Source organism: Marilutibacter maris (genome assembly GCF_003233695.1).
In the GTDB taxonomy this organism is placed as follows: Bacteria; Pseudomonadota; Gammaproteobacteria; order Xanthomonadales; family Xanthomonadaceae; genus Marilutibacter; species Marilutibacter maris.
The window spans coordinates 1,246,629-1,361,971 of record NZ_CP029843.1 but is presented as its reverse complement, the minus strand read 5'-3'; the positions used below and the strand labels follow the sequence as shown (position 1 = coordinate 1,361,971).

The window sequence follows — 115,343 nt, the reverse complement described above, 5'->3', positions numbered from 1 at the left end:
GTGCTCAAGAGCTGGCGCTTCCAGCCGGCGACCCGCGACGGTCACCCGATCCGCGCGATCGGACTGGTGCCGGTCGACTTCAGGCTGTAACCGACCCGCCCCGCCGCTGCGGCGTTTGCACGGGCGAGCGACCGGGCTTTCATGGGGAGGCCCGGTCGCGGCTCACGCGCTCCTACGAAAAGCGATGCAGCACGGCCCCAACCCCCTGAGTAAGGGGGCGATTCGCATCGCAGATGCGAATGGGGTGTGGAAGCGCAACGGCGGGGCCCAAGGTTTGCGCAGCGAACCTTGGGAGATATCCGGGCGCAGCCGGATATCGTTCCCCCCTGACTCAGGGGGCTGGGTCATACGCCACCATCCCGTAGGAGCGGCGAGCCGCGATGAGGCTTTCCTCCTGGCGCCACCCGCTCAGGCGCGGTGATAGGGATGGTTGGCCAGCATCGCGGCGGCGCGGTAGAGCTGCTCGGCGACCAGCAGCCGCACCAGCATGTGCGGCAGGGTCGCCGGGCCCAGCGACCACGATTCGTCGGCCTGCGCCAGCACTTCCGGCGCATGCCCTTCCGGCCCGCCGACCAGGAAGGCGAGATCGCGCCCCTGGCCGCGCCAGTGCTCCAACCGTTGCGACAGTCGCTCCGAACTCCACGGCTTCCCGCGGCCGTCGAGGGTGACCACCAGCCCGCCCTTCGGCAGCGCGGCCAGCACCCGGCCGCCCTCGTCCTGCATCGCCCGGGCCGCATCGCGGTTCTTGCCGCGCATCCCCGGTGCGACCTCGACCAGCTCCAGCGGCAGCCAATGCGACAGCCGCTTGCGGTACTCCTCGAAGCCCTCGGTCACCCAGGCCGGGGGACGCTCCCCGACCGCGATCAACTTCGCCTTCATGGATTCGTCTCCATGTCGCGAATGTTACCGGTCGTGGTCACGGGAAGCCCGCGGGGATCGTTATCTGTGCGCCCTAGCGTCGGCGGCCCCCCGCTCCCTGTTCGCGGCCGTCGTGTTGTTCCCACTCTGGTCCCCCTGACCCCCCAGCCAGCAGAGTTCGCCGCCCGGGCCGCGCCATGGCCATCGGGCCCCGGCGCCTACAGTCCCGCCAGGCGCAGGCCCCCGCCCCCGCGCCACGACCCGCGTCAGCGAACCCGTCCCAGCCCCGCAACCGGTCGCCGACCTGAGCACCGGGCTGCCGCTGCTGCAGCTGCCGCAGGGCTTCAGCTACCGCTCGTTCGGCTGGACCGGCGACATGATGGCCGACGGCCAGCCCTGCCCGAGCAACCACGACGGCATGGCCGTGGTCCGCGCCTACACCCAGGGCCACCCGCGCCGCGGTCGCGGTCGCGGTCGTCCGCACGGCGCCGAGCTGGTGCTGGTCCGCAATCACGAACGCGGCGCGACCACGCCGATCCAGGCGGCGGGCATGTACGACACCGGCGACCTCGGTGGCGGCAGCGCGCCGGTGGCGGCACCACCAACCTGTTCTGGCGCGACGGCCAGTGGCAGGAGATGGAAGCCAGCCTCGGCGGCACCCTGGTCAACTGCGCCGGCGGCCCGACCCCATGGGGTACCTGGCTCAGCTGCGAGGAGATCAAGACCAATGCCAGCTCCAGCGAGGGCAAGAAGCACGGCTATGTGTTCGAGGTGCATCCGGAGGCCGAACGCACCAGCGGCCGTCCGCTGGTCGGCCTGGGCCGCTTCAGCCACGAGGCGGTCGCGGTAGACCCGCGCACCGGCATCGTCTATCTGACCGAGGACGACCGCAACAAGGCCGGTCTGTATCGCTTCATCCCCAACGATCGCTTCGGCCGCCACGGCTCGCTGGAGAACGGCGGCCGTCTGCAGGCCGCGCGCGTGCGCCGCAAGCCCAATGCCGACCTGACCGTCGCCAACATCGGCGACAGCTACTGGCTGGAATGGGTCGACATCCAGGACCCGGACATGGATTCGATCGCGGCTCCGGCCGGCTTCCCCGACATCGGCAGCGGCGACACCCTCAGCGGTCCGTTCGCCCAGGCCTGGGCCGAGGGCTGCCTGCGGATGAGCCGTGGCGAGGGGATCTGGTACGCGCACGGCCAGATGTTCATCGTCGACACCGCCACCGGCGTCGACAGCCAGGGCCGCCCGGGCCGTGGCGAGGGCGCGGTCTGGGTCCTCGACCTCTACAGCCAGCGGCTCAAGGCGCTGTTCGTCAGCGGCAACCCGTTGGCCGGCAACAATCCCGACAACATCACCGTCAGCCCGCGCGGCGGCGTGGTGCTGTGCGAGGACGGCGGCTCCAGTCCGGACAACTACGGCCCCGGCGCGCGCCTGCTCGGTCTGACCCGTCGCGGCGAATCGTTCTACCTGTGCAAGAACAACGTCGAGCTGACCGACAGCCAGATCGCCGGCGCCGACAAGGTGGTCGCCGAGGGCGACTACCGCAGCAACGAGTTCGCCGGCGCCTGCTGGGATCCGCACGGACGCACGATGTTCGTCAACATCCAGACCCGGGCATCACTTTCGCGATCACCGGCCCCTGGGCGCGCGGCGGACTCTGAACCCCGCGCGCAAACGCGAACGGCGCCCCTCGGGGCGCCGTTACGCTTCGGATCCTGCGATGGCCGGGCGCCTGCTCAGGCGTCCTGCGGCGCCTCGTCCGTGTCGGACTCCGGCGGCTGGTCGCCGACCGTCCACAGCCGCTCCAGCGCGTAGAACTCGCGCACCCCGCGCAGCATGATGTGGACGACCACATCGGCCAGGTCGACCAGCACCCACTCGGCCTCGCGCTCGCCTTCCACGCCCAGCGGCATGTAGCCCAACTGCTTGGCGTGCTTGACCACCTCGTCGGCGATCGACTTCACGTGGCGGGTCGAAGTGCCGGAGGCCACGACCATGAAGTCGGTGACGCTGCTCTTGCCGCGCACGTCGATCTCGACGACATCCTTGGCCTTGAGTGCCTCCCCGCATCGCGCACGGCGCTGAGCAGTTGCTCGGCGGCAGGAGGCGGATCGGGAATACGGGTCTTGATGACGTGGGCTTGGTTGCTCAAGTGCTCGCTCGGATGGTCGATTCAGGGACGTAGGGTGCGCGAGGATTATAGCGAAGCCCCTGCGGTCGCGCCGACCGCCAGGAACCCGGGTTCAGCAAGTTGAGCAAGACCGCCCGCGGTCCGCTAGCCGGAACCGCCGGCCCGCGAGCGCAGCGGCGCGCGACCGTACAGGCCATGCCGCTCGATATAGGCGGCCACCGCCGGCGGCAGGTCGCCGCGCCAGTCGCCACCCTCGCGCATCCGCCGCCGGATCCCGCTCGCCGAGGTATCCGACAGCGGCTGCCGCAACCGCCAGATCCGCCCGGCGGCGCCTGCTCCAGCGCCGACGGCGCTTCGGCCCAGCGCCCGGCCACCGCCTCGGCGAGTTGCTCCGGCAGTGCCCCGTCGATCGGACTGCCGGGACGCTCGGCGACGACGAAGTGGGCCAGTCCGAACAACTCCCGCCACTGCTTCCACGACGGCAGCCCGAGGAAGCTGTCGGCGCCGACCAGCAATGCCACCGGCCGCCGTGGGCCGATCTCCTCACGCAGCGCGCGCAGGGTGTCGGCGGTCCAGGAACGGCCATCGCGCTCCAGCTCGCGACGATCGACCCGCAGGCCCGGTTCGCCGGCCACCGCGATATCCAGCATCCGGGCCCGCTGCAGGGCGTCGGCGCCGGGCGGCGGACGGTGCGGCGGATCGGCGGCCGGCATCAGCCGCACCGGGGTTCCCAGCGTGTCGCGTGCGGCACGCGCGATCGCCAGATGCCCGTTGTGGATCGGGTCGAAGGTACCCCGTAGATCAGCCAAAGGTTCATGGCGACGGCGCCCTCAGGCCGCGGTCGCGGTCAGCAGCCGCACCGCCTTGGGATCGGCCACCGCCAGCAGCAGCCGCTCCAGTCCCAGCCACGGATCGCCGGCCTCGCGCCCCTTGACCATCCGGTCGACCTTGCCGGCGACGCCGACGAAGGCCTCCCAGCGCGGCGCCGGATGACGCTGCAGCGCGCGCCGGTAGACCGACTGCTTGGAATCCCAGATCCGCTGCGCCTTGAACTCGGCGCCGAGATTGCCGCCCGCCGCCGCGACCCGTGCCAGCGATGCGGCGCGCTGCAGCTCCATCACCATGCCCCATCAGCCGGCACCGCAACGCCTTCGCCGCGGAGTCCGGCGAGCATCCGCGACACCTGCACCGGCTGCCCGTTCAGGGGCATCGACCAGGCGGAACACGTCGTAGCGCGCGGCATCGGCGACCAGCGCCTGCATCCGCGCCAGGTCCAGCGGTGCCTTGTCGGCACCGGCCAGCAGCGCCAGTTTCTCGATCTCCTGCGCGGCGGCGAGCAGGTTGCCCTCGACCCGGTCGGCCAGCAGTTGCACCGCGTCGCGGTCGGCGGAGAGCCCATGCCCGCGCAGCCTGCGCTCGATCCACTCGGGCAGCTCGTGCGGCTTGATCGGCCAGGCCACGGCGACATGACCGATCCGCCCGATCGCCTCGCTCCATTTTCCGGCGTGCTTCTTGCTCCACTCGCCCGCGGTCACCAGCAGGGTGACGTCGGCGGCGGGCGCGGCGCAGAAATCGCTGATCACCGCCGCCCCGTCCTTGCCCGGCTTGCCGGTCGGCAACCGCAGCTCGACCAGGCGACGGCTGGCGAACAGGCTCGGGGCGTTGAAACTCGCCTCCAGCGCCGCCCAGTCCGGCTCGCGCTGGTTGCCCTCGGCCTCGAACACCTCACGCTCGCTCACGCCCTGCGCACGGGCGGCGGCGCGCACCGCATCGGCCGCCTCCAGCACCCGCAGCGGCTCGGCGCCGGCGATCAGATAGGCCGGTTTCAGCGGCTCGGACTCGAGCCGGCTGGCCAGTTGCTCCGGCTTGAGCTCCACGACTCAGCGACCGTCGCCCGCCGGCTCCGGCTCGGCTGCGCCAACACTGGCCGGCGACGCGGCCGGCGCCGGCATCTCGAGCGGAGCGGTCGCCTCGGCCGGCAAGGCGGCGGCGCCGGACGCGGCGAACTCGCGCCGGGCAACCATCGATGCGGCGCAGGATCGACGCGGTCATCTCGCGCCGCAACTCCTTGACCAGCACGTCGCGCTCGCCCTCGGTACCGATCGAATTGGTCGGGACCGAGATGTAGTCGCGGGCGAGTTCGACCGCCTGGCGCGGCAGGATCGGAACCCCGTCGCGCCCGCGCACCTCGAAGATCACCGCGTAGCGCAGGCTGTATTCCTGCGCGCGGCCGCGCGCGTCCACGCTGATCGGGGTGTCGCCCCAGCGCTCGGCGACCAGGTCGAGCACCGCGGTGTCGACGGCGTCGCCGGGCGCGATTTCGGCGCCCGAACGCACCAGCGCCTGCGCCAGGCTCTCGGCCAGCGGGCTGTAGCGGTCGGCGGAAACGACCTTCACCGGCCCCAGATCGGGCGGCAGCACCAGGGCGTTGCGCAGATGGAAACCACAGGCCGACAGGGCCAGCACGAGGACAACGGCGAGAAGGCGTGAAGTCATTCGCGAAGTCTGGACGACACCGCCCCCTCCATCAATAGCCGCGGCGCCGTTCAGCCCCAGGCGCACGGGAAACGCCGCCGACAGCCGCCGACGCACGCTTCAGCCCGCGACGATGTTGACGATCTTGCCCGGCACCACGATCACCTTGCGGATGCTCAGGCCATCGACGTACAGGGCGACGTTGGGCTCGGCCAGCGCGGCCGACGTTGACCGGATGGTGCCGCGCAACTTGCCGTTGACCTGCACCGCCAGCTTCACCGAGTCGCGCACCAGCGCGGCGGTGTCGACCGCCGGGAACGCCACGTCCTCCAGCAGGCCCTCGGGATGGCCCAGTACCTGCCACAGCGCGTGGCTGACGTGCGGGGTCACCGGATTGAGCATCAGCACCATCGCCTGCAGGACCTCGTGGCGCACCGCGCGGCCGGCGTCGCTCATGTCGGAGAACTTCGCGACCGCGTTGAGCAGCTCCATCAGCGCGGCGATCGCGGTGTTGAAGCTGTGGCGGCGGCCGTAGTCGTCGCCGACCTTCTGGATGGTCTCGTGCAGCTGCCGGCGCAGCGCCTTCTGGCCGGCGTCCAGCGCGACACCGTCGGCCAGTAGCGCGGCGACGTCCGGGTGATCCGGCTGCGAGGCATGGGTGACGACCTCGCGCCAGAACCGGCGCAGGAACCGCGCCATGCCCTCCACGCCGGGCCTCGTTCCACTCCAGCGACTGCTCCGGCGGCGCGGCGAACATCGAGAACAGGCGCACGGTGTCGGCGCCGTACTTGCCGACCATCTCGCGCGGGATCGACGCCGTTGTTCTTGGACTTCGACATCTTCTCGGTGCCGCCGATCACCACCGGCAGGCCGTCGGCCTTCAAGGTCGCGCCGGTGATCCGGCCCTTGTCGTCGCGGGCGATCTCGACCTCGGCCGGGTTTGATCCAGTCCCTGGAACCGTCGTCGTTCTCGCGATAGAAGGTCTCGGCGATCACCATGCCTGGGTCAGCAGGTTGTGCACCGGCTCGTCGCTGTCGACCAGGCCCTGGTCGCGCATCAGGCGATGGTAGAAGCGGAAGTACAGCAGGTGCAGGATCGCGTGTTCGATGCCGCCGATGTACTGGTCGATCGGCATCCAGTAGTTGGCGCGCTGGTCGACCATGTCCCGCCGCGCCCGGGCTGGTGTAGCGGTGCATGTACCAGCTCGACTCCATGAAGGTGTCGAAGGTGTCGGTCTCGCGCTCGGCGTCGCCGCCGCACTGCGGGCAGGTCGTCTTCCGCCATTCGGGATCGGACTTGATCGGCGAGGCGACCCCGCTGAACTCCACGTCCTCCGGCAGCAGCACCGGCAGTTGGTCCTCCGGCACCGGCACGTCGCCGCAGCGCGGGCACAGGATCACCGGGATCGGACAGCCCCAGTAGCGCTGACGGCTGACGCCCCAGTCGCGCAGGCGATAGTTGACCCGGCGGCGGCCGCGGTCCTCGGCCTCGAAGCGGGTCGCCAGCGCGTCCAGCGCCTGGTCGAAGTCCATGCCGTCGAACGCGCCGGAATTCACCAGCCAGCCGCGTTCGGTGTAGGCGCCCTCCTCCTCGATCGCGCGGATGAAGTCCTGGATGACCTGCACCGCGGCGCCCGGTGTCGTAGACGTCGATCGCGGCACCGTTGCCCAGCGCGGCGGCCATCGCGTCGTCGTGCTTGTCGAGGTGGCGGCCGATCTCCGCGAGCGCGTCGCGCACGCTCGCCGATGCGATCACCGGACGGATCGGCAGGTGGTAGCGCTTGGCGAACTCCCAGTCGCGCTGGTCGTGGCCGGGCACCGCCATCACCGCGCCGGTGCCATAGCCCATCAGCACGAAGTTGGCGACGTAGACCGGCACCTCCTCGCCGCTGATCGGGTGCAACGCGCGCAGGGCCGGTGTACATGCCGCGCTTTTCCTGGGTTTCCAGCTCGGCCTCGGACACCCCGCCCTGGCGCAGCTCGGCGATGAAGTCGGCCAGCGCCGGATTGCCGGCGGCGGCATGGGCGGCCAGCGGATGCTCGGCGGCTATCGAGACGAAGGTGACGCCCATCAGGGTGTCGGGACGGGTGGTGTAGACCTCCAGCGGCTCGACCGCGTTGCCGTCCTCGTCGACGACGTCGAAGCGGATCTCCAGGCCCTCGCTGCGGCCGATCCAGTTGCGCTGCATGGTCTTGACGCGTCGGGCCAGCCGGTCAGCGTGTCCAGGCCGTCGAGCAGTTCCTGCGCGTAGTCGGTGATCTTCAGGAACCACTGCGGGATCTCGCGCTTTTCCACCAGCGCGCCGGTGCGCCAGCCACGACCGTCGATCACCTGCTCGTTGGCCAGCACGGTCTGGTCGACCGGGTCCCAGTTGACCACCGCGTTGCGACGGTAGGCCAGGCCCTGCTTCATCAGCCGCACGAACATGCGCTGCTCGTGCACGTAGTAGCCCGGCTGGCAGGTGGCGAACTCGCGCGACCAGTCGATCGCGTAGCCCATCTGCTGCAGCTGCGCCTTCATGTGCTCGATGTTGGCGTAGGTCCACTTCGCCGGCGCGGTGCGGTTCTTGATCGCGGCGTTCTCGGCCGGCAGGCCGAACGCGTCCCACCCCATCGGCTGCAGCACGTTGAAGCCGGTCATCCGCTTGTAGCGGCTGATCACGTCGCTGATGGTGTAGTTGCGCACGTGGCCCATGTGCAGCGCGCCGGACGGGTACGGCAGCATCGACAGGCAGTAGTACTTGGGCTTGTCGGAGGCTTCGTCGACCTCGAAGGCGCCGGTCCCCGACCAGAAGCGCCGGGCGGCGTCCTCGATCGGCTGCGGTTCGTAGGGTCGGGATTCGCGGGCTGATTCGCTGGCGGCTTCGGTGGACACGGCACGGGCTTGGCAACAGGGGACCGGAAAGCCTACCGCAGCGCAGCATGGGCCGCCACGCGTGGCCGCCCCGGGTCGCCCGCCCGGACCGGCCGGCCCGCTCAGCGGGCGAGGATCCGCACCGCCACCTCGCGCCCCAGCAGACAGGCGGCCAGCAGTTCCCAGCGCAGCCCGTCGCGCTCGACCCGTTCCTCGAACGCCCGCAACTCGTGCGCCTCGTAGCCCGGATAGCCGAGCATGTCGTCGAACACGATCACGCTGCCGGCCCGCAGCCGCGGCGCGACCGCCTCCAGCACGGTACGGGTCGAGCTGTAGATGTCGCAGTCCACGTGCAGCAGCCGCACCGGCCCCGGATGCGCGTCCAGGAACGGCGGCAGGGTCTGCTCGAACCAGCCCGGGTGCAGGGTCACATTGTCGGCGACCCGCGGCAGCCGGCCGGCGGTGCTGTAGCTGCCCGCGCCCTCGCCCGCCTTCCAGTCCTCCGGCAGCCCCTGGAAGCTGTCGAAACCGTGCACCGGCTGGTCGAGGCGAGCGGCGATATGGTCCAGCGAACGACCGAAGTAGACCCCGCACTCGATCGCCAGCCCCGCGCCGGTGGCCGCCTCGATGCCCCGCTCAAGCACCCGCGAGGGCAGACCGAAGTGGCGGCCCGGACCGTCCGCGTGGCGGCATGCCCACCGCAGCGCCTGCCAGCGCGCGCGCCGGCCCGGATCCAGGCGCGGGTCCGCCAGGACCGCTTCGATCGTTTCCTGCGAACGGTCCCCGGCCACGATATCCAGCGCCAGCGCGTAATCCGCGCAGACCGGGTCGTCGCGCAGCGGCGACAGCCTTGTCCGCGCCCGCTCCAGTGCGCCGGGCACCTCGGCCAGGGCCGCGCGCAGGGCGATCTGCGGGTCCTGCGGATGCGCCCGCAGCGCCGTTTCCAGCGCCACCGCCTCGTCCTCGCGCAGCGCCAGCATCGAGGCCGCCCGCAGCAGCGCCAGATGGGTGGCGGCCAGCTCAGGCGCGCGGTCGCGGGCCTCGACGAACCTCGGCCAGGCCTCGCGATACTCGCCGCAACGCCATAGCCCCTGCGCCAGCTCCAGCGCGCTGCGCGCCGACGGCGCCAGCCGGTGACTGCGAATCAGGCCGGCCAGCCATTCGCGGCGGGCGCGGTCGAGGGAGCTGGGGGCAGGCGTGCTTGCGGGCGTGGGACTGTCCATGCCCACAAGGGTACGCCGGGCGGAGTCACCCGGGCATCGCCGGCGCCCATGGCGACCGGCCTATGCCCCGCCCGGGGCGCTCGGTTAGGCTCGGGCGCACTCCCGTCCATCGTCGAACACGGAATCCAAGCCCATGCGCGTGCCCGTCGCCTGCCTCGCGATCGCCCTGATCAATGCCGTCGCCACCCTCCAGCCGGCGGCCGCCCAGTCTCCGGCAGCAGTCAGCGACAGTGGCACCCCGCTCACCCTGCACTGCGGCCGCGTGTTCGACGCGCGCAGTGGCCAGGTGCTCGGCCCGCATACCCTGCTGGTGCGCAACGGCCGGATTGAACAGGTGATCAGCGGCGGCAATGCCGACGTGCTCGGGGTGGAGTCGGTCGACCTGCGCGATCGCACCTGCAGCCCCGGCTGGACCGACCTGCACGTGCACATGGCCAGCCAGTCCAGTCCGCAGAGCTACTCCGAGGGCTTCCGCCTCGATCCGGTCGACTTCGCCTACCGCTCGGTCGGGTATGCCCGCAAGACCCTGATGGCGGGCTTCACCAGCGTCCGCGACCTCGGCGGCGAGGTCGCCCCGCACCTGCGCGACGCGATCAACCAGGGCCTGGTCGAAGGGCCGCGGATCTGGGCCGCGGGCAAGTCGATCGCCACCACCGGCGGCCACGCCGACCCGACCAACGGCTACAACGACGCGCTGTCGCACCTGATCGGCCCGCCCGGCCCCACCGAGGGCGTGATCAACTCGCTCGACGATGCACGCCAGGCGGTGCGCCAGCGTTACAAGGACGGCAGCGACGTGATCAAGATCACCGCCACCGGCGGCGTGCTGTCCTACGCCAAGTCCGGGGACGCCCCGCAGTTCACCGTCGACGAGGTCCGCGCCGTGGTCGACACCGCCAACGACTACGGCTACCGCGTCGCCGCCCATGCCCATGGCGAGGAAGGCATGTACCGCGCGGTCGCCGGCGGCGTGACCAGCATCGAGCACGGCACCTACATGAGCGACCGGGTGATGAAGCTGATGAAGGAAAAGGGCACCTGGTACGTGCCGACGGTCTACGCCGGCCGCTTCGTCGCCGACAAGGCCAGGATCGACGGCTACTTCCCGGACGTGGTGCGCCCCAAGGCGGCGCGTATCGGTGCTCTGATCCAGGACACCGCCGGCAAGGCCTACCGCAACGGCGTCAAGATCGCCTTCGGCACCGACATGGGCGTCGGCCCGCATGGCGACAATGCGCGCGAGTTCGTCTACATGGTCGAGGCCGGCATTCCCGCCGCGGTCGCGCTGCAGTCGGCGACGATCCGCGCCGCCGAAGTGCTCGGGGTCGACGACCAGGGCGAGCTGGCGCCGGGCATGCGCGCCGACGTGATCGCGATGCCCGGCAACCCGGTCGAGAACATCGAGACGGTGATGGCGGTGGACTTCGTGATGAAGGACGGCGTGGTCTACCGGAAGCCCTGACCCGCGCAGCCCTGTAGGAGAGGCGTAAGCCGCGACAGGGCTTTCATGCGACCGTTCAATCGCGGCTTGCCCCGCTCCTACGGGATGGAGCCAGCCGCCTGAGCGCGCGCCGCGCGAATGGGGGTGCGCAGGCGCAACAGCTCGGGCCCTGGGTTTGCGGAGCAAACTTCTGGGATTCTCCCGCGCAGCCCGGGATCGCGGCTTACGCCGCTCCTACGGGATGATGAAGGTGTCTGGCCCAAGGAGGTCGCGGCCCACGCCGCTCCTACGCCCCGCGCCGCATCGGTATACCGCAGGCCAGGTAGCCACCGAGCCAGGCGACGATCGCCAGCCGTCCCGCCAGTGCCGGCCACAGGCCGGCGCGCGCGGCGAGCACGCCGGCAAGCAGCAACAGCACCGACAGCAGCAGCCCGACACCGGCCCGGCGCCACCGCGCCTGCCGCATCAACGTCGGCACCAGCAGCGCGCCCGCGCCAAGGTGGGCGATCCACCACAACATCCAGCCCAGCGCGTGGCGGCGGCTGTCGGGTCCCTCCAGATCGTGCGGATCCAACGGCCACACGCCCTGGCCCGCGAACGCAAGCGCCGACAACAGCAGCAGCCAGGCGCCGATACGGGCGCCGAACCCGGCCCGGCCCGACAGGCATTCGCGCAGGGCGGCCGCCTGCGCCGCCAGCAGCAGCCCGGGCAGGATCCAGGCCAGCACATTGAAGAGGCCGGCAGCGTCCATGCCGCGCGCCCCGAGCAGGGCCAGCGGATGCCGCGCGTGCGAATAACCGTCCGCGGCCAGTCCGAAGCCCACCGCGGCCAGCAGCAGCGACGCCGCCGCCAGGATCGGCGCCCAGGAAAGCCGGTGAACGAACCCTGTCTTCATCCGCACATGCTAGGGCCTGCGGCGTCCGTTGCGACAGCGGTGGGCAACCCGACCACCTTGCATCGCCGGTACCCGCCCCCATCTCGGCAGCAAATCCGCCTTCCGCGAGCCCATCGATGACCCCCGACACCGCCCCGCCCGCCCACGTGTTCGATGTCACCACCGACAGCTTCGAGACCGCGGTCCTGCAGCGCTCGATGCAGACGCCGGTGCTGGTGGACTTCTGGGCCGAATGGTGCGGCCCGTGCAAGAGCCTGGGGCCGATACTGGAAAAGCTGGCCCGCGACTACGGCGGCGCCTTCGAGCTGGCGAAGATCGATGTCGACAAGGAGCCGCAGCTGGCCGGGGCGTTCCAGGTCCGCTCGATCCCGACCCTGTTCCTGCTCAAGGGCGGCCAGGTCGTCGACGCGGTTCCCGGCGCGCTGACCGAGGGCCAGTTGCGCGAATTCTTCGCCCACCATGGCATCGAGCCCGCGGTCTCGATTGCCGGTGCCGATGAGGAAGCCGGCGCCGAGGATGCCGCGCCGGTGCCGGTCGATCCGCGAGCCGAGGCCGAGCGCCTGCGCGGCGAGATCGCCGCGGCGCCGGACCAGGACGAGCTCAAGCTCGACCTCGCCCTGGCCCTGCTCAAGACCGGCGAGACCGCCGAGGCGCAGACCCTGCTCGATGGCCTGCCCGCCAATCTGGCCACCGACGATCGCACCCTGAGCGCCCGCGCCCGCCTGGACTTTGCCGCCCTGCTCAAGGACGCGCCGGCACTTGAAGCGCTGCAGACGGCGATCGCCGGCGACCCGGGCGACCTGCGCGCCCGCCACCTGCTCGGCACCCGCCACCTGGTCGGCGGCGACGACGAGGCGGCGCTGGAGCAGTTCCTGGAGATGCTGCGCCGCGACCGCGATTTCGACGGCGGACTGCCGCGCAAGGCACTGATCGACGCGTTCCGGGTCATCGAGGACGCCGCCCTGGTCGGCAGCTACCGTCGCAAGATGTCGTCGGTGCTGTTCTGAAACCGGGACTCGGGACTCGGGACTCGGGACTCGGGACTCGGGACTCGGGACTCGCGGAGCGTAGCTCGGGCAAGCCCGAAGGACGCATCCGGGGCCGGTGCCGGTCTCGGGGACGAGACGGCGAAAGCCTCGTAGGAGCGGCGTAAGCCGCGATCCCCGGGCTGCGCCCGGGAATCCCCAAAGTTTGCTTCGCAAACCTTGGGCCCCGCCGTTGCGTCTCCACACCCCCATTCGCGCTACGCGCCACATGCTTTCTTCTGATTCGCACCTGAGGCGCGAATCGCCCCCTGACTCAGGGGGCTGGGCCATCCGGGCGGGCACCGACTTTGACAATACGCATGCGTATGGCAAGCTGGCGCCCCACTCCGCCGTCGGTTCCGCGCATGAAAGCCAGCACCCTGCGCCGGGTCCTCAACTTCTGGCCCCCGTTCCTGTTCAGTGGGGTCCACGTGATTTCGATCGCCGACGACTATCGCCATGCCGAAGTCGAGCTGCGGCTGCGTCCGTGGAACCGCAACTATGTCGGCACCCACTTCGGCGGCAGCCTGTTCGCGATGACCGACCCGTTCTGGATGCTGCTGGCGATGAACGCGCTGGGCCGCGACTACATCGTCTGGGACAAGGCCGGCTCGATCGAGTTCGTCAGGCCCGGCCGTAGCCACGTGCGGGCGCGCTTCGACCTGGACGATGCGGTGCTCGATGAACTGCGTGCGGCCACCGCCGACGGCGACAAGACCCTGCGCTGGTTCGACACCGAGGTGGTCGACGACGACGGCGAGGTCGTCGCGCGGGTCCGCAAGCAGTTGTACGTGCGACGCAAGCGCGACCGCTGAGCCGGGTCAGCGCATCCGCGGCAACGGCACCTGCCAATGGCTGCCGTCCTTCGCGTCGTACAGCTCGATCCGCAGGCTGCGCCCGTCCTCGCCAAGCTCGATCCGTCGCGCCGGGCTGCGCATCGTCACCGGCCGCGAGGCCAGCCGGGTCGCCACCGGACGCCGATCGTCGCGGTTCTCGCGCAGCCACACCAGTGCCGCCATCAGTTTCAGCCGCATGCCATGGTCCTGGGTGCGGCGCAGGTAGTCGGAATAGGCCGGCCCCGCGATCGAGGTCAGGGTGCAACCGAAGAAGTTGGACAGGCACTCGAATTCCTGTGAGCGCTCCGGCACCGCCTCCCCGATCGGTTTGTCGGCGGCGATCAGCGACTGCCCGCGCGCGTCGCAGCCCAGGGAAAGATTCTCGGCGGCGCGCCCTTCGGTCGCGCTCCGATCGTAGGCCAACGCGTAGTACCACGGCATCGGCGTGCCGGCGGCGCTGGGATCGCGGATCAGCACCCGTTGCATCGCGAACTCGCCCTTGATCGCCTCGCAGACCCCGACCTCGCCTTCAACGGGCGGGGCGAACGCGGCCATGCATCCAGCCGGCAACGGCGTATCGGCCGGCAGCTCGGCCAGCATGTCGGCGAACAGTTCCGAATAGCCGCGCACGGCATTGATCGCCAGCATGCTGATCACCAGCGAATCCGAGTTCGGCACCAACCGCCGCCAGCCCGCCGCGCTGTGGCATACGCCCGCCAGCGCGGCCGCGCTGTCTCCCTGCACGAAGTCAAGCGCATGCGAGGTCATCGGAATCCGCAGCAGGGCGTTGAGCCGGCCTGGAAACGGCGCATGCAGGTGCGCTGGAAACCCATTGGCGTAGTGGCCGTACCCGCCCAGCGTGTCGGCCTGGGCCAGCACCTGCTCCAACGGCCGCAAGCGCTGCGCATAGCCATCGGCATCGTCGCCGACCCGCTGCAGGCAGCCAGGCTCCTGTGGCGAACACCATGCCGTATCGCTGCTATCGACGGTTGCCAGCAGGTCCTCGAAATCCGCCGCGATGCCGGAATCGAATCCCGTCGCTTCGAGATCCTCGCCGGCATCGAGCCGACTCCGGAACCGCTCGACATCCGTCGCGGCGGCCGCTTGCACCCGGTCCTGCGGGACCCGGTAACCGAACGTCCACAGCGCCGGGAACGCATTGCTACCGGACACCGGCTTCGGCGTCGCCAGACGCTCGACCAGGTCCATCCGTTCGGCATTGCGCCCCATCGCCCGCGAGACCAGGAACAGGCCCGCCCCCACTGCCACCACCGCCACTGCCACTACCGCCAGGCACTTCAAAAGCCTACGCATGGAACTCCATTTCCCTGTGTTTCCCTGTGTTTCCCTGTCTTGCTTGGCACGGCTGCTCGGCGCCGCTTCCGCCGCCACGCGCAAGCATGACAACCATCCCATTTTAGCCGCCCGCCGGACGCTGGCCATACCCGGATCTGCCCGAAAGCCTTCCCCCGACATCCGATCTGGGTATGCTCTGGAGTCCGCAACAGGGGGCGGGCAATGGCTTCATACGCGTCCAGCAACGACATCGGTTCAGTGCCATTTCCGGAAATCGACGGATACCGGCTGGTGCGCGTGCTCAACCACGGTTCGGCATCGACCGTGTATCTGGGCGAACAGGTGTCCCTGTCGCGCCAGGTCGCGATCAAGGTGATGATGCCGCAGGCGCTGGGCGACGAAGTCAGCCGCCGCCGCTTCGAGAACGAGGTGCGCACGATCGCCCGACTCGAGCATCCGCACGTGGTCGGCATCCACGAAGTCGGGCGCACCCACAGCGGCCTGCCCTACTACGCGATGCCGTACATGCCACGCGGCCACCTTGGCCAGCGCAGCTTCCGCAAGCAGGTCGCGGTCGGCGACGAGGCGCGGGTGATCTCGATCGTCCGCGCGCTGCTGTCGGCACTGGAATACGCGCACGGCAACGGGGTCGTGCATCGCGACGTCAAGGCCGAGAACGTGTTGTTCGACGACGTCGACCGGCCGCTGCTGGCCGACTTCGGCATCGCCCTGCGCCGCGGTTACGGGCCGCGCGTGACCGCCACCGGGCTGGCGGTCGGCAGCACCGCCTACATGGCGCCCGAGCAGGCCCGCGGCGAAGAGGTCGATGGCCGCGCCGACCTCTACAGTCTCGCGGTGCTGATCTGGGAGATGCTCACCGGCGAACTGCCCTACCGCGCCTCCGACGCGCTGTCGATGGCGGTGATGCACGCCCAGGACCCGATTCCGAAGCTGCCGCTGGGGCTGCGTCACTGGCAGCGTTTCATGCAGCGGGCGCTGGCCAAGGCGCCGTCCGCCCGCTTCCAGGATGTCGCCCAGATGCGCGCGGCCATCGACCGGATCGAAACCCGGCGCACCTGGCCCGGACACGCCCTGCTGCGCCAGGCCACCGCGCCGCTGGCGCGCCACGCGCCCCTGGTCCTCGGCGCGGCACTGGCGCTGCCGGCCCTCGGCCTGCTGGCCTGGTGGCTGGGCAACAGCGAGCACGAAGGGTTCTTCACCGCCGAGCCGGAGGCGGTCGCGCCGGTCGAGGTGGTCGACCCGACCGTGTCGATGCTGCGCCCGCTGCCCGAGGCGCCGCTGCAGGTCGCGCTGGAGAACGCGCGCCGGCAGCTGGACGAGCACAACCTGACCGCGCCTGAAGGCGACAATGCCCTGGCCAGCGTGATCGAGGCCGCCCAGCTGGAACCGGCCAACGAGAACGTCCACGCCCTCGCCGACGAACTGGCGCGCGCGCTGACCGGGGAGCTGGTGTCCAACCTGCGCGGCGGTCGTTTCGACCGCGCCCGCGACTACCAGCAGCATATCGATGCCCTGACCGCCCAGGTCGGGCAGTTGGAACCGGCCCTGCTGAAGGAAAAACAAGATCAGGTCGGCGCCGCGCTGACCGCCCGGATCGATGCCTCGATCGCCGGCAACGACCGCGCCTCCGCGACCCGGATCGCGGCGCTCGCCCCCGACTTCGGCGTGCCCTCGGCCGAATCGGCGCGATTGGCCGAGCACGCCAGGTCGGCACAGCCGGCGACGACCGCCGCGGCCGAGCCCGAACCCGGGGCGGCCGCGTCAGGCGGTTCCGGACTGCAGCGCCGTCCGGTCACCGTGGCCGACTACAGCCGGTTCGCCGAGGCCACCGGCCGCAAGCCTAGCCTGTGCCGCGAACGCGGATCGCTGCTGCGGGTCCTCGCGCCCCGCGACTACCGCTCGCCCGGCTTCGACCAGAACGGCAACTCGCCGGTGGTCTGCGTCTCGATGGTCGATGCCGAGGCCTATGCGCTGTGGCTGAGCCAGCAGAGCGGACACAAGTACCGGATCCCGACCCAGGCCGAGTCGCGCGCGACCGCCGCGGTCGTCAGTGGCCGCGAGTTGTCGCTGTGGCAACGCGACTGCGGCCGCGACTGCAACAAACGCCGGGTCGATGGCCGCTCCTGGCGCAGCAACGACGGCTCCCGCCTGCTGCAGTCCTCGCGCGGCTTCGACGACGTCGGCTTCCGCCTCATCCGCGAGAACTGATGCCGTTCCGGCGCGGCAACGCGCCGGTACACGGCCGCGCCCGTACAATCCGGACATGCGCATCCATACCCTGCAAAGGCTGTTCCTCACCGGTCTGCTGACCCTGCTGCCCCTGTGGCTGACCTGGGTCGTGATCAAGTTCGTGTTCGTCCTGCTGACCGACGTGAGCAAGCCCTTCGTGGCGCCGTTGCTGGGGCAGGTCGCGGCCAGCGCGCCGCACACGCTGGGCTGGGTCGACGACCCCTGGCTGCAGACCGCGCTGGCCCTGCTGGCGACGCTGGGCGTGATCCTGCTGTCGGGGGTGATGGCGCGGCGGGTGTTCGGTCAGCGGATGCTGCGCTGGATGGAGTCGCTGATCGAGCGGATCCCCTTCGCCAGCACGGTCTACGGCAGCGCGCGCAAGCTGCTGGACATCCTGCAGACCAAGCCCGACGGTACCCAGCGGGTCGTGCTGGTCGACTTTCCGCACACGGAGATGAAATCGATCGGCTTCGTCACCCGGGTGCTGAAGGAACACGGCAGCGGCCGCGAACTGGCCGCGGTCTACGTGCCGACCACGCCCAACCCGACCTCCGGTTACCTGGAGATCGTCCCGGTCGAGAAGATCACCCCGACCGACTGGAGCGTCGACCAGGCGATGGCCTTCATCATCTCCGGCGGCGCGGTATCGCCGGAAAGCATTCCGTTCAGCCCGCCCGCGACGGCGGCTCCGGAGGCGCCGACATCGCGCTGAGCGGGCCGGTACTGGAGGACCGCACGACCCGGCTGTTCATCGGCCTGGCGGCGTTCTTCTGCGTCAACGCCGCGCTGGCCGAGTTCATCGGGGTCAAGATCTTCGCCCTGGAGGACACGCTCGGCATCGCGCCGCTGCAATGGGACCTGTTCGGCCAGAGCGGTTCGCTGAGCTTCACCGCCGGCACCCTGCTGTGGCCGATCGTGTTCCTGATGACCGACGTCATCAACGAATTCTTCGGCCAGCGCGGCGTGCGCTTCATTTCCTGGCTGGCGGCCGGACTGATCTGCTACGGCTTCGTGTTCGCGTTCGCGGCGATCTCGCTGGCCCCGGCCGACTGGTGGGTCGGCGCCGCCGCCGATCGCGGCGTGCCCGACTACCAGGCCGCGTTCGCGGCGGTGTTCGGACAGGGGATGTGGACGATCGGCGGCTCGCTGGTCGCGTTCATGCTCGGCCAGCTGATCGACGTGGCGGTGTTCCACCGCATCCGCCGCGCCACCGGCGAGCGCTGGGTATGGTTGCGCGCGACCGGATCGACCGCGGTGTCGCAGCTGGTCGACAGTTTCGTCGTTCTCTACATCGCCTTCGTGCTCGGCCCGCAGCAGTGGCCGACCTCGTTGTTCCTGGCGGTCAGCACGGTCAACTACGGCTACAAGATGCTGGCGGCGTTCGCGCTGATCCCGCTGATCTATCTGGTTCGGGCCGGCATCACCGGCTATCTGGGGCGCGAACGCGCCGCCGAACTGCGCGGACAGGCCAGCGCCTGAGCGATGCCCCGCCGCCCGGTCGGCATGACCAAAGGCCCATGCCCGTCCCCGGCGCAATCCCGATGCTGGAGCATTGCGTGTCCCGTCCCGAGCCGTGTACCGGCCATGCGGGCGCCACCACCACTGCCCGGCCACCCGCCACAGGAGCCCCGAATGCCCCCCGCCCGGACCCCATTGACCGTCGCCCTGGCCATTGCCGTCGCGATGGCCGGCCTCGCGCCCGCTTCCGCCAGCGCCGCCCAGACCGCGCTGGTGCCGGCAACCGCCGCCGCATCCGCCTCCGACAGCGCCAAGGCGGCCAGGCTCGATGCGCTGTACGAGCAGTACTGGGAGCAGATGCTGGAGTTGAACCCGCTGGCGGCGACCTTCCAGGGCGACCCGCGCTACAACGACCGCCTGCCCAACATCCTGTCCGAGGACTACCGCCGCCAGTCGCACGACTTCACCGCGCGCTGGCTGAAGACCGTCGAGGACGTCGGTCCGGAAGGATTGCAGGGCCAGGACCTGCTGAGTTACCAGATCTTCGTGCGCGACGCGAAGATGGAACTGGAAGGCGAGCGGTTCCCGGCCTGGCAACAGCCGATCAACCAGTTCTACAACCTCGCCTCGACCGTGGTGCAACTGGGATCGGGCACCGGCGCGCAACCGTTCAGGACGGTGCAGGACTACGACGACTGGAACAAGCGCGCCTCGCGGATACCGGCGATCTTCGACCAGGCCATCGCCAACATGAAGATCGGCGTGCGCAACGGCGTGGTGCAGCCGCGCGCGTTGATGGAAAAGGTGGTGCCGCAGCTTGACGCGCTGATCAAGGACGAGCCGGAGGACACCCTGTTCTGGGGGCCGATCAAGAATTTCCCCGAGGGCTTCTCCGAGGCCGACAAGCAGCGCCTGAGCGCGGAATACGCGGCGCTGATCGGCGAGCGGTTGATGCCGGCCTATCGCGAGCTGCGCGCCTACATCGTCGACGAGTACATGCCGCATACCCGCGCCAGCTCCGGCATGGACGCGCTGCCCGGCGGCGAGGCGTGGTACGCCTACCGCGCGCGCAACTCCACCACCACCGGGCTGAGCCCGGCGCGAATCCACCAGATCGGCCTGGACGAGGTCGCGCGCATCCACGGCGAGATCCGCAAGGTGATGGCCGAGGTCGGCTTCGAGGGCTCGCTGCAGGACTTCTTCAAGTTCATGCAGAGCGATCCACGTTTCAGCTTCGACAGCGAGGAGGCCCTGCTGGCCTACTACCGCGGGCTGGAAGCGAAGATCGACCGCAAGGTTCCCGAGCTGTTCTCGCTGACTCCGAAGGCGCCGTTCGAGATCCGCCCGGTGGAGGCGTTCCGCGCCCAGTCCGCGGCCGGCGGCTCGTACATGCGGCCGAGTCAGGACGGCAGCCGTCCGGGCATCTTCTACGTCAACACCTACGACCTGCCGACACGCAAGACCTGGGACGCGGAGGATCTGTACCTGCACGAGGCGATTCCCGGCCACCACTTCCAGCTCGCCCTGCAGCAGGAGCTGACCGGACTGCCCAAGTTCCGCCGCTTTGGTGGCGAGACCGCATTCTCCGAGGGCTGGGGCCTGTACGCCGAGTCGCTGGGCAAGGACCTGGGCGTCTACACCGATCCCTACAACCACTTCGGCTACCTGCAGAACGAGCTGTGGCGCGCGATCCGCCTGGTCGTCGACACCGGTCTGCACAGCAAGGGCTGGACCCGCGAACAGGTGATCGCCTACATGCTCGAGAATTCGGCCGAGAGCGAGACCCAGGCCACCGCCGAGGCCGAGCGCTACATGGCGATCCCGGGCCAGGCGCTGGCCTACAAGATCGGCGAACTGAAGATCAAGGAGTTGCGCGCCCGTGCCGAGGAGGCGCTGGGCGAGGACTTCGACATCCGCGCGTTCCACGCCGAGGTACTGAAGGACGGCTCGGTGCCGCTGGATGTGCTGGAAGGCAAGATCGACCGCTGGATCGCCGCCCGGCGCGGCTGATGCGCCTGTAAGTTCCACCCGGACACGGCCGGCACCCGCCGGCCACCGGCTCCCACACCAAGGAGGTCCCCGTGACGCTTCGCCCCATCCTGCTCGCCGTCGCGGTCGCCGCGGCGCTCACCACCGTCGCCGGTTGCAGCAAGCCCGCCGGCCACGACACCACCGCGCCCGCGGCGACCGCCGAGGACGCGTCCGCCCGCGCCGAGCGTCTGAATCAGATCTACGCCGACTACTGGGAGGCGTTCCTGGAACTGAATCCGGTGATGGCGACCTTCCAGGGCGACCCGCGCTACAACGCCGAGCTGCCCGACTTCGGATCGGTCGAGTACCGCCAGCGCTCGGAACAGTTCACCCGCGACTGGCTGGCCAAGGTCGAAGCGGTCGGCAGCGACGGCCTGCAGGGCCAGGACCTGCTGAACTACGAGATCTTCGTCGGCGACGCCCGCGAGACCCTCGACGGCCTCGAATACCCCGATTGGATGATGCCGATCAACCAGATGGGCAGCCTGGCCACCTATGCGGCCCAGTTCGGCTCCGGCACCAGCCTGCAGCCGTTCAAGACGGTCAAGGACTACGAGGACTGGCTCAAGCGCGCCGACCGGTTCCCGGTGTTGTTCGACACCGACATCGCCAACATGCGCCAGGGCATCGAGACCGGCGTGGTGCAGCCGCGCGCGCTGATGGTCAAGGTGATTCCGCAGCTGGACGCGCTGATCAAGGACAAGCCCGAGGACACCCTGTTCTGGGGACCGGTCAAGAACTTCCCGGAGGACTTCTCCGACGCCGACAAGCAGCGTCTGACCGAGGCCTACCGCGCCCTGATCGCCGACCGGCTGATGCCGGCCTACCGCAAGCTGCGCGCCTTCATCAACGACGAGTACCTGCCCGCGACCCGCGACAGCGTCGGCCTGGACAAGCTGCCCGACGGCCAGAGCTGGTACGCGTTCAACGCGCGTCAGAGCACCAGCAGCGACCTGAGCCCGGCGCAGATCCACCAGATCGGCCTGGACGAGGTCGCGCGCATCCACGACGAGATCCGCAAGGTGATGGTCGAGGTCGGTTTCGAGGGCTCGCTGCAGGACTTCTTCAAGTTCATGCAGAACGATCCGCGCTTCAGCTTCGACAGCGAGGAAGCCCTGCTGGCCCACTACCGGGCGCTTGAAGAGAAGATCGACGCGAAGATTCCCGAGCAGTTCTCGCTGACCCCGAAGGCGCCGTTCGAGATCCGCCCGGTCGAGCCGTTCCGCGCCCAGTCCGCGGCCGGCGGCGAATACATGTCGCCAAGCGAGGACGGCAGCCGCCCGGGCATCTTCTACGTCAATACCTACGACCTGCCGACCCGCAAGACCTGGGACGCGGAGGACCTGTACCTGCACGAGGCGATTCCCGGCCACCACTTCCAGCTCGCCCTGCAGCAGGAGCTGGAGAACGTGCCGGCGTTCCGCCGTTTCGGCGGCGAGACCGCGTTCACCGAGGGCTGGGGCCTGTACGCCGAGTCGCTGGGCAAGGACCTGGGCGTCTACACCGATCCCTACAGCTATTTCGGCTACCTGCAGAACGAGCTGTGGCGCGCGATCCGCCTGGTCACCGACACCGGCCTGCACAGCAAGGGCTGGACCCGCGAACAGGTGATCGACTACATGCGCGAGAACTCGGCCGAGAGCCTGACCCAGTCCACCGCCGAGGCCGAGCGCTACATCGCCTGGCCGGGCCAGGCGCTGGCCTACAAGATCGGCGAGCTGAAGATCAAGGAGCTGCGCGCGCGCGCCGAGAAGGCCCTGGGCGACAACTTCGACGTCCGCGGCTTTCACGCAGAGGTGCTGAAGGACGGTGCGGTACCGCTGGACGTGCTGGAAGCCAAGGTCGACCGCTGGATCGCCTCTCAACAAAGCTGAACGACGCCCTGTTCAGAAACCGGCAAAGCCGGGTCCGACCCTCGGACCCGGCTTTTTCCTGGGGATAAGTCGGCCAAAACCCTGCATAATTGTGACAGGTATGGCAGAAATGCAGGGGCCAGCCAGCCATACGGGCATCGTCTGACAGGGAGTTCCAATGCGCTGTAGCACCACGACGGCATCGACCGGGAACCGGCGCCGACGTCTCTTGATCCAATCGACCTGTCTGTTCGCACCTCTGCTGATGTTGCTGCCGGTGCTCGCCGCCGCCGCGGACTGGAACTACCGCGTGCGCCCCGGAGATACCCTGTGGGATCTGAGCGCGCGCTACCTGCGCACGGATGTCGGTTGGCAGCGTCTGCAGATGCACAACGCGATCGTCGACCCGTACCGTCTGCCGCCCGGTTCCAGGCTCGGCATCCCGGTCGAATGGCTGCGGGTCGGCCCGGTGCCGGCGCGGCTGGTCGCGCTGCGCGGAGAAGTGCGCGCCCGGCCCAATCCGAACGACCCGGCCGGCAATGCCAGCGAAGGCATGGGCCTGACCATCGGCGGCTGGCTGGAGACCGGCGACAGCGCCAGCGCGACCCTGGAATTCGCCGACGGCTCGCGACTGCTCGTGCAGGCCAACAGCCGGATCGAGTTCGACAAGCTCAGCGCCTACGGCGCCACCGGCATGGTCGACACCCGGCTGCGGCTGATCCGGGGCGGCACCTCCAACCACGTCAAGCCGGCCACCGGACCGGCATCGCACTACATCATCCAGACGCCGTCGGCGACCACCAGCGTCCGCGGCACCCGCTTCCGCGTGGGCGCCGGCAGCGATGGCCGGCCGGACCGGACCGAAGTGCTGGAAGGCACCGTCCATGTCGATCGCGACGAGGCCGGCGACGTGCTGCTGCGCCGCGGCCATGGCGCCCTGGCCGGCGGTGGCGCTCCCGGTGCCGTGCTCGAACTGGCGCCGGCGCCGGTCATCGACGAGGCCGGTTCCGCCCTGCAATCGCTGCCGATCAAGCTCGCCTGGGCCGCCGCCGTTGGCGCCGACGCCTATCAGGTCGAGGTCGTCAGCGAAGCCGAGCAGGAAGTGCAGCTGTTCGAGGCCATCACCGAAGCCACCTCGATCCGCATCGACGACCTGCCGGCGGGCGAGCACCGGCTGCTGTTGCGCGCGGTCGATGCCCACGGCCTGCAGGGTCACGACGCGATCCGGACCTTCACCCTCAACGCCGAGCCGGCAGCGCCGCTGACGATCAGTCCGCGCGCCGACCAGGTCGTCCATCACCCTCGCCCGCGCTTCGAATGGACCCGCCCCGAGCAGGCCAGCGAGGCCGTGCTCCAGATCGCCGACGCCCCCGCCTTCGACCGGCTCCTGAGCGACAACGTGGTCCGTCAGACCCGGAAACGCGCCGACGATGACCTGGCGCCGGGCCGCTACTGGTGGCGGATCGCATCGCGCGACGCCGACGGGCGCCAGGGGCCGTTCGGCGACGTGCTGTCGTTCGAGATCAGCGACCAGCCGGTCGACCCCGGACTGGAGACCCAGGCCGAACGCGGCCAGGTCACCCTGCAATGGCAGCAAGGCGCGCCCGGACAGCGGTACCGCGTGCAGATCGCGCGCAAGCCCGACTTCGCCGACCCGTTCGTCGATCGCGAGGTCGACACCCCGCAGCTGCAGCTCGACCGCCCGCACGGCGGTCGCTGGTACATCCGGGTGCAGTTGCTCGACGACGACGGCTATGCCCACCCGTTCGGTCCGGTGCAGGAGGCCAGGTTCCCCTGCCGACTGTGCTACGGCGCCGGTGCCGGTGCGCTGCTGCTCCTGCTGGTGTTGTGAACGAAAACGGGCTGCCGTGGGCGTGGCGGGCGACACTGGCCGCCATCGCCGCCACCGTCGCGGCCGCGCTCAGCCTCGGCGACGTCACCCATCGCGCCGACAACCTGTTCTACGACCTGCACGCGTCGCACTGGGGATACCCGATCGGCAACGACGTGGCGATGATTGCGGTCGACGACCGCAGCCTCGGCGTGATCGGCCAGTGGCCGTGGCCGCGCAATGTCCATGCGCAGTTGCTCGACCGCCTGCGCGACAGCGGCGTGCGCGGCATCGCGTTCGACCTGATCCTATCCGAACCCGATCGCATCGATCCGGCCAACGATGTCCGCCTGGCGGAAGCGATCGAACGCAACGGCCGGGTGGTGCTGCCGGTCATCGCCACGATGCAGAACCAGAGCGGACCGCCGATCGAGGTGCTGCCGAACCCGGTGATCGCCTCCAGGGTGGCGGCGATCGGCCATACCGACGTGGAACTGGAGCCGACGGGCTCGGCGCGCGAGCTGTACCTGCACGCCGGCCTGGGCCAGTCGCGCTGGCCGGCACTGGCGTTGGCGCTGCTGCAGCTCGACCCCACCGCGATCGGCGCCGATGTGCCCGGCGTGCGCCGCCCCACCGGGCTGGACGGTTCGCCGTACCAGTGGATTCGGGATCACCGCGTGCGGATCCGTTACGCCGGTCCGCCCGGCAGCTTCCCCGAGCTGTCCTACATCGACGTGCTCGAGGGCCGCGTGCCCGACGACGCCCTGCGCGACCGCTGGGTGGTGGTCGGGGTCACCGCGACCGGCATCGCGCCCGGGTTCCGGACCCCGATGTCCGGTCTGCCCATGAACGGCGTCGAATACCAGGCCAACGTGATCGAAATGCTGTTGCACCAGCGCGCGATCGTGCCGCTGGCGCCGCTGCCGCAGGCGGCGATCGTGGGCCTGCTGGTGTTCCTGTGCACCCTGCTGTCGCTGTCCCCGGGCGTGATGCGGCCGCTGTCGGCGGCGTTCGCCGGCGTCGGCGTGGTGTTCGCCATCAGCATCGCGATGATGCGGCTGGGCAACACCTGGTTCGCGCCGATGCCGGCCGCGATGGTGGTCGCCGCGACCCACCTGCTGTGGATGGGACGCCACCTGCTGCACTGGCGCCGGCAGGCCAACTTCGACACCCTGACCCTGCTCGCCAACCGCCGTCACTTCGACGCCGTGCTGGAGCGCCGGATCGCCGCCGCCAGGCGGGCGCAGTCGCCGCTGTCGCTGCTGCTGATCGATGTCGACCACTTCAAGCGCTACAACGACAGCGAGGGACACCTGGCCGGCGACCGCCTGCTGATGCAGGTCGCCCAGGCGATCGCGCGCCATGCCCGTCGCAGCGGCGATCTCGCCGCGCGCTTCGGTGGCGACGAGTTCGCCCTGGTCCTGCCGGATACCCCGGCCGCGGGCGCGGGCCGGATCGCCGAGGGCATCCTGGCCATGATGCGCGAACAGCCGGTGCCCGCCGGCCTGAGCATCGGCATCTGCACCTGCATTCCCGACGCGGCGACCTCACCGCGGACGATGCTGGAACAGGCCGACGCGGCGCTGTACCGGACCAAGCAGAACGGTCGCGACGGTTACATGCTGGCGTCGCCGGCATGACCGGCGACGCGCCTCCGCGATCCCCGGCCCCGACTCAGGCGGAGCCCTGACCGCTGCGGCGGCGGTTGCGGCCGCTGCGTTCGCCACGCCCCGGCTTCGGTCCGGCATGGGCATGCCGCGGCGCCGGCTTGGCATGGGGGCGATGGGCCGGCTTGCGCGCGCCACCGCCGCCGCGCTTGCTGCGCGGGTTCGGCAGCGGGACATCCAGCCGCAGCGGCTGGCTCGGCGCGTAACCGGGGAAGTCCGCCAGCTCGACGTCCTTCTTCAGCACCCGCTGGATCTGCCGCAGCAGTCCGCCCTCGTCGTGCGAAACCAGCGACAGCGCCTCGCCCTGCGCGCCGTTGCGGCCGGTACGGCCGATCCGGTGCACGTAGTCCTCGGCCACCATCGGCAGATCGAAATTGATCACCAGCGGCAGGTTCGGGATGTCCAGGCCGCGCGCGGCGACATCGGTGGCGACCAGCACCCGCGCCTTGGCCGCCTTGAACGCGTTGAGTGCCTTCTGCCGCTGCGCCTGGCTCTTGTTGCCGTGGATCGCGACCGCGCGGATGCCGGACTTCTCCAGCTGTTCCGCCAGCCGGTTGCAGCCGTGCTTGGTGCGGCCGAACACGATCACCTGGTCGGTGTGGCGCTCGGCCAGGATGTCGATCAGCAGGTCGCGCTTGCGCTCGGCGTCGACCGGGTGGGCCCGGTGGGCGATGGTCTCGGCGATGGTGTTGTTGGCCGCCACCTGCACCTGCTTGGGATCGCGCATGAACTCCAGCGCCAGCGCCTTCAGCTGGGTCTCGAAGGTGGCCGAGAACAGCAGGGTCTGACGCTCGCGCGGCAACTTGCCGAGGATGCGCTTGATCGCCGGCAGGAAGCCCATGTCGAGCATGCGGTCGGCCTCGTCCATCACCAGCACCTCGATGCCGTCCAGACGCGCACTGCCGCGCTCCATGTGGTCGATCAGACGGCCGGGGGTGGCGATCAGCACGTCGACGCCTCGACGCAGCGCGTCGACCTGCGGGCCCATGCCGACGCCGCCGAAGATCGTGCAGCTCGCGACCTGCAGATGACGGCCATAGCCGCGCAGATTGTCGTGCACCTGCACGGCCAACTCGCGGGTCGGGACCAGCACCAGCACGCGCGGCTTGCGCGGGCCGCGCGCCGGGGTCTGCTTGGACAGGCGGTTCAGCAGCGGCAGGCTGAAAGCCGCGGTCTTGCCGGTGCCGGTCTGGGCGCCGCCGAGCAGGTCGTGGCCGTCCAGGATCAGCGGGATCGCTTCGGCCTGGATCGGCGTCGGCGAGGTATAGCCCTGTTCGGACAACGCGCGCAGCAACGCGGGCGCGAGCCCGAGGGATTCGAAAGACATGCAATGCTCCAAAAATGCGTGCCGCACACAGGTGCGGTGGTCATCCGGAGCCTTCCCTGAAGCCGCGCTGCGAATGATCGTGCATAGGTTGTTCGGTGACGGCATGGACGCTCCATGCCGTGTCAGCGCGACGAAGGACGTGCGGAGTGAGTGGCTGCGTCCACCCCCTACGCGTCCGCGTATCGGGAGGTGGACCGGTCTGGACCGGAAGGCGCAGCGGACTTGCCTGGGAAACGTGCCCTTGCGGGCGGTCACCGTACGCTGTACGCGGGGCACTCTACGCGAATGGCCCGCACCGCGCCAGCGCCGCATGCGCCGCCGGTCAGCTTGCGGAAGCCTTGCCGTCGATCCGAGCCATCGTCGTCTGCACCTCGTCCAGGACCGCAACCGCGTGGGCGAGCGCACGCCGCTCCGGGTCCGCCAGCCGCGGATGCCAGACGTCGAAGATCAGCACCGTGCGCTCGTGCCCGGAAAGATTGGCCGCGCTGTGCAGGAACGAGTCGTCGAAGGCCAGGAAACGGCCGTACTCCCAGCAGCGGGTCTCGCCGGCGACGGTGATGCTGCAGCCGGACGGCGGCAGGTCGACGGGCAGATGAACGGTGAGCTTGATATTGGACAGGCCATGGTGCGGCGGCAGCTCGACCCCGGGCCTGAGCCGCGAAACGAAGCACTCCGGCGCGTGCGGCGGGCACTGCGCCAGCGGCGCCTCGGCCAGGAACGCATCGGTCAGCGGCAATCGCGCCATCAGCGCCCGGTTCCACTGCCCGCGCCGCAGCAGGTGCAGGGCCGACCAATCGGGCCGATCGGCCAGGGCGGCCCAGGTCGGGCTGCGCGAGGCCTCGGCGGAGACATAGGGCGAGAAGCCCCCCGCATCGGCCAGCACCGCGAGCAGCTCCTCGCGCAAGGCCGGAATCCGGGCCTCCAGCGGGGCCAGCTCCGGCATGCTGCCGGCGTCGAACCAGGCCCGCGGCTCCAGTGCCGGGTAGTACAGATAGCTGGGCTGCTGCAGCGGCGACCGGAACGCGGCCGGACGGCGCCCGAAATAGACATCCAGCCAGAGCCGGAATCCCGGATGCTCGCAGACCCCGGCCAGGTGCCGGTGCAGCAGCTCCGGCAGCCGTGCCTGCAGGCGCTGACGGTCGAACGGCCCGGTCCCGCCGCGCGCCTCCAGCCAACGGCAGGCCGCGACCACCGCCGCGACGTCGCCGGCGGCTTCGATCTGCTGGATGAACCCGTCCTCGATGCCGCCCAACGCCGTCCCCGCCTCGTGTTCCGCAGGGCCACAGTCTGACATGCCGCAAGCGCCGCCGGCCTGCTACTGTTCGGGAACGTCGATAATCCGGACGATTGCGATGCGGGTACGTTTCCACGGAGCGGCCGGCGAAGTGACCGGTTCCATGCACGAACTGGACGTGGCCGGGCACCGCCTGCTGCTGGACTGCGGCATGATCCAGGGCAGCCCCACGGCCGAGGCCCGCAATGCGGACGCCTTCGGGTTCGAGCCGGGCGCGATCGACGCGCTGATACTCAGCCATGCCCATATCGACCATGTCGGCCGGGTACCGTTGCTGGTCCGGCGCGGCTTCCGCGGCCCGATCCTGGCCCAGGCCGCGACCGCCGACCTGCTGCCGATCATGCTGCTGGACGCCGCCTCGATCGCCGAGGGCGAGGCCGAACGCTTCAATCGCAGGCGCCGGCGCGGCGAACCCGAGGCGGTACCGTTGTTTTCGCGCGCCGACGTGGAGGCCGCGCTGGAACTGCTGCGACCGCTGGACTACGACAGCCCCGAGGAGATCCTGCCCGGCGTCGAGCTGACCCTGCGCGAGGCCGGGCACATCCTCGGTTCCAGCGTGCTGGAGCTGCGCGCGCAGGGCCGCACCCTGGTCTACTCCGGCGACCTGGGCCCCCGCGGCGCACCGATCCTGCGCGACCCGGCGGCGATCGCACAGGCCGACCTGGTGCTGATGGAGTCGACCTACGGCGACCGCGACCACCGCGATCGCCCGGCGACCGTCACCGAGATCGGCGAGATCCTGGACGCGGCCTGGCGCGACGGCGGCAACGTGATGATCCCCGCCTTCGCGGTCGGCCGCACCCAGGAACTGCTGTACTGGTTCGCGCGCCACTGGGACCGTTGGAACATGGAGCGTTGGCGGATCTTCCTCGACAGCCCGATGGCGGCGCGGGTATCGGCGGTCTACCAGCGCCACCAGGAACTGTTCGACGCCCGCGCCCGCGAGACCTGGGCCGCGCCGATCGCGCCGTTGCGATTGCCCAACCTGCATTTCACCGCCAGTGCCGAGGAATCGATGGCGATCAACCGGATCCGCTCCGGCGCGATCATCGTCGCCGGCAGCGGCATGGCGACCGCCGGCCGGATCGTCCACCACCTCAAACACAACCTCGGACGCCGCGAGGCGCACGTGATGTTCGTCGGTTACCAGGCCGAGGGCACCCTCGGACGGCGCCTGGTCGACCGCGCCCGCTGGGTCCGCATCCACGGCCGCGACTACCGGGTCAACGCCCAGATCCACACCGTCGGCGGCCTGTCGGCGCACGCCGGCCAGCAGGCCCTGATCGACTGGTTCGCCCGGATCGGGCCGCCCCTCGGCCCCGCGGGCACCCACCCGTCGCTGGCCCTGGTGCATGGCGAGGAGCGCGCGCGGGAGGCCCTCGCCGGCGAGCTGGGCCAACGCCTGGGCGTGTCCGCCCACCTGCCCCTGCCCGGCGACAGCCTGGCCCTGTGAGCCCCCGGCAGGGCCTTCGGCACCCGGCCCGATCGCCGCGCCCATGACCTTCGACACCTTCGGTCACCACCGGGGCGGGGCTATGGTGAAAGCGATGTGCCCCCGGCGCTTCCGGTCCGGCACCGCCATTTCCCGCATTCGCAAGGTCGGAGTACACCGTGACCATCAACACACCCAAAGTCCTGCTGCTGTCCCTCGCCATCGCCACCGCCGTCTCGGCCTGCGGCAAGACCGAGGACCCGGCCGCCTCCGCCGACGCGGCCACGGATGCCAAGGGCATCACCCTCGACGAGAGCAAGCTGCCGCCGGTCAACAGCTTCAGCGCCGGCGACCTCGACACCGGCAAGGACGCCTGCACCGATTTCGGCGGCTACGTGAACGGCAAGTGGCTGGCCGCCAACGACATCCCCGGCGACCGCACCTCCTGGGGCGCGTTCGAGATGCTAGCCGAGCGTTCGCTGGCGGTGCAGCGCCAGATCGCCGAGCAGGCCGCCGAGGACACCGGCGCCGACGGCGTGGAGAAGATCGTCGGCGACTTCTGGGCCACCGGCATGGACGCGGACAAGATCAACGCCCAGGGCATCGAGCCGATCAAGCCGACCCTGACCGAGATCGACGCGCTCGACAGCGGCGACAAGGTCGCCGACTTCCTGCGCGCCAGCGCCGCCAAGGGCCAGTTCTACGTGTTCGGCTTCGGCCCCGAGGCCGACTTCAAGAACTCGACGATGAACATCGCCTACGCCTTCCAGGGCGGCCTGGGCCTGCCCGACAAGACCTACTACGAGGACGCCGACAAGGCCGACAAGCTGCAGAAGTACCAGGAGCACGTGGCCAAGGTGCTGGAGCTGTCGGGCGTGTCCGCCGAGGACGCCGCCAAGCAGGCCGCCGACGTGGTCGCGTTCGAGAAGCGCCTGGCTTCGGTGTCGAAGTCGCAGGAGGAGATGTCGCGCGACGTTTCGATCTACTACAACCCGGTCTCGCCGGCCGACGCCGACAAGCTGGCGCCGAACTTCCCGTGGACCCGCTTCTTCGAGTCGCAGGGCCTGCAGGCGCCGGAAATGTTCTCGCTGGCGGTGCCGGCCTTCCACGAGGAAGTCAGCCGCATGCTGTCCGACGTGCCGGCCGAGCAGTGGCGCAGCTACCTGCGATTCCATGCCGTCGACGGCGCCTCGCCGTACCTGTCCGACGCCTTCGTCGAGGAGAACTTCAACTTCTACAACCGCACCCTGCGCGGCCAGAAGGAGCTGAAGGAGCGCGGCAAGCGCGTGCTCGGCAGCATCGAGAACGGCGCCGGCGAGGCGCTGGGCCAGCTGTATGTCGACGTCGCCTTCTCGCCCGACTCCAAGGCGCGCATGCAGGAGCTGGTCAAGAATCTCAGCGACGCACTCAAGGTCCGGATCGAGAACCTGGCCTGGATGAGCGACGAGACCAAGACCAAGGCGATGGAGAAGTGGGCCGCGTTCACCCCGAAGATCGGCTACCCCGACAAGTGGCGCGACTGGAGCGGCCTGCAGACCAGCCGCGACAGCTACATCGGCAACGTGCTGGCGGCGATGGAGTTCAACTACAAGTGGGAGCTGTCCAAGGTCGGCGAACCGGTCGACAAGACCGAATGGGGCATGAGCCCGCAGACCGTCAACGCCTACTACAACCCGCTGCAGAACGAGATCGTGTTCCCGGCGGCGATCCTGCAGCCGCCGTTCTTCGACCCCGACGCCGACGAGCCGATCAACTACGGCGGCATCGGCGCGGTGATCGGCCATGAGATGACCCATGGCTACGACGATCAGGGCAGCCGCTTCGGACCCAGCGGCAACTTCGAGAACTGGTGGAGCGACGCCGACGCCAAGGGCTTCAGCGGCCTCACCGACAAGCTGGTCGCGCAGTTCGACGGCTACAAGGCCAACGACGACGAGCACGTCAACGGCAAGCTGACCCTGGGCGAGAACATCGCCGATCTGGGTGGCCTGGCGACCGCCTACGATGCGATGAAGGCGGCCACCGAGGGCAGCGACGATCCGATGATCGACGGCATGACCCGCGACCAGCGCTTCTTCGCCAACTGGGCGACCGTGTGGCGCCGCAACTTCACCCCCGAGGAGCTGAAGGTGCGCCTGGCCACCGACCCGCATGCGCCGGCGAACTTCCGCGCGATCGGCGCACCGTCGAACCTGCCGGCCTTCGCCGCCGCGTTCGAATGCAAGCCGGGCCAGCCGATGGTCCGCCAGGGCGACGACCAGGTCGTGATCTGGTAATCGGCACCGCCGAGCGGGCTTCCCGAAGAGCCCGCCTCCGCCCTGCCCCCGAGGCCCGGCTCACGCCGGGCCTTTTTTGTGCGCGCGCCCCGCGCCGAGCGGTGCTGCAACCGCCGTCACTGCGCCATTGTGGCCGCCGGCACGAAGTCGCCAGCGGCGCCCCGACCGGTCCCGCGTCGACATGGGCGCTTGCTACACTCCGCCGATCCTCTGCATGGAATCCGCAATGACCCGTCAGCGTTTCCCTGGCCTCTCACTCCCGTTCCAGCTGCGCCCGCTCGCCTGCGCACTCTCGCTCGGCCTCACCGCCGCGATCGCCGCGCCCGCCGCGCTGGCCAGGCCCCCGGTCGCCTGCGCCGACTTCTACGGCAACACCAACGCCGACTGGCTGGAAGCCCACCCGCTGTCGAGCGGCGTCGGCGAGGTCTCGGCGATGAGCGAACTGGCCGGACGCGCGCGCCAGCAGCAACTCGACCTGCTGCAGGCGGCGATGCAGTCGCCGCAGGACGACGTGCAGAAGCTGCTCGGCGACTTCTGGGCCAGCGGCCTGGACGAGGCCGCGGTCGAGCGCGACGGCTCCAACCCGATCGCGCCGCTGCTGGACCGGATCAATTCGATCCGCCGCAGCAAGGACGTCGCGCCGGCGATCGCCGCCCTGCACCAGGTCGGCATCCCGGTGGCGTTCAATTTCAGTCCCGACGCCGACCTGGCCGACCTCAACCGCCATATCGGTTACTTCAGCCAGGGCGGCACCGGTCTGCCCGATCCGGCCTACTACACCCGCAACGACGCCGATGCGCAGACCGTGCGGACCCAGTACGGCAAGTACATCGAACAGATCCTGGCGCTGACCGGCACGCCGGCCGACAAGCTGCAGGCCGAAGCCGCCCAGGTGCTGGCCCTGGAGACCCGGATCGCCGCCGCCTCGCGTCCGCTGATGGACCTGCGCGACCCGCGCAACAACTACCGTCCGGTCCCGCTCGAGGGGCTCGACAAGCAGTACCGCCACCTGCGCCTGGACGAGTTCCTGGAAGTGCAGGGGGTCGACGACGACACCGTCTCGATCGCCAATCCGGCCCTGTTCGCCGAGCTCGACACGCTGGTCGACGACCTCAAGCCGGCGCAGTGGAAGACCTACCTGCAGTGGCGGGTCGGCGATGCGATGGCGCCGTACCTGTCCAAGGCCTTCCGCGACGCCAGCTTCGACTTCCGCGGCCGCGTGCTCGAAGGCCGCAGCGCGCCGGCACCGCGCCAGCAGCAGGTGCTCGATGCGATCAACCTCGCCGCCGGACCGATGCTCGGCCGCCAGTACGCGAACCGCTACCTGACCCCGGCCAACCAGGCCCGCGCCGAGCAGATCGTCGCCCAGGTCAAGGCCTCGCTGCGTGCGGCGATGGAACGCAACGCCCGCTTCAGCGCCGCGGCCAAGACGGTGGCGATGGCCAAGCTCGACAACCTCAAGGTCGAGGTCGGCGTGCCCAAGCGCGACCTCGACTACACCGTGCAGCCGATGGGCCGCGGCAGCTTCGGCGGCAACATGCTGATCGCCTCGACCTGGCGCCACGGTTCGGAAATGGCCCGGATCGGCCGCGACACCGGCAGCCGCCGCTGGGACGTGATGCCGCAGACCCCGGCCCTGGCCTACGACATCGCCCAGAACCGCCTGATCATCACCGCCGCGATGCTGCAGCCGCCGGTGTTCGACCTCGGCAAGGACGCGGCCTGGCTGTACGGCTCGTTCGGCGCCCTGGTCGGGCACGAGCTCAGCCATGCCTTCGACAACCGCGGCCGCCTGGTCGACGACAAGCTGGAAGTGCGCGACTGGTGGACCGCGACCGAGAACACCGGCTGGCAGACCCTGGCCAACCGCGTCGCCGCGCAGTACTCGGCCCTGCCCTATCCGGCCCTGCAGGGAGTGAAGGTCAACGGCCAGCAGACCGTCGACGAGAACATCGCCGACATCGCCGGCATGGAGCTGGCCTGGGCGACCTTCAACACCGCCGAGACGAACCCGGGCAAGGAGGCCAAACAGTCCTTCTTCGGCGCCTGGGCCTCGCTGTGGCCGCAACAGCTCAGCGCCGAGGCGGCGACCCGGCGGGCGTCGACCAGCGTGCACGCGCCCGGCCAGTGGCGGACCAACGGCCCGTTGTCGAACCTGGACGCATTCGGCGCGACCTACGGCTGCCGGGTCGGCGCGGTGATGCGCCACAAGCCCGACGATCGCATCACCATCCTGCCCTGAGCGGCGCCGTCACCGACGGACATGGAAACGGCGCGGGAAACCGCGCCGTTTTCGTTTCAGCCCCCGCCGCGAGGCACGGGATGCGCCAGCGGGATGCCCCGGTAAACCCGGCTCAGTGGATCCGGCGCGGTCCCGGCGGCTTGCGCCCGCCCCCGAACGGCGGTTGGCCGCGCCAGTAGCGGATCATCAGCCAACCGAACAGCATCCCGCCCAGGTGGGCGAAGTGGGCGACGCCGGGCTGCCGCCCGCTGACCCCGAGCAGCAGCTCGATCACGCCATAGACGATCACCAGGGTCCGCGCCTTCATCGGAATCGGCGGGATCAGCAGCATCACCCGCTGGTTCGGGAACAGCATGCCGTAGGCCAGCAGCAGGCCGAACACGCCGCCGGACGCGCCCACCGTCGGATACGGCAAACCGCCCTGGGACATGGTCCAGATACCGACCAGCATCTGGCACAGCGCGGCGCCGACGATGCAGACCAGGTAGTAGTTCAGGAAGCGCTTGTTGCCCCAGACATGCTCCAGCGGCGCACCGAACATCAGCAACGCCAGCATGTTGAAGAACAGGTGCGCCCAGCTGCCGTGCATGAAGCCGTAGGTCAGCACCTGCCAGGGCAGAAACCCGCTCGCGTCGCCATAGATGCCGTCGCTGCCGGGCGGCCACAGCGCGAACGGGTAGAACGTGGCCTCGCCCAGCAACTGCTGCAGCACAAACACCAGGCCGTTGGCGATCAGCAGCGCCTTGGTGATCGGGGGAAGGTTGGAGAACATCGCGGCTCCCGGATACGAACGCACATGGTAACGGCAACGCCGCGCTCCCGCCGCCCGTGCCGGGGTCAGTCCGCGGGTCCCCAGACCTGTTCGTCGACCGTCGCCCGCGTCCTGGCGCCGAGCACCCGGCCGTTGACCACCCGCAGGCCCTCGGCGCGCAGCCGCTGGCACTGCTCCAGATAGCCGGCGGAACCTTCCGGCAGCGCGATCCGGCCGTCGGAGCGCAACACCCGATGCCAAGGCAGGTCGGGGTCGTCGTTGTGACTGAGCAGGCGGGCGACCAGGCGCGCGCGCCCGGGCAGGCCGGCGCGACGCGCGACCTCGCCGTAGCCGGCGACCTCGCCGCGCGGTATCGCCCGGATCGCCGCATGTATGTACCGGGCCGCCTCTTCGCTGTCCATCCTTCCACTCCTGCAGCGCGGTCGCGTCCGCGGTTGCCCGACGGCGATTCCGCGGGGCGCGGACGCGATCACGAAAACCGATGCGGGGCCTACCCGCGACCTTCACCCGCCGCTGGCGGGGGCGACCGCATCATGAACGAAGCGGTAGCATACGACCCTGACTGCAAAGGAAGCTGCTCCGTGCGCAATTTCGAATCCATCAACCGTCACCTCAAGGCCGCCGGCTATCGCCTGACCGAGCACGACGTCGATGTCGTCTGCATCGAACTGTCGCTGGAACAGGGCCGACGTCATCAGGCGATCTTCCTGTCCGAGCTGGACGACGACGACGGCCGCCCCTACCTGAGGGTCAGCACCGCGGTGGCGCCGATTACCGGGCTCGACATGCGTCGGGCGCTGGTCTTCAACTGGCAGAGCCGGGTCGGCTACCTGGCGATCGGCGACCTCGACGGCGTGCCGCACCTGCAACTGTGCGAGAACCGGCCCTACGAGGGCCTGGACGCGGCCGAGATCGATCGCCTGATCCTGGAGATCGGCGGCGTCGGCGACCGCATGGAGCGGACCCTATCCGCCGGCGGCGATCTTTACTGAGAAAGCAGGAGTCAGGAACGAGGAGCGAGAAGTGAGAGAAAAGCACCTCTCCTCTCACTGCTCACTTCTGCTCACTCACTTCTCGCCCCAAGGGCAAGGAGTCAGGAGCGAGGAGTGAGAAGCGGGAGAAAAGCGAAAGCGCTCTTCCTCTCACTCCTCACTCCTCTCCACTCACTTATCGCCTCAAGCCCAGCCCATCGCCCGCATCAGGCTGAAGAACAGATAGGCGATGCCGCCGGCGGCGGGAATCGTCAGGATCCACGCCCAGATCATCTTTTCGACCACGGTCCACTTGATCGCGTTGAAGCGCTTGGCGGTGCCCACGCCCATGATCGCGGACGAGATGTTGTGGGTGGTCGAGACCGGAATGCCCAGCGAGGACGCGGCGAAGATCACCGCCGATGCGCTGGTCTCGGCGGCGAAGCCGTGGATCGGATGCAGCTTGACCAGCTTGTGGCCCAGGGTCTTGATGATCCGCCAGCCGCCGGCCGCGGTGCCGGCCGCCATCACCAGCGCGCAGGTGATCTTGATCCACAGATCGATGCCCTGGGTGGCCATCGCCTCGTCCGACGGATGCAGGAAGGCCAGCCAGCCCGGCAGGTCGTCGAGGGTGCCCACCGACTGCGCACTGAACAGGGTCAGGGCGATGATGCCCATGGTCTTCTGCGCGTCGTTCATGCCGTGCGCCAGGCCCATGCCGGCGGCGCTGACCAGCTGCGCCTTGCCGAACAGGCTGTTGACCCAGCGCGGCCGCGCCAACCGCGCCAGCAGGCCGCCGCTGCGCGCCATCATCGAGATCACGAAGAACAGCAGCCCCATCACCAGGAAACCGGCGACGAAGCCCAGCACCGGCGATGTCACCATCGGCACGATCACCTTCCACAGCACGCCGGCGCTCTTGTACAGCGGCTCCTTGGGCTGCGACCAGATGATCGCGTGGAAGTTGTTCGAGGCCGCCGCCAGCGCGGCGCCGCAGAGACCGCCGATCAGCGCGTGCGAGGACGAGGACGGCAGGCCCAGCCACCAGGTGATCAGGTTCCAGACGATGCCGCCCATCAGCGCGCACAGGATCATCTGCGAGCCGACCTCGACCACGCCGACGTCGATCAGGCCGGAGGCGATGGTCTTGGCCACCGCGGTGCCCAGCAGGGCGCCGATCAGGTTCATGCTCGCGGCCAGTCCCACCGCCTGCATCGGCGACAGCACCTTGGTCGCGACCACGGTGGCGATCGAGTTGGCGGTGTCGTGGAAGCCGTTGATGTACTCGAAGATGAGCGCGGCGAGGATGACGATCAGTACCAGTGTCAGCATCACGCCCCCTCAGCCCGGACCGGCGGTTGCGACAACGGATGGGCGCGGAACACGGAAGCGGCGGCGATGCGGACCGGCGTCGCCGGTACCCGCGCCGGCCGGGCCGGGATGATCGAAGACATCGTGCGCTCCCCTCAGGAGTTCTTGAGGACGATCTGGTAGGCGACGACACCGGCCTCGCGGCAGCGGTCGATGGCCTTCTCCAGGATCTCGAAGAACTCCTTGAGCAGGAACATCTGCAGGTGATCGAGCTTGCCCGAGTAGATGTCGCGGTACAGCTCCAGCATCAGCCGGTCGGCGTCGTTCTCCAGCGCGCGCAGCTCATCGCTGAGCGCCTTCATCGGCTCCAGCTTCAGGTGCCGCAGCTGGTGGACCATCTTCACCACCACCGAGGCCGCCTGCTCGAGCATCGCCGCACGCGGCGCGAAGTCGATGTGCTCCAGGTGCTGGGTCGCCAGCGCGTAGCGGTCGGCGAACTTCTCGACCTGCTTGGGGATCTTGTGCAGGGCCGACGCCAGCGACTCGATGTCCTCGCGCTCGATCGGGGTGATGAAGCTGTCGACCAGTTCCTGGCTGAGCTGGATGGACACCTCGCGCTCGCGCTGGCGGGCCAGCTTGAACGCGTCCAGCGCCGGCTGACGGTCGGCTTCCTTGAGCATCGCGTGCAGGGCCTTGGCGCTGTCGTGGGCGGCGACCGCCGCTTCCTCCAGCAGGGAATAGAACTGGTTGCCTTGGCCGAAGATGGTTTGCAGGGAAAACATGCGTCAGGAGCCTCGTGGTCGCGACCCTGGCGGGCCAGGGCGAGGGTTCGAAAAGGGGGCACAGCAGGGGCCGCGACGGACCGCGCCGCGTTGGCAGGCGGAATTATGACCGTTTTGTGACCTTCCCGCAGTCCTGGAGTCCCCGCCGCGACCCGAATCGGCCCGCCCTGCGCACCGGGGGGCGGGCCTGCCGGCCCCCGGCCCGTTAAGGCGAGCCTGCTAATATCGGCGGCGACACTTCGACCCCAGACGCTTATCTGAAATGGACGACGACCCGGAACCTTCCAGTAGCAGCATGCCCCTCCCCCCGCGGCCCCTGACCGCCGCCTCCCTGCCGGACCGGAGGGCGCCGACATGCTGGAACTGACGATCGTCCTGGCCCTGATCGCGCTGAACGGCTTCTTCGCGATGTCGGAGATGGCTCTGGTCACCTCGCGCAAGCTGCGCCTGAAGCAGATGGCCGAAGCCCCCGATCGCGGCCATCGCGGCGCCCGGGTCGCGCTTTCGCTGGCCGAACACCCGGACAACCTGCTGTCCACCGTGCAGGTCGGCATCACCCTGATCGGCATCCTGACCGGCCTGTTTGGCGGCGAGTCGATCGGCCTGATGATCGCCGGCTCGTTGCAGGACATGTGGCCGGGTGCGACGGAGTATGCCCGCCCGATCGGCATCGGCACGGCGGTCGGCCTGATCACCGCCGGCCAGGTGATCTTCGGCGAACTGGTTCCCAAACGCCTCGCCCTGACCAACCCCGAAGCGATCGCCAGCGCTGTCGCGATCCCGCTCGACGCGCTGTCGCGCCTGGCTCGCCCGGTGGTTGCGACGCTGGGCGTGATCAATCGCGGGATCCTGCGCCTGTTTGGAATCGGAAACGACGCGCGCAGCTCGATCAGCGAAGAGGAAATCCGCCTGCTGGTCAGCGAGAGCCACGAGCAGGGCGTGATCGACGCCGACGAGCGCAAGATGGTCTACCGCGTGCTCAGCCTCGGCGACCGCACCGCCGAGAGCCTGATGACCCCGCGCACCCGGATCGCCTGGCTGGACGCGGAGGCCGCGGTCGCCGAGAACCTGGAACAGATGCGCGAGACGCCGTTCTCCCGCTACCCGGTGTACAGGGGCGACGACCGCGAGGTGCTCGGCATCCTGGAGACCAAGTCGCTGTTCGAGTCGCTGCAGCAGCCCGGTCCACCGCGGCTGTTCGAGCGCCTGCGCGAGGCGTTGTTCGTGTCCGAGTCGACCCACGCGTTCAAACTGCTGGAGATCTTCCGCGAGGAACAGCAGTCGATCGCGCTGGTGGTCGACGAGTACGGCGACGTCACCGGCCTGGTCACCGTCAACGACCTGCTCGGCGCGGTGATCGGCCGCATCCAGGCCAGCGAGTCCGAGGACAGCGAGGCGCCGGTGGTGCAGCGCGCCGACGGCACCTGGCTGCTGGACGGCAGCCTGCCGCTGGACGATCTGCGCGAGCTGATCGACGGCGCCCGCCTGCCGGTCGAAGAGGAACCGGACTTCCACACCGCGGCGGGCATGGTCATCAACCACTTCGGGCGCATCCCCCACGTCGGCGAGTACCTCGACTGGGACGGCTGGCGCATCGAGGTCGTCGACCTGGACGGCCCGCGCATCGACAAGCTGCTGCTGCAGGCGCTGCCGGACCTGGATGCGGACAGCGATGAAACCCTCGGCTGAGCCGTCGCGGCCGCGCTCGGAAGCCGGTACCCGCGCCCTGCTGGATGCGTTCGCGGTCGGCGACCCGGACACCCATCTGCGCCTGGGCGACGTGTTCGCCGGCCTGGGCAAGCGCTCGTTCGGCATGCTGCTGTTCGTCGCCACCCTGCCCGCCTTCATCCCGATCCCGGGCGTAGGCGGCGCGGTCAGCGGGCCGCTCACCATCCTGATTGGCGCGCAGTTGCTGATCGGGCTGCGCAAGCCCTGGCTGCCGGGCTTCATCGCCCGCCGCGGCCCGACCCGGCATTCGATGGTGCGCTTCCGCAACCTGCTCTCGCCGTGGCTGTCGCGGCTGGAGCGGGTGGTGCGCCCACGCGCCTCGTTCCTGCTCGACCGGCGCCTCGCCAGCGCGGTCAGCGGCCTGCTGGTGATGCTGCTGGGTCTGCTGCTGTCGCTGCCGATCCCGTTCACCAACTACCTGTTCGGGGTGCTGCTGCTGATGTTCGCGCTGGCGCTGCTGGAGCGCGACGGCCGCCTGATGGGCGTGGCCTGGCTGGCCGGCACCGTGGCGATCGCGGTGTTCGGCGTGCTGTCGGGCAGCCTGGCGGCGATGGCCGCCGACGGTCTGCGCGCGATCGGCATGACCGCCTGACCGCTGCGCGCGGACGGCCGTACAGCGGCCCCGCCGGGACTCAGCCCAGCAGGGCCAGGAATTCGTTCGCCGGCACCGGCTGCCCCAGCCAGTAGCCCTGGGCCTGGTCGCAGCCGCGCTCGCGCAGCAGCGCGTACTGGCCGGCTTTCTCGACGCCCTCGGCGATCACCGTGATCCCCAGCGAGTGCGCCATCGCGATGATCGCGCTGGTCAGGGCCAGGTCGTCCGGGTCGCGCAGGATGTCGGCGATGAAGCTGCGGTCGATCTTGACCCCGTCGACCGGGACCCGGCGCAGATGGCTCAGGCCCGAGAAACCGGTGCCGAAGTCGTCCAGCAGCACCTTGATGCCGGTCTCGCGCAGCTGCGCGAGCATCTCGCTGGCGTGGACCTCGTCGCCGATCACCGCGGTCTCGGTCAGCTCCAGGTGCAGCCGCTCCGGTTCCAGCCCGGTGTCGCGCAGGCAGTCGGCGACCACCTGTACCAGTTCGCCGCCGCTGCGCAACTGCCGCGAGGACACGTTGACCGCGACCGACAGCGGCTCCGCCGACGGCCGCAACTGCTGCCAGCGCACCGCCTCGCTGCAGGCCGCGCGCAGCACCTGCGGGCCCAGGGTCTCGATCAGCCCGCTCTGCTCGGCCACGTCGATGAAGACCGACGGCGCCACCTGGCCGTGCCGCGGGTGGTTCCAGCGCAGCAGCGCCTCGGCGCCGACCATGGTGCGGTCGGCCAGCCGGTAGACCGGCTGGTAGACCAGGCTCAGCTCGCCACGGTCCCAGGCCCCGCGCAGCTCGTGCTCCAGGTTGACCCTGCGCTCCACCGCCAGGTCCATCGCCCGGCTGTAGAAGCGGTAGCAGTTCTTGCCGGCGACCTTCGCCTGGTACATCGCGATGTCGCCGTTCTTCATCAACGCGGTCGCGGTCGAGGCGTCGTCCGGGAACAGGGTGATGCCAATCGAAGTGCCGAGGAACACCTGGCGCTCCTGGGTCATGATCGGCTGTCCCAGCTCCGCGACCAGGGCGTCGGCCAGCGCCATCGCCACCGCGCGCACGTCCTGTCCCTCCTTCGGCGAGGCGTGGACCAGGATCACGAACTCGTCGCCGCCGAAGCGCGCCAGCAGGGCGTTGTCGCCGGCATGACGCAGGATGGTGTCGCGGATGCGCGCCGAGCACTGCACCAGCACCTCGTCGCCGGCATCGTGGCCGAGGGTGTCGTTGACCCGCTTGAAGTCGTCGATGTCGGCGAACAGCAGCGCCAGTTGCTGCCCCGCCCCGCGGATCCTCAGCAGCTGCTCGTCCAGCGCCTCGCGGAACGCCAACCGGTTCGACAGCCCGGTCAGCGAATCGGTATAGGCCATCCGCCGGATGTCGCGGTCGTGCCGCGCCAGGCTCGCGCTCATCCGGCTGAACGCGCGCATCAGCTCGCCGACCTCGTCGCGGCGGCGGCTGGTCGGCAGATCGACCTCGAACCGCCCCGCCTCGATCTGGCGTGCGGAATCGGCCAGCAGCCGGATCGGACTCACCAGCCAGCGCTGGATCAACCACAGGATCACCGCTCCCAGCAGGACGATGCCGCCGGCCATCGCCGCCGCCCACAGCAACTGGCGGCTGCCCAGGCCGTCGAGCTGGCTGCGCATCTCGGCGACCGCACGATCCTGGAAGCCGCGCGCGACCTCCAGATCGAAGCCGACCCGCACCCCGCCCAGGCGGCGGTCGCCGATCAGGATCGGCGCGGACACGTCCATCAGCTCCTCGCTGAACTGGGTCAGCAGCGAGCCCGACGCGATCACCTCGTCGGCGAACACGTCGTCCATGCGCTTGCCGTAGCTGGGAATGGTCTCGCTGCCGTCGTGGATGATGTTGCCCTCGGCGTCGTAGACCAGGACGTAGCGCGCATCGGCCTGGTTCAGCGCGGACGCGGTCAGGCTGCCGATCGCATCGAGGTCGAAGTAGTACAGCGGATTGGTCAGCGCCTCGCCGAGCTGGAGCACCATGCCCTCGCCGCGCCGGCGCAGACTGTCGCTGGAGACGCCGGCCATCGCGTCGCGGGTGACCGTGATCACCTCTTCCTGGGCCCGCTCCTGGCGTTGCAACAGCACCGCCAGGAGCAGCAGCTGGACCACCAGGGCCAGCGCCATGATCAGCAGGAACTTCGCCTGCAGGCCGTTGCGGAGCTTCATTCGACGTCCGCCCGCACCCGCCTGACCCCCGCTGCGACATGGTCCAGCGCGCGGGTCGAGGCCGGGTCCACCGGCAGGAACCGGGTGGTCCTGAAGAAGCGCTTCAGGGCATCGCCGGCCTCGGGGTCCGCGGCCGCCTCGATCAGCACCTGGCGCAGGCGTTCGCGCACCCGCGGGTCGAGATTGCCGCGCACCAGTTCGACCGCGCGCGGGAACTCGGGGGTCTCGCCGATGACGACGAAGTCATCCTTGAACCCAGGCGGCATCCGCCGCGGGTTCTCCCAGTCCAGATTGCTCATCACCCCGACATCGACCAGGCGCTTGTGGACCCAGGTGGAGATATTGAGCTCGGAACGGGCGAACAGATAGCCCACGGTGTCGGCGCCGGCGTGATCCATCGGCGACAGCAGCATTTCCAGGACCAGGCCGCGGTCGAGCATCGCCGCCGCCGGCACGAAATAGGCGCTGGTCGAGGATGGGCGCTGGAACGCCACCGAATGCCCGCGCAACTCGTCCAGCGAGCCCAGTCCGCTGTCGCGGCGAGCGAAGAAGATGCTGTGGTAGTGGCTGGTGCCGTCGCGTTCGGTCAGCACCAGCGGCGCCGCCCCGGCCCGCTCGCGCATCACCATCGCGGTACCGCTGGTCTCGGTGATCCAGTCGACCCGGCCGCGGCGCAGATAGCTGGCCATCTGCTGCGGATCCTTGGCCATCAGGATCCGGCCTTCGCGGATGCCGACATCGGCCATCCTCGGCACCACGTAGTCCAGCAGCGGCTTGAGCTGCTCGAAATGCGCCTTGGGGTCGTCGCTGATGCGGCCCAACACCAGGATATGGGCGTCGTCGGCCGAGCCGGCGACCTGCCCGTCCTCGGCCCGTCCCGCCGGCGGCAGAGTCAGGCCGATCAACAGCACCAGGAGGCACGACAGGCGTACGATCAAGGACGAATGGCCACAAACGGGAAACCTGGCGGCCAGACTAATCGAAAACCGGCATCGGCCGCTATCGCCGGCACCGCGCCCGCCTCATCCCTGGCCGGCGCCATCGGCCCCAGCCAGCCGCACGCTGCGCTCGACATCGGCCAGCACCCCGCGCAGCAGCCGCACCTCGCGGGCGTCGAGGTCGGCGCGCAGGAACAGCCGGCGGAACTTGCGCAGCGCCGACTCCGGACTGCGCCCCTTGTGGAAGTCGATCTGCTCCAGGACCTCGCCCAGCTGGCCGAAGAAGCCTTCCAGCTCGGCGTGCGAGGCCGGCGGGTCGACGCGGGCCGGCTCCGCGCCGGCGCCGGCGTCGAGCAGGGCCAGGCGCAGCTCATAGGACAGCACCTGCACCGCGGCGGCGAGGTTCAGCGAGCTGTAGTCGGGGTTGGCCGGGATATGCACGGCGGCATGGCACTGCTGCAGCTCTTCGTTGTCCAGGCCGGTACGCTCGCGCCCGAACAGCAGCGCGACCTCGCCGCCGGTGCCCGCCCGAGCCACCAGCCGCGAAGCGGCCTCGCGCGGCGCCAACTGGCCCAGGGCGATCCGGCGGCTGCGCGCGGTGCAGCCCAGCACCAGGGTGCAATCGGACACCGCCTCGGCCACGGTCGCGCAGGTGCGGGCCGCGGCCAGCACGTCGTCGGCACCGGCCGCCAGCGCCTCGGATTCGCGATTGGGGGCGACCTCGGGCGCGACCAGCACCAGCCGGTCCAGGCCCATGGTCTTCATCGCCCGGGCCGCCGAGCCGATGTTGCCGGGATGCTGGGTGCCGACCAGCACGATGCGGATGCGCGCGGCCGTGGCCGCGGCGGCCGACGCCCCGGAGGCCGTCGGTTCAGGGTTGGAATGGGTAGTCATCGCCGCCAATGGTAAACTCCGCGCCCCGGCCATGCCTCGGCATGCCACTGCCGGGCCGCTCTTTCACTCCTCTCCAGTCCGCTCGCGGCCGCAGGGCCCGGGCCACCTCATCCGTCGAGGCCGTACCGCCATGCAGAAACCCGCCGTCACCCTCATGGTCAAGGCCGCCCGTGCAGCCGGCAACGTGCTGCTGCGGCACATGCACCGCCTGGACGCGCTGAACGTGGTCGAGAAGGACCGCCAGGACTATGCCAGCGAAGTCGACGAGGAGGCCGAGAAGGTCGTCATCCGCGAGCTCAAGCGCGCCCATCCGGACTACGGCTTCCTCGGCGAGGAAAGCGGCAGCAGCGCCGGCAGCGGCTACAACCAGCGCTTCACCTGGGTCATCGATCCGCTCGACGGCACCAGCAACTACCTGCGCGGCTTCCCCCACTTCTGCGTCTCGATCGCCCTGGTCGAGAACGGCGAACCGGTCCACGGGGTGATCTTCGACCCGATCCGCAACGATCTGTTCACCGCCAGCAAGGGCAGCGGCACCCAGCTCAACGGCAAGCGCGTGCGCGTGGCCGAGCGCAAGGACATCGGCGGCGCGATGATCGTCACCGGCTTCCCGCCGCGCGAGCGCAGCCGCGCCAGCGCCCAGCTCAAGACCGTCGACAACCTGCTGCTGGAAGCCGAGGACATCCGCCGCACCGGTTCCGCCGCGCTGGACCTGGCCTACGTCGCCTGCGGCCGCGCCGACGCCTACTTCGAAGCCGGGGTGAAGCCCTGGGACATCGCCGCCGGTGCGCTGATGGTGCGCGAGGCCGGCGGCAAGGTCTGCGATTTCCGCGGTCGCAGCAGCGGGCCGATGGACGCCCGCGGCACCGCGCCGCGCACCCTGGTCGCCGGCAACCTCAAAGTCTGCGAACAGCTGCAGAAGAAGATCGTCGACACCGGCTACGCCGCGGCGTTCAGCTGAGTACCGCGGGCTTGCTCCTGTGGGAGCGGCACAAGCCGCGATGAAGCCTTCCCATGAAAGCCCAATCGCGGCTTACGCCGCTCCTACGAAGAGCTTTCGCCCGCCCCTGACCCGAGCCCGATTCGCGCATCGCGCGAATGGGGTGTGGCCGCGCAACGGCGGGGCGCATGGTTTGCGCAGCAGACTTTGGGATATATCCGGGCGCAGCTCGGGGGTCGCGGCTCACGCCGTTCCTACGTGAGAAGGCCATCGCTTCTGTAGGAGCTGCGTAAGCTGCGACCGGGTTTTCCGCGAAAGCCCATCGTGGCTCACAGAGCTTCGTCCGCCTCCCCCCCGAGTCAGGGGGCGATTCGCGCGTAGTGAGAACGCGACCTGCGCGCGGCACGGCCCCCTCCGACCGATCGGCAACAAAAAAGGCCGCGCGATGCGCGGCCTTTTCGTGTTCCGGCACCGACGCTTACGGCCTGCGGGCCAGCGCCTCTTCGTCGCGTGCCTTCGGCATCAGGTCCTGCTTGGTCACCTTCAGCGGGCCGAAGCTCAGCAGGGTACTGGCGACGAAGATCGACGACAGGGTGCCGATCACCGCGCCGATCAGCATCGACTCGGCCAGGCCGCGCAACGAACCGCCGCCGTAGACGTACAGGGCGAGCATGGTCAGGATCGCCACGAACGAGGTGATCACGGTACGCGACAGGGTCTGGTTGATCGCCGCGTTGATCACCGTCCGCGAGTCGGCGCGCATCGAACGGAAGTTCTCGCGGATGCGGTCGAACACCACGATGGTGTCGTTGATCGAGAAGCCCATCACCGACAGGATGCCGGCCAGCACGGTCAGATCGAACTCGTGCCCGCTGAGCGCGAACCAGCCGGTGACCACGACCACGTCGTGCAGGGTGGTCAGGGTCGCGGCGACGGCGAACTTCTTCTCGAACCGGAACGAGATGTAGATCATGAAGCCGACGACCACGAAGATCAGCGCCCAGATGCCGTTGATGGCGATCTCCTTGCCGACCTGCGGACCGACAAAGTCGCTCTTCAGCACGGTGCCCGCATTGCCCGGGATCGCCAGCGCCTGCTGGATCTCGCGGGCGGTGTCCTGGTCGGCGCCGCCCTCCTCGCCCTCGCCCTTGGGCTGCACCCGGATCAGCAGGTCGTTGCCGGAGCCGAAGGTCTGCACCTGGGCATTGCCGTAGCCGGCCTCGCCCAGCCGCGCGCGCACGTCGTCGACGTCGACCGGCTGCTCGAAGCGCATCTCGGTCACGGTGCCGCCGGTGAAGTCGAGGGCGAAGTTGAAGCCCTTGAACGTCATCGCCGCGATCGACCCCAGCACCAGCAAGGCCGCGATCGTCAGCGACACGCGCCCCAGGCGCATGAAGTCGATCTTGCTGTCGTAGGGAAACAGGTTGAAAGGTTTCATTCTCGATTCCTGGTTATCCGCGGGCCAGCCAAGCGCCGGACCCGCGACTGCGCGGCCGCCCATCGCCGGGCCGGCCGCGGATGCGGCTGGCTAGATGGCGAGGGACTTGAGCTTACGGCGACCGCCGTAGATCAGGGTGGCGATGGCGCGCGAGGCCGAGACCGCGGTGTACATCGAGGTGCCGATACCGACGATCAGGGCGACCGCGAAGCCCTTGACCGGACCGGTGCCGAACGCGAACAGCGCGATGCCGGCCAGCACGGCGGTGATGTTGGCGTCGGCGATCGTGCCGACCGCGCGATCGTAGCCGGCGGCGATCGCGGCCTTGGCCGGCAGTCCGGCCCGCAATTCCTCGCGTATTCGCTCGTTGATCAGCACGTTGGCGTCGACCGAGAAGCCGACCGTCAGCGCGATGCCGGCCATGCCCGGCAGGGTCATGGTGGCCCCGAACAGCGACATCACCGCGACCACCATCAGCAGGTTCAGCAGCAGCGCGATCGTGGTGATCACGCCGAACATGCGGTAGTAGACCAGGAAGAAGCCGAGGATGAAGAAGAAGGAGTACTTGATCGCGGTCATGCCGCGCTCGACGTTCTCGCGGCCCAGGCTCGGACCGACGATGCGCTCCTCGATGAAGTCCATCGGCGCCGCCAGCGAGCCCGAGCGCAGCAGCAGGGCCAGGTTGGCCGCTTCCTTGGTGCTGTCCAGGCCGGTGGTCTGGAACTCCTTGCCGAACACGCCCTGGATGGTCGCGATCGAGATCACCTCCTCGTCGACGCGGGTGCTGCGCACCTCCTCGCCGTCGACGACCCGGACCTCGGGCACTCGTTCGATGTAGACCACCGCCATCGGCTTGCCGACGTTCTCGCTGGTGAACTCGAACATGCGCTGGCCGCCGGCGCCGTTCAGGCGCACGCTGACCGAGGGAGTGCCCGACTGCGGGTCCATGCCCGAGGAGGCGCTGACCATCTGGTCGCCGGAGGCGATCACCCGCTTGCTGAGCAGGACCGGCACCGGCTCGCCGTCGGGGCCGAGTTCCTTGCGCTGGTACAGCCGCGCCTCGGGCGGCACGATGCCGGTGTCGCGGGCGTCGTAGGCGTTGCCCTCGACCACCGCGCGCCACTCCAGGGTCGCGGTCGCGCCCAGCACGCGCTTGGCCTGGGCGGTGTCCTGCACGCCGGGCAGCTGGACCACGATGCGGTCCTCGCCCTGGCGCTGGATGATCGGCTCGGCGACGCCCAGCGCGTTGACGCGGTTGCGCAGGGTGCCGACGTTCTGTTCGATCGCGTCGATCGCCAGCTGGCGCAGCTCGTTGTCGCTCATCTCCACGCTGACCGAGTTGCCGGTGGTGGACGCCAGCAGGGTCGGCTGGCTGAGCACGATCGCCTCGCGCGCCTTCTCGGCTTCCGCGGCATCGCTGAGGGTGGCGACGATGGTCCGGCCGCCGGCGCGCCGCTCGACCGAGGTGTAGCGGATGCGCTTTTCGCGCAGCAGCACGCGCACGTCCTCGGCGGTCGCCTCCAGGCGCTTGTCGAGAGCGGCCTTCTGGTCGACCTGCATGGTGAAGTGGACGCCGCCCTGCAGATCCAGGCCCAGCAGCATCGGCTTGCCGCCGAGCTTCTCCAGCCAGTCGGGCACGGTCGAGGCCAGGTTCAGCGCGACCACGAAGTCGTTGCCCAGGTCCGGGCGCAGCGCATCGGCCGCCTTGACCTGGGCATCGGGGTCGGACAGGCGCACCAGCAGGTTGTCGCCGTCGATATCGACCGCCTTCGCGGCCACACCGGCCTTCTCCAGGTTGGCCTCGACACGGGTCTTCAGGGCCTCGTCCACCACCGCGCCGCGATTGGCGCTGATCTGCACCGACGGGTCCTGCGGGAACACGTTGGGCAGCGCGTACAGGCTGCTGAGGATCAGGATGACCAGGAGGAGGGCGTACTTCCAGCGCGCGTAAGTCAGCATCTAACGGATCCTGCGGCGGCCACCGGGCCACCAGAAATATTGGGGCAATCAGCGAAACGGCCGTCCCGGCCGCTCCCCGAGTCGGCCGATCCGGAACCGTCCGGACCGGCCTGGCCGCGGCGGACGCTCATGCGCGCCGCGGGTCGAACCTTCCACTGCCTGCCAGAAACCCCGAACTCCCCCGGGGCCTCCTCAGCGGTGGTGGCGATTCAGGCCGACTTCAAGGTGCCCTTGGGCAGCACGTTGGAGATCGCGCCCTTCTGCACGCGAACCTGGACGTTGTCGGCGATCTGGACCGTGACGAAGCTCTCGCCGATATCGCTGACGGTACCGGCGATGCCGCCGTTGGTGATGACCTCGTCGCCCTTGGCCAGCTTCTCCAGCATGGCCCGGTGCTCCTTCTGCCGCTTCATCTGCGGGCGGATCATCAGGAAGTACATGATCGCGATCAGCGCGATCGGGAACAGCAACTGCATGCCCATGCCGGGCGCGGCCGGAGCGGCGGCGATCAGGGCATGGGCCGGGGTGATCAGCAGGTCGGGCAGGTTCATCAGGGACGTCCTGGAGCGAAATAACGGGGGATTATGCCACGAGGCGGCCCGGGCCCACCGGCGTCCCGCTCCGGCCGGCTGCGCCCCGGAGGACGGCAGCCGCGACCGGAGCCGGTTCAGGCCGGGGGCGCGGCCCCGCGTGCGGCGTAGAAGGACTCGCGGAAGGCGGCAAAGGTTCCCTGCCCGATCGCATCGCGCATCTGCGCCATCAGCCGCTGGTAGTAGCGCAGGTTGTGCAGGGTGCCGAGCATCGGCCCGAGCATCTCGTTGCAGCGGTCCAGGTGGCGCAGGTAGGCGCGGCTGAAACCGTTTGCACAGGCATGGCAGTCGCAGCCCTCCTCGATCGGGCGCAGGTCGTGCTCGTACTTCGCGTTGCGCACCCGGATCGTGCCGCCGGCGGTGAAGAAGTGGCCGTTGCGGGCGTTGCGGGTCGGCATCACGCAGTCGAACATGTCGACCCCGCGCGCCACCGCCTCGACCAGGTCCTCCGGCCGCCCCACCCCCATCAGGTAGCGCGGCCGCTCCTGCGGCAGCTGCGGGCAGGTGTGGTCGAGCATGGCATTGCGCTCGGCCTCGGTCTCGCCGACCGCCAGCCCGCCGATCGCGTAGCCGTCGAAGCCGATCGCCTTCAGGCCGTCCGCCGAGCGGCTCCGCAGTTCGTGGTGGACGCCGCCCTGGACGATGCCGAACAGGGCCGCGTCGTTGCCCTCGTGGGCCTTCTTCGAACGCTCGGCCCAGCGCAGCGAAAGCTCCATCGAGCGCTTCACCACCTCGACCGCGACCGGTTTGCCGTCCACCTGTACCGGCGGACACTCGTCGAAGATCATCACGATGTCCGAGCCGAGCACCTTCTGGATGTGCATGCTCTCCTCCGGCCCCAGGAACACCTTGCGGCCGTCGGTCGGGGCGGCGAAGTGCACGCCGGCCTCGGTGATCTTGCGCTTGTGCGCCAGCGAGAACACCTGGAAGCCGCCGGAGTCGGTCAGGATCGGACCGTCCCAGCGCGCAAAACCGTGCAGACCGCCGTGCTCGCCGATCACCTCCAGCCCCGGACGCAGGAACAGGTGGAAGGTGTTGCCGAGGATGATCTGCGCGCCCAGCTCGCGGATCTGGTGCGGCAGCACGCCCTTGACCGTGCCGTAGGTGCCGACCGGCATGAACGCCGGGGTCTCGATGGTGCCGCGCGGGAAGCTGATGCGGCCACGGCGGGCCGCGCCGTCGCGGCCCAGCAACTGGAAGGACATGCGACTCATGCGGGGAAACCGGAGTCGTGGCGCGGCCACAGCAGCATCGCATCGCCATAGCTGAAGAAACGGTAGCGCTCGCGGATCGCGTGGGCATAGGCCTCGAACACGCGCTCCTTGCCGGCAAAGGCGGAGATCATCATCAACAGGGTGCTTTCGGGCAGGTGGAAATTGGTGACCATCGCGTCGACCGAGCGGATCCGGTAGCCGGGCAGGATGAACAGCCGGGTCTCGCCGGCGAAGGGACGCAGCTCGCGACCGCCCTCGCCGTCGTCGCGCATCGCCGACTCCAGCGCGCGCACGACCGTGGTACCCACCGCGATCACCCGGCCGCCGGCTGCGCGGGTGCGGCGGACCTGTTCGACCAGCTCGGCACCGACGTTCAGCCACTCGCTGTGCATCAGGTGCTGGTCCAGGTGTTCGACCCGGACCGGCTGGAAGGTGCCGGCGCCCACATGCAGGGTGACGTGGCCGGTATGCACGCCGCGCGCCTTCAACGCATCCAGCAGGGCGTCGTCGAAGTGCAGACCGGCGGTCGGCGCCGCGACCGCACCGGTCTCGCGGGCGAACACGGTCTGGTAGCGCTCGGCGTCCTCGGCGCCCGGCCGGCGCTCGATGTAGGGCGGCAGCGGCAGCTGCCCGGCCCGGCTCAGCCAACTTTCCAGCGGCGTGTCGACATGGAAGCGCAGATGGTAGAACTCGCCGTCGCGGCCGAGCACCTCGGCCTCGCCGCCGGCGTCCAGGGCGATCCTCGCACCCGGCCTGGGCGATTTGCTGACCCCCAACTGGGCACGCGCCTCGGCGCTGCCGAGCAGGCGTTCGATCAGGATCTCGACCCGGCCGCCGGTACTTTTCTGCCCGAACAGGCGTGCCGGGATCACCCGGGTGTCGTTGAATACCAGCAGGTCGCCGGGCTGCAACAACCCGGGCAGGTCGCGGAACACGCGGTCGGCGAACGGCTGCGGCGCCGGCGGCACCAGCAACAGCCGGCTGGCCGATCGCTCGGCCAGCGGCGCCTGCGCGATCAGCTCCGGCGGCAACTCGTAGTGGAAGTCGGATTTCTTCAAGCGGTGGCTCTTCTCAAACGATGGCGCTTCGTGTGCCGTCTGACCACGGCTGACCGGCCATTGTACGGGGCCGAGGGCCGCGGGTTTTCGCCAGCGCGACGCAAGCCGCGATCCGGGCCTTCTCATGAAAACCCCATCGCGGCTCACGCCGCTCCTACGGCATGGTCGACGGCCCCAGCCCCCTAAGTCAGGGGGCGATTCGCGCGCAGCGCGAATGGGGGTGTGGGAGCGCAACGGTGGGGCCCAAGGTTTGCGAAGCAAATTTTGGGGATTCCCGGGCGCGCAGCCCGGGGATCGCGGCTCACGCCGCTCCTACGGGATGTCTGGCGATCGCTCGCAGCAATGCATCGGAGATTTGCCAGAGCTGACGGGACAACCACGACACGCCTTTACCCCGCCTTTGGTAGGAGCGGCGTAAGCCGCGATGGGGCTCTACCGCGAAAAGCACCTCGCGGCTTACGCCGCTCCTACGACATGGTCGACGGCCCTTGAGTCAAAGGCAGGAGCGACCTTCCAGCGGAAAGCGCCCCTGCTCTGCCATCGCTCAGTCGGCCGCGACCCGTACCACCAGCTTGCCGTGGTTGCGCCCCTGCAGCAGGCCGATGAAGGCCTCCGGCGCCGCTTCCAGCCCCTCGACCACGTCCTCGCGCAACTTGATCCGGCCTTCGGCGACCCACTGCCCCATCTCGCGGCGGAAGGCATCGTAGCGGTCGGCATAGTGGTCGAGGATCACGAAACCCTGCACCCGGATGCGCTTTTGCAGGATCGCCGCCATCGCGCCCGGGAGCCGGTCGGGGCCGGCCGGCGGCGCTTCGTCGTTGTAGTGCGCGATCACTCCGCACACCGGCATCCGCGCGCCGATGTTCAACAGCGGCAGCACTGCATCGAACACTTCGCCGCCGACATTCTCGAAGTACACGTCGATGCCGTCCGGACAGACCGCCGCCAGGCGCGCGGCCAGATCGGGTTCGCGACGGTCCAGGCAGGCATCGAAACCCAACTCCTCGACCACCTGGCGGCACTTGTCCGCCCCACTCGCAATGCCGATCGCCCGAGCCCCCTTGAGCTTGGCCAATTGCCCGACCACCGAGCCGACCGCGCCGCTGGCCGCCGCCACGACCACGGTATCGCCCGGCCGTGGCCGACCGATGTCGAGCAGGCCGACATAGGCGGTGAAACCGGGCATGCCGAGCCCGCCCAGGGCCAGCGACGGCTGTTCGACATCGCCCAGCCGGACCAGGTCGGAACCGTCGGACAGCGCATGGCTCTGCCAACCCGCATTGCCGAGCACGAGTTCACCGGCCTGGAACCCCGGGTGGCGCGAGGCCACGACACGGCCGACCGTGCCGCCCACCATCGGCGCACCGAGCCCGACCGCTTCGGCGTAGACCGGCCCGACCTTGTCCATCAGGTTGCGCATGTAGGGATCCAGCGACAGGTACAGCGTGCTCAGCAGCACCTGGCCCTCATCCGGCGCCGGCATCGGCACCTCCTCCAGGCGGAAGTCCTGTGCGGTCGGCAGACCGCGCGGATGGGCGGCGAGCACGATGCGGCGGGCGATGTCTTGGGACATGGGGGAACTCCTTTGTCTGTTGGGAGAGCGGTTCTGTCGGAAGTGGGGACGCCACCCGGGACGGGGGGACATCGAGCGGAACAAGGAATAGACCGGTCGTCTATAAAGGAGGCGCGAAAACGGGGCGGGAGCAGACGTGCATGGCGACCCGTCAGGCCTCCGTGGCCAGGCCCAGCATCTGCCGGGTGCCGGCCATGGCCGCGTCCAGGGGAGCGCGGTCGCGCCCGATCTTGGCCAGCAGACTGGCGCCGAACCAGCTCTGGTACAGGGTATTCGCGGCGGCCGCCGGATCGGCCAGCGACGGCAGCGAACCGTCGTCGATGCCGGCCTGGATGCAGCGGGTCAGCCGCTCGACGATCGCGCCGATGCCCCGATCCAGGGCGATGCGCATCGGTTCGGACAGGTCGCAGACCTCGGCGCCGAGCTTCACCGCCAGGCAGCGACTCTGCATATGGTCGCCGACCTGGGTGTCCAGGCAGTGGCCGAAATAGCGCAGCAGCCGCTCGGCGCCCGTACCCGGCCCGGCGAGCAGCGCATCGATCTCGCCCAGGTAGTCGCTGAAATAGGCCTCCAGCACCGCCTCGCCAAACGCCTCCTTGGACCCGAAGTAGTGATAGAACGAGCCCTTCGGCACCCCCGCCTCCGCCAGCAACTCGCTCAGGCCGACCGCGGTGAAGCCCTTGCGCAGCAGCAGCGGCCGGGCGACGTCGAGGATGTGTTGCCTGACATCGGGCTGTCTGACATCGGGTTGTCTGACGTCGGGTTGCCTGACACCGGGCTGCGCGGGACGGGACAGGGAGGCAGTGGCGGCGGACCGGTTCATGCGGCGCAGCCTAACAACGATTAGACCGGTCGTCTAGCGATCGAACTTGGCCGACAGGATGATCGACGAGGTGGTCCGCTCGACCCCGTCGATCGCACCGATCCGGTCGGTCAACTCATCCATTTCGCCGACGCTGGGCGCCACCCCCAGCGCGACCAGATCGAACGGCCCGCTGACCGAATGCAGGCTGCGCAGCTCCGGCATCGCCCGCAGCGTCTCGACCACCGCCGGCATCTGCTTGGGCAGCACGGTGATCATGATGTGGGCGCGGATGTGCCCGATCTCGGCCTGGTCGTGGACGCGCACGGTATAGCCGGCGATCACCCCGCTGCGCTGCAGCCGCTCGATCCGGCTCTGCACCGTGGTCCGCGACAGCTTCAGCCGGCGGGCGATCTCGGCGGTCGAGGCGCGGGCGTTCTCGCGCAGGACCGACAACAACTGCTGGTCGGCGGCGGTGATCTTCATGGTGAACGGCCAATTTTCGTCGAATCGACGAAATTGTAAGAAATTTCGTCCAAATTCCTACTGTCGATCGACGATTTAATCCAGATAATGGATGGATTGGCGTACCCACAAGGAGCACACATGGCCATCATCGACACCCTCGCCCCGCTGCGCGCCCATGCCGGCAAGCGCCGCACCACCGGTCTGGACGACGCGACCATCGAGCGCTTCGCCGCCGGCCACCCGTCGCTGGTGGAGGCGATCGAGGCCGCCGCCGCCGAGTACGCGCGGCTGAAGGACGAGTTCGACGACCTGCTCGACCAGGACGAGGACGCGCAGATCCACGCCGTCCAGGCCGGCTACGTCAACTTCTACGCCGACGACGCGGTCAATCCCTACGTCGCCCTGGCCGCGCGCGGCCCGTGGATCGTGACCCTGAAGGGCGCGGTCCTGCACGACTCCGGCGGCTACGGCATGCTCGGCTTCGGCCACGCGCCCAAGCCGGTGATCGAGGCGATGGCGCGCCCGCAGGCGATGGCCAACGTGATGACTCCGAGCCTGTCGCAGCTGCGCTTCGAGCGCCTGATCCGCGACGCGATCGGCCTGGGCCGCGACTGCCCGTACGCCAAGTTCCTGTGCCTGAACTCCGGTTCGGAGTCGGTCACCCTCGCCGCCCGCATCGCCGACGCCAACGCCAAGGCGATGACCGACGAGGGCGGGCGCCACGCCGGCCGCGCGATCAAGCGCATCGTGGTCAAGGGCAGCTTCCACGGCCGCACCGACCGCCCGGCGTTGTACTCGGATTCGACCCGCAAGACCTACCTACAGCATCTGGCCAGCTACCGCGGCGAGTCCTCGGTGATCGCGATCGAGCCCTACGACACCGCCGCGCTGAAGCAGGCCTTCGCCGACGCCGACCGCAACGGATGGTTCATCGAGGCGATGTTCCTGGAGCCGGTGATGGGCGAAGGCGATCCCGGCCGCAGCGTGCCGGTGGAGTTCTACACCGCCGCCCGCGAACTGACCCGCGCACACGGCTCGCTGCTGCTGGTCGACTCGATCCAGGCCGGCCTGCGCGCCAACGGCGTGCTGTCGATCGTCGACTACCCGGGCTTCGAGAAGGTCGAAGCGCCGGACATGGAGACCTATTCCAAGGCGCTCAACGCCGGCCAGTACCCGCTGTCGGTCCTGGCGGTCAACGAACGCGCCGCCGGCATCTACCGCAAGGGCCTGTACGGCAACACCATGACCACCAACCCGCGCGCGCTGGACGTCGCCAGCACGGTCCTGTCGCTGGTCACCCCCGAACTGCGCGAGAACATCCGCGCGCGTGGCGTCGAGGCAGTCGAGAAGCTGGAGAAGCTGAAAGCCGAGCTCGGCGGCGCGATCACCAAGGTCCAGGGCACCGGCCTGCTGTTCTCCTGCGAGCTGTCGCCGGAGTACAAGTGCTACGGCGCCGGGTCGACCGAGGAGTGGATGCGCGAACACGGCATCGGCGTGATCCACGGCGGCGCCAACTCGCTGCGCTTCACCCCGACCTTCGCGATCACCAGCGAAGAGGTCGACCTGCTGGTCGCGATGATCGCCCGCGCGCTGCGCGAGGGCCCGCGCGCGAGCCAGGCCGCGGCGGCCTGAGGCAGGCCGTAAACCGGGGTCTAAACCGGGGTCAGAGTCGACTTTCCTTCGGGAAAGTCGACTCTGACCCCTGCTCGCCCGCTCACCGGCTCAGGCCTCCGGCGCCGGCTTCTTCGGCAGTGCATCGCCGACCTCGAACCAGTCGACGTGGGTGTCGTAGTAGGCATGCGCCTGCGGCAGCTGTTCCAGCGCATCGGTGAACAGCGCGCGGGCGATGTGCAGCTCGCCCGGCCAGCGCTCGCCCTTGAACAGCATCGGGCTGCCGCAGTGCGAGCAGAAACCGCGCTGGCCGCCGCCCACGGCGACATGCCAGCGCAATGCGCCCTCGGGGTCCTCGATCCCGACCCGCGCCTCCTCCATGCCGACCCAGGTCACGAAGGCGGCGCCATGGGCCCGCCGGCAGCGTGTGCAATGACAGTGCGCGACCCACTTGACCGGCATCCGGACGAGGAAACGGACGCGGCCGCACAGGCAGCTTCCGGCGGCTGTGGTCTGGCTCATCGGCACTCCTGCATCGTTGCGGACGGCCCCAGCATACGCCGGCCGCTCCGCATCGATCGCCCTACTCCCAGCAGCGGTCGCGACGCCCCTTGAGGGTCTGCTCACGGCCGCAATCGCGCGGCTCGATGCGGCCCTCGCGCAACTCGACCAGGCGCTTCCCCTCGCCCTCGTCGACCAGTTCGAAGGCGTCGTACAGGCGCCCGGTCGCGGTGCGCGCCTCGTAGCGCAGACGGCCATCGGCGATCCGGATCCGCTGCAACAGCTGGGTATCCTCGCCGACCGGGTCCATCGTCGCGCGGGCCTGCTCCGACAACCGATATTGCTTGGCGCCGGCCACCGAGACCACGTAGACCGGCGTCGCCGCGGCGGAGCGTGCGGGACCGCGTCGACCGTAGGTGTGGTCGTGCCCCTGCAACACCAGGTCGACCCGATGGCGCTCGATCACCGGTTGCAGGTGGCGCTTCAACTCGACGTTGTCGCGGTCCGCGCGCGGCGAATGGAACGGCTGGTGGATCAGCACGATGCTCCAGCGCGGCGGGTTGTCCGAGAGTACGCCGTCGAGCCAGCGCGCCTGCGCGGCGGCGCTGCCCAGGTCCAGCGCCGAGGTACCGTCGACCACCGCGACCCGCACGCCCTGGTAATCGAACCAGTAGGTCGTCGCCGGCTCGCCATCGGCGGCGATGCCGTTGCCGGGCAGCGCGAACTGCAAGGGCCAGTGCGCACCGAGCACGCGACGCTCGCGCGGAGTGTCCTCGAACTCCTCGAAATACTCGTGGTTGCCCGGTGCCGGCGCGGTCATCGACGAAGTCGACAGCACTCCGGCGGCGTCGAACCACTCGCCCCACTCGTTGTCGTCCTCGCCGTCGCCGCCGCTGACCAGGTCGCCGGCGTACAGGACCAGGCGCACGTCCGGCGCCTGCCGCAGCGCCTCGCGCACGACCCGGCTGGTCAGGCTGGCGTTCTTGTTCTGGGTGTCGCCCAGGTACAGCAGTTCCAGCGGTTCGGAGGCATCGCCGGCGGTGCGTAGCTGCATCCATGGGCTCCAGGTGCGGTCGCCCTGGACCCGGTACGCGTACAGCACTCCCGGCTCCAGGCCGTCGACATCGGCACGGTGATGATGGGCCAGACCGTTCTCGCTGCGCAGCGCCCGGGTCGAGGCGACGATGCGGCGCGGCTCGCCCAGGTCGGGCGAGTCACCGGCGATCGCGATCTCCAGCACCGGCGCATCGACCGCCGCATCGGTACGCCATGCCACCGCGAAACCGCGCGAAGCGTCCTGCGCGGGGCTGGCGACGATGCGGTCGGGAAAGCCGCTGGGGGCGTAACGCATCACCCCAGGCGGCACCAGGGTGTTGGGCTCCGGCGCGCGTGCGGACGCCTGCTCGGCTTCGACCGGCAATGCCAGCGACAGCCACAGGCCCGCCGCCAGCGCGACCGCGCGCCGCGCTTCGAATGCAGCGACGCCCATGTTCAACCCTCGCCGCAGGTCTTCAGCGACAGCGCGGCGGCGACGTCGCGCCAGTCGAACGCGGAAACGCCCTGATCGTCGTCGACCGCGTAGAACACGCCCTGCGGGAAACGCGCGCTGGCGCCGCGGTCGAGCCAGACGCCGTCGGTATTGGCGGTGCGCGCACCGGCGAACGCGCCGACATGGCTCAGGCTGACCCGGTCGAACACATGGAACAGGCTGCGGTCCTTGAACTGGTCGGTCGCCAGCCAGTAGCCGCTGCCGTCGTCGCAGGCATACAGCGCCAGTCCCTCGGCCTGGGCCTTGAACAGCTCCGCGCCGATGTCGCGGCCGCGGTAGCGGCCATCGAGACCGTACTCGCGAAGACGGGTGCCGCTGCCCGGATCCTCCTCGGCCAGCAGCAGGCGGTCGTGCGCCGGGTCGCCGAACACCGATTCGGCGATGCGGATCGCACCGGCGGCATCGGTCGCGCCGAAGCTGGCGAGCAGGCGCGCATGCCAGCCCTCCGCCTGGCGGTGGAGCGCATAGCGCTTGAAACGCCGCCCCAGCTCGGCCAGCGGCGGCGGCCGGTCCTCGTCGTCCGGCGACATGTAGTTGTCGCTGACGATCACCTCGTAGCCGCTGCCGTCGCGATGCACCCACAGGCCGTAGGGCTGCTCCAGGTCGTCGGCGCCGAAGCTCAGCAGCGGCTCGAATCCGGGCAGCGCGAACGCCTGAACCCGCCGGTTGTCGCGTTCGACCACCAGCAGCAGGTCGTCGATCACGGCGACGCCATTCGGGCGCCGCAACTGGCCGGGGGCGCTGCCGGGACCGGCCACCTCGCGCAGGCGTCGGCCGCTGTCGCCGTCGTAGACCACCAGGCGGTCGCTGCTCTTGGCGCTGGCGATCAGCCAGCGCTGCCCGTCCGCGCTCGTCCATGCGGTCGGCGAATCGATGTTGTCGTCCGGCGTCGCCGGGGTGGTGAAGGCCTCGGCCACGCGCCGGTGCGCGATCGCGTGATCGGCCAACAGCGGATCGACCTCGGCCTGCTCATCGGGCTCGCGGTCGACGACGGGAGCGACGGCGCAACCGGCAAGGCATATCGCGATGGCGAGCGGGAGGAAGCGGCTTGGATTCACGGAGAGGCCCTCGGAAACACGGTGGGGGCAGCGGCGCGGATGCGGCGACTGTCAACAAACCGACATGTTCTACGTGGCCCAGGTGACGCTTTCGTGTCGCTCGCGCGCGCATCGCGCCATGACGGTGCGCCCTCCATGCCGGTCGCATGACATTCGCGGTTCACGGCGATGACCGCGCACGGCCGCCGTGTCACTACACGGAAATCTTAACGAACTACAAATTCCGGTTTGACCAGACCCGGACCCACCCCGATGAAGCAGACCCTCCTGGCCACCAGCCTCTCGCGAGCGCTGCTGTGCGCCGTCATGCTGCCGGCCAGCTACCAGGCCGCCGCCCAGTCCGTCGAAACGCCGGATGCGGGCAACAGCGCAGAGGGCATGGATGCCAAGCAAGATGCCAAGCAACTCGACACGGTCGTCGTCCAGGGCGAGATCGCCTACCGCAACCGCACGCTCGACATCGAGCCGGTGCTGTCCTACGACCTCGAATACTTCCAGCGCTTCGAGCCGAACACCGTCGGCGACATGGTCAAGCGCGTGCCCGGCGTCGGCTTCGTCGGTTCCGACGTCATGGAGTTCGACGGCGCCCAGCTGCGCGGCCTCGCCGGCGGTTACACCCAGGTCCTGATCAACGGCAAGAAGGTACCCGGCGCCGGCGACGACCGTTCGTTCTGGGTCGATCGCATCCCCGCCGAAATGGTCGACCGCATCGAGATCCTGCGCAGCAACAGCGCCAACCGCAGCGGCGATGCCGTCGCCGGCGCGATCAACATCATCCTGCGCGACGCCTACGCGTTCGACGGCCACTACATCCGCGTCGGCGTGAACCGCTGGTTCGACGGCGAGGTGAACCCGACCTTCGGCGCGGTGACCAGCGGCGAGGCCCTCGGCGGCCGGGTGCTGGCCGGCGTCAACGTGCAGGACCGCTACCGCCGCAAGGACAAGCGTTCGGACCGTTTCACCGACCCGTCGAAGGAAGAGCTGGCGAGCTGGGAGGATCAGGTCGAGGTCAAGGACGGCCGCGACTACTCGGCCAACTTCAGCTACACCGTCGACGTCGGCGAAACCGGCCGCCTCGGCATCGACGCCTTCTACGTCAAGACCGACCGCGACGTGACCGAGGTGTCGTACGAGGAGGAGTACGACGATGGCGACGTGATCACCGCCGACGTGCCGGGCCTGGCCACCGTCGACCAGAAGAACTGGGGCGCCGGCCTGGAGTACCGATTCGGGATGGCCGGCGGCATCACCGAGTTCGACCTCGACCACGCCCGCTTCGCCGACAACAGCTTCGAGCGCGAGGAAGAGCACGTCTACGAAAACGGCGAGTGGGACGAGTCCGAGGGCGAAGCCGAGTACATCGACGCCAAGGACGCCGAGACCAGCCTCAAGATCGCGCACATGCGTTCTCTGGGCGCGGTCGGGATGGAGTTCGGCGTCGACTACCGCGACAAGGAGCGCGACGTCACCTACGCCTTCTTCGAGTGGGAGGCGGAGAACGAAGGCGACCCGGTGGTCTACCAGCCGGACAGCATCATCGGATCGGTCATCGAGGAAGAGCGCATCGATCCGTACATCCAGTTCAACGGCCAGGCCGGCATCCTGGCCTGGGAAGCGGGCCTGCGCTACGAAACCACCCGCTCCAGGATCCGCTACAGCGAGGACGGCGACGTCGAAGGTTCCGCCAGCAAGGACTACGACGAGCTGCTGCCGTCCATGCACCTGCGCTGGGACGTGACCGACGCCGATCGCATCAACCTGTCGCTGGCCAGGAGCGTCAAGCGCCCGAACTTCAACGAGATGATCCCGGCCCTGCTGGACGGCGAATTCGGCGACAACGACTACATCGGCAACCCGCAGCTGGACCCGGAAACCGCCAACGGCATCGATCTGGGCTGGGAGCACCGCCTGGGCCGCAAGGGCGTGATCGGCATCAACTTCTTCTACCGCGACGTCAAGGACCTGATCGAGGTCGTCAACACCGGCGCGCCGAGCGAGGAAATGCGCGACACCTGGGAAGAGATGGTGGAGGACGGCGAAGCCGCCAGCATCGAGGAGGCCATAGCCGCCGAACCGGCCGACAGCTGGGTGTTCACCTCGGCCAACATCGGCGACGGCAAGGTCTGGGGCGCCGAATTCGACCTGTCCACGCCGTTGAGCGCCTTCGGCCTGGACAACACCGGCGTGTTCCTGAACTACTCGTGGGTGGATTCGAAGATCGACGACTTCCTGGGCGAGCGCCGCTTCAACAACCAGGCCAAGTCCGTGTTCAACATCGGCTTCATCCAGGACCTGCCGGCGCTGGCGGCCAGCTTTGGCGTGACCTACCGCAAGCAGGGCGATGCCTACGAGCGCATCCTCGGCGAGGAGGTCACCGTCAGGTACGGCGACGACCTGGAAGCCTTCGTCGAGAAGCGCTTCGGCAACCGCGTCTCGGTGCGCCTGTCCGCGGCCAACCTGCTGGACGCCTCGAAGGACGAGTTCTTCCACAAGTTCGACACCCTGGGCGACCAGACCGACCGCGACTACGACGAGTACGAGCTGGAAACCGAGGAGGCCGGCCCGAGCTACCAGATGGTCATGCGCTGGTCGTTCTGACCGCCGCACCACCGCGTCACGAAGAAGCCGGCCCCGCGCCGGCTTTTTTCTTTTTGCGCGTCGTGCCCGTCGCCGCGGCGCCCGCGCCGGTGTTCCCGGCTTCGACGGCGCAGGCTTCGACAGCACAGCGCCCTTGATGCAGACTTGCGCGATCGCACAGGAATGCCCGCCATGAAGATCGTCGAAGTCCGCCATCCCCTGGTACAGCACAAGCTCGGCCTGATGCGCCGTGCCGACAACAGCACCAAGACCTTCCGCGAACTCGCCTCCGAGGTCGCCACCCTGCTCACCTACGAAGCCACCTCCGACCTGGAAACCGAGGCCACCACGGTCGAGGGCTGGGCCGGGCCGGTCTCCACCCGCCAGATCAAGGGCGCCAAGATCACCCTGGTGCCGATCCTGCGCGCCGGCCTGGGCATGCTGCCGGGGGTGCTGGAGCTGATCCCGGCGGCCAAGGTCGGCGTGGTCGGCCTGCAGCGCGACGAGCAGACCCTGCAGCCGGTCGGCTACTACGAGAAGCTGACCGGACGCATGGACGAGCGCACCGCGCTGATCCTGGACCCGATGCTTGCCACCGGCGGCACCCTGATCGCCACCGTCGACATGCTCAAGGCGGCCGGATGCCGGCGCATCAAGGGGTTGTTCCTGGTCGCGGCGCCAGAGGGACTGAAGGCGCTGGAGGCGCACCACCCCGACGTCGAGGTCTATACCGCCTCGGTCGACGAGCGCCTCAACGAGGTCGGCTACATCCTGCCCGGGCTGGGCGACGCCGGCGACAAGATCTTCGGCACCCGCGGCTGAGTGGTGCCTGGCGGCCCGCCACCGCGGCGGGCCTGGCCGCCTACCAGCCGCCCAGGTGACGCGCGGCCAGCACCAGTCCGGCCACCGCCGCGGCCAGCATCATCCCCCAGCTCAGGGCGGTGCCGGTGAAGCGGCCGAACGAATAGCCGGCGCTGCCGGACAGGCCGATCGCGTGCAGCACGCGTCCCAGCAACAGCGCGACGCCGAAGCCCCAAAGCCAGGCCGGGGCCAGTCCCGCCATCTCAACCAGGGCCATCAACAACAGCGCCATCGGCACCTGCTCGATGAAGTTGGCGTGCACCCGCACCCGGCGCTGCAGCGAGGGATCGCCGCCGCTGCCGATACCGATGTTGCTGCTGCGGCGGGCCATGCTCACCCGGGTCAGCAGCACGAGCTTGAGCAGCACCAGGATCGATGCGAACAGCAGGGTGATCGCGGGCATCGTCACGTTCATCAGGGGGTCTCCTTCCTTGGTCGGCGCCGCAACGCCAGAATCAGAATCAATACCAGTGGCAACGCCAGCCACCACCACGACAGATCGTCGGCCTCGGTCGTACCGGAGGCCGCCACCGCATCGCCGCGATGCGGACCGCCATCGCCGGCATCGCGCCCGCTGCCGGGGGCGGCGGACGGCCGCAGTCGCCAGGCGCCATCGCGGAACAGCACCCGTTCCTGCAGCGGCGGCAGCACCAGTTCGCGCCAGCGGATGCGCAGATCGCCGATCTGCGGCTGCAGGGGATTTTCGGCACTGCCCAGGCCATCGCCCTCCGGCTGGAAGGTCGCCGCCATGTTCAACGGCAGGCGCGAGAAGCCCGGACGGAACACCCGCCACTCGCCCAGCGCCTGCAGCACCTCGGGGTCGACCGGCCTGCCGTCGAGCCGGGCGTCCTCGGACCACCAGCGGCGGTTGTCGAGCAGGAACGGCGGATTGCGGTGAGCGTCGTCGAAATCCGACGAATCGATCCGCGCCGCGTTCCACACCCGCTGATACTCGTCGCCCTGGCGGCGCCACTGGTACATCTCGACCAGGCGGTCGAGACCGGCCGATTTCGTCGACACTCCGAAGTCGCGATCGACGATCGCCGAAGCGGTCTGGATGCCACCGACCGGTTCACCGACCGGCTCGACATCGACCTGCGCCGCGGGCGGCGGCTGCCAGGCGAATGCGGGCGCGACGTTGCCGGCCAGCGCCAGCACCAACAGCAAGCACGCGCAGGCCCTGCGCGGACGCGACCGCCACCCGCCGGCCGCGGTGCGCGGCGGTCGACTCATGCCGCCAATGCCCGTGCCTGCAGTTCTCCGACCTCGTGCGCGGTGCCATAGCGGCCCTTCTCGTCGCGCACCACCTGGGCCAGCGCGCAGCCGGGATCGTGGGTGAAGAACAGATGCACGTTGCGCTCGAGCTTGTCGGCGAGGAAGGCCTTCTTCTCGTCGATCAGCAGCTCGGCGTTGCGGTCGTAGCCCATCGTGATCGGCACGTGCACCCACGGCCGCCCCGGGATCAGGTCGGCGCAGAACACCACCCCGCCATGGGGCTGGCCGTCGACGCTTTCCGGACCGACGATCTCGGCCAGCATCAGGCCCGGCGTATGTCCGTCGCTGTAATGGAAACGGACACTGTCGCCGAGCGTGCGGCTGTACGCGCCATCGACCAGCTCCAGCCGGCCGGTCTTCTCCAGCAGCTCGGGCAGCTCGGGGATGAAGCTGGCGCGGTCGCGCGGGTGCGGCTGGCGCGCGCGCTCGAAGTGGTCGCGGCCGACCACGTAGGTCGCATTCGGAAACACCAGTCGCGGCGGCTCGCCGTCGTGCCAGGCGCGCAACACTCCACCGGCGTGATCGAAATGCAGGTGCGAGAGCACGACCACGTCGATGTCGTCCGGACCGAAGCCGGCGGCGGCCAGCGAATCCAGCAACACGTGCTGCGACTCGACCACGCCGTAGCGCTCGCGCATCTTCGGCTCGAAGAACGCGCCGATGCCCGCCTCGAACAGCACGGTCTTGCCGGCCAGCGGCGTCGCCAGCAGCGCGCGGCAGGCCAGGTCGATGCGGTTGTGCTCGTCGGGCGTCGCCCAGCGCTGCCACAGCGCGCGCGGCGCGTTGCCGAACATCGCGCCACCGTCGAGCTTCTGACTGTTTCCCAGGAGTGACCAGAGCTTCATGCGGGTAATGCCTGTGCGGATGACTCAGGGGGTGATCCAAGGGTAGCGCCGGCGCCGTGCATCGGGGACGTGACCGCCAGCATGCGCATGCCGGCGTTCATGTCGCCGCGACGAACGGCACGGTGGCGATCAAGGGGTCGGTCTGATTCCGACCTTGCCCACCGGGTTGCGCGGATCGGTGCCGCCTTCCAGGGTATCGCTGCGCCGATCCCACGACACCGTCTGCAGGTTGCCCCAGCTGTCGCTGGAGCGGCGCCCGCCGGCGACCTCTTCGCCGGGCACGTTGACGGTATGCCCCATCGCGCGCAGTTCGGCGACGACTTCCGGAGTCATCGCGTCCTTTTCGATCGAGATCGCATCCGGCATCCACTGGTGATGGAAGCGCGGCAGCGCCGCGACCTGCGGCGCGGACAGGCCGTCGGCGTAACCGAGGATGCCGAGCAGGACCATGGTGATGATGCGGCTGCCGCCCGGAGTGCCGAGCACGGCGACCCGGTCCGGCGAGCTCATGAAGGTCGGCGTCATCGAGCTGAGCATGCGTTTGCCCGGCTCCGGTGCGTTGGCGTCGAAGCCCATCACCCCGAACGCGTTCGGGGTGCCGGCCTTCAACGCGAAGTCGTCCATCTCGTTGTTGAGCAGGAACCCGGTACCGGGCGCGACCAGACCGGAGCCGAACAGCAGGTTCACCGTCTGGGTCGCGCCGACGCGGTTGCCTTCGGCGTCGATGATCGAGAAGTGGGTGGTCTCCTCGTCCTCCAGCGGCGTAGGCCGTCCGGAGAACGTGTCGCTGGGGGTCGCCCGGTCGGGATTGATCGAGGCGCGCAGACCGGCGGCGTAGGCCGGGTCGGTCAGCAGGCCGACCGGCACCTCGACGAAGTCCGGATCGCCCAGATAGAAGGTCCGGTCGCGATAGGCGCGGCGCATCGCCTCGACGGTGAGGTGCACGCGCTCGCCCTGCGGCAGCGCGGCCAGGTCCCACGGCGCCAGCACCTGCAGCATCTGCGCCAGGGCGACGCCGCCGGAGGACGGCGGCGGCGCGGTGACGATCTGCCAGCCGTCGTAGTCGAAGCGCAGCGGTTCGCGCTCGCGCACCCGGTAGCCGGCCAGTTCCTCGGCGGTCCACTGGCCGCCTTCGGCGCGCACGCCGTCGAGCAGCAGGCGCGCGGTCTCGCCGCGATAGAACCCGTCGAAGCCGCCGTCGGCGAGGCGCTCCAGGGTCCGCGCCAGATCGGGCTGGCGGAACAGCTCGCCCTCCTCGACGGTGTCGCCGTCGGCGAGGAACACCGCGCGGGTACCGGGGTAGCGCTCCATCACCCCGCGGCGCGCGGCGTAACCGCGTGCCATCCGCTCATACACCGGAAAGCCCTCGCGGGCGATCCGGATCGCCGGCGCCAGCGACTGCTTCAGCGGCAGCCGTCCATACGTCTGCGCCACGTGCACCAGTGCCGCCGGCAGACCGGGAATGCCGGCCGACCACGGACCGTTGACCGAGCGGTCGCGGTCGAGGTTGCCGTCGGCATCGAGGAAGGCTTCCGGAGTAGCCGCGGCCGGCGCGGTCTCGCGCGCGTCGACGAACACGTCCTTGCCGCTGCGCGCGTCGTGCAACAGGAAAAAACCGCCGCCGCCCAGACCCGAGCTGATCGGCTCGACCACCGACAGCGTCGCCGAGACCGCGACCGCGGCGTCGAAGGCGTTGCCGCCGGCGGCGATGATCTCCAGGCCGGCATCGGTGGCCAGCGAATGCGCGCTGGCGATCGCCGTGCCCGGCGGGTGGGTCGCCGCGACCGCGGCCTCGCGCGGGTTCGAGGCCTGCGGTTGCTCGGCGCAGGCCTGCAACGGCAGCAGTGCCGGCACCAGCAGGGCGATCAGGATCAAGGTTCGCGGCATCAAGCGCATCTATTCACTCCTGTGGAACACGAGCCGCCATCAGCGGCTCAGGACGCCTGCAGGCGCGCCAGCTTGGCCAACAGCTGGTCCTGCGTTTCGGGAAGATCGGGGTCGGGATCGATGCACTCGACCGGACAGACCACGACGCACTGGGGTTCGTCGAAATGCCCCACGCACTCGGTGCAGCGGGCCGGATCGATCACGTAGATGGTTTCGCCCTGCGAGATCGCCTGGTTCGGGCAGGCCGGCTCGCACACATCGCAATTGACGCAGAGCTCGTTGATCTTCAGGGACATGGGGGCACGCGGTCGTGCGACTCGCGCTCGTTGGCTGCGGTACGGTTCGCGATTCCGGCGGGGCGACTCCGGCGAGTCGCTCAACCGATGCGGACACCGCTCCGACTTTGCGGGGGATGGCGGCGGCATGCAAGGGCCGGCGCGGGCAATTCGCGGGACGCTGTGTATCGCCTGCGGGATGCGGGCAGCGCGTCGGGAGAAGCGCCCCGGCCGGCGGCATGCGCGGCCGGAACGATGCGGACGTGGCCGCCGACGCGGCCACGCCCTCCACGGCTTACTTGGCTTCGACGAACTGGAACGCGGCTTCCGACGGCTCGACCGCGGCCTTGACGCGGTCGCTGTCGGCCGGATTGCCGATGAACAGCACGCGCACGCCCTTCATCGAGCCCGGCTGGGCCTGCTCGAACGAGGCCACCGCCAGGTCGGCGCTCTTGGCCGAGTCCGGCGAACCGTAGGCCAGCAGGGTGCCTTCCACGCCACCGCGCATCACGTCGGTCTGGGCCTTTTCCAGCTGACGGGCGTACTCGCCCTCGTAGTCGGCCGAATCCGAGGCCGGCAGGGTGTACAGATACACGCTGGTGGCGTCGCCGACGTTGCGCTTGACCACGTCGGTCAGGTACTCGGCCCAGGCGTTGTCGTCGTTGGTGGTCGGCTTGGCGACCGGAGCGGCCTCGACCACTTCCGTCGCTTCTTCCTTCTGGCACGCGGCAAGGACCGGCAGGGTGAGACAGGCGGCGAGGATCAGGCGGGTGGACATCTTCATGGGTTTCCCCTCGGGTTGGATCGTACGGGTTGGAATTCTTGGACCGGGATCGCGTGGATCGCGATCGTGCGGGTCATGGAAACGGTGGATTATGACGCCGGACGCTCGCGCCGCCACTCCGCCTGCAGGGCCTCGGCCACGGCCGCGGGCACGAACCCCGACACGTCGCCGCCCAGGCGGGCGACCTCGCGCACCAGCGAGGAGGAAATGAATCCGTACTGCTCCGCCGGCGTCAGGAACAAGGTCTCCACCTCGGGAATCAGGTGGCGGTTCATGCTGGCGAGCTGGAATTCGTACTCGAAGTCGGACACCGCGCGCAGCCCGCGCAGCAGCACCCCGCCACCGACCTCGGCGACGAAATGCGCGAGCAGACAGTCGAAGCCGCGGACCTCGACGTTGGCATGCTGGGCGACCGCCTTGCGCGCCAGCTCGACCCGCTGCGCCAGCGGCAGCGCCGGTCCCTTGCCGGGACTCTCGGCGACCCCGATCACCATCCGCTCGAACAGCGGTGCGGCGCGGTTGACCAGGTCGACGTGCCCGTTGGTGATCGGGTCGAAGGTGCCGGGATAAACGGCGATGCGTTGGCGGGCCGCGGTCATACGTCAGTGCATTCCCAGTGAGGGGCCCGGCCGGGATACCGGCGATGGCCCGGATTCGCTGCCCAGTCTATCAGTCCGCCGATTCATTGGCCGGCGAAGAAACCGCGCCGCCGCCGCGCCGATACAGGGCGTAACGGACCTCGCGGGTACGCCCCTCGCGGTGCAGGGTCCAGCCAGGCGGTGGCGCCGGCGCCGCGGTCGCCGGCGCCTCGACGTACAACCAGCCATCGGGGACCAGTGCGGCGGACAGCCTCGGCAACACCGCCTCCCACAATCCGTCGGCGAATGGCGGGTCGACGAAGGCGATGTCGAAGGCCGCCTGCGGCGCCGCATCCAGCCAGTGGCGGGCATCGGCCTGGACCACCTCGACCGCGTCGCCGCCGGGCAGTCGCGCCGCCAACGCACGCAGGGCCTGCGCCAGTTCGCGATCGCGCTCGACCAGGACCGCGCCGGCGGCGCCGCGCGATACCGCCTCCAGCCCCAGCGCGCCGCTGCCGGCGAACAGGTCGAGTACGCGCGCGCCCGGCAGTGTCGGCATCAGCCAGTTGAACAGGGTCTCGCGGACCCGGTCCGAGGTCGGCCGCAGCCCGGCGACCGCGGGGACCTCCAGGCGGGTGCCGCGCCAGCGTCCGCCGATCAGGCGGACCCTGCCGGGGCCGCCCCCTGCCGGCGCCGCGGCGGGGCCTGGCCGGCGCCGGCCGTCTCGCCGTCCGCCACTCATGGGGATGTCCTCATCGGGCGGCCTTGATCGGATGGATCCCGTCTGGCGACCCGGATTCGCAGTGCTAGCATGTCGCCATTCTCGCGCATTACCCCCCATTTCCCGATATCCCCCCATACCCCTGATCGATGGTCAGTTTTTTCCGCCGCAAGAAGTCCGAAAAGCCCACCGACGCCGAATCCGAACGCCGCATCGCCGAACTGGCCGCCGCGTTTCCGGATGCGCCGCCGTCGCCCGCGTCCGAGCCTGGGCCCGAACCAGCGCCGCAGCCACCGGCAGCGGCCGCCGATGAAGCGCCGGCGCGGGAACCGGAGCGGGAGCCCGGGCAGGCCGCCAGCGGGGACGCCGACGACGCGCCCGAGCCGGTACCGGCCGAGATCATCGCCGCGGCGATGGACGCGGGCGACAGCAGCGAGGCCGACGACGCGTCCGGACCGACGGATCCGGAGCCGGCACCCACGCCGACCCAGCCCGAGGCCGAACCCGTAGCCGCTGACAAGCCGGCCAAGGCCAGCTGGCGCGAGCGCCTGCGCGGCAGTGCGTTCGCGCGCAGCCTCGGCGGCCTGTTCTCGCGCAACCCGCGCCTGGACGACGACCTGCTCGACGAGATCGAGACCGCGCTGATCACTGCCGACGTCGGCGTGACCGCGACCACCGAGCTGGTCGAGGACCTGCGCAAGCGGATGAAGGCTCGCGAGTTCGCCGACGCCGGCGCCCTGCTCACCGCGCTGCGCGGCGACCTGACCGAGCTGCTGCGACCGGTCGCGATGCCGCTGCGGATCGACCGCGACGCCAAGCCCTTCGTACTGCTGACCGTCGGCGTCAACGGCGTCGGCAAGACCACCACGATCGGCAAGCTGGCGCGCCGCTTCAAGGACGAGGGTCGCCCCTTGATGCTGGCCGCCGGCGACACCTTCCGCGCCGCCGCGGTCGCCCAGTTGCAGACCTGGGGCGAGCGCAACGGGGTGCCGGTGATCGCCCAGGGCCAGAATGCCGACGCCGCCTCGGTTGCGTTCGACGCGCTGCAGGCGGCCAAGGCGCGCGGCACCGAAGTGCTGATCGCCGACACCGCCGGCCGCCTGCACACCCAGCAGGGATTGATGGCCGAGCTGGGCAAGATCAAGCGGGTCCTGGCCAAGCTCGATGCGGCCGCGCCGCACGAGGTGCTGATGGTGATCGACGGCACCACCGGTCAGAACGCGCTGAGCCAGCTGCGCCAGTTCCATGCCGCGGTCGGGGTCACCGGCTTGGTGGTGACCAAGCTCGACGGCACCGCCAAGGGCGGCGTGCTGTTCGCGCTGGCGCGCGAATTCGGCATTCCGATCCGCTACGTCGGCATCGGCGAGCGCCCCGAGGACCTGCGCGTGTTCGACGCCGGCGCCTTCGTCGACGCACTGTTGCCGGAGTCGCTCGGCACCGCTTCCGGCGACTGACCCGCGACGATGGCGGCGAGCCGCAAGCGACGCGCGCTGCTGGCCGTACTCGCGCTGGCGGCGCTGCTTGCGTTGCTGCTGGCCTGGCTGAGCCGGCCGCAGCAACTGGCGGGCCTGATCCTCGACCGCGCCGGCGCCGCGCTGGGGCTGGAAATCAGCGCCTCCGGTCCCGCCGAGTACCGCCTGCGCGGCACCCCGCAACTGGTGCTGCGCAAGCTCAGCGTGCGCGAGCCCGGCACCGCCACCGCCCTGCTGGAAGCCGATCGCCTGCTGCTGGCGCTGCCGTGGTCGACGATCCGGGGCAAGGGCCAGAAGCTGACCGTGCAGCGGGTCGAGCTGGATGCGCCGCGGCTGGATCTGGCGGCACTGCAACGTTGGATGGCGGGCCGGCCGCCATCGTCGCAGACACCGCGGCTGCCGCTGCTGACCGACGGCATCGGCATCGTCGACGGCCATGTCGCCGGCGACGGTTGGGAAATCCGCGACATCGCGCTGTCGGCCGCCCGCTTCGATCCGCGGCGCCCACTGACCGCACAGCTGCGCGGGCGCTACGTCGATGCGCCACTGGAGGCCGGCTTCGACCTGCGGGTCGCCCTGGACGAAGCGCAGGCGCTGCTGGAACAACGCGCGACCGCGGTCGCCGCCGACGGCGGGGTCGAGATCCGCTCCGGCGCGACCGCGCTGCCGGCGACGCTGAGCCTGTCCGGGCCACTGCGCATGGACGAGGACGGCATCGCGGTCGAACCGCTGCGCCTGGGCGCATCGGCCCGCTACCGCAACGGCGACACCGACCTGCCGCTGCGGATCGGCGTCCACGGGCCGCTGCGCCATGCCGGACAGCGGCTGTCGCTGGACGCGGCGGGCCTGATCGTGCGCGGCGACGGCGATGACAGCCCGATCCCGCCGCTGCGCGCCCGCGGCCGGCTGACGCTCGATGGCGCACGCACACCGGCCCTGCTGCAGATCGCCGTGGGCGGCGAGATCGCCCGCTGGCCGCAGGCATGGCCGACGCTGCCGCCGCCGCTGGGCCAGTCCGACTCGCCGCTGCCGTTCTCGCTGGACTACGCGGGCGCGACCGACGGCGACGATCCGCTGCGGCTGCGACTGGCCCGCGACGCCACCCGCTTCGATGCGCGGCTGCGGCTGCCGGCGCTGCTGGACTGGTTCGACACCCTGGCCGACGGCAATCCATTGCCGCCGCTGCAGGGTCGGCTGAGCACGCCGCGGGTCGAGGTCAGCGGCGCGACCCTGCACGGGGTCGAGATCGAATTCGAGGAGGATGCCGAGCAGTGAGCCGTCGCCCCAGTACGACCGAGGACGCGCCAGGCGCCACCGGCGAGGACGGCTTCGCCTCCCGCCTGCTGGCCTGGTTCGACGACCACGGCCGCCACGACCTGCCGTGGCAGCATCCGCGCACGCCGTACCGGGTGTGGCTGTCGGAAATCATGCTGCAGCAGACCCAGGTGACGACGGTGATCGGCTACTTCCAGCGCTTCGTCGACGCCCTGCCCGACCTGCCGGCGCTGGCGGCGGCGCCGCAGGAACGGGTGCTGGCGCTGTGGTCGGGACTGGGCTACTACGCCCGCGCCCGCAACCTGCACGCCGCGGCGCGCGCCTGCGTCGAACAGCACGGCGGCGCACTGCCGCGCGACCTCGACGCCCTGGTCGCCCTGCCCGGCATCGGCCGCAGCACCGCCGCGGCGATCCTGTCGCAGGCCTGGGGCGACCGCCACGCCATCCTCGACGGCAACGTCAAGCGCGTGCTCGCCCGCTATCACGGCGTCGAGGGCTGGCCGGGCGCACCGAAGGTCGAGAAGCGGCTGTGGACCCACGCCGAGGCCCACGTCGCCAGCCCATCGCTGCCCGGCGGCCGCCTGCCCGACTACACCCAGGCGCAGATGGACCTGGGCGCGACCCTGTGCACCCGCGCCAACCCGACCTGCCTGCTGTGCCCGCTGCACGGCGACTGCGTCGCCCATCGCGAGGGCCGCAGCGGCGAGCTGCCGACCCCGCGCCCCGGCAAGACCCTGCCCCGGCGCGAGGCGCAGGTGCTGTGGCTGGAGGACGCCGATGGCCGGGTCCTGCTGCAACAGCGCCCGCCGACCGGCATCTGGGCCTCGCTGTGGACCCTGCCGCAGGCCGACGACGAGGCCCAGGCGCGGCAATGGCTGCAGCAGGCGACCACCGCCGCGCCGGAGGCCGGCGCCGCACTACCGGCGATCGCCCACGCCTTCAGCCACTACCGGTTGACCCTGCACCCGCGCCGCTGGCACGGCATCGCGCTGCGCGAGCGGGTCGGCGACAATGACGGCCTGCGCTGGGTCGCACGCGCCCAGCTCGGCGCGCTGGGCATCCCCGCGCCGATCCGCAAGCTGCTGGAGAGCGGACCGGCCAGTCCGCCCGCGCCCGACGCCAGCCCCGACACCGACTGACCGATACCGGAAGAGACCGCGCATGCCCCGAACCGTCTACTGCGAATACGAGAAGCGCGAGACCGAAGGCCTGGACTTCGTGCCCTGGCCCGGCGAGCTCGGCAAACGCGTGTTCGCCCACATCGGCAAGGCCGCGTGGGCCAAGTGGCTGGCCCACCAGACCATGCTGATCAACGAGAACCGGCTGTCGCCGATGGACTCCAAGCACCGCGCCTTCCTTGCCGAACAGATGGAGAAGTTCCTGTTCGAGGGCGGCGCCGAGCAGCCGGCCGGCTACGTGCCGACCGGCCAGGACTGAGGCCACGCGGCCCCGGGGGGAGGCTCAGCCGTCCTCGCGGGGCGCGGTCTTGGCCTCGCGCAGCTCGGCCTCCTCGGCCTTGATCGCGCGGGTGTCGAGCGGCCGGATCTCCTGGATGAAACAGGGAATCGGCGCCGCGCCCTGCCCCAGCGGCAACACCTTGTCGAAGCGCGAATAGACCGACCCGCCCTGGTTGGTGATGCTGATCGCCATCGCGAAATCCAGATCCGGACAGCGGCTGCCCAGCTCCAGCAGATAGGCCTCGTGCGGACGCGTCCAGACCGCCAGCGCGCTACCGCCCAGCGAGGTCCAGCCGTCCAGACGACCGAAGTAGCGGAAGCTCCTGACCGGCTCGCCGGCATTGGCGCGATAGATCGCCAGCCGTTCGTCGTCGCTGATCCGACCGGTCGCGCAGGCCGCCAGGCCTCCCGCCATGGCCGCGGCGAGCAGCAGGGCCCGTCCCAGCGCCGGCTTGCGGGGAAACATCTTGCTCATCTCGATCTCCATGGCTGCGAAGGGGGCCGCCGACGCCGCGCGCCTCTCGGACACGCATCGGCTCTGATGACTGGTACGCGGACCGGCTACCCACAGTCGCATGATCCGCGCCGCCGGTTAAGCTGCCGTCAGGCTGGCGCCGATGCGCGGACATCGCTACCGGGCCGGTCCGTGCCACCCCCAGGCGCCCGTCCCGGCTCATCCCGGCCGCGCGCGGCGGCGGCGCGACCGAGCACGCCGCCCATCGGCTGCCGGACGCCCGCGCAGCGACTGCCGCCCCCTCGCCCATGGCCCCGTTCAGTACGCCCGGATGTACCGGCAGCCACTGCCAGCGTGGCCGCGAACCGCGCCCCGCCACGATCGCGCGTCACAGGCTTGCCACATCCTTCGCGCATCCGTATGATGCCGCTCCTCGCATGGCACGCCGCATGGCAACGCCGCGACGTGGCCGGGTAGCTCAGTTGGTAGAGCAGGGGATTGAAAATCCCCGTGTCGGGGGTTCGATTCCCTCCCCGGCCACCATGATCAAACGAAAGCCCCGCAAAGGTTCCAGCCTTTGCGGGGTTTTTTGTTTCTTACACTCCATGGACCCTGAGGTCACGCTCTGCCTGCGATCACGCTCTGGCTACGACCTTATCCACTTAGAGCACCAGCTCCGCGCGCGCGACCGATCCAAGTGGAAGCAACGCCTGCTATGTTGTGCCACGTTCCAGCACACCTACTAAAGCATGAAGCTCTCAAAGCTGTATTCCTTAACCCGTTTCAAGGCCGAAGTGCTGCAAGAAGCAACTGAGCTTCTACTACAAGGCCTTGACAACGAGCGCACATACTATCTGAACATAACGGTGCCGGATGAAGGAACTTGGCATCACGAGGATGTGGAAGAGTTCTTCGCAGACTACCGCCGAATCGCAATCGAAAATGGCGTCTACACCGTTAGAGTCGGAAACTACGAAGTTCGCTTGCAACAAGCGGACAACGGTGTTCTCGTTGAAGTAGCCGCACCGAATCAGGATCGAATTCGAATTCATAAAACATTCGCTGTTTTCGAGCGCGAGCGCGAAGCGAGTAGGATTCCACCGCCGGCAACCTTGGAGAAGCCGATAGTGTTCCTCGGGCATGGAAGGAGCGGTCTTTGGAAGGATTTAAGAGACATGCTTCACTTCAAGCATCAATACGAAGTTGAGGCATACGAGGTCGGCTCCAGGTCAGGACATACGATCCGTGACATATTGACTTCAATGATAAAGAAGAGCTCATTCGCCTTTCTCGTGATGACAGGCGAGGACGAAACGGCAGACGGCAGATTGCACGCGCGACAGAACGTCGTTCATGAGGCTGGCTTATTTCAAGGCGCACTCGGTTTCGACCGCGCCATAGTCATGCTGGAGGATGGGACGGAGGCATTTACTAATATCGATGGCATCCAGCAGATTCGATTCCCCAAGGGCAACATACGCGATACCTTTGGCGATGCACTCGCTGTACTGAAACGCGAGTTCCCGACGAACAAGTGAGCCAGGGCCCTTCGGAAATGACGTCAGGCCCCAAAGTACATTTACGACGTCAACTGGACTGAGAACTGTGAAGGGCGCGAACCAGGGCCATTCACGCTCACGGAACGCACCCCACCTCAATCGCATGGACCGTGCCTGAGTCGTACAGGAATCCCAGCCAGCAGCCGTCGTCCCAGACCCTTCCGACCGGATTGCCACCCATCGTCGCCGTTTCGAGCCTGGCGCCATAAATATGTTGCACCTCGGCGCGGGACATGCCCGGACACGCGCCCGACGGCGTGCAGTATCGGGAGCCCGTGCTGACAATGCTGCCGACGCCCTGCTCGTCGAGCCTGACGGTCAGCCCAGGCCAGGACAGCCTGACCGGCAGATGGTCGGCCTCCCCCTCGACCCGCTCACCGGACGGGCCAAGCGCCTCTATCACCGCGGCTTCCGACTGCCCGAGCACGATGCCACCGAGCGACAGCTCGTCGCTGGCGGATACTCCGATCGAGATCAGCAACAGGCATAACAGGTACTTCATCGATCTGCCCCCCCGGATTGTCACCTGACAACGGTGTCAGGGAGAGTTTGATCCTGACAACAACACACTGTCCTCCATTTCCTGCATACGGCGTAGCACGTGGTTGCGGTCAGGGAGACCGCGTCAATGGAAGAAGCCACCATGGCAAATTACTACGTCAATAACAGGGCTCAGAACAACGGAGATCATGAAGTGCACGTACAGGGATGCACATTCATGCCAACGACTGACAGCACATATCTCGGGAACTTCAACAGTTGCACTTCAGCTGTAGCGGAAGCCAGGAAACACCATCGCCAAGTCAACGGCTGCTACTACTGCTCCAATCCCTGCCACACCACGTGAGTCAACCGGGATCAATGATCCAAGGCCCGGGGGTGGTCTGCAACGCCAGCGCCCCCGGCGCCACTGCGCCGCCATCCGATCACCCCGCCCCGCCCTCGCGGACGGCTGCCGCCACACGCAGTTCGCGCCAGGAGGCACGGAACACGCGTGCGGCCGATCGCAGGAACATCACCAGCAAGGCAGTGGCGATCGCCAGATCGGGCCAGCCGGCATCGAACAGCCAGACCAGCGCGGCGGCGGCAAAGACGGCGAAGCCTTCGGCGACATCGTTGCGCGAGCACTCCCAGGCCGAGGCGAGGTTGACGTCGCCCTCGCGGTACGGCCACAACAGTCGCAGGCACACCAGGTTCGCGCCCAGGTTGAGGAAGGCGGCCAGGCCCATGCCCTCGAACAGCGGCGTGGCCGGATTCGTCAGCCGCCAGGCGATCTGCGTGGCGACCGCCAGCGCCGCCATCAGGATCAATCCGCCCTTGAACAGCGAAACCCGCGCCTTGGCGCCGGCACTGGCGCCGACGACGGCCAGGCTGAGGGCATAGGTCAGGGCGTCGCCGAGGTTGTCGAGCGCCCCCGACAGCAGCGACGAGGAGCGCGAGAGAAACGCCGCGACGATCATCATCGCGAAGGTCGCGGCGTTGATCGCCAGGACGATCACCAGCACGCGACGCTGGCGGGCCTGCATCGCCTGCACATCGATGGTCTTTCCGCAGCCGCAGCAGGAATCGCTCATATCGCCGGTAGTCGCGTCTGTGTCGGGTCAGGATAGCGGCAACGAGGGTGCGGGCGATCGATCCGACGCGGCCGCCCGCCTTCGGAGCCGCTTCACGCGCCAACGCCGGAGCCATTGCCCGGAGCCGGTCGTTCGCGCCGCCAGGCGCGCTAGAGTCGTCGCCTCATCGATTGCGGGGAACGACGATGCGCAAGCCTTCATTGCCTGCCGGGGTGCTGCTGGGCGGTCTGCTCGGCGGCGCCCTCGACCTGCTCTACGCGTTCGGCTTCGCCGCCTCGCGCGGGGTCGCTCCGACGCGGCTGTTGCAGACCATCGCCAGCGGGCTGCAGGGCCAGGCGGCCTACGAAGGCGGCACCGCCAGCGCGGCGCTGGGTCTGTTCTCGCACTTCGCGATGTCGCTGGCCTGGGCCGCGGGGTTCGCGCTGCTGGCCTCGCGGGTCGGCTGGTTGCGCCAGCGCCCGGCATTCGCCGGGCCGCTGTACGGGATCGTGGTGTTCCTGGCGATGCGCTGCGTGGTGCTGCCGCTGTCGGCCTACCCGCATCCGGTCGGCTTCCCGCCGTTGTCGACGTCGCTGGACCTGCTCTCGCACATGTTCCTGTTCGGACTACCGATCGCCCTGCTCGTCGCCCGCGCGTTGCGCAGGTAGCCGCGACGGCGGCGCCCCGTCGCCGGCCATGACCGGCCATGACCGACGGATAAAAAAAGAGTGGCCCGGGGGGATACCGGGCCACTCGGGGTAGAACGGACGAGGGGATTGCGTCCGCTCCTTGCTGCTCAGTCCTCGGCGCTCTGGTAGTGCGCCATGTAGCGGCCCGCGGCGACCGCGTAGGCGGCCCGGGTCACGTTCTGCGACGGGTCGAACCAGGCGTGCAGGGTCGGCTGCAGGTCGAACGGCCCCTGGGTCACGGTGAAGCGTGCGTTGATCAGGCCCAGATCCAGCGCCAGCTGGACGTAGCCGCGCAGGCTGGCGGGGATGCTGCCGGCGTCCTCGACCGGGATGCGCTTGCCGTCATGGAACGCGGTCAGCTCGCCGCTGAAGGCCTGCGCCTCGCTCTGCAGGGCCAGGCTCTGCACCAGCGAATAGGCCAGGCTGACCCGGGTGACCTTGTCGTTGGGACGGAACGCACCGTTGACGGTCCCCATGACGCCGGCCTGCGACTGGCCGAGATCGCGCAGCGCCGCGCCGCGTGCAACCACCGACTCGGCGAACGGATAGGCGGCGTCGCCGGGAGCGAGGTCGCTGAAGCTGCCGTTGCCGGAGAACGGCAGTGACTGGCGGACGCTGGCGCCCATGGTCAGGTACTCGGCCAGCTCGCCGCGCTTGAGCGCCGCGTCGGGGCGGAAACGGCGGCTGGAGTCGCCATCGACCAGACGGTTGGCGACCGCGTATTCGATCGCGGTGCGGGCCGGATGGTCGGCGACGTCGTCCATGCCGGTGTAGCCGCCGCTGTTGATCAGGCTGATCTCGCCCTCGACCGTGCCCGGCAGGCCATAGCCGTTGGTGACCCCGGCCGGATCCAGCGCGGTGCCGGACACCGAGCCGATGCCGCGGGCGCTGACCGTCCACACGCCCGGCTTGGCCGGGGCGCCGGTGGTCACGGTGTCGCCGAGCACCGGCAGCGCGATCGCCGAGCCGTAGCGGACGCCGTCGGGATCGGTCAGCACCAGCGCCAGGGTGTTCTCGCCGATGGTGGCGCGGACCGAGACCCAGGCGGCGTCGGCGCCGACGGTGAAGCTCTGCTCGCCGGTTTCGCCGACCGGCGAGAACTGGAACGAGAACGGCTGGGTCGAACCCGGCGTCAACAGCGCATTGGCATTGAAGCTGCGCAGCGCGTTGACGGTGGCGCCGTGGTCGTCGCGCAGGCCCGCGGCCTCGGCGACCGCGGCATAGGCGTTGACGTGGCCGGCGCCGGCTTCCCACGGCAGGCGCCCGGTCATGTTGGTGGCGGTGCGCTGCAGGATGTCCTTGACCTGGGCCGGGGTCAGGTTCGGGTTGGCCTCCAGCATCAGCGCGACGATGCCCGACACGTGCGGGGTCGCCATCGAGGTGCCGCTCATGTGGGTGTAGAACGGCAGGTGGGCCGGATCGATCACCTCGGCGTCGTGCTGGGCCTCCAGCAGCGGCAGGGTGCCGGCGGTGTCGCGGGTGGAGATGATGTCCACGCCGGTGGCGACCACGGTCGGCTCGTTGATGTAGGTCCACTGGCTGCCGTCGGGCATCGTGAAGTCGCCCATCTCGCCGCGCTTGCCGCGCGAGGAGAAGCCGGTGAGCACGCCATCCTTCTCGCCGGCGCCGACCGAGATCACCCACGGCGCCTGCGCGTAGGGGTTGTGGGTGTCCTCGCCGGGGCCGTCGTTGCCGGCGGCGAACACGCTGACGATGCCGCGCTTGTACAGCTCGTAGGTGGCGATGTTGACCGGGTTGGACGGGTCGAACTTGCCCGAGCTGCCCCAGGAGTTGCTGGTCACCCGGATCGGCGAATCGAAGCTGAACTGGTGGGTGGCGGCGTAATCGAGACCGCCGACCGCATCGAGCACCAGCAGCACCGCGCCGGAGCCGTAGCCGACCAGGTCGGCGCCCGGGGCGACGCCGCGATACAGGCCGTTGGAGCGCTCGCCGGTGCCGCCGATGGTGCCGGCGCAGTGGGTGCCGTGGCCGGAGCCCAGGTCGGTGTTGGGCACGTTCTCCAGATAGGTGACCGGAACGATGCCCGGCGCGACCAGCTCGCCGGCCAGCTCGGCGAGAATGTTCTGCGCACCGAGCACGTTCTGGACCACGTTCTCGCCGAACTTCAGATCCTCGTGGGTGGCATCGACGCCGGAGTCGTTGACCATCACGGTCACGCCCCAGCCGCTGAACGGGATCGCGCGGCCGTAGTCGCCGGGGTTCTGCACCGCGCGCGCGGCGCCGGACATCTCGCGCGCCTCCTTGTTGAAGTAGCGCAGCGGCGCATTGAAGTAGATCGAAGCGACGTCGTCGCGCGCGGCCAGCGCGCGGATCTCGGCCGGGGTCGCCAGCGCGCCGACGATCGGCAGGCTCTGCATGCGCACGCCGCGGTCGATGCCCAGCAGCTTCAGCGCATCGAGCTGGCTGGAGGTGGCGGGGCCGGATTGCTCGTAGCTGACGACGATCTGCAATTGGTCGGTCGGCAGCGCGCTGTCCATGCGCGAAAGCAGTTGCGGGTCGAGATGGGCGTCGGCCAGGGCGACGCCGCTGGCCAGCAGGCCGGCGGCCAGCGCACAGATGCGGAAGGCCGGACGGCGGGTGGCGGTGGAATGCTGGAAGGACATGGACAGACTCCGGTGTTGGCGCTCCCGGGGAACGGGAGCTGCCCCTACCTTGGTCGTAGAGGCCACGGTGGAACATCCGGAGTTGCCTTCAACCGTATGGGGGGAAAGCACTCAGCGACGGCCCCGGGCGCGTCCGACACCAAGAACAGCACCGGACAGCAGGACCGAGCCCCCGCCGGTCCCACTGCCGGTGCTGCAGGAAAGCGCGCCACCGGAACCGTCGCGTCAATCGAAACCGTGCGCGGTCGCGGACGACCGCTCTTCCGATGGTTCCGGACGCGGGGATGTCAGAGCCCGCTCGCGACCCCAACCGCCTCGTAGGCATCGACATGACCGCCACCGACCTCCCAGGCGGCCCGGCCCGGCATCGGGTCGGCGGTGTCGTGCAGCACCTGCTTGACCTCCAGCGGGGTCAGGCCCGGATTGGCTTCCAGCAGCAGTGCGACGATCCCGGCCACATGCGGCGTCGCCATCGAGGTGCCGCTCATGTGGGTGTAGAAGGGCACGTGCAGCGGATCGAGGTTGAGGTCCTGGCCGGTCGCCAGCAGCGGCAGCGCACCGGTCAGCGCGCGGGTGGAGACCACGTCGACACCGGTCGCGACCAGGGTCGGCTGGTTGACATAGGTCCACTGGCTGCCGTCGGCCATGCCGAAGCTGCCGCTCTCGCCCGGATTGCCGCGCGAGGAGAAGTCGGCCAGGGTGCCGTCCTTGTTGCCGGCGGCGACCGAGATCACCCAGGGCGCCTGCGCGTAGGGGTTGTGGGTGTCGGCGCCGGGACCGTCGTTGCCGGCGGCGAACACGCTGACGATGCCGTGCTTGTAGGCCTCGTAGCTGGCGATGTTGACCGGGTCGGTCGGGTCGAAGTCGCCCGAGCTGCCCCAGGAATTGGAGATGACCCTGATCGGCGCATCGAACGCATGCTGCTTGTCGATCGCATAGTCGAAACCGCCGACCGCATCGAGGATCGAGATCACCGCGCCGGAGCCGTAGCCGACGATGTCGGCGCCGGGCGCGACGCCACGGTGCAGGCCGCCGGAGCGCTCGCCGGTACCGCCGACCGAGCCGGCGCAATGGGTGCCGTGACCGGAGCTGATGTCGGTGTTGAGCTGGCCCTCCAGGTAGGTCGCCGGCAGGAAGCCGAGGATCGAGGACAGATTGGTCAGCGCCTGCACGTTCTCGACCACGTTCTCGCCGAACTTCAGGTCCTCGTGGGTGGCGTCGATGCCGGAATCGTTGACCATCACGGTCACGCCCTCGCCGGTATAGCCGTAGTCCGGATCGGCCTGCACGGCGTCCACGCCGGACAGCTGCCGCGCGTCGGCGTTGTGGTAGCGCAGCTCGCGGTTGAGGTGGATCGACAGCACGTCGCTGCGCAGGGCCAGCGCGCGGATCTCGGCCGGCGTGGCCAGCGCGCCGGCGATCGGCAGATGGTGCATGGTGCGGCCGCGGGTGATGCCGAGGCTGCGCAGCCCCTCGAGCTGGCCACTGCTGACCGGTCCCGACTGGTCGTAGCTGACCACGATCTCCAGCTCCTCCAGCGGCAGCGCGCCGGCCAACCGGGCGACGAGGTCCGGGGCCAGTTGCGCATCGGCCAGGGCGACGCCGCTGGCCAGCAGGCCGGCCGCGATCGCGGACAGGCGCAGACAGGTGCGGGACAGACGTGAATACTGGCGGCTCAAATGCTGGCGGCTCATCGGCGAGGCTCTTCCATCGCGCCCGTGACGGGCAGGTCGGCCGAGTATTTCGCGGCAGGCCGGGCGCCGGCATCGTGGCGACCCCTCAATTCATCCAGGTGAAACCACCCAGCCACCACCAGGCAACGCCTGCCGTCATAACGGCTACTGGCGGTGGCGGCCGGCCGGCGCCGCGCCGCCCCGACGCCCCGCATGAGGGAAAACCCCTAGAGACGCCGCTCACGTTTTCGCGCTAGGCTCGGGGCCGACTTTGCCGTATCTGTCCTGCCCGCCCGGCCATTCGCGCCTGTCCGAGGCCGGACCCGGAGGATGCAATGCCGAGAGTGCTGTCGAGAACCCCGTCGATATTCGCCCCGTTCCGCAGGCTCCAGCAGCTGATGCTGGCTGCGCTGCTGTTGGCCGGGTCGGGTTCCGCCCTCGCCCAGGCCCTGCCCGTGCAGGTGCAGGTGTCGGGCAACACCGCCACCGCACAGATCGGCGTGCTCGGCCAACCGGTGGCCGACCTCACCCTCAGCTTCGACGACGCCAGCGGCCTGAGCGCCTCCAGCCTCGGCATCAGCGCCAAGCTGGTGAACCTCAACAATGCCGCCCTGCTCGCGCGCCTGCCCGACCTGCAGCTGACCCAGCTCGACTCGGCGCTGCCGCTGCTGATCACCGTCGAGCCACCCGGCAACGGCGGTCTGAGCTTCAACCGCACGGTCCGGGTCGAAGTGCACACGCATGCGCTGAGCTACAGCGCCGGCAGCGCCTACCGTCTGTTCAAGGCGCCGCTGCTGGGTCCGTTCCGCGACATCAGCGACGAGATCGCGCCCGGCAGCGTGCGTGCGCGCGGCACCACCGGCGGCTTCTCGCAGTTCCTGGTGCTGCTGGACCTGCGCGATACCGGCGACGTGATCGCCGCGAAGTTCGACTGGCTGCGCGACCGCGTCGACGCCCTGCCGGTCGGCGTGCGTCCCGGCTACACCGCCAGCCTCGACGCCGCCGAGGCCGCGGTCGCCAGCGAGAACTTCGCCACCGCGATCGCCGAACTCGACACCCTGCGCGCCAGTGCCGCCAGCCAGGCCGGCGGCGCCCTGACCCAGCAATGGCAGGCCGGCGGCAGCAACAACCAGGCCGGCGACCTGATCGCCGGAGCCGCCACGCTGAAGTTCAGCATCGCCTACCTGCGCGACTACGGACATTAGGGAGCGGCCGCCGAAGTCCGCGGCCGACCGGGCCCTGACACCGGCGCGCAGCGGGGGCGCTTCCGGTCGCGGCCGGCCGCGCTAAGATGGCCGGATGCAGGCGCGACTGATCGCCTACCCACCCGAAGGCGCGGCCACCATCTGCCTGATCCAGGCAGACGGCATGTTGCGCCTCGGCCGTACCCCGGACAGCGGCCTGGCCACCGCGCCCGCGGGAAGCGTCCACCTGGTTCTCGATCACCCCTCGGTATCGCGCGTGCATGCCGAGCTGCGCGGCATGCCCGACGGTTGGCGGCTGATCGACATGGGCAGCAAGAACGGCAGTTTCGTGGACGGCGTCCAATGCACCGATGCGCCGTTGCCGCCGACCTGCTGGTTGCGCTTCGGCGACGTCCATTGCGAGTTCGCGACGATCGACGACACCGAGGCCAGCGACCGGCGCCAGCAGGTCACCGCGCGCCGCGCCCTGGCCACCGCGCACACTGCGCAGCTGCAGCGCATGACCGGGCTGGGCGACCTGCTCGACGCCAGCCTGCGCGCGGTCCTGGAACTGGCCCACTGCGAGCGCGGCTTCGTGCTGCTGGACAACGGCAACGACTACGTCGTGCGCACCAGCCTGGCGCTGGACCCCACGATGCTGGCCAGCCGCGCCTTCTCCGGCAGCGTCAGCGCGGTGCGCCGGGCCCTGGCCGAGCGTCGGACCATCGTCGCCAACGACGTGGCCCGCCTGTCGTGGCTGGCCGAGCGCGCCTCGGTCGCGATCGCCGGCCTCAACACCCTGGTGTGCGTGCCGTTGTTCGACGGCAGCCGGGTGCTGGGCGCGATCTATGCCGACCGGGTGCGCCCGGGACCGGCGATCAACGATCTCGACGTCGACCTGCTGGCCGCCTTCGCCGACAACGCGGCGATGTGGATCGCCGCCCAGCGCACCCGTGAACTGCTCGACGCCCACGCATCCGCGACCGCCATCGAGGGCGGCGCCAACGGCCTCCCCTGGGACGGCATCGTCGCCGCCCATACCGGAACCGCCGGATGAGCGAGGACACCCCCGCCAGCGGCACCGAAACCGCGACCGGCATCTATGCCCGCGCCGAGCTGGTGCCGGGCACCGTGCTGGCCGGACGTTTCCGCATCGAATCGCTGCTGGGCGTCGGCGGCATGGGCGTGGTCTACCGGGCAACCGACCTGGCCCTGGACGTCGAAGTCGCGATCAAGCTGCTGCGTCCGGAGCTGGCGCATCGCAGCGACTCGTTCGAGCGGTTCCGCTCCGAGCTGCTGCTCGCGCGGCAGGTGTCGGACCCGCACGTGGTCCGCATCCACGACCTGGCCCGCCACCAGGATCAGTGGCTGATCAGCATGGACTACGTCGACGGCGCCCCGCTCGATCGCGTGCTCGACCGCGACGGCCCGTTCGCGGTCGAGGATGCGCTGAAGATCGCGCGCCAGCTCGCGCAGGGCCTGGCCGCCGCCCATGCCAAGGGCGTGGTGCACCGCGACCTCAAGCCGGCCAACGTGCTGCTCGATGCCGAAGGCAATGCCTACATCAGCGACTTCGGCGTCGCCCGCTCGTTGGCGACCAGCGGCCTGACCCGTTCCGGCTCGGTCATCGGCACCCCCGACTACCTGTCGCCCGAGCAGGCCCGCGGCGATCCCGTCGACGGCCGCAGCGACCTCTATGCGTTGGGCTTGATCCTCTACGAGATGCTCAGCGGCAAGCCGCCGTTCTCCAGCGGCACGATGGCCGAGGTGCTGGCGCAGCGGATGCTGCGCACACCGTCGCCGGTGACCGGCGAGCGCGCCGACGTGCCGGCCTGGATCGCGCGCCTGCTCGACAAACTGCTGCGACCGCAGCCGAATCACCGCTTCCAGAGCGGCGCGGAGGTGATCACCGCGATCGACCGCCGCGAGGTCCCGCGCGAACTGCATCCGGGCAAGCCACTGGGCTGGGCGCTGGCCGCGACCCTGGCGATCGCCACCGGACTGGCCGCGTGGTGGTGGTGGCGCGATGCCCCACCCGACGCCGGGCTGCCCGCGGTCGCGACCTCCGCCCCGCTGCAACGGCTGCTGGTAATGCCGCTGACCGGTGACGGTGGCGATCTTCCCGCGCCCCGGGCCAGCGCCCTCGACGCGCACCTGCGCGACGCGCTGGCCGCGGGCTCGCCGATGGCGGTGGTCGATGGCGAGCGCACCACGCAGGCGCTGCGGCAACTGGACCCGACCGGCCGCGCCACTGCGGACATCGCCGCTCTGGGCGAGATCGCCGCCGCCCGCCAGATCCTGCAGCCGCGGCTGCTGCCGGAGCCGGATGGCGGCTGGCGGCTGCGCGCGCGGCTGTATCGCGGCGATGCCGGGAGCGGCCCGATCGCCCTCGACGGCGCGGTGGCCGCCACCCCGCTGGCGGCGCTGGCAGACTGGGCCGCGCAGGCGACCACGCGCCAGGCGCTGGGTCTGGGCGAGGCCGGCCTGGCCCTGGCGCTGCCCGATGACGGCACCGACGGCGGGCCGGCGCTGGACGCCTACGGTGCCGGCCTGATCGCGCGCCGCGACGGCAATCTCGAACAGGCATTGCAGGACCTGCAGCAGGCGACCGCCGCGGCTCCGGCCTACACCGCCGCCTGGCTGGCCAGCGCCGAAACCGCGCAGGCGATCGGCGAGATCGACAGCGCCTGGGACGCGATCGAGCAGGCGCAGCGCAGCGCCGGCGACGCCCCGGTCAGGCTGAGACGGCAGTTGCAGGCCGCGCATGCCCTGCTCGACGGCGATGCCGCCAGCGCCATCGGCCAATGGCAGACGCAACTGCAGGCGACGCCGGACGACACCTTCGCCCAGCTGCAACTGGCGCGCGCACAGGGCGCCGCCGGCGACTTCGCCGCCGCGGTGACCACCGCCAAGACCCTGACCCGACGCGACGGCAACGACCCGCGCGGCTGGTACGAGCTGGGCAAGTTCAGCATCCTCAGCGGCGATGCGCGGCACGCGGTCGACGAGTACCTGGTGAGGGCACTGGTGCTGTACAAGCGCAGCCGCAACACCTTCGGCGAGGCCGAGACCGTCAACGCGCTGGGGATCGGCTACGGGCGCCTCGGCCAGACCGCCGACGCCGCCGAGCAGTACCGCAAGGCGGTCGAACTGCGGCGCGCGGTCGGCAATCGCCGCGGCGTCGCCACCAGCCTGCGCAATCTCGCCGGCGTGTCGTCGCTGACCGGCCATTTCGACCAGGCCGCCGAGCACCTGCGGCAGGCGCGCGCCCTGTACACCGAACTGGGCGACCGCGACGGCCTGGCCGCGATCGAGAACGAGCTGGGACTGCTCGACGAGGAGCGCGGCGACTACGCCGGCGCGCTGGCCGCGTTCCGGCGCGCGCTGCAGAGCTGGCAGCAGGCCGGCGACAGCCACGGCAGCGCGCAGGCCCTGAACAACATCGGCTTCGCCCACTACCAGCTCGGCGCCTACGACGACGCCCAGGTCTACTGGCAGCAGGCCACCGAGGCCTACCGCAAGCTCGGCTCGCAGACCGGCCTGATCCGCACCGCGCAGAATCTCGGCCTGCTCGACACCGCGCGCGGACGCTGGGACAAGGCACGCCAGCGCCTGCGGGAGTCCCTGTCCAACGCCGAGCGGCAGCAGATGCCCGAGGAGGCCGCGGTCAGCCGCCGCAACCTCGCCGAGCTGGCGCTGTGGCAGGGCCATCTCGGCGATGCGATCGACCAGGCCGAGGCCGCCGGCGCCCTGTTCCGCCAACGCGAGGACCAGCGCGGCATGCTCGACAGCCGCCTGCTCAAGGCCCAGGCCCTGCTCGCCGCCCATGCCGATGACGAGGCCGGCCGCATCCTCGCCGCGCTCGAGACCGGACTGGCCGACGCGCCCGCCGAACAGCAGGCCATCGCCGCCCTGCTGCGCGCAGGACTCGCGCGCCGCGAAGGCGATGCCGCGCGCGCCACCGAAGCGCTGCGGCAGGCCCGGCAACGGGCCGCGACCTCGGGCGTGCGCCAGTTGCAGTTACAGATCGAGCTGGACGCCGCGCGCGCCGCGGCCGCCGAGCCCGGCGGCGACCGGCAGGCCCTGGACGGCGCCACCGCCGCACTGGGCCATGCCGGGCTGCGTCTGGGCTGGCTGGAACTGGCGATGGCGGACGCGGTCGCCGCGAACGACCCGCAGACCGCGCTGAGCGCCTACCGCGAGGCGAGCGGACTGCTGCGCAACGGCGACTACCGCCGCGCCGCCGCGCTGTACCGGCTGGCGGCCGAGGCCCATGCCGCCGCCGGCGACGACCGCGCCGCGCGGACCGCCGCCGAGCAGGCGCGATCCGCGCAGGCCCGGCTGCGCGACAGCCTGCCCGAGGCATTGCGCGCAGGCTTCGAGAACGCCGCCGGGAACGGGCTTGCGGCGGCGCCGCAGCGCCAGGAGGACAGCCCATGAGCGACACGTCCGGCAACGACACCGGCCTCTCGCTGCCGGCGATCCGCGACCAGTACCAGCGCCTGCTGCAGCGTCTGGAGGCCAACGAACGCGAGTTCCGGCGGCTCGCGCGTTCGGTCTGGCGGGTGCAGGAGGACGAGCGGCGGCGGCTGGCGCGCGAACTGCACGACGGCATCGGCCAGAACCTGACCGCACTCAAACACCGCCTGGCGCAACTGGGCGAAGGCATGGACGCGCAACAACATGCGCGCCTGGACGCGGCAATCGCGCTGTGCAGCGACACCCTGGAGGACACCCGCGAGCTGTCGCGGCTGCTGCGGCCGCCGATCCTCGACGACCTCGGCCTGGAACCGGCGCTGCGCTGGCTGGCGCGCAGCCAGGGCGAATCCGGCGGCCTGTCGATCACGGTCGAGATCGAGCCGCTGCCGGTGCTGGACGGCGACCTCCAGACCCTGCTGTTCCGGGTCGCCCAGGAAGCGCTCAACAACGTCGCCAAGCATGCCCGGGCCCGCCACGTGCTGCTGCGCCTGGTCGCCCGCGGGCGCTATCTGCAATTGCAGGTCGCCGACGACGGCCGCGGCTGCGACCCGCAGGCGGTGCTCGGCTCCGGCGGCAGCGGCCTGGGCGGCATCCGCGAGCGCCTGCGCCTGCACGGCGGCCGCCTGGAGCTGCACTCCAATCCGGGCGACGGCGCGCGGCTGCGCGCGATCGTGCCCATGGACGGCCAGGAGGGCCTTTGACCGCGGCCGTCGGCCCCGCCTTCGCCGGCGATCCGCGCCATGGCATACACTCTGAAGCGTGTCGCGTACGCGGGAGGGATCATCGATGACAGCCGCTCCCCCATCTTTGAACACGCAGACGCCGATCCGGGTACTGATTGCCGACGACCACACCCTGGTGCGCGAGAGCCTGGCCGGCATGCTGCAGGCCGACGGCGACGTGCAGGTGGTCGCCCAGGCCGCCGACGGCGTGGAAACCATCGAAAAGGCCGTCCTGGTCCGCCCGGATGTGGTGGTGACCGACATCTCGATGGCGCGACTGAACGGCATCGAGGTGGTCCGGCGCCTGCATGAGGCGTTGCCGCAGACCCGGGTGCTGGTGCTGACCATGCACCAGGAGGACGAATACGTCCTGCAGGCGGTCCGCGCCGGCGCCTCCGGCTATCTGGTCAAGGACAGCGCCGCCTCGGAGCTGCTGGCCGCGGTGCGCAGCCTGCAGGCCGGCCGCGGCTATTTCGGGCCACAGGCCGCGCGCGCCCTGGCCGAGCAGATGCAGAACCCGCAACGCGCGGTCGACGACCCTTACGGGCGGCTGACCGCCCGCGAGCGCGAAGTCTTCCACCTGATCGCCGAAGGCCTGACCACCAAGGAAATCGCGCGCCAGCTCGGGATCAGCGCCAAGACCGCCGAGAACCACCGCACCCGCGTGCTGAGCAAGCTCGACGTGCGCAACACCGCCGAACTGGTGCGCTACGCCCTGCGCAAGGGCCTGCTGGACTGAGTCCGGCTGAGTGACTTCCCCCAATACGGTTGGGGGCAAAACCGGATGGTCAACCCGATGCCCTCCGCGGATGCTGGATCGAGCGCGATTCGCGCCGTGCCCACATCCCGGAGGTTCCGTATGTCGCTTGCCCAACACCCGCGCCTGCGCGCCGGCCTGCTCGCCGCGGCGATCCTGGCCACCCCGCTGCTGGCGGAGGCCCGCCGCCTCGATCCGCAGCTTGAAAGCCTCCTGCCGGTGCTGGACCCCGGCGAGACGATCGAAGTCGTGGTCAGCTTCCATGGCGACGGCCCGCTCGACGACGGCCAGAGGACGCGCCTGCAGGCGCTGGGGCTTGCCGGGATCAGCATGCGGGCGCTGCCGATCGTCGGTACCCGGGTCACCCCGGCGCAGTTGCAGTCGCTGCTGGCGATGGACGATGTCCGCTCGGTGTGGCTGAACGCCCCGCTCGACCTCGACAACCGGGAAGCCACCCAACTGACCGGGGTCGACAGCCTGCGCGACGACGCCAGCCTGCGCGTGGGCGGCCTGCCGGTGACCGGACGCGGCATCGGGGTCGTGGTCAACGATTCCGGCGTCGACGGCACCCATCCGGACCTGAAGTTCCCCGAACACGTCAGGCAGAACGTGCTGGCGCAGACGAACCTCTACTCGCTCAGCAGCCTGCTGCCGATCACCTACCAGGAAGGCGTGGCCAATACCGACCTCGGCGGCGGCCACGGCACCCATGTCGCCGGCACGATCGGCGGCAACGGCGCGGCCTCGCCCGGAGGCGCATTCGAGGGCGTCGCGCCAGGCGCCGGCATCATCGGCTACGGCTCCGGCGCCGGCCTGTTCGTCCTCGACACCATTGGCGGCTTCGACTACGCCCTGACCCACCAGGCCCAGTACGACATCCGCGTCATCTCCAACTCGTTCGGCAACACCGGCGACGTCGGCACCGCATTCGATCCCGACGACCCGACCAACATCGCGACCAAGGCGCTCGCCGACCGTGGCGTGGTGGTGGTGTTTTCCGCCGGCAACTCCGGCGCCGGCGAAGCCACCATCACCGGCAACTTCAAGAAGGCGCCCTGGGTGGTCACCGTCGCCGCCGGCGACAAACAGGGACGCCTGGCCGACTTTTCCTCGCGCGGCGAGGACGGCCGCGGCGGCCAGGTCGAGATCGACGGCGTCACCTACACATGGGAGGACCGCCCCACCGTGACCGCGCCCGGCGTCGACATCGTCTCCACCCGGGCGTCGCTGGGCGCGATCGACAAGACCTCGGCCGAGCAGGATGTCGAGGTGCTGGGGCCGGCCCTGGCCGCGAGCTACACCCACATGTCCGGCACGTCGATGGCGGCGCCGCACGTGTCGGGCATCGTCGCGCTGATGCTGGAGGCCGACCCGTCGATGGACTGGCGCGACGTCAAGCGGATCCTGCAGGAGACCGCCAGCAACATCCCGGGCCGGGCGCCGTGGGAAGTCGGCGCCGGCTACGTCAACGCCCACGCGGCGGTCCAGGCCTCGATGGCCGGCGGCAATTTCGGCAGCACCGTCAATGCCGCGCGCAGCTTCAACGCCAACGCGCGCGTGTCCACCGGCGGCAGCACCGACTACACCCTCGACTTCAGTCCGGTCGGCGCGCCCGCGACCCAAAGCTTCGAGGTCGGCGCCGACATCTCCATGATCTTCGCGCGCGCCAACGTCGGCGAAAACACCGTCGCGATCGCGCTGACCGACCCCAACGGCAAGCGCTACGGCTCCTCGATCGCGCTGCCGGTGCTGGGCGAGAACATCGCCGTCTCGGCGCCGGGCGTGGCGGGGACCTGGACCCTGTCGGTGCGGGGCATCGGCTCGGTATCCGGCGTTGCCCTCGACCCGGCCCAGGTCACCAACGGCTACGGCGCACCGGGCCCGGTGGATGTCAACGTCAAGCAACTGCGCACCGACGGCTACGACGGTCTGATCGACATCGACGGTCATCCCGCCCGGAGCTTCATCGAGTATGGCGTGTCGCGCCGGCTGGTCGACGGCTACGCGGACGGACGCTTCCGTCCCGACCAGGCGATCACCCGCGGCGAAATGGCCGACTACCTGACGATGGGCGCCGGCATCCGCCAGAGCCTCCCGTCCGACCGCAGTTCCAGCTTCAGCGACCTGGGCGTCGCCGACGACCTGTCGCCGTTCGCCGAGGCGGTCACCGCGAAAGGCGCGGCCCAGCGCGACGTCGAGCATCGCCAGGCCGGCGTGATGGGAACCGTGGACGGCATGTTCCGCGGCGACGACAAGGTCACCCGGGCCAGCCTGGCCTACTCGCTGGTGCAGAGCCTGGGGCTGCAGTCCCAGGCGCGCGAGCCGGTCGAGTCGCTCAGCGTGCTGTACGACGGTCAACGGCTGCCGATCGACGACGCCGATGCGATCGCACCCAGCCTGCGCGGCTACGTGCAGATCGCACTCGACCTGCAATTGATCAACGCCCGCTTCGTGGCGACCCAGGGGCCGTTCGACCTGCAGCCGACCCTGCGCGCCTACTTCGACCCGAAGCAGGCGGTCACGCGCGGCGCATTCGCCGCGGCCGCCAGCCGCCTGAACGGCGTCTACCAGCAATAGATAGAGACCGCAGTAGATAGAGACAGCGCCGCGATAGACGGCCCGTACCGCCCGCCGCCGGACGCGCACCGGTGCGGGCATCTCCCAGTGGCCCGCAGCCCACCCGCTGCGGGCCCTTTTTTTGGCCCGACCATGCGCCGTAGTATCCTCGCGCTTCCCTGATCGAGCCGCGCCTGGCGCGGCATTTGGAGAAGCGTGGCATGAAGGCGAACGGTTGGAAGCACTGGCTCGGTTGCGCACTGCTGGCGACGACGCTCGCCGCCTGCTCCAGCGGTCCGGTACGGCGCGTATCCGAGCCTGCTGCGCGTATCCAGCAGCTGACCGTCAACGCCGACGGCAGCTGGACCGCGCAGTTGCGGATCGAGAACTACAGCAGCATCCCGATGCGCTTCGACCGCGTCGAGCTCGCGCTGCAGGCCGGCGGCCACGACGCCGGCACCCTGCAGACCGACCCGGCGCTGGACATCGGCCCGGAATCCGCCGACGTGGTGGAGGTGCGGATGACGCCGTCCGCCGCCGCCAAGCTGGCCGCCGCCGATGCGCTGGCGGCAGCGCGCGCCCTGCCCTACCTGATCAACGGCACGGTCACCGCCACCCCCGAGGAGGCCCGCAAGTCGCGCCAGTTCGAGGTCGAGTACCGCAGCAGCCTGAATCCGGCGCCCGGCCTGCCCGGCGTACTGCGCTGAGCGCCGACGCCGACCGCCCCGACAATCACCCTAGGACGAAAGACCCGCAATGAGTGCATACAAAGCCCCGCTCGACGACATCCGCTTCGCCCTGTTCGACGTGCTGGACGCGGAAACCGCGTTCCAGCAGATGGGGTTCTCCGATGCGACCCGCGACATCCTCGACGCCGTGCTCGAGGAAGGCGCGCGCTTCTGCGAGACCGTGCTGGCGCCGCTGAACGCGGTCGGCGACCAGCAGGGCTGCACGTTCGACAAGGACAGCGGCCAGGTGACCACCCCGGCCGGGTTCAGCCAGGCCTACGCGCAGTACGTCGAGGGTGGCTGGCCGGGCCTGGTGTCGCCGACCGACTTCGGCGGCCAGGGCCTGCCGCATGCCGCCGGCGTGCCGATGAAGGAGATGATCGACGCCGCCAACCTGTCCTGGGGCAACTTCCCGCTGCTCTCGCACGGCGCCACCGAGGCGCTGCTGCAGCACGGTGAGGACTGGCAGAAGCAGGCCTTCCTCGGACCGCTGGTCGAGGGCCGCTGGACCGGCACGATGTGCCTGACCGAACCGCATTGCGGCACCGACCTGGGCCTGCTCAAGACCCGCGCCGAGCCGCAGGCCGACGGCAGCTACCGCATCACCGGCACCAAGATCTTCATCACCGCCGGCGAGCACGACATGACCGCGAACATCGTGCACCTGGTGCTGGCCCGCCTGCCCGACGCGCCTGCCGGCAGCAAGGGCATCTCGCTGTTCGTGGTGCCGAAGGTCAAGGTCGATCGCGAGGGCAACATGGGCGAGGCGAACGCGGTGCGCTGCGGCAGCCTCGAACACAAGATGGGCATCCACGGCTCGGCGACCTGCGTGATGAACTTCGACGGCGCCGAGGGCTACCTGGTCGGGCAGCCGAACAAGGGCCTGATGGGCATGTTCACCATGATGAACACCGCCCGCCTCGCGGTCGGTCTGCAGGGCCTGGGCCTGTCCGACCGCGCGTTGCAGAACGCCCTGCGCTACTCGCGCGAGCGCCTGCAGATGCGCGCGCTCAGCGGCGCGAAGTTCCCCGACAAGGCCGCCGATCCGATCATCGTCCACCCCGACGTGCGGCGCATGCTGCTGACCTGCAAGGCGCTGGTCGAGGGCGGCCGGGTGATGGGCTACCACGGCGCGCTGCTGGTCGACGAGGCCCATCACGGCGCCGACGAGGCCGCGCGCAAGCGCGCCGACGAGCTGGTCGGCTTCATGACCCCGATCGTCAAGGCCTGCCTGACCGAATGGGGCGTGGAGTGCACCTACAACGCCCTGCAGTGTTTCGGCGGCCACGGCTACATCGCCGAGCACGGCATGGAGCAGCTGGCCCGCGACGCCCGCATCACCACCCTGTACGAGGGCACCACCGGCATCCAGGCGCTGGACCTGCTCGGCCGCAAGGTCATGCAGCTGCAGGGCGCGGGACTGAAGGTGATGCTGGAGATGATCGCCGGGTTCTGCGAGGCGCATGCCGACGATGCGGCGCTGGCGCCGTTCGTCGCCGAGCTGATGCAGAAGGCCGCGCAATGGCAGCAGCTGACGCTGTCGATCGGCAAGCGCGCCGCCGCCAACCCCGACGAGGTCGGCGCCGCCGCCTACGACTACCTGATGTACTCCGGCTACGTCGCCCTGGCCTACTGGTGGGCGCGCAGCGTCGCCGCGGCCGAGGCCTCCTCGCAGCCGCAGGCGTTCAAGGACGACAAGCGCGAGACCGCCCGCTTCTACTTCGCGCGGATCCTGCCGCGGACGGCCGCCCACGCCAGCGCGATCGAAAGCGGCCTCGCCGGGCTGCCGGACCTGCCGCTGGAGTAAGCGGATGGAGGTGACCGCGACGACCGGAATACCCGGCTGGATCCTGGTCGCGGCCGCGATCGTGGTGGTGCTGAACCTGGTGGCGACCGCGCGGATCCTGCGCGCGGCCGCCTTCTCGCCGTCGCAACAGCTGGTGCAATTGATGCTGACCTGGCTGGTCCCGGTGATGGGTGCGGCCGTCTGCCTCGCCTTCGCCCACTCGCAGGCGATCGGCGACGCACGCGAACACCAGCGCCTGGATCCGTATTACGGCGATGGATCGGCCATTGGCGGCGACAGCGGCGACGGCGGATCCGTCTTCGGCGATGGCGGCTGCGGCGGCGACTTCGGCGGCGGCTGCGGCGGCGGTGACTGACCACGTCGCCGACGGCACGGTACGGATCCGGCCGGCGACGAGTGCCGATCGCGATTTCATCCTCGGCTTCGCCGAAAGCTTCAGCGCCTTCCCGCTGCCGGCCGGGCGCCGCCGCGAGACCGTCGACGCCGGCGTGCGCGCCGACATCAGCCGTCACCTGGACGAACGCCCTCAGGGCTCGCATTTCTTCGTCCTCGAACACGACGGCACAGCGGCCGGCTTCATCCATCTGCTGCTGGGCACCGACTTCTTCGGCGGCGCGCCGACCTGCCATGTCTCCGACCTGGCGGTGCTGCCGGCCCACGAGGGGCGCGGCCATGCCCGTCGCATGCTCGATCACGCCGAACGCTTCGCCCGCGAGTACGCCTGTACCCGGCTGACCCTGTCGGTGTTTCCGGGCAACGCGCGGGCGCGGCGGTTGTACGAGGCGGTCGGCTACGCGGACGACCTGCTGCGGATGAGCAAGCCGCTCGACGGCGCCGACTGAGCCCCCGGCATCGGCAACTTTGCCGCGATGCCTACACAAAACGTAAACAAAGGCGTATAAGCTGGTTTCCCGATGGAGACCGATAGAGCGCCATTACGCTTGATCCTCGGGGGAGCATCCGGTCCGGCACCTCGCCGCGACCCGGACAGCCCAGCGCCCCATGCGGGCGGCATTGCCCTCCGCTCCACCGCCACCGGCCCACGCCCGGTCCCGCGCAACGCGATCGAACGCCTGAACTCGGTGCGGCTGCTGTCGCTCGACGCCTGCGGCCGCGTCCTGGACTGGATGAGCTGGCAGGACGCCGCCTGCCTGTACGCCCGCGACGCGGTCGCCTGGACCCTGGGCGAGCCCTGCCTGCGCGTGCACGGCGGCACCAGCCGGCTGACCGGCGAGCAGAGCGTGCTCGACCTGCCGCCGATCATCGCCGCGCGCGGCCACGCCCGCGCCAGCGCGCTGGACCCGACCCCGGCCCTGACCAACGCCGCCCTGTTCGCGCGCGACAGCTACCTGTGCCTGTACTGCGGCCAGCACTTCAGCCGCCCGCACCTGACCCGCGACCACGTGCAGCCGGTCTCCAAGGGTGGCCGCGACATCTGGGAGAACGTGGTCAGCGCCTGCTTCAGCTGCAACTCGCGCAAGGGCAACCGCACGCCCCAGCAGGCGCACATGCCGCTGCTGGCCGTGCCCTACCGGCCGAGCTGGGTCGAACACCTGATCCTGTCCAACCGCAACATCCTGGCCGACCAGATGACCTTCCTGCGCAGCCAGTTGCCGAAGAACACCCGCCTGGTCACCTGAGCCCGTCGTCCACGCGCGACCGCACCCGCAGCGACCGGGGCGAGCGCCCCCGCCACGCCCGGAAATGGACCCTCAGCGTCCCAATTTGCCGCTGGTGGGCGCACCGCGACCCCGGCTTTGGACGGATTGCCTGAAAGCGGCCGCGATCCGTTGACGCGAACGACAGGCTTGGCAACACTCGCGTGTTATCGCGAGACCCGCATGCAAACGGACTGGACGATGTCTCTGACCCTGGGCTTGACCGGAATGGACCCGGACACCGAATCGGCGCTCACCGCCGCCTTCAACGCTGCCAACGCCCGCCTCGGCAAGCCGTGGCAGCTGCTGTCCGAGCAGGATGCCGGTTACGTCATCGTCGACATGGACAGCATGTACGGCCCGATGAGCTGGTTGCGGCTGCATGCGGCGCAGAAGCAGGTCGTCGGCCTGACCACCGCATCGCGCACCCAGACCGATTTCCGCCTCGAGCGTCCGTTCGACGCCGACAGCGTCGCCACCCTGCTCGGCGAGCTGGCCGGCGCCGCCGGCGTGCCGCTCGACACCAGCGCTCTGGCCAGCGTGGCCACACCGGCCCGCGAACCGGCACCGGCGGCGGCCAAGGCGGCGCCGGCACCGCCCGCACCGGCGACCGCCCCTGCTCCGGCTCCAACCCCTGCTTCGGCCCCGGTCGCGCCTGTCGCCAAGCCGGCAGCTCCGGCCGTGGCGCAGCCGGCCACGCCTTCACCGGCGCCGGCCAGGCCGGCCGCCACGACGCCATCGGCCCCGACCGCGCCGGTCCCCTCGCCCGCCGCGGGCACGGGCACGGCCGCCGCCGGCGCGACCGGCCTGGCCCAATGGCTGGATGGGAACCGGCTCAAGGGCCGGGTCCGGTTCGAGCGTGGCGGCCAGCGGATCCTGATCGATGCCAACACCCGCCTGTACGTCGGCCCCACCGCGCTCAAGCCGCTGGCACCGCTGTTCGAGGGCGGCGTGCTGGGCGGCGACTTCACTCCGGTCGACGACACCACCTGGGCGGCCGAGGCCAACAAGGCCGAACCGCAGCCGTTGCTGCGCCTGGTCTGGCTGGGCGGCCTGCTGGCCGGCAAGGGCCGGATCGCCGAGGGCTACGATGCCGCCGGCCGCTTCCAGATGCTGAAATGGCCGCAGACCGAGCGCGAATACCCCAAGCACTTCCGCATCTCGACGGTGATGATGAAGGGGCCGGCGACCCTGGCCGAGATCGCCGCCGCCAGCGGCGTGCCCGAGGCCGATGTCGCCGACTTCATCAACGCCAACCTCGCTACCGGTTTCGCCGAGGAATACCGCGAACCGGAGCCCGACACCGAACCGCAGAAGTCGGGCCTGTTCGGCCGCCTGCGCGGGCGCTGAGCGTCCCGCAAGCCTGTGGGAGCGGCGTAAGCCGCGATGATGCTTTCGCGGGAAGGCCCATCGCGGCTTACGCCGCTCCTACGAAGAGCGTTCGCCTGCCTCATCCCCCTGAGTCAGGGGGCGATTCGTGCCGCGGGCACGAATGGGGGGCGGGAAGCATGCCCGTGGGGCCCAGGGTTTGCGCAGCAAACTTTGGGGGATATCCGGGCGGGCTTGGATATGCCTCCACCCACCACGGCTTGCCCCCCTCGTTTGCGCGCAGGACAATGACGGATGCGCCGCGTTTCCGCGGCGAGGCTGCCCGTCCCGATGATCGATCCGCAACGCTACCCCCGCCTTTCCCGTATCGCCGTCCCCGCCGATCTGCGCCAGTTCCCGGAAGATGAGCTGCCCGCCATCGCCGAGGAGTTGCGCGCCTATCTGATCGAGCAGGTCGCGCGGGTCGGCGGGCACTTCGGCGCGGGCCTGGGCGTGATCGAGCTGACCGTGGCCCTGCACTGGCTGTACGAGACCCCGTCCGACCGGCTGGTCTGGGACGTCGGCCACCAGTGCTACCCGCACAAGATCCTCACCGGCCGCCGCGACAGCATCCACACCGTCAAGCAGAAGGACGGCGTCGCACCGTTTCCCAAGCGCGAGGAGTCCGAGTACGACACCTTCGGCGTCGGCCACTCCTCGACCTCGATCTCGGCCGCGCTGGGCATGGCGGTCGCGCTGCAGCGCGGCGGCGACGAACGCCGGGTGGTGGCGGTGATCGGCGACGGCGCGATCACCGGCGGCATGGCGTTCGAGGCGCTGGCCCACGCCGGCGGCATGGGCGCGGAGCCCGGCAGCGAGGAGCCGAACCTGCTGGTGATCCTCAACGACAACCAGATGTCGATCTCGGAGAACGTCGGCGGCGTCACCCGCATGCTCGGCCGCCTGACCGGCAGCCGCACGCTCAACGCCCTGCGCGAGGGCGGCAAGAAGCTGCTCGGCGACAAGCACGGCGCGCCGGCGCGCTTCGTGCGCCGCTGGGAAGAGCACTGGAAGGGCATGTTCGTGCCGTCCACCTTCTTCGAGGAGCTCGGCTTCCACTACACCGGTCCGATCGACGGTCACGACCTGCCGGCGCTGCTGGGCGCGCTGAAGACGCTCAAGACCCTGAAGGGACCGCAGCTGCTGCACATCATCACCACCAAGGGCAAGGGCTACGAGCTGGCCGAGGGCGACCAGATCGGTTATCACGCGGTCGGCCCGTTCGATCCCGCCCAGGGCATGGTCAAGAAGGCGGCGGCGAAGAAGCCGACCTACACCGACGTGTTCGGCGACTGGCTGTGCGACATGGCCGCCGCCGACCCCGGGCTGATGGGCATCACCCCGGCGATGCGCGAGGGCTCGGGCCTGGTGCGCTTCAGCAGGGAGTACCCCGAGCGCTACTTCGACGTCGCCATCGCCGAACAACACGCGGTCACCCTGGCCGCGGGCATGGCCTGCGAAGGCGCCAGGCCCGTCGTCGCGATCTACTCGACCTTCCTGCAGCGCGGCTACGACCAGTTGGTCCACGATGTCGCGATCCAGAACCTCGACGTGCTGTTCGCGATCGACCGCGGCGGCGTGGTCGGTCCCGACGGCGCGACCCATGCCGGCAACCTCGACCTGAGCTATCTGCGCTGCGTGCCGAACATGCTGGTGATGGCCCCGGCGGACGAGAACGAGTGCCGGCTGATGCTGTCGACCGGCCACCGCCATGCCGGCCCGGCCGCGGTCCGCTACCCGCGCGGCACCGGTCCCGGGGTCGCGATCCAGCCCGGCCTGGACACGCTGCCGATCGGCAAGGCGCAGTTGCGCCGTCGCGGCGGCCCCATCGCCCTGCTGGCCTTCGGCGCGGTGGTCGCCGCCGCCGAGGAGGTCGCCGCGTCGCTGGGCCTGACCCTGGTCAACATGCGCTTCGTCAAGCCGCTCGACCGCGCCCTGATCCTGGAGCTGGCGAACGACCACGCCGGCTTCGTCACCCTCGAGGACAATGTCGTCGCCGGCGGAGCCGGTTCCGGCGTGGCCGAACTGCTGGCCGCCGAGGGCATCACCCTGCCGATCCTGCATCTGGGCCTGCCGGATGCGTTCCAGCACCATGCCAGCCGCGAGGAGCTGCTCGCCGAGGCCGGTCTCGACGCCGAGGGTATCCGTCGCGCCCTGCTGGCGCGCTGGCCCGAACTGGCCCTGCCGCCGGCGCAGACCGCGTCGCGCTGAGCGACCGGCGATGCATGGACTGAACACGCCTTGACCCCGACGCACAGGGAGACGCGGTGAGCTGGGGCGAACGTTTCATCGCGTTCGACGCCCCGACCGTGATGGCGGTGGGGGTGGCCTGGTTCACCCTGCTCTACGCCCTCACCGGCGGCATCGCCGCACTGTTGTGGCAGCGCCTGCTGCCGTCCCTGGGCTACGGTCGCCGGCTCGACCCGCGCCCGCTGCCCGCGGGCCAGCTGCGCCGCGAACTGTGGGCGTCGGCGTCGTCGATCCTGGTGTTCGGGCTCGGACTGGTCGTGCCCTGGGGCCTGTTGCGCCTGGGTTGGGCGCGGCTCGCGGTCGAACCGTCGCCGTGGCAGATCGCGATCGAGATCGTGGTGCTGTTCCTGTGGAACGAGCTGCACTTCTACCTCAACCACCGCTTGCTGCACACGCGGCCGCTGCGTCGCTTCCACGCGATGCACCATCGCTCGCACGTGCCCACGCCCTGGTCGACCTACGCCTTCCACCCGGTCGAGGCGGCGATGCTGGGCAGCGTGCCGCTGCTGCCGATGCTGGCGCACGACTTCAGCTTCGCCGCGCTGATGACGCTGCCGGTGCTCAGCATCGTGCTCAACAACCTCGGCCACGGCAACTACGAGGCCAGCGCCGATGCGCCCGCACGCGGCTGGCGCGCGGCCAGCCGACGCCATCATCTGCATCACGCCTGCTACCACGGCAACTACGGCTTCCTGCTCGACGTGTTCGACCGCCTCGCCGGCAGCACGATCCCGCTGAACGCCGCCGATGCCCGCATCACGGCGGCGAAATCGAAGCAGGAGGCGCGATGAGCCTGCGCCCGCTCGGCGCGCTGCGCGACCGCAGCGACCTGCAAAGTCTGGGCTACCTGGTGGCGCAGGCGCTGTTGATGGGCCTGCAGTGGTTGCATGGCTTCGCCTGGCCGGCCTGGCTGGCGTCGCTGTTCCTCGCGGTCGGCATCAGCGTGATCCATCACAACCACGCGCACCTGCCGATGTGGACGCGGCGCGGCCTCAACCGCGCCACCGATCTGGCGATCACCCTGCTGCAGGGACATCCGACCTGCGTCTTCCATCCGACCCACCGCCTCAACCACCATCGCCACCGGCATGGCGGGGACGATGCGATGCGGACCTGGCGTTTTGGCGACCACAACCATCTGGCCGGATGGGCCATGCACCCGCTGCAGGCATCGGTGGCGGTCTACCCGCTGGTGATCCGCTGGCTGGGCCGGGTCCGGCGCCTGCACCCCGGGGCCTGGCGCTGGTACGCGCTGCAATACCTGCTGTGGCTGGCGAGTTGGGGCGTGCTGCTGGCGATCGATCCGGCACGCGCCCTGCTGCTGGTGATCGTGCCGCAGCTGTTCGGCCTGCACTGGCTGCTGGCCGCGAACTACCTCCAGCACGCGCACGCCGACGACCGCAGCCGGTTCGGCTACGCGCGCAACTTCGAGGGCCTGCTCAACCCGCTGCTGTTCAACATCGGCCTGCATACCGCCCATCACGAGCACGGGCGGGCGCACTGGTCGAGCCTGCCCGCGCTGCACCGCCGCTATCGCGCCCGCATCGATCCGCGTCTGCTCGAAGCCGGCCTCGCACGCTACGTGCTGCGCGTATTCATGCTGGCGCCGCTGATGCCGGCGCTGCGCTCCCGGTCGCTGCGTGCGACCGCCGCCTTCAATCACAAGGACCGTTGATGCCCACCGTCTTCAACCGCACCTGGATCCACGGCACCGGCCGCTTCCTGCCCGGTCCGGCCATCGACAACGAGGCGATGGACGCCTACGTCGCTCCCCTGAACCGGATATCCGGCCGGATCAAGCGGCGCATCCTCGCCGAGAACGGCATCCTTGCCCGTCACTACGCGATCGACCGCGAGGGCCGCACCGTGCACAGCTGCGCGGCGATGGCGGCCGCGGCGATCGGCGACTGTCTGGGCGCGACCGGCACGTCGCTGCGGGACGTCGGCCTGCTGGCCTGCGGCAGCTCCGGCGGCGATGCGCTGATGCCCGGTTTCGCCAGCATGGTGCACGGCGAGCTGGCCGCGCCGCCGATGCAGGTGCTGACCGCGCATGGCATCTGTGCGTCCGGCGTCGCCGCCTGGGAGGGCGCGGCGTCGGCAGTGGAGCTGGGCGCGCATGCGCACGCGCTGGTCGCCGCCGCGGAAATGCCGTCGCGGCTGTTCAAGCGCTCGCGCTACGCCGCGCGCGACTACGACGCCGACTTCGACGCGCACTTCCTGCGCTGGATGCTGTCCGACGGCGCCGGCGCCCTGCAGCTGGCCGCGGCGCCGCCGCGCGAAGGCATCCGCCTGCGCCTGCGCTTCATCCACCAGCGTTCGTTCGCCGGCGACTATCCGGTCTGCATGCAACTGGGCCTGACGCCCGACCGCGGCCGTTCGCACCTGGACTACGACGCCTGGGGCGACGCCGAGGCCGACGGCGCGCTGTTCCTGCGCCAGGACATCCGCCTGCTGCCGCACCTGTTCGACGTCGGCGTGCACGAATACGCCCGGCTGTGCCACGACGGCTGGATCGACCCGGCCCAGGTCGATCACTTCCTCTGCCACTACTCGTCGGAACGTTTCGCGCCGGTCGTCGACGAGCTGATGGCCAAGGCCGGGCTGTCGATCCCGCGCGAGCGCTGGTACAGCAACCTGACCCGTCGCGGCAACACCGGCGCGGCGTCGATCTTCGTGATGCTGGACGAGTTCCTGCGTACCCGCGCGCCGCGTCCGGGCGAGCGGATCCTGTGCTTCATCCCCGAGTCGGGCCGCTTCACCGTCGCCTTCGTGATGATCGAGGTCGAGGCCGCCGATGCCGCCGTCGACACCGCGACTCCGGCGCCGGTTGCGGAAGCCGTCGCCGACGACACGATCGCGCCGCCGCACGACCCCGCCGACGCGCCCGCCGCGCTGCGTCACCTGCTCGGCGAACTGGCGACGATCTGGCACGGCTACCGCTCGCGGGTGTGGCGCACGCCGATGATCCGCGCACTTCGCGAGGGCCGCTTCGACCGCGCCGACTACCAGGCCTGGATGCGCGACTGGATCCCGCAGGTCCGCGAGGGCAGCCGCTGGATGCGCGAGGGCGCGGCCTCGGTGCAGGCGCCGTACCAGGCGCTGCAGGCCCTGATCGAAACCCATGCCGGCGACGAACAGGACGACTACATGATCCTGTTCGACGACTACCGGCGCGCCGGCGGCGAGGTCGGCGACATCGACGCGTTGCGCCGCAACCCCGGCGGCGAGGCGCTCAACAGCTACCTGCACGCGCTGGCGGCGACGCCGAATCCGCTCGGCCTGCTCGGTGCGATCTACGTCATCGAGGGCACCGGCCAGCGCATCATTCCGGCCCTGCTGCCGCTGATGAAGGCCGTGCTCGACCTGCCCGCGGACGCGTTCCGCTTCCTCGAATACCATGGCGAGAACGACCAGCACCATCTGGCCCGCTGGCTGCGCGCGGTCGAGATCGTGCTCGAGTACGACCACGACGGACGCGGCGCGCATGCGATCATCGATACCGCGCGGCGGACCGCCGAGCTCTACCTGATGCAGTTCGAACACTTACCGGCGGGACGAAGGCAGGAGCCACGATGAAGAAGGCCTCGCGGGATTTCCTCGACCAGGCGCACGATCCGCGCGATCCCAGCCCGTGGCTGGCGATGTACCTGGACCGCAGCACCCCGATCGACGAGGCGGTCAAGCACGCCTGGCTGGTCGACTCCAGCTCGGCCTCGCGCCAGTACCTGCTGCCGTTCGTCCGCCCGCTGGCGCGGACGATGATCGTGCTGATCCAGGTCCTGAAGGTGTTCGCCCCGCGCAAGCTGGCGTTCTCGCGCGCCCTGCACCGGCTGCTGGCCTGGGGCATGGAGAACTTCATCCGCCCGGAGGCCAACTGGCTGATCCTGCGCCATTTCCACATCGGCTCGCAGGTGCTGGCCTTCATCGCCCGCAACGCGCCGGTCGAGGTGAGCACCAATCCGCTGACCCCGGCGCGCATCAGCGACGTGCGCGAGGAGATGTTCCTCGTCCACGACCTGAACCTCTACAACTTCATCATCCGCCTCAACACCGCGCTGCAGCGCGAGGGCCGCGAGCTGGCCCATGTCGAGACGCCGGACCTGTCGATGATCGAACAGCCGCCGCTGCGGCTGGAGGACATGCCGCGGCGGCGGCGCAATTTCCTCGACCTGCAGAGCTCGATCGAGCTGTTCACCCCGATCTACCAGTTGCTGCTGACCGACAGCGACTTCTGGCGCGCGACCAATTCGCTGCAGTTGGACGAGACCATCGGCCTGTACGCGGCGACCCTCCTCGACGCCCGCGACCACCTGGTCCTGCTCAACAATCGCCACCCGCTGGTACCGATGTCGACCCTGCGCGCCGGCTTCCGCCTGACCCTGCACGGCCTGTCCACCGAGATGCTGCACGGCCTGCTGGTACGGATGGGCGCGGCCCGCGAAGCCGCGCCGACGGATCAGTCGGCGGCGGCCGGCGACGCCTCGCCGTAATCGCCCGCCATCGCCGGGGCCTCCTCCTCGTACTCGCCGGGCGCCTGGACGCTGTAGCCGCGCGCACGCAGCTCCGCGGCCAGCCCGTCGGAGGAGAGCAGCTCGCGCATCGGCAACAGGGCCAGGGTGACCGCGTTGTTGGACAGCGCCCGCTCGGCCTCGCCCAGCCACTGCGCATGCACCTGCGACGGCAGATCGCCGGCGCGGCTGCGCAGGGCCTGGATATTGCGCGCGGCATCGCGGCAGGCCTCGAACTGATCGGTATACGGCAGCGCCCGCAGGCCCTCGACATCGCCGACCGCCCAGGCATTGGCGCGATCGCGCATGAACGCCAGGTCGGTCTCGAGCCGGTCCAGGGTCCTGTCGAAGCAGGCCAGATCGTCGATCCGCCCCTGCTTGAACTCGGTGATCGCCTGCTTGGGGTCTTCGATCACCACCTCGACCCCGGGCTTGCTCAGGGTCACCCCATGCTCGCCGGCCAGTGCCTCGACCCGGTCGGAGACGCTGTCGTCGATCCGCAGGCCGGTGTCCTCGACCGCTTCCTCGTAGAGCTTCAGCGCCGCGAACATCGGCCGCCACGATTCGACCCCGCGATCGCGGCCGATATAGCGTTCCTTCAACACCTGCCAGCGGGCATAGTTGGCCGCCGGCACCAGTTCCCGCAGACGCTTGCCATCCGGGTTCTTGCGCGCACCGACCAGGCGCGGCGCCAGCGCCAGACCACGGAAGAAGCCGACATCGGCCTTGATCGACACGCTCGGCGCCAACATCACCTCCTGCGCCTGCGCAATCACCTGCTCGACATCGCGCGCCTCCCACTCCATCTTCTTTGGCAGCGGCGACAGTGTGCCGAGGACCCACAGCACGTGGCCGTCGCGACCGACCTTCCACAACCCGGGACCCGGCACCACGCCACTGACCACGATGGTGTCCAGATCGCGTACCGGTTCCGGCGCCGCGGGCGCTTCGACGCCGGACCGGGCGGCAGCCGGACTCATCGGCGAGACGGCAAGCGCGGACAGCGCGGTGGCCAGGACCAATGGGGAGAGACGCGGGCTCATGCAAACTCCTTTGCCGGATATCGGGGACACCGTCGCCGTGGCCGATGCCATTGACGACAAGTCGCGACTACAGCAAAGCCGCCCACAAACGCAAACACCCGGAAGTCCGGGTGTCGATGGGCGGTTCAGCAAGGCTTTGGATTGGTCGGGGTGGCCGGATTCGAACCGACGACCACCTGTCCCCCAGACAGGTGCGCTACCAGGCTGCGCTACACCCCGAACTTGTCACGCTGCGACGGCGGTGCGTCGAGCGGGCGGCAAGTATACCTATTGCCCGCGGATCCCACCATGCCCCCGCTCCGATCACGTCGCGGGCCTGGCGTAGGAGCGGCGTAAGCCGCGATTGGGCTTTCCCGGGAGACGCGGTCGCGGCTTGCGCCGCTAGCGGCGCAGCAGCTGCAGGATCTCCTCCAGCTCCATCCGCACCTGCTTGATGATCTGCGCGCTGAGCACGGACTCTTCCTTGGCCGCGTCGCCTTCCAGACGCTGGCGCGCGCCGCCGATGGTGTAGCCCTGTTCGTACAGCAGCGCGCGGATCTGCCGCACCATCAGCACCTCGTGGCGCTGGTAGTAGCGGCGGTTGCCGCGGCGCTTGACCGGGTTGAGGCTCGGGAACTCGGTTTCCCAGTAACGCAGCACGTGCGGCTTGACGTCGCACAGTTCGCTGACCTCACCGATGGTGAAGTAGCGCTTCGCCGGGATCGGCGGCAGCTCGCGGTTACTGCCCGGGTCCAGCATAGGCCTCCACTCGCTCCTTCAGCTTCTGGCCCGGACGGAAGGTCACCACCGTACGTGCCGAAATCGGAATTTCCTCGCCGGTCTTGGGGTTGCGGCCCGGCCGCTGGTTCTTGCGGCGCAGATCGAAATTGCCGAAGCCCGACAGCTTCACCTGGCGTCCCTGTTCCAGCGCCTCGCGCAGGGCGTCGAAGAACGCATCGACGAACTCCTTCGCTTCGCGCTTGTTCAGGCCGACCTCGTCGAACAAGCGCTCGGCCATCTCAGCCTTGGTCAGTGCCATCTCAACCCCTAATCAATCCGGCGCTCAACCGCGCACCGTCGCACCGTGATCGCGTTGCAGGGCGGCAGTCACCTCGGCCACCACGGCATCCACGTCCCGGTCGGTCAGAGTGCGCGATTCATCCTGCATAATCAAGCCCATAGCGAGACTCTTGAAACCTGATTCAACCCCCTTGCCCTGGTAGCGGTCAAACAGCACCAGATCGCGCAGGGACGGGCCCGCGGCGGCACGGACACTGGCCGCCAGCTCGCCCCAGCCGATCGGTTCGGCGACGACGAACGCGAGATCCCGGCGGACGGACGGGTACTTGGACAGCGGGCGCGCCTTCGGAATCGCCCGTTCAGCCAGCGGCTCCAGGGCCAGCTCGAACGCGACCACGTCGACGTCCAGCTCCAAGGCCCGCTGCAGGCGCGGATGCAACTGCCCGATCCAGCCGATCGCGCGGCCGTCGCGGAAGATGTCCGCGGAGCGGCCCGGATGCGCCCAGGACGGGTGCGAGGGACGGAATTCCAGTTCGGCGCCCGCCAGGGCCGCCAGGCTCTGCAGGTCGCCCTTCAGGTCGTGGAAACCGACCGCGCGCTCCGGCTGCCCCCACTGCTCGGCATGAACCGGGCCGCAGGCGACGGCGGCGACATGCAGGGTCTGGATCGGCGCCGGCGCCTCCCCGGCCGCGTCCGAGCGGTCGCGGGCGAACACGTTGCCCAGTTCGAACAGGCGGACCCGCGCCTGCTGGCGCGCGGCATTGCGCCCCAGTGCCGCCACCAGCCCCGGCAACAACCGGGTCCGCATCACCCCCAGCTCGGCGCTGAGCGGGTTGGCCAGCGCCACCCCGTCGCCAGCGACGCCCCAGGCCTCGAGCAGGCCGGCGTCGACGAAGGCGTAGTTGACCGCCTCCAGGTAACCGCGCGACGCCATCTGCCGGCGCAGGCTGGCGTCGTCGACCCGTCCTTCGGCAGGCGCGACCAGGCGCGAGGCGCCCACCGGCAGGGTGGTCGGGATCGCATCGTAGCCGTGGATGCGGGCGACCTCCTCGATCAGGTCCTCTTCGATCTCGATATCGAAACGGCGCGCTGGCGCCTGCACGCGCCAGCCTTCGGCGCCCTTGGCGTCGGAGGCCGGCTCCACCTGCAGTCCCAGAGCGCGCAGGATGCGTTCGACCTCGGCGTCCGGCACGCGCACCCCGAGCACCCGTGCCAGGCGCTCGCGGCGCAGCATCACCGGCTGCGGGCGGCTCAGGCCGGCCTCGCGCACGGCTTCGATCACCGGCCCCGGGCGACCGCCGGCAACGTCCAGGATCAGCCGGGTCGCGTACTCCACCGCGATCCGCGGCAGCTCCGGATCGACGCCGCGCTCGAAGCGGTGGCCGGCGTCGGTATGCATGCCGAGCTTGCGGCTGCGACCGATGATCGCCGAAGGAATCCAGTGCGCGGCCTCGAGGAACACGTTCGCAGTGGCATCGGTGACCCGGGTATCGAGGCCGCCCATGATGCCGCCCAGCGCGACCGCGCGCGCACCATGGCCGCCCCGGCTGTCGGCGACGACCAGGAAGTCGTCGTCGAGAGTCACCTCGCGGCCGTCGAGCAGGGCCAGCGACTCACCGTCGCGGGCCGGCCGTACCACCACCGGCGCCTGCAGGGTGTCGCGGTCGAAGGCATGCATCGGCTGGCCGAGTTCCAGCATCACGTACTGGGTCACATCGACCAGGAAGCTGATCGGGCGGACGCCACTGCGGCGCAGGCGGTCGGCCATCCACAGCGGGGTCTTCGCGGCGGCATCGATGCCGTCGATCGCACGGCCGACGAAGCGCGGCACCTTGGCGCCTGCCTCGAGCAGGACCGCGTCGCCGTCGAACCCGGGCGCGACCCCGTCGGCCGCCGCCACCGGGGAGGCCTCCAGCGGGCGGACTTCGCTGCCCAGCGCGGCGGCCACGTCGTAGGCGATGCCGCGCACACTGAAGCAGTCGGCGCGGTTCGGCGTCAGCTTCAGCTCGATCGTCGCATCCGGCAGCCCCAGATAGCCGGCGATTGGCGCCCCGACCGGGGCGTCATCGGGCAGTTCCAGCAAACCGGCGCTGTCGCTGTCGCAGGCCAGTTCCTTGGCCGAGCACAGCATGCCGAACGACTCCACCCCGCGCAGCTTGGCCGGCTTGATCTTCAGCTCGCCGGGCAGCACGGTGCCGACGGTGGCCAGCGGCGCCTTCAACCCGGCGCGCGCGTTCGGCGCCCCGCAGACGATCTGCACGGTGCCGTCGCCGGTGTCGACCTCGCAGATCTGCAGGCGGTCGGCTTCCGGGTGCTTGGACGCGGAGAGGATCTGCGCGACCACCACACCGTCCAGCGAGTCGCCCAGCGCAGCGACCTCCTCGACCTCGAGGCCGATCGCGGTCAGCGTGGCGACGAGCTCGTCGCGGCTGGCGGAGGTCGGGACATGGTGGCGAAGCCAGTTTTCGCTGAATTTCATATCTATCCAGGGTCTAGAGCTGGGGGCCAGGGGCCGGGGAAAGGGTTCGGTGCTTTTCAGCCCCCGACCCTCAAGCGAACTGCCTGAGGAAACGCACGTCGTTCTCGAAGAACGCGCGCAGGTCGTCGACGCCGTAACGCGTCATCGCCAGACGTTCCACCCCCATGCCGAAGGCATAGCCGGTGTACTTCTCCGGGTCGATGCCGACATTGCGCAGCACGTTGGGATGGACCATGCCGCAACCGAGCACCTCCAGCCAGCGCGAGCTGCCGTCGGGCTGCTGCCAGGCGATGTCGAGCTCGGCCGAAGGCTCGGTGAAGGGGAAGTAGCTCGGCCGGAAACGCATCTCGAAATCGCGCTCGAAGAACGCCCTCACGAATGCCGACAAGGTGCCCTTGAGATCGGCCAGGCTGGCGTGCTCGTCGATCAGCAGGCCCTCGCACTGGTGGAACATCGGCGTGTGGGTCTGGTCGCTGTCGCTGCGGTAGACCTTGCCCAGCGAGATCATCCGCAGCGGCGGTCCGCTCCTGTCGGCGACGGCCTGCAGCATGTAGCGCACCTGCATGCCCGAGGTATGGGTGCGCAGCAGGCGGCCGTCGTCGAAGTAGAACGTGTCGTGCATCGCCCGCGCCGGATGGTGCGGCGGGAAGTTCAGCGCCTCGAAGTTGTGCCAGTCGTCCTCGATCTCCGGGCCCTCGGCCAGATCGAAGCCCAGGCGCGCGAAGATGTCGGCCATCCGCTCCAGGGTGCGGCTGATCGGATGCAGGCCGCCGCGATCGGCGTCGATGCCCGGCAGGGTCACGTCGACGGTCTCGGTGGCCAGGCGGGCGTCGAGCGCGGCGTCGGCCAGCGCGGCCTTGCGCGCGGTCAGCGCGGTGCCGACCGTGTCGCGCGCCTGGTTGATCGCCTCGCCGGCAGCCTTGCGCTGCTCCGGCGGCAACGCGCCGAGCTGCTTGAGACGACCGGTGATGGTGCCGCTCTTGCCCAGCAGCGCCACCCTCAGCGCCTCGATCGCGTCCGGGGTCGAGGCGCCTTCGATGTCGGCCAGTGCCTGTTGCGTCAGTGCTTGGATTTCGCTCATTGCTGCCGAACCTTGCGTATGCCCTTGGTTGGTGGCCGCGCCCCGTCTCCCCGGCCGCGCGTCCGCTGTTACCGATACCGGCATCCGACTCCGGCATCGTGCGTGCGTTTCAGGCGCCCAAAACGAAACATGGGGAAGGACTTGCGCCCTTCCCCATGCGTGTACTGCATTGTCCAGCCCGCCGCCGGCGCACGAATGCGCGGGCGGTGGCGACAATTACGCTGCGAGTGCGCCCTTTGCCTTTTCGGCCAGCGCAGCAAACCCAGCCGCATCGTGCACGGCGATGTCCGCCAGCACCTTGCGGTCGAGGGTGATGCCGGCCTTGTTGAGGCCGTTCATAAATCGGCTGTAGCTCAGGCCGTTGATGCGGGCCGCGGCGTTGATGCGGGTGATCCACAGCGAGCGGAAGTTGCGCTTCTTCTGCTTGCGGCCGATGTAGGCGTACTGCAGGGCCTTGGTGACCGCCTGCTTGGCAACGCGGAACACCTTGCGGCGGGCGTGGTAGTAGCCCTTGGCCTGCTTGAGGATCTTCTTGTGACGACGACGTGCGGTTACGCCACGCTTGACTCGTGCCATGGTTCAGTCCTCCTCAGAGATACGGCAGCATGCGGTCCAGACGGCCCGCGTCCTCGGCACGAACGTGGTTCGTCTGCCGCAGGTTGCGCTTCCGCTTGGTCGCTTTCTTGGTGAGGATGTGGCTACGGTTGGCGTGGCCAGCCTTGTACTTGCCGGAGGCGGTCTTGCGGAAACGCTTGGCCGCACCCCGGTGGGTCTTGATCTTGGGCATTGGGATGTCCTTTCGGATATTGGATCACTGGCCTGGGCGCCACAGGTCCGTCCGAGGCGACTGCGTCGCATCGTCCGCTGCGGGCTTTCCGTCCTGCCCTTGCCGGCTTGTAAGTCGTTGATCCTCAAGGAATCTTCGACAGGTCCTGGGTACTTCAAAAACACAAACCCGGCGAACCGGGCCGCACATTATGCAGGCCCGGGGTTTTTCTTGCAAATCATCCGGTTAGCCGCGATGAAGGTCACCGGGAAGGCCCCATCGCGGCTTACGCCGCTCCTACGCGACAGCGACGGATGACGCCGACTGGTGGCACCCAGCCCCCTGAGTCAGGGGGCGATTCGCGCCGCAGGCGCGAACGGGGGTGTGGAGGCATGCCCGCTGGGGCCCAAGGTTTGCGCAGCGAACTTTGGGGATTCCCGGGCGCAGCCCGGGGATCGCGGCTTACGCCGCTCCTACGAAGAGCCCTGGGGATCGCGGCTGACGCCGCTTCTACCTGAGGAGACCGCTGCTCCTACGGGGGCCTCCGGGGCCGGCGGGGCGATGCCGGAAACGCGGAAGGCGCCCGCAGGCGCCTTGCTGTCTGCACGGCCGGGCCGGGGCCCTCACGGGCGGACCGGACCGGTCGCGACGGCCTCCGCGCGCACTGCGCGCGGAGCCGGGATCACTTCTTCTTCGGCGCGATCATCATCACCATCTGCCGGCCTTCCAGGCGCGGGCGCGACTCGATCACGATGTCCTCGCCCAGGTCGGCCTCGATCCGGGCCGCCATTTCGCGTCCCAGCTCCTGATGGCTCATCTCGCGGCCGCGGAAGCGGATGTTGACCTTGATCTTGTCGCCTTCCTCGAGGAATCCGCGCATCTTGCGCAGCTTGATCTGGTAGTCGCCTTCGTCCGTGACCGGACGGAACTTGACCTCCTTGATCTCGACCTGCTTCTGGCGCTTCTTGGCCTCGGCCGCCTTCTTCTGCTGATCGAACCGGTACTTGCCGAAGTCCATGACCTTGCAGACCGGCGGGTCCGCATTGGGCTGGATCTCGACCAGGTCCAGGCCTTCTTCCTCGGCCATGTTCAGGGCTTCGTCGCGCGAAAGCACGCCGATCATCTCGCCATCGCTTCCGATCACGCGGACGCGCGGCACACGGATCTCGTGATTCCTGCGGTTCGGTTTGTCCGGGGTACTGATTGTGCAATCTCCAATGAGGGTCGTGCCGGCCCCATCGCTTCGGATTCACGGGGCCGGTCCAGTCTGCAGTACGCTGCGCGTCAGGCGGAGGAAGACTCCGTCGAAGCCCCGCCTCCCTGCTCTCCTCGCAAACGCGAGGCGAACTCGGCGACGGTCATGCTTCCGAGGTCCTCCCCCCCTCGTGTCCGCACGGCGACCATGCCATTGTCCCGCTCACGGTCTCCGACCACCAGCTGGTATGGCACGCGCTGCAGCGTGTGCTCGCGAATCTTATAGCCGATCTTTTCGTTCCGCAAATCGGACTGGACCCGGAACCCTTGATTTGCAAGGGATTTCCGGACTTCGTCCACATAATCGGCCTGGGCGTCGGTAATATTCATCACCACGGCCTGCACCGGCGCCAGCCAGGCCGGCAGCTGACCGGCATGGTGTTCGATCAGGATGCCGATGAATCGCTCCATCGAACCGACGATCGCCCGGTGCAGCATCACCGGGTGGCGGCGCTGGCTGTGCTCGTCGACGTACTCGGCGCCGAGCCGGCCCGGCATCATGAAATCGACCTGCATCGTACCCAGCTGCCAGGTCCGGCCGATCGCGTCGCGCAGGTGGTACTCGATCTTCGGGCCGTAGAACGCGCCCTCGCCGGGCAGCTCGGCCCACTCGACCCCGGCCGCGCGCAGGGCCGCGCGCAGGGCCTCCTCGGCCTTGTCCCAGGTGGCGTCGTCGCCCAGTCGCGAATCCGGGCGCAGCGCCAGCTTGACCTGGATGTCGTCGAAGCCGAAGTCGGCGTAGACCTGCATCGCCTGGCGGTGGAAGGCGGTCACCTCGGACTCGATCTGGCCCTCGGTGCAGAACACGTGGCCGTCGTCCTGGGTGAAGCCGCGCACGCGCAGGATGCCGTGCAACGCGCCGGAGGGCTCGTCGCGGTGGCAGGCGCCGAACTCGCCGTAGCGGATCGGCAGGTCGCGGTAGCTGTGCAGGCCGTGATTGAACACCTGCACGTGACCCGGGCAGTTCATCGGCTTCAGCGCGTAGGTGCGCTTCTCCGACTCGGTGAAGAACATGTTCTCCTTGTAGTTGTCCCAGTGGCCGGACTTCTGCCACAGCGACACGTCGAGGATCTGCGGGCAGCGGACCTCCTGGTAACCGCTATCGCGGTAGACCCGGCGCATGTACTGCTCGATGGTCTGCCAGATCGACCAGCCCTTGGGGTGCCAGAAGATCAGCCCGGGCGCCTCCTCCTGCAGGTGGAACAGGTCCTGCTGCTTGGCGATCCGGCGATGGTCGCGCTTCTCGGCCTCCTCGATCCGCTGGATGTAGGCGTTGAGCTGCTTCTTGTCGGCCCAGGCGGTGCCGTAGATGCGCTGCAGCTGCTCGTTCTTGGAGTCGCCGCGCCAGTAGGCGCCGGAGATGCGGGTGAGCTTGAACACCTTCAGGAAGCGTGTGTTCGGCACGTGCGGGCCGCGGCACATGTCGACGTATTCCTGGTGGTAGTACAGGCCCATCGCCTGCTCGTCGGGCATGTCCTCGATCAGGCGCAGCTTGTAGTCCTCGCCGCGCTCGCGGAACACCCGGATGACGTCCTCGCGCGGGGTCATCTTCTTGACCACGTCGTAGTCCTGGTCGATCAGCGCCTTCATCCGCTGCTCGATCGCGGCCATGTCCTCGGGGGTGAACGGCCGCTCGGAGTAGATGTCGTAGTAGAAGCCCTCGTCGATGACCGGGCCGATCACCATCTTCGCGTCCGGGTACAGCTGCTTGACCGCGTGGCCGACCAGGTGGGCGCAGGAGTGGCGGATGATCTCCACGCCCTCCTCGTCCCTGGCGGTGATGATGCGCAGGCGCGCGTCGTGCTCGATGAGGTCGCTGGCGTCGACCAGCCGGCCGTCGACCTCGCCGGCGATGGTGGCCTTGGCCAGGCCGGGACCGATGGACTGGGCGACGTCCATCACCGAGACGGAATGGTCGAACTCGCGGCGGCTGCCGTCGGGAAGCGTGATCGTGATCATGGGAACTACCGGATATCGGGTTGGCTCCGGCCGGAACCGGAACGAAAAAAAACGCCCTCGAGGGCGCCTGCGGATGCGGGAACCTCAGAGGAGGAATCAGCGGTGGGCGGTGGTAGTGCTCATGTCGCACGCTCGGCCGGCGGTTTGCCGCGGGCCACCTTGTCCGGATGGGTTCTGGCAGGGCTTGCCAAATTAGTGTCGGGCCGTCCCGAAGTCAACGGACGGCGCCGACGCGACGGCCCCGTTACGCCTCTCCCGTTCACATGCGCCGGCACCGTACTGCACGCGCCCGGCCGCGCCGCTAGAGTAGGCCCGGTCGCCGCCCGGCCCGTGCCGGCGCCGCGAGGCCCGCACGGGCCGCCCATTCCACACTGAGTCGGGGAGTCGCCATGCGCATCGGGTTTGCCGTTTCACTGTCGATGGTTCTGGGAGCCGCCGCCGCTTCGCCCACCGCCCGGGCCGGCGATGCCGCCGCGCTGGCGCGGGACGCGATCATCGTCGACACCCATATCGACGCCCCCAGCGAACTGCTGGCCCGCTGGACCGACCTCGACAGCGAGGCCGACGACCGCGAGTTCGACTACCCGCGCGCGCGCCGCGGCGGGCTCGACGTGGCCTTCATGTCGATCTACACCTCGCCCGGCCAGGACGCCGACGACAGCGCCTGGGCGGTCGCCAACCGGATGATCGACGCGGTCGAGGCGCTGGTGCAGCGGCATCCGGACAAGTTCGCGCTGTTGCGCTCGCCGGGCGATGTCGAACGTCTGCGCGAGGGCGGCAAGGTCCTGCTGCCACTGGGCATGGAGAACGGCGCGCCGATCGGCGAGGACCTGGACAACCTGCAGTTCTTCTTCGACCGCGGCGTCCGCTACATCACCCTCGTCCACAGCGCCAACAACGCGATGGGCGACTCCTCCTACCAGCGCGAGAAGCAGTGGAACGGTCTGAGCCCGCTGGGCAAACGCGCGGTCGCGGAGATGAACCGGCTCGGCATGATGGTCGACGTCTCGCACCTGTCCGACCAGGCGGCGGCCGACGCGATCGAACTGAGCACGGTGCCGGTGGTCGCGACCCATTCGGCATTCCGCCACTTCACCCCGGGCTTCGAGCGCAACATCAGCGACGCGCTGGCGCGGCGGGTCGCCGACGCCGGCGGGGTGATCCAGATCGCGTTCGGCAACGGTTTCGTCGACCCGGCCTCGGCGCGCGACCTGCAGGACTACTTCGTCGACCACGACGCCTTCGCCCGGCGCAATGCCGAGCGTGTCGCCGCCGGCGAGGCGCCGCGCAGCGAGGAGGACTTCGACAAGGAATGGAAGGCCGCCCATCCCAACCGCCAGGTGCCGATCGACGTCGTGCTGGACCAGATCGACCATGGCGTCGCCCTGGTCGGCATCGACCACCTGGGCATCGGCTCGGACTTCGACGGCGTCGGCGGCAACCTGCCGACCGGGCTGAAATCGGTCGCCGACTACCCGAACCTGGTCGCCGGCCTGCGCGCGCGCGGCCATTCCGACGCCGACATCCGCAAGCTGCTGGGCGGGAACCTGCTGCGGGTCT

90 protein-coding genes, 2 tRNA genes and 8 pseudogenes (2 of these 100 cut by a window edge) are annotated in these 115,343 nt (G+C 69.7%); 47 read left to right on the top strand and 53 right to left on the bottom strand.

What is annotated here, in order from left to right; translation table 11 throughout:
* A protein-coding gene (locus C9I47_RS05995) for an energy transducer TonB (protein ID WP_111265941.1) crosses the window boundary here: on the top strand, window positions 1-90 show its 3' end. The gene continues 651 nt to the left of window position 1, outside the view; 90 of the gene's 741 nt are visible here — the last part of the coding sequence; its start codon lies beyond the left edge, outside the window; its stop codon occupies window positions 88-90.
* A 318-nt stretch (window positions 91-408) separates the two neighbouring features.
* On the opposite strand, the gene rlmH is transcribed toward C9I47_RS05995, so the two are convergent.
* Window positions 409-879, bottom strand: coding sequence for a 23S rRNA (pseudouridine(1915)-N(3))-methyltransferase RlmH (rlmH, locus tag C9I47_RS05990; protein ID WP_111265940.1), 471 nt, complete (start codon window positions 877-879; stop codon window positions 409-411).
* A 197-nt stretch (window positions 880-1,076) separates the two neighbouring features.
* Here rlmH and C9I47_RS05985 point away from each other — a divergent pair.
* Window positions 1,077-2,525 (top strand): annotated as a pseudogene (locus C9I47_RS05985) (alkaline phosphatase PhoX); the annotation flags it as partial.
* A gap of 75 nt (window positions 2,526-2,600) precedes the next feature.
* Here C9I47_RS05985 and rsfS read toward each other — a convergent pair.
* The 6 genes and pseudogenes from rsfS to C9I47_RS05955 form a co-directional block, all read right to left on the bottom strand.
* A pseudogene (rsfS, locus tag C9I47_RS05980) lies at window positions 2,601-3,016 on the bottom strand (ribosome silencing factor).
* Between the two features lie 123 nt (window positions 3,017-3,139).
* A pseudogene (gene nadD / locus C9I47_RS05975) lies at window positions 3,140-3,804 on the bottom strand (nicotinate-nucleotide adenylyltransferase).
* A gap of 21 nt (window positions 3,805-3,825) precedes the next feature.
* A pseudogene (gene holA, locus C9I47_RS05970) lies at window positions 3,826-4,872 on the bottom strand (DNA polymerase III subunit delta).
* A gap of 3 nt (window positions 4,873-4,875) precedes the next feature.
* Window positions 4,876-5,491, bottom strand: a pseudogene (locus C9I47_RS05965) (LPS-assembly lipoprotein LptE).
* A 99-nt stretch (window positions 5,492-5,590) separates the two neighbouring features.
* Window positions 5,591-8,345: pseudogene (gene leuS / locus C9I47_RS17855) on the bottom strand (leucine--tRNA ligase).
* Window positions 8,346-8,446: 101 nt separating this feature from the next.
* A complete protein-coding gene (locus tag C9I47_RS05955; protein WP_111265939.1) occupies window positions 8,447-9,547 on the bottom strand; it encodes a class I SAM-dependent methyltransferase in 1,101 nt (366 codons plus the stop codon).
* A 133-nt stretch (window positions 9,548-9,680) separates the two neighbouring features.
* Between C9I47_RS05955 and C9I47_RS05950 the strand changes: the two genes are divergently transcribed.
* Window positions 9,681-11,009, top strand: coding sequence for a metal-dependent hydrolase family protein (locus C9I47_RS05950; RefSeq protein ID WP_111265938.1), 1,329 nt, complete (start codon window positions 9,681-9,683; stop codon window positions 11,007-11,009).
* Between the two features lie 265 nt (window positions 11,010-11,274).
* On the opposite strand, the gene C9I47_RS05945 is transcribed toward C9I47_RS05950, so the two are convergent.
* Complete coding sequence (locus C9I47_RS05945) at window positions 11,275-11,883, bottom strand: DUF998 domain-containing protein (RefSeq protein ID WP_111265937.1); 609 nt, start codon at window positions 11,881-11,883, stop codon at window positions 11,275-11,277.
* 116 nt (window positions 11,884-11,999) lie between these two features.
* Between C9I47_RS05945 and trxA the strand changes: the two genes are divergently transcribed.
* Window positions 12,000-12,890: a thioredoxin gene (trxA, locus tag C9I47_RS05940; protein WP_111265936.1), complete on the top strand. Its 891-nt coding sequence runs from the start codon at window positions 12,000-12,002 to the stop codon at window positions 12,888-12,890.
* Window positions 12,891-13,273: 383 nt separating this feature from the next.
* A complete protein-coding gene (locus tag C9I47_RS05935) occupies window positions 13,274-13,723 on the top strand; it encodes a DUF4442 domain-containing protein (protein ID WP_111265935.1) in 450 nt (149 codons plus the stop codon).
* A gap of 6 nt (window positions 13,724-13,729) precedes the next feature.
* On the opposite strand, the gene C9I47_RS05930 is transcribed toward C9I47_RS05935, so the two are convergent.
* The gene (locus C9I47_RS05930; RefSeq protein WP_145985434.1) at window positions 13,730-15,058 is read right to left on the bottom strand and encodes a hypothetical protein; all 1,329 of its coding nucleotides are present in this window, start codon (window positions 15,056-15,058) and stop codon (window positions 13,730-13,732) included.
* Between the two features lie 204 nt (window positions 15,059-15,262).
* Here C9I47_RS05930 and C9I47_RS05925 point away from each other — a divergent pair, with 204 nt between their 5' ends.
* From C9I47_RS05925 to C9I47_RS05895, 7 genes are all read left to right on the top strand, one after another.
* Complete coding sequence (locus C9I47_RS05925) at window positions 15,263-17,269, top strand: bifunctional serine/threonine-protein kinase/formylglycine-generating enzyme family protein (protein WP_111265933.1); 2,007 nt, start codon at window positions 15,263-15,265, stop codon at window positions 17,267-17,269.
* A 55-nt stretch (window positions 17,270-17,324) separates the two neighbouring features.
* Complete coding sequence (locus C9I47_RS05920) at window positions 17,325-18,002, top strand: DUF502 domain-containing protein (protein ID WP_111265932.1); 678 nt, start codon at window positions 17,325-17,327, stop codon at window positions 18,000-18,002.
* Window positions 17,993-18,769 (top strand): queuosine precursor transporter, encoded by a 777-nt coding sequence (locus tag C9I47_RS05915; RefSeq protein WP_111267991.1) that lies wholly within the window; start codon window positions 17,993-17,995, stop codon window positions 18,767-18,769. The genes C9I47_RS05920 and C9I47_RS05915 overlap by 10 nt, the downstream gene beginning before the upstream one ends.
* Window positions 18,770-18,973: 204 nt before the next feature.
* Window positions 18,974-20,758: a DUF885 domain-containing protein gene (locus tag C9I47_RS05910; RefSeq protein WP_407067514.1), complete on the top strand. Its 1,785-nt coding sequence runs from the start codon at window positions 18,974-18,976 to the stop codon at window positions 20,756-20,758.
* 71 nt (window positions 20,759-20,829) lie between these two features.
* Window positions 20,830-22,653, top strand: coding sequence for a DUF885 domain-containing protein (locus C9I47_RS05905; RefSeq protein ID WP_223250298.1), 1,824 nt, complete (start codon window positions 20,830-20,832; stop codon window positions 22,651-22,653).
* A 208-nt stretch (window positions 22,654-22,861) separates the two neighbouring features.
* A complete protein-coding gene (locus tag C9I47_RS05900; RefSeq protein ID WP_223250297.1) occupies window positions 22,862-24,484 on the top strand; it encodes a FecR family protein in 1,623 nt (540 codons plus the stop codon).
* Window positions 24,481-26,103, top strand: a complete 1,623-nt coding sequence (locus C9I47_RS05895; protein ID WP_190238620.1) for a CHASE2 domain-containing protein — start codon at window positions 24,481-24,483, stop codon at window positions 26,101-26,103. The genes C9I47_RS05900 and C9I47_RS05895 overlap by 4 nt, the downstream gene beginning before the upstream one ends.
* A gap of 34 nt (window positions 26,104-26,137) precedes the next feature.
* Here C9I47_RS05895 and C9I47_RS05890 read toward each other — a convergent pair whose 3' ends face one another.
* A complete protein-coding gene (locus tag C9I47_RS05890; protein WP_111265929.1) occupies window positions 26,138-27,457 on the bottom strand; it encodes a DEAD/DEAH box helicase in 1,320 nt (439 codons plus the stop codon).
* A 322-nt stretch (window positions 27,458-27,779) separates the two neighbouring features.
* A complete protein-coding gene (locus C9I47_RS05885; protein WP_111265928.1) occupies window positions 27,780-28,751 on the bottom strand; it encodes an aspartyl/asparaginyl beta-hydroxylase domain-containing protein in 972 nt (323 codons plus the stop codon).
* Between the two features lie 58 nt (window positions 28,752-28,809).
* Here C9I47_RS05885 and C9I47_RS05880 point away from each other — a divergent pair, with 58 nt between their 5' ends.
* The 3 genes from C9I47_RS05880 to C9I47_RS05870 all read left to right on the top strand — a co-directional run bounded on the left by C9I47_RS05880 (window position 28,810) and on the right by C9I47_RS05870 (window position 34,701).
* Window positions 28,810-30,204, top strand: a complete 1,395-nt coding sequence (locus C9I47_RS05880) for an MBL fold metallo-hydrolase (RefSeq protein ID WP_111265927.1) — start codon at window positions 28,810-28,812, stop codon at window positions 30,202-30,204.
* A gap of 158 nt (window positions 30,205-30,362) precedes the next feature.
* Window positions 30,363-32,459, top strand: coding sequence for a M13 family metallopeptidase (locus C9I47_RS05875; protein WP_111265926.1), 2,097 nt, complete (start codon window positions 30,363-30,365; stop codon window positions 32,457-32,459).
* Between the two features lie 226 nt (window positions 32,460-32,685).
* Complete coding sequence (locus tag C9I47_RS05870; protein ID WP_111265925.1) at window positions 32,686-34,701, top strand: M13 family metallopeptidase; 2,016 nt, start codon at window positions 32,686-32,688, stop codon at window positions 34,699-34,701.
* Between the two features lie 112 nt (window positions 34,702-34,813).
* Here C9I47_RS05870 and C9I47_RS05865 read toward each other — a convergent pair whose 3' ends face one another.
* Both C9I47_RS05865 and C9I47_RS05860 read right to left on the bottom strand, forming a co-directional pair.
* Window positions 34,814-35,473: a rhomboid family intramembrane serine protease gene (locus C9I47_RS05865; RefSeq protein WP_111265924.1), complete on the bottom strand. Its 660-nt coding sequence runs from the start codon at window positions 35,471-35,473 to the stop codon at window positions 34,814-34,816.
* A 65-nt stretch (window positions 35,474-35,538) separates the two neighbouring features.
* Window positions 35,539-35,874: an MGMT family protein gene (locus tag C9I47_RS05860; protein WP_111265923.1), complete on the bottom strand. Its 336-nt coding sequence runs from the start codon at window positions 35,872-35,874 to the stop codon at window positions 35,539-35,541.
* Window positions 35,875-36,054: 180 nt separating this feature from the next.
* Here C9I47_RS05860 and C9I47_RS05855 point away from each other — a divergent pair, with 180 nt between their 5' ends.
* Complete coding sequence (locus C9I47_RS05855; protein ID WP_111265922.1) at window positions 36,055-36,465, top strand: hypothetical protein; 411 nt, start codon at window positions 36,055-36,057, stop codon at window positions 36,463-36,465.
* A gap of 183 nt (window positions 36,466-36,648) precedes the next feature.
* Here C9I47_RS05855 and C9I47_RS05850 read toward each other — a convergent pair whose 3' ends face one another.
* Both C9I47_RS05850 and C9I47_RS05845 read right to left on the bottom strand, forming a co-directional pair.
* On the bottom strand, window positions 36,649-37,776 hold the full coding sequence (locus tag C9I47_RS05850; protein WP_111267988.1) for an inorganic phosphate transporter: 1,128 nt from the start codon (window positions 37,774-37,776) through the stop codon (window positions 36,649-36,651).
* A gap of 134 nt (window positions 37,777-37,910) precedes the next feature.
* Entirely contained in the window at window positions 37,911-38,537 is a 627-nt protein-coding gene (locus C9I47_RS05845) for a DUF47 domain-containing protein (protein WP_111265921.1), read from the bottom strand.
* 354 nt (window positions 38,538-38,891) lie between these two features.
* Between C9I47_RS05845 and C9I47_RS05840 the strand changes: the two genes are divergently transcribed.
* Complete coding sequence (locus tag C9I47_RS05840; protein WP_111265920.1) at window positions 38,892-40,226, top strand: hemolysin family protein; 1,335 nt, start codon at window positions 38,892-38,894, stop codon at window positions 40,224-40,226.
* The gene (locus tag C9I47_RS05835) at window positions 40,210-40,857 is read left to right on the top strand and encodes an exopolysaccharide biosynthesis protein (RefSeq protein ID WP_111265919.1); all 648 of its coding nucleotides are present in this window, start codon (window positions 40,210-40,212) and stop codon (window positions 40,855-40,857) included. The genes C9I47_RS05840 and C9I47_RS05835 overlap by 17 nt, the downstream gene beginning before the upstream one ends.
* A gap of 40 nt (window positions 40,858-40,897) precedes the next feature.
* On the opposite strand, the pseudogene C9I47_RS18245 reads toward C9I47_RS05835, so the two are convergent.
* The 4 genes and pseudogenes from C9I47_RS18245 to C9I47_RS05820 all read right to left on the bottom strand — a co-directional run.
* Window positions 40,898-41,644: pseudogene (locus C9I47_RS18245) on the bottom strand (putative bifunctional diguanylate cyclase/phosphodiesterase); the annotation flags it as partial.
* A gap of 69 nt (window positions 41,645-41,713) precedes the next feature.
* Window positions 41,714-42,436, bottom strand: a pseudogene (locus tag C9I47_RS18240) (diguanylate cyclase domain-containing protein); the annotation flags it as partial.
* Window positions 42,437-43,029: 593 nt separating this feature from the next.
* The gene (locus C9I47_RS05825; RefSeq protein ID WP_223250296.1) at window positions 43,030-43,971 is read right to left on the bottom strand and encodes a phosphate/phosphite/phosphonate ABC transporter substrate-binding protein; all 942 of its coding nucleotides are present in this window, start codon (window positions 43,969-43,971) and stop codon (window positions 43,030-43,032) included.
* A gap of 84 nt (window positions 43,972-44,055) precedes the next feature.
* On the bottom strand, window positions 44,056-44,865 hold the full coding sequence (locus C9I47_RS05820) for an RNA methyltransferase (protein ID WP_111265917.1): 810 nt from the start codon (window positions 44,863-44,865) through the stop codon (window positions 44,056-44,058).
* Between the two features lie 130 nt (window positions 44,866-44,995).
* On the opposite strand from C9I47_RS05820, the gene C9I47_RS05815 reads away from it, so the two are divergent.
* Complete coding sequence (locus tag C9I47_RS05815; RefSeq protein WP_111265916.1) at window positions 44,996-45,826, top strand: inositol monophosphatase family protein; 831 nt, start codon at window positions 44,996-44,998, stop codon at window positions 45,824-45,826.
* Window positions 45,827-46,283: 457 nt separating this feature from the next.
* Here the strand turns inward: C9I47_RS05815 and secF are convergent, their stop codons facing one another.
* The 8 genes from secF to C9I47_RS05775 all read right to left on the bottom strand — a co-directional run bounded on the left by secF (window position 46,284) and on the right by C9I47_RS05775 (window position 54,925).
* On the bottom strand, window positions 46,284-47,243 hold the full coding sequence (gene secF, locus C9I47_RS05810) for a protein translocase subunit SecF (RefSeq protein WP_223250295.1): 960 nt from the start codon (window positions 47,241-47,243) through the stop codon (window positions 46,284-46,286).
* A gap of 90 nt (window positions 47,244-47,333) precedes the next feature.
* On the bottom strand, window positions 47,334-49,202 hold the full coding sequence (secD, locus tag C9I47_RS05805) for a protein translocase subunit SecD (protein WP_111265914.1): 1,869 nt from the start codon (window positions 49,200-49,202) through the stop codon (window positions 47,334-47,336).
* A gap of 209 nt (window positions 49,203-49,411) precedes the next feature.
* Window positions 49,412-49,753: a preprotein translocase subunit YajC gene (gene yajC, locus C9I47_RS05800; protein ID WP_111265913.1), complete on the bottom strand. Its 342-nt coding sequence runs from the start codon at window positions 49,751-49,753 to the stop codon at window positions 49,412-49,414.
* 116 nt (window positions 49,754-49,869) lie between these two features.
* Window positions 49,870-51,006, bottom strand: a complete 1,137-nt coding sequence (gene tgt / locus C9I47_RS05795; RefSeq protein WP_111265912.1) for a tRNA guanosine(34) transglycosylase Tgt — start codon at window positions 51,004-51,006, stop codon at window positions 49,870-49,872.
* Window positions 51,003-52,064: a tRNA preQ1(34) S-adenosylmethionine ribosyltransferase-isomerase QueA gene (gene queA / locus C9I47_RS05790; protein WP_111265911.1), complete on the bottom strand. Its 1,062-nt coding sequence runs from the start codon at window positions 52,062-52,064 to the stop codon at window positions 51,003-51,005. The genes tgt and queA overlap by 4 nt, the downstream gene beginning before the upstream one ends.
* A 544-nt stretch (window positions 52,065-52,608) precedes the next feature.
* Window positions 52,609-53,637, bottom strand: coding sequence for an NADP-dependent oxidoreductase (locus tag C9I47_RS05785; protein WP_111265910.1), 1,029 nt, complete (start codon window positions 53,635-53,637; stop codon window positions 52,609-52,611).
* A gap of 151 nt (window positions 53,638-53,788) precedes the next feature.
* A complete protein-coding gene (locus tag C9I47_RS05780; RefSeq protein WP_111265909.1) occupies window positions 53,789-54,460 on the bottom strand; it encodes a TetR/AcrR family transcriptional regulator in 672 nt (223 codons plus the stop codon).
* 33 nt (window positions 54,461-54,493) lie between these two features.
* On the bottom strand, window positions 54,494-54,925 hold the full coding sequence (locus tag C9I47_RS05775) for an Lrp/AsnC family transcriptional regulator (protein WP_111265908.1): 432 nt from the start codon (window positions 54,923-54,925) through the stop codon (window positions 54,494-54,496).
* Window positions 54,926-55,045: 120 nt separating this feature from the next.
* Between C9I47_RS05775 and C9I47_RS05770 the strand changes: the two genes are divergently transcribed.
* On the top strand, window positions 55,046-56,539 hold the full coding sequence (locus tag C9I47_RS05770) for an aminotransferase class III-fold pyridoxal phosphate-dependent enzyme (protein WP_111265907.1): 1,494 nt from the start codon (window positions 55,046-55,048) through the stop codon (window positions 56,537-56,539).
* Between the two features lie 90 nt (window positions 56,540-56,629).
* Here C9I47_RS05770 and C9I47_RS05765 read toward each other — a convergent pair whose 3' ends face one another.
* The 3 genes from C9I47_RS05765 to C9I47_RS05755 form a co-directional block, all read right to left on the bottom strand.
* Window positions 56,630-57,040 carry a GFA family protein gene (locus C9I47_RS05765; protein ID WP_111265906.1) on the bottom strand — a complete coding sequence of 137 codons (411 nt, stop codon included), beginning with the start codon at window positions 57,038-57,040 and terminating at the stop codon, window positions 56,630-56,632.
* A 61-nt stretch (window positions 57,041-57,101) separates the two neighbouring features.
* Window positions 57,102-58,508 (bottom strand): FN3 domain-containing metallophosphoesterase family protein, encoded by a 1,407-nt coding sequence (locus C9I47_RS05760; RefSeq protein WP_111265905.1) that lies wholly within the window; start codon window positions 58,506-58,508, stop codon window positions 57,102-57,104.
* A gap of 2 nt (window positions 58,509-58,510) precedes the next feature.
* Complete coding sequence (locus tag C9I47_RS05755) at window positions 58,511-59,626, bottom strand: phytase (protein WP_111265904.1); 1,116 nt, start codon at window positions 59,624-59,626, stop codon at window positions 58,511-58,513.
* A 252-nt stretch (window positions 59,627-59,878) separates the two neighbouring features.
* Between C9I47_RS05755 and C9I47_RS05750 the strand changes: the two genes are divergently transcribed.
* Both C9I47_RS05750 and upp read left to right on the top strand, forming a co-directional pair.
* Window positions 59,879-62,224: a TonB-dependent receptor plug domain-containing protein gene (locus tag C9I47_RS05750; RefSeq protein ID WP_111265903.1), complete on the top strand. Its 2,346-nt coding sequence runs from the start codon at window positions 59,879-59,881 to the stop codon at window positions 62,222-62,224.
* 171 nt (window positions 62,225-62,395) lie between these two features.
* The gene (gene upp, locus C9I47_RS05745) at window positions 62,396-63,025 is read left to right on the top strand and encodes a uracil phosphoribosyltransferase (protein ID WP_111265902.1); all 630 of its coding nucleotides are present in this window, start codon (window positions 62,396-62,398) and stop codon (window positions 63,023-63,025) included.
* 40 nt (window positions 63,026-63,065) lie between these two features.
* Here upp and C9I47_RS05740 read toward each other — a convergent pair whose 3' ends face one another.
* The 8 genes from C9I47_RS05740 to rsmD all read right to left on the bottom strand — a co-directional run bounded on the left by C9I47_RS05740 (window position 63,066) and on the right by rsmD (window position 69,450).
* Window positions 63,066-63,479: an MAPEG family protein gene (locus C9I47_RS05740; RefSeq protein WP_111265901.1), complete on the bottom strand. Its 414-nt coding sequence runs from the start codon at window positions 63,477-63,479 to the stop codon at window positions 63,066-63,068.
* Window positions 63,479-64,297 (bottom strand): TMEM43 family protein, encoded by an 819-nt coding sequence (locus tag C9I47_RS05735; protein ID WP_111265900.1) that lies wholly within the window; start codon window positions 64,295-64,297, stop codon window positions 63,479-63,481. Before C9I47_RS05735 ends, C9I47_RS05740 begins: the two co-directional genes overlap by 1 nt.
* A complete protein-coding gene (locus tag C9I47_RS05730) occupies window positions 64,294-65,184 on the bottom strand; it encodes an MBL fold metallo-hydrolase (RefSeq protein ID WP_111265899.1) in 891 nt (296 codons plus the stop codon). The genes C9I47_RS05735 and C9I47_RS05730 overlap by 4 nt, the downstream gene beginning before the upstream one ends.
* Window positions 65,185-65,313: 129 nt before the next feature.
* On the bottom strand, window positions 65,314-67,080 hold the full coding sequence (gene ggt / locus C9I47_RS05725) for a gamma-glutamyltransferase (protein ID WP_111265898.1): 1,767 nt from the start codon (window positions 67,078-67,080) through the stop codon (window positions 65,314-65,316).
* Window positions 67,081-67,118: 38 nt separating this feature from the next.
* Window positions 67,119-67,367 (bottom strand): YfhL family 4Fe-4S dicluster ferredoxin, encoded by a 249-nt coding sequence (locus tag C9I47_RS05720; RefSeq protein WP_111265897.1) that lies wholly within the window; start codon window positions 67,365-67,367, stop codon window positions 67,119-67,121.
* A gap of 274 nt (window positions 67,368-67,641) precedes the next feature.
* Window positions 67,642-68,130, bottom strand: coding sequence for a hypothetical protein (locus C9I47_RS05715; RefSeq protein WP_111265896.1), 489 nt, complete (start codon window positions 68,128-68,130; stop codon window positions 67,642-67,644).
* An 89-nt stretch (window positions 68,131-68,219) separates the two neighbouring features.
* Entirely contained in the window at window positions 68,220-68,729 is a 510-nt protein-coding gene (coaD, locus tag C9I47_RS05710) for a pantetheine-phosphate adenylyltransferase (protein ID WP_111265895.1), read from the bottom strand.
* Window positions 68,730-68,799: 70 nt separating this feature from the next.
* Complete coding sequence (rsmD, locus tag C9I47_RS05705) at window positions 68,800-69,450, bottom strand: 16S rRNA (guanine(966)-N(2))-methyltransferase RsmD (RefSeq protein ID WP_111265894.1); 651 nt, start codon at window positions 69,448-69,450, stop codon at window positions 68,800-68,802.
* Between the two features lie 128 nt (window positions 69,451-69,578).
* Between rsmD and ftsY the strand changes: the two genes are divergently transcribed.
* Genes ftsY through C9I47_RS05690 form a run of 4 tightly spaced genes read left to right on the top strand, consistent with a single transcriptional unit; the run spans window position 69,579 to window position 73,613 of the window.
* Window positions 69,579-70,883: a signal recognition particle-docking protein FtsY gene (gene ftsY / locus C9I47_RS05700; protein WP_111265893.1), complete on the top strand. Its 1,305-nt coding sequence runs from the start codon at window positions 69,579-69,581 to the stop codon at window positions 70,881-70,883.
* Window positions 70,884-70,892: 9 nt separating this feature from the next.
* Window positions 70,893-72,176 (top strand): AsmA family protein, encoded by a 1,284-nt coding sequence (locus C9I47_RS17850; protein WP_223250294.1) that lies wholly within the window; start codon window positions 70,893-70,895, stop codon window positions 72,174-72,176.
* Window positions 72,173-73,315 (top strand): A/G-specific adenine glycosylase, encoded by a 1,143-nt coding sequence (gene mutY, locus C9I47_RS05695; protein ID WP_407067502.1) that lies wholly within the window; start codon window positions 72,173-72,175, stop codon window positions 73,313-73,315. Before C9I47_RS17850 ends, mutY begins: the two co-directional genes overlap by 4 nt.
* A gap of 22 nt (window positions 73,316-73,337) precedes the next feature.
* On the top strand, window positions 73,338-73,613 hold the full coding sequence (locus C9I47_RS05690) for an oxidative damage protection protein (protein WP_111265891.1): 276 nt from the start codon (window positions 73,338-73,340) through the stop codon (window positions 73,611-73,613).
* A gap of 24 nt (window positions 73,614-73,637) precedes the next feature.
* Here the strand turns inward: C9I47_RS05690 and C9I47_RS05685 are convergent, their stop codons facing one another.
* Window positions 73,638-74,108 carry a DUF6491 family protein gene (locus C9I47_RS05685; RefSeq protein ID WP_223250293.1) on the bottom strand — a complete coding sequence of 157 codons (471 nt, stop codon included), beginning with the start codon at window positions 74,106-74,108 and terminating at the stop codon, window positions 73,638-73,640.
* 446 nt (window positions 74,109-74,554) lie between these two features.
* Here C9I47_RS05685 and C9I47_RS05680 point away from each other — a divergent pair.
* Together C9I47_RS05680 and C9I47_RS05675 are read left to right on the top strand one after the other, a co-directional pair.
* A tRNA-Phe gene (locus C9I47_RS05680) sits at window positions 74,555-74,630 on the top strand.
* 206 nt (window positions 74,631-74,836) lie between these two features.
* A complete protein-coding gene (locus C9I47_RS05675) occupies window positions 74,837-75,625 on the top strand; it encodes a TIR domain-containing protein (RefSeq protein WP_111265890.1) in 789 nt (262 codons plus the stop codon).
* A gap of 97 nt (window positions 75,626-75,722) precedes the next feature.
* Here the strand turns inward: C9I47_RS05675 and C9I47_RS05670 are convergent, their stop codons facing one another.
* Both C9I47_RS05670 and C9I47_RS05660 read right to left on the bottom strand, forming a co-directional pair.
* A complete protein-coding gene (locus C9I47_RS05670) occupies window positions 75,723-76,148 on the bottom strand; it encodes a hypothetical protein (RefSeq protein ID WP_111265889.1) in 426 nt (141 codons plus the stop codon).
* Between the two features lie 424 nt (window positions 76,149-76,572).
* On the bottom strand, window positions 76,573-77,220 hold the full coding sequence (locus tag C9I47_RS05660) for a cation transporter (protein WP_111265887.1): 648 nt from the start codon (window positions 77,218-77,220) through the stop codon (window positions 76,573-76,575).
* A 185-nt stretch (window positions 77,221-77,405) separates the two neighbouring features.
* Here C9I47_RS05660 and C9I47_RS05655 point away from each other — a divergent pair, with 185 nt between their 5' ends.
* Window positions 77,406-77,867, top strand: a complete 462-nt coding sequence (locus tag C9I47_RS05655; protein ID WP_111265886.1) for a hypothetical protein — start codon at window positions 77,406-77,408, stop codon at window positions 77,865-77,867.
* 128 nt (window positions 77,868-77,995) lie between these two features.
* Here the strand turns inward: C9I47_RS05655 and C9I47_RS05650 are convergent, their stop codons facing one another.
* The gene (locus C9I47_RS05650) at window positions 77,996-80,512 is read right to left on the bottom strand and encodes a S8 family peptidase (protein ID WP_190238619.1); all 2,517 of its coding nucleotides are present in this window, start codon (window positions 80,510-80,512) and stop codon (window positions 77,996-77,998) included.
* Window positions 80,513-80,799: 287 nt separating this feature from the next.
* Window positions 80,800-82,206: a S8 family peptidase gene (locus C9I47_RS05645; RefSeq protein WP_111265885.1), complete on the bottom strand. Its 1,407-nt coding sequence runs from the start codon at window positions 82,204-82,206 to the stop codon at window positions 80,800-80,802.
* A 314-nt stretch (window positions 82,207-82,520) separates the two neighbouring features.
* Here C9I47_RS05645 and C9I47_RS05640 point away from each other — a divergent pair, with 314 nt between their 5' ends.
* From C9I47_RS05640 to C9I47_RS05560, 17 genes are all read left to right on the top strand, one after another.
* Window positions 82,521-83,390, top strand: coding sequence for a DUF6689 family protein (locus C9I47_RS05640; protein WP_145985433.1), 870 nt, complete (start codon window positions 82,521-82,523; stop codon window positions 83,388-83,390).
* 94 nt (window positions 83,391-83,484) lie between these two features.
* Window positions 83,485-84,426, top strand: a complete 942-nt coding sequence (locus tag C9I47_RS05635; protein ID WP_111265883.1) for a GAF domain-containing protein — start codon at window positions 83,485-83,487, stop codon at window positions 84,424-84,426.
* A complete protein-coding gene (locus tag C9I47_RS05630) occupies window positions 84,423-87,809 on the top strand; it encodes a serine/threonine-protein kinase (RefSeq protein WP_111265882.1) in 3,387 nt (1,128 codons plus the stop codon). Before C9I47_RS05635 ends, C9I47_RS05630 begins: the two co-directional genes overlap by 4 nt.
* Window positions 87,806-88,549, top strand: coding sequence for a sensor histidine kinase (locus C9I47_RS05625; protein WP_111265881.1), 744 nt, complete (start codon window positions 87,806-87,808; stop codon window positions 88,547-88,549). Before C9I47_RS05630 ends, C9I47_RS05625 begins: the two co-directional genes overlap by 4 nt.
* Before the next feature lie 85 nt (window positions 88,550-88,634).
* A complete protein-coding gene (locus C9I47_RS05620) occupies window positions 88,635-89,309 on the top strand; it encodes a response regulator (RefSeq protein WP_111265880.1) in 675 nt (224 codons plus the stop codon).
* A 120-nt stretch (window positions 89,310-89,429) separates the two neighbouring features.
* Window positions 89,430-91,904 carry a S8 family serine peptidase gene (locus tag C9I47_RS05615; RefSeq protein WP_190238618.1) on the top strand — a complete coding sequence of 825 codons (2,475 nt, stop codon included), beginning with the start codon at window positions 89,430-89,432 and terminating at the stop codon, window positions 91,902-91,904.
* Between the two features lie 200 nt (window positions 91,905-92,104).
* Window positions 92,105-92,590, top strand: a complete 486-nt coding sequence (locus C9I47_RS05610; RefSeq protein WP_111265879.1) for an LEA type 2 family protein — start codon at window positions 92,105-92,107, stop codon at window positions 92,588-92,590.
* 49 nt (window positions 92,591-92,639) lie between these two features.
* Complete coding sequence (locus C9I47_RS05605; RefSeq protein WP_111265878.1) at window positions 92,640-94,418, top strand: acyl-CoA dehydrogenase C-terminal domain-containing protein; 1,779 nt, start codon at window positions 92,640-92,642, stop codon at window positions 94,416-94,418.
* Window positions 94,419-94,422: 4 nt separating this feature from the next.
* Entirely contained in the window at window positions 94,423-94,773 is a 351-nt protein-coding gene (locus tag C9I47_RS05600; RefSeq protein WP_111265877.1) for a hypothetical protein, read from the top strand.
* Window positions 94,766-95,260, top strand: coding sequence for a GNAT family N-acetyltransferase (locus C9I47_RS05595; RefSeq protein ID WP_223250292.1), 495 nt, complete (start codon window positions 94,766-94,768; stop codon window positions 95,258-95,260). Before C9I47_RS05600 ends, C9I47_RS05595 begins: the two co-directional genes overlap by 8 nt.
* A 72-nt stretch (window positions 95,261-95,332) precedes the next feature.
* Window positions 95,333-96,058 carry an HNH endonuclease gene (locus C9I47_RS05590; protein WP_111265875.1) on the top strand — a complete coding sequence of 242 codons (726 nt, stop codon included), beginning with the start codon at window positions 95,333-95,335 and terminating at the stop codon, window positions 96,056-96,058.
* 219 nt (window positions 96,059-96,277) lie between these two features.
* The gene (locus tag C9I47_RS17690) at window positions 96,278-97,426 is read left to right on the top strand and encodes a hypothetical protein (protein ID WP_190238617.1); all 1,149 of its coding nucleotides are present in this window, start codon (window positions 96,278-96,280) and stop codon (window positions 97,424-97,426) included.
* A 309-nt stretch (window positions 97,427-97,735) separates the two neighbouring features.
* Entirely contained in the window at window positions 97,736-99,655 is a 1,920-nt protein-coding gene (gene dxs / locus C9I47_RS05580) for a 1-deoxy-D-xylulose-5-phosphate synthase (RefSeq protein ID WP_111265874.1), read from the top strand.
* Window positions 99,656-99,711: 56 nt separating this feature from the next.
* Window positions 99,712-100,485, top strand: coding sequence for a sterol desaturase family protein (locus tag C9I47_RS05575; protein ID WP_223250291.1), 774 nt, complete (start codon window positions 99,712-99,714; stop codon window positions 100,483-100,485).
* Window positions 100,482-101,369 (top strand): fatty acid desaturase, encoded by an 888-nt coding sequence (locus C9I47_RS05570; protein ID WP_111265873.1) that lies wholly within the window; start codon window positions 100,482-100,484, stop codon window positions 101,367-101,369. The genes C9I47_RS05575 and C9I47_RS05570 overlap by 4 nt, the downstream gene beginning before the upstream one ends.
* On the top strand, window positions 101,369-103,270 hold the full coding sequence (locus C9I47_RS05565; protein WP_111265872.1) for a StlD/DarB family beta-ketosynthase: 1,902 nt from the start codon (window positions 101,369-101,371) through the stop codon (window positions 103,268-103,270). Before C9I47_RS05570 ends, C9I47_RS05565 begins: the two co-directional genes overlap by 1 nt.
* On the top strand, window positions 103,267-104,184 hold the full coding sequence (locus C9I47_RS05560; protein ID WP_111265871.1) for a DUF6999 family protein: 918 nt from the start codon (window positions 103,267-103,269) through the stop codon (window positions 104,182-104,184). The genes C9I47_RS05565 and C9I47_RS05560 overlap by 4 nt, the downstream gene beginning before the upstream one ends.
* Here C9I47_RS05560 and C9I47_RS05555 read toward each other — a convergent pair.
* From C9I47_RS05555 to thrS, 10 genes are all read right to left on the bottom strand, one after another.
* Window positions 104,151-105,245, bottom strand: a complete 1,095-nt coding sequence (locus C9I47_RS05555) for a TraB/GumN family protein (RefSeq protein WP_190238616.1) — start codon at window positions 105,243-105,245, stop codon at window positions 104,151-104,153. The two genes, C9I47_RS05560 and C9I47_RS05555, sit on opposite strands and share 34 nt — an antisense overlap.
* A 142-nt stretch (window positions 105,246-105,387) precedes the next feature.
* Window positions 105,388-105,464 (bottom strand) — tRNA-Pro (locus C9I47_RS05550).
* 162 nt (window positions 105,465-105,626) lie between these two features.
* Complete coding sequence (locus tag C9I47_RS05545; RefSeq protein WP_111265869.1) at window positions 105,627-105,983, bottom strand: MerR family transcriptional regulator; 357 nt, start codon at window positions 105,981-105,983, stop codon at window positions 105,627-105,629.
* Entirely contained in the window at window positions 105,964-106,263 is a 300-nt protein-coding gene (locus C9I47_RS05540; RefSeq protein WP_111265868.1) for an integration host factor subunit alpha, read from the bottom strand. Before C9I47_RS05540 ends, C9I47_RS05545 begins: the two co-directional genes overlap by 20 nt.
* Before the next feature lie 24 nt (window positions 106,264-106,287).
* Window positions 106,288-108,723, bottom strand: coding sequence for a phenylalanine--tRNA ligase subunit beta (gene pheT / locus C9I47_RS05535; RefSeq protein WP_111265867.1), 2,436 nt, complete (start codon window positions 108,721-108,723; stop codon window positions 106,288-106,290).
* Between the two features lie 70 nt (window positions 108,724-108,793).
* Window positions 108,794-109,804, bottom strand: coding sequence for a phenylalanine--tRNA ligase subunit alpha (gene pheS / locus C9I47_RS05530; RefSeq protein WP_111265866.1), 1,011 nt, complete (start codon window positions 109,802-109,804; stop codon window positions 108,794-108,796).
* Window positions 109,805-110,020: 216 nt separating this feature from the next.
* A complete protein-coding gene (rplT, locus tag C9I47_RS05525) occupies window positions 110,021-110,380 on the bottom strand; it encodes a 50S ribosomal protein L20 (protein WP_111265865.1) in 360 nt (119 codons plus the stop codon).
* Between the two features lie 13 nt (window positions 110,381-110,393).
* Window positions 110,394-110,591: a 50S ribosomal protein L35 gene (gene rpmI, locus C9I47_RS05520; protein ID WP_024889803.1), complete on the bottom strand. Its 198-nt coding sequence runs from the start codon at window positions 110,589-110,591 to the stop codon at window positions 110,394-110,396.
* Window positions 110,592-111,252: 661 nt separating this feature from the next.
* Window positions 111,253-111,789, bottom strand: coding sequence for a translation initiation factor IF-3 (infC, locus tag C9I47_RS05515; protein ID WP_111265864.1), 537 nt, complete (start codon window positions 111,787-111,789; stop codon window positions 111,253-111,255).
* 65 nt (window positions 111,790-111,854) lie between these two features.
* Entirely contained in the window at window positions 111,855-113,783 is a 1,929-nt protein-coding gene (thrS, locus tag C9I47_RS05510; protein WP_111265863.1) for a threonine--tRNA ligase, read from the bottom strand.
* Between the two features lie 389 nt (window positions 113,784-114,172).
* Between thrS and C9I47_RS05505 the strand changes: the two genes are divergently transcribed.
* Window positions 114,173-115,343: the 5' portion of a dipeptidase gene (locus C9I47_RS05505; RefSeq protein ID WP_111265862.1), read on the top strand. 32 nt of this gene lie beyond the right edge of the window; only the first 1,171 of its 1,203 coding nucleotides appear in the window; it begins with the start codon at window positions 114,173-114,175; the stop codon falls past the right edge of the window.

What these genes read in the sequence shown, in the direction of transcription:
- rlmH (WP_111265940.1), bottom strand. Translation starts at nt 879, where the DNA reads ATGAAGGCGAAGTTGATCGCGGTCGGGGAGCGTCCCCCGGCCTGGGTG.
- C9I47_RS05955 (WP_111265939.1), bottom strand. Translation starts at nt 9,547, where the DNA reads ATGGACAGTCCCACGCCCGCAAGCACGCCTGCCCCCAGCTCCCTCGAC.
- C9I47_RS05950 (WP_111265938.1), top strand. Translation starts at nt 9,681, where the DNA reads ATGCGCGTGCCCGTCGCCTGCCTCGCGATCGCCCTGATCAATGCCGTC.
- C9I47_RS05945 (WP_111265937.1), bottom strand. Translation starts at nt 11,883, where the DNA reads ATGAAGACAGGGTTCGTTCACCGGCTTTCCTGGGCGCCGATCCTGGCG.
- trxA (WP_111265936.1), top strand. Translation starts at nt 12,000, where the DNA reads ATGACCCCCGACACCGCCCCGCCCGCCCACGTGTTCGATGTCACCACC.
- C9I47_RS05935 (WP_111265935.1), top strand. Translation starts at nt 13,274, where the DNA reads ATGAAAGCCAGCACCCTGCGCCGGGTCCTCAACTTCTGGCCCCCGTTC.
- C9I47_RS05930 (WP_145985434.1), bottom strand. Translation starts at nt 15,058, where the DNA reads ATGCGTAGGCTTTTGAAGTGCCTGGCGGTAGTGGCAGTGGCGGTGGTG.
- C9I47_RS05925 (WP_111265933.1), top strand. Translation starts at nt 15,263, where the DNA reads ATGGCTTCATACGCGTCCAGCAACGACATCGGTTCAGTGCCATTTCCG.
- C9I47_RS05920 (WP_111265932.1), top strand. Translation starts at nt 17,325, where the DNA reads ATGCGCATCCATACCCTGCAAAGGCTGTTCCTCACCGGTCTGCTGACC.
- C9I47_RS05910 (WP_407067514.1), top strand. Translation starts at nt 18,974, where the DNA reads ATGGCCGGCCTCGCGCCCGCTTCCGCCAGCGCCGCCCAGACCGCGCTG.
- C9I47_RS05890 (WP_111265929.1), bottom strand. Translation starts at nt 27,457, where the DNA reads ATGTCTTTCGAATCCCTCGGGCTCGCGCCCGCGTTGCTGCGCGCGTTG.
- C9I47_RS05885 (WP_111265928.1), bottom strand. Translation starts at nt 28,751, where the DNA reads ATGTCAGACTGTGGCCCTGCGGAACACGAGGCGGGGACGGCGTTGGGC.
- C9I47_RS05880 (WP_111265927.1), top strand. Translation starts at nt 28,810, where the DNA reads ATGCGGGTACGTTTCCACGGAGCGGCCGGCGAAGTGACCGGTTCCATG.
- C9I47_RS05870 (WP_111265925.1), top strand. Translation starts at nt 32,686, where the DNA reads ATGACCCGTCAGCGTTTCCCTGGCCTCTCACTCCCGTTCCAGCTGCGC.
- C9I47_RS05865 (WP_111265924.1), bottom strand. Translation starts at nt 35,473, where the DNA reads ATGTTCTCCAACCTTCCCCCGATCACCAAGGCGCTGCTGATCGCCAAC.
- C9I47_RS05860 (WP_111265923.1), bottom strand. Translation starts at nt 35,874, where the DNA reads ATGGACAGCGAAGAGGCGGCCCGGTACATACATGCGGCGATCCGGGCG.
- C9I47_RS05850 (WP_111267988.1), bottom strand. Translation starts at nt 37,776, where the DNA reads ATGCTGACACTGGTACTGATCGTCATCCTCGCCGCGCTCATCTTCGAG.
- C9I47_RS05845 (WP_111265921.1), bottom strand. Translation starts at nt 38,537, where the DNA reads ATGTTTTCCCTGCAAACCATCTTCGGCCAAGGCAACCAGTTCTATTCC.
- C9I47_RS05840 (WP_111265920.1), top strand. Translation starts at nt 38,892, where the DNA reads ATGCTGGAACTGACGATCGTCCTGGCCCTGATCGCGCTGAACGGCTTC.
- C9I47_RS05835 (WP_111265919.1), top strand. Translation starts at nt 40,210, where the DNA reads ATGAAACCCTCGGCTGAGCCGTCGCGGCCGCGCTCGGAAGCCGGTACC.
- C9I47_RS05820 (WP_111265917.1), bottom strand. Translation starts at nt 44,865, where the DNA reads ATGACTACCCATTCCAACCCTGAACCGACGGCCTCCGGGGCGTCGGCC.
- C9I47_RS05815 (WP_111265916.1), top strand. Translation starts at nt 44,996, where the DNA reads ATGCAGAAACCCGCCGTCACCCTCATGGTCAAGGCCGCCCGTGCAGCC.
- secF (WP_223250295.1), bottom strand. Translation starts at nt 47,243, where the DNA reads ATGAAACCTTTCAACCTGTTTCCCTACGACAGCAAGATCGACTTCATG.
- secD (WP_111265914.1), bottom strand. Translation starts at nt 49,202, where the DNA reads ATGCTGACTTACGCGCGCTGGAAGTACGCCCTCCTCCTGGTCATCCTG.
- yajC (WP_111265913.1), bottom strand. Translation starts at nt 49,753, where the DNA reads ATGAACCTGCCCGACCTGCTGATCACCCCGGCCCATGCCCTGATCGCC.
- tgt (WP_111265912.1), bottom strand. Translation starts at nt 51,006, where the DNA reads ATGAGTCGCATGTCCTTCCAGTTGCTGGGCCGCGACGGCGCGGCCCGC.
- C9I47_RS05785 (WP_111265910.1), bottom strand. Translation starts at nt 53,637, where the DNA reads ATGTCCCAAGACATCGCCCGCCGCATCGTGCTCGCCGCCCATCCGCGC.
- C9I47_RS05780 (WP_111265909.1), bottom strand. Translation starts at nt 54,460, where the DNA reads ATGAACCGGTCCGCCGCCACTGCCTCCCTGTCCCGTCCCGCGCAGCCC.
- C9I47_RS05775 (WP_111265908.1), bottom strand. Translation starts at nt 54,925, where the DNA reads ATGAAGATCACCGCCGCCGACCAGCAGTTGTTGTCGGTCCTGCGCGAG.
- C9I47_RS05770 (WP_111265907.1), top strand. Translation starts at nt 55,046, where the DNA reads ATGGCCATCATCGACACCCTCGCCCCGCTGCGCGCCCATGCCGGCAAG.
- C9I47_RS05765 (WP_111265906.1), bottom strand. Translation starts at nt 57,040, where the DNA reads ATGAGCCAGACCACAGCCGCCGGAAGCTGCCTGTGCGGCCGCGTCCGT.
- C9I47_RS05760 (WP_111265905.1), bottom strand. Translation starts at nt 58,508, where the DNA reads ATGGGCGTCGCTGCATTCGAAGCGCGGCGCGCGGTCGCGCTGGCGGCG.
- C9I47_RS05750 (WP_111265903.1), top strand. Translation starts at nt 59,879, where the DNA reads ATGAAGCAGACCCTCCTGGCCACCAGCCTCTCGCGAGCGCTGCTGTGC.
- upp (WP_111265902.1), top strand. Translation starts at nt 62,396, where the DNA reads ATGAAGATCGTCGAAGTCCGCCATCCCCTGGTACAGCACAAGCTCGGC.
- C9I47_RS05740 (WP_111265901.1), bottom strand. Translation starts at nt 63,479, where the DNA reads ATGAACGTGACGATGCCCGCGATCACCCTGCTGTTCGCATCGATCCTG.
- C9I47_RS05735 (WP_111265900.1), bottom strand. Translation starts at nt 64,297, where the DNA reads ATGAGTCGACCGCCGCGCACCGCGGCCGGCGGGTGGCGGTCGCGTCCG.
- C9I47_RS05730 (WP_111265899.1), bottom strand. Translation starts at nt 65,184, where the DNA reads ATGAAGCTCTGGTCACTCCTGGGAAACAGTCAGAAGCTCGACGGTGGC.
- ggt (WP_111265898.1), bottom strand. Translation starts at nt 67,080, where the DNA reads ATGCGCTTGATGCCGCGAACCTTGATCCTGATCGCCCTGCTGGTGCCG.
- C9I47_RS05720 (WP_111265897.1), bottom strand. Translation starts at nt 67,367, where the DNA reads ATGTCCCTGAAGATCAACGAGCTCTGCGTCAATTGCGATGTGTGCGAG.
- C9I47_RS05715 (WP_111265896.1), bottom strand. Translation starts at nt 68,130, where the DNA reads ATGAAGATGTCCACCCGCCTGATCCTCGCCGCCTGTCTCACCCTGCCG.
- coaD (WP_111265895.1), bottom strand. Translation starts at nt 68,729, where the DNA reads ATGACCGCGGCCCGCCAACGCATCGCCGTTTATCCCGGCACCTTCGAC.
- rsmD (WP_111265894.1), bottom strand. Translation starts at nt 69,450, where the DNA reads ATGAGTGGCGGACGGCGAGACGGCCGGCGCCGGCCAGGCCCCGCCGCG.
- ftsY (WP_111265893.1), top strand. Translation starts at nt 69,579, where the DNA reads ATGGTCAGTTTTTTCCGCCGCAAGAAGTCCGAAAAGCCCACCGACGCC.
- C9I47_RS17850 (WP_223250294.1), top strand. Translation starts at nt 70,893, where the DNA reads ATGGCGGCGAGCCGCAAGCGACGCGCGCTGCTGGCCGTACTCGCGCTG.
- C9I47_RS05690 (WP_111265891.1), top strand. Translation starts at nt 73,338, where the DNA reads ATGCCCCGAACCGTCTACTGCGAATACGAGAAGCGCGAGACCGAAGGC.
- C9I47_RS05685 (WP_223250293.1), bottom strand. Translation starts at nt 74,108, where the DNA reads ATGAGCAAGATGTTTCCCCGCAAGCCGGCGCTGGGACGGGCCCTGCTG.
- C9I47_RS05675 (WP_111265890.1), top strand. Translation starts at nt 74,837, where the DNA reads ATGAAGCTCTCAAAGCTGTATTCCTTAACCCGTTTCAAGGCCGAAGTG.
- C9I47_RS05670 (WP_111265889.1), bottom strand. Translation starts at nt 76,148, where the DNA reads ATGAAGTACCTGTTATGCCTGTTGCTGATCTCGATCGGAGTATCCGCC.
- C9I47_RS05660 (WP_111265887.1), bottom strand. Translation starts at nt 77,220, where the DNA reads ATGAGCGATTCCTGCTGCGGCTGCGGAAAGACCATCGATGTGCAGGCG.
- C9I47_RS05655 (WP_111265886.1), top strand. Translation starts at nt 77,406, where the DNA reads ATGCGCAAGCCTTCATTGCCTGCCGGGGTGCTGCTGGGCGGTCTGCTC.
- C9I47_RS05650 (WP_190238619.1), bottom strand. Translation starts at nt 80,512, where the DNA reads ATGTCCTTCCAGCATTCCACCGCCACCCGCCGTCCGGCCTTCCGCATC.
- C9I47_RS05645 (WP_111265885.1), bottom strand. Translation starts at nt 82,206, where the DNA reads ATGAGCCGCCAGCATTTGAGCCGCCAGTATTCACGTCTGTCCCGCACC.
- C9I47_RS05640 (WP_145985433.1), top strand. Translation starts at nt 82,521, where the DNA reads ATGCCGAGAGTGCTGTCGAGAACCCCGTCGATATTCGCCCCGTTCCGC.
- C9I47_RS05635 (WP_111265883.1), top strand. Translation starts at nt 83,485, where the DNA reads ATGCAGGCGCGACTGATCGCCTACCCACCCGAAGGCGCGGCCACCATC.
- C9I47_RS05630 (WP_111265882.1), top strand. Translation starts at nt 84,423, where the DNA reads ATGAGCGAGGACACCCCCGCCAGCGGCACCGAAACCGCGACCGGCATC.
- C9I47_RS05625 (WP_111265881.1), top strand. Translation starts at nt 87,806, where the DNA reads ATGAGCGACACGTCCGGCAACGACACCGGCCTCTCGCTGCCGGCGATC.
- C9I47_RS05620 (WP_111265880.1), top strand. Translation starts at nt 88,635, where the DNA reads ATGACAGCCGCTCCCCCATCTTTGAACACGCAGACGCCGATCCGGGTA.
- C9I47_RS05615 (WP_190238618.1), top strand. Translation starts at nt 89,430, where the DNA reads ATGTCGCTTGCCCAACACCCGCGCCTGCGCGCCGGCCTGCTCGCCGCG.
- C9I47_RS05610 (WP_111265879.1), top strand. Translation starts at nt 92,105, where the DNA reads ATGAAGGCGAACGGTTGGAAGCACTGGCTCGGTTGCGCACTGCTGGCG.
- C9I47_RS05605 (WP_111265878.1), top strand. Translation starts at nt 92,640, where the DNA reads ATGAGTGCATACAAAGCCCCGCTCGACGACATCCGCTTCGCCCTGTTC.
- C9I47_RS05600 (WP_111265877.1), top strand. Translation starts at nt 94,423, where the DNA reads ATGGAGGTGACCGCGACGACCGGAATACCCGGCTGGATCCTGGTCGCG.
- C9I47_RS05590 (WP_111265875.1), top strand. Translation starts at nt 95,333, where the DNA reads ATGGAGACCGATAGAGCGCCATTACGCTTGATCCTCGGGGGAGCATCC.
- C9I47_RS17690 (WP_190238617.1), top strand. Translation starts at nt 96,278, where the DNA reads ATGTCTCTGACCCTGGGCTTGACCGGAATGGACCCGGACACCGAATCG.
- dxs (WP_111265874.1), top strand. Translation starts at nt 97,736, where the DNA reads ATGATCGATCCGCAACGCTACCCCCGCCTTTCCCGTATCGCCGTCCCC.
- C9I47_RS05570 (WP_111265873.1), top strand. Translation starts at nt 100,482, where the DNA reads ATGAGCCTGCGCCCGCTCGGCGCGCTGCGCGACCGCAGCGACCTGCAA.
- C9I47_RS05565 (WP_111265872.1), top strand. Translation starts at nt 101,369, where the DNA reads ATGCCCACCGTCTTCAACCGCACCTGGATCCACGGCACCGGCCGCTTC.
- C9I47_RS05560 (WP_111265871.1), top strand. Translation starts at nt 103,267, where the DNA reads ATGAAGAAGGCCTCGCGGGATTTCCTCGACCAGGCGCACGATCCGCGC.
- C9I47_RS05555 (WP_190238616.1), bottom strand. Translation starts at nt 105,245, where the DNA reads ATGAGCCCGCGTCTCTCCCCATTGGTCCTGGCCACCGCGCTGTCCGCG.
- C9I47_RS05545 (WP_111265869.1), bottom strand. Translation starts at nt 105,983, where the DNA reads ATGCTGGACCCGGGCAGTAACCGCGAGCTGCCGCCGATCCCGGCGAAG.
- C9I47_RS05540 (WP_111265868.1), bottom strand. Translation starts at nt 106,263, where the DNA reads ATGGCACTGACCAAGGCTGAGATGGCCGAGCGCTTGTTCGACGAGGTC.
- pheT (WP_111265867.1), bottom strand. Translation starts at nt 108,723, where the DNA reads ATGAAATTCAGCGAAAACTGGCTTCGCCACCATGTCCCGACCTCCGCC.
- pheS (WP_111265866.1), bottom strand. Translation starts at nt 109,804, where the DNA reads ATGAGCGAAATCCAAGCACTGACGCAACAGGCACTGGCCGACATCGAA.
- rplT (WP_111265865.1), bottom strand. Translation starts at nt 110,380, where the DNA reads ATGGCACGAGTCAAGCGTGGCGTAACCGCACGTCGTCGTCACAAGAAG.
- rpmI (WP_024889803.1), bottom strand. Translation starts at nt 110,591, where the DNA reads ATGCCCAAGATCAAGACCCACCGGGGTGCGGCCAAGCGTTTCCGCAAG.
- thrS (WP_111265863.1), bottom strand. Translation starts at nt 113,783, where the DNA reads ATGATCACGATCACGCTTCCCGACGGCAGCCGCCGCGAGTTCGACCAT.